This window comes from Pseudomonas lurida, assembly GCF_013522705.1.
In the GTDB taxonomy this organism is placed as follows: domain Bacteria; phylum Pseudomonadota; class Gammaproteobacteria; order Pseudomonadales; family Pseudomonadaceae; genus Aquipseudomonas; species Aquipseudomonas quebecensis.
In genome coordinates this window covers 1-86,613 of the sequence record NZ_JAAMRE010000031.1, presented here as the reverse complement: position 1 = coordinate 86,613, position 86,613 = coordinate 1, and the positions used below count along the sequence as shown (strand labels likewise).

At 61.2% G+C, this 86,613-nt stretch carries 82 protein-coding genes, 4 tRNA genes and 1 riboswitch; of the genes, 68 read left to right on the top strand and 18 right to left on the bottom strand.

What is annotated here, in order from left to right; genetic code table 11:
* Positions 1 to 120: transposase (locus G7025_RS22165; protein WP_141228961.1), on the top strand; the 120-nt coding region annotated here is incomplete at its 5' end.
* 194 nt (positions 121 to 314) lie between these two features.
* Here G7025_RS22165 and G7025_RS22160 read toward each other — a convergent pair.
* Positions 315 to 584 carry a DUF2790 domain-containing protein gene (locus G7025_RS22160; protein ID WP_181081214.1) on the bottom strand — a complete coding sequence of 90 codons (270 nt, stop codon included), beginning with the start codon at positions 582 to 584 and terminating at the stop codon, positions 315 to 317.
* A gap of 400 nt (positions 585 to 984) precedes the next feature.
* On the opposite strand from G7025_RS22160, the gene acs reads away from it, so the two are divergent.
* The 7 genes from acs (at position 985) to argR (ending at position 8,847) form a co-directional block, all read left to right on the top strand.
* Positions 985 to 2,940 (top strand): acetate--CoA ligase, encoded by a 1,956-nt coding sequence (gene acs, locus G7025_RS22155; protein WP_181081213.1) that lies wholly within the window; start codon positions 985 to 987, stop codon positions 2,938 to 2,940.
* 613 nt (positions 2,941 to 3,553) lie between these two features.
* Positions 3,554 to 4,339: an ABC transporter substrate-binding protein gene (locus tag G7025_RS22150; RefSeq protein WP_181081212.1), complete on the top strand. Its 786-nt coding sequence runs from the start codon at positions 3,554 to 3,556 to the stop codon at positions 4,337 to 4,339.
* A 92-nt stretch (positions 4,340 to 4,431) separates the two neighbouring features.
* On the top strand, positions 4,432 to 5,121 hold the full coding sequence (locus G7025_RS22145; RefSeq protein ID WP_003193627.1) for an ABC transporter permease: 690 nt from the start codon (positions 4,432 to 4,434) through the stop codon (positions 5,119 to 5,121).
* Complete coding sequence (locus tag G7025_RS22140) at positions 5,118 to 5,816, top strand: ABC transporter permease (protein ID WP_181081211.1); 699 nt, start codon at positions 5,118 to 5,120, stop codon at positions 5,814 to 5,816. Before G7025_RS22145 ends, G7025_RS22140 begins: the two co-directional genes overlap by 4 nt.
* 1 nt (position 5,817) lies before the next feature.
* Positions 5,818 to 6,930 (top strand): succinylglutamate desuccinylase/aspartoacylase family protein, encoded by a 1,113-nt coding sequence (locus tag G7025_RS22135; RefSeq protein ID WP_181081210.1) that lies wholly within the window; start codon positions 5,818 to 5,820, stop codon positions 6,928 to 6,930.
* Between the two features lie 27 nt (positions 6,931 to 6,957).
* Positions 6,958 to 7,722: an ABC transporter ATP-binding protein gene (locus tag G7025_RS22130; protein ID WP_124368064.1), complete on the top strand. Its 765-nt coding sequence runs from the start codon at positions 6,958 to 6,960 to the stop codon at positions 7,720 to 7,722.
* A gap of 144 nt (positions 7,723 to 7,866) precedes the next feature.
* Complete coding sequence (gene argR, locus G7025_RS22125) at positions 7,867 to 8,847, top strand: transcriptional regulator ArgR (RefSeq protein ID WP_181081209.1); 981 nt, start codon at positions 7,867 to 7,869, stop codon at positions 8,845 to 8,847.
* A 4-nt stretch (positions 8,848 to 8,851) separates the two neighbouring features.
* Here the strand turns inward: argR and G7025_RS22120 are convergent, their stop codons facing one another.
* On the bottom strand, positions 8,852 to 14,779 hold the full coding sequence (locus G7025_RS22120) for a dermonecrotic toxin domain-containing protein (protein WP_181081208.1): 5,928 nt from the start codon (positions 14,777 to 14,779) through the stop codon (positions 8,852 to 8,854).
* A 303-nt stretch (positions 14,780 to 15,082) separates the two neighbouring features.
* On the opposite strand from G7025_RS22120, the gene G7025_RS22115 reads away from it, so the two are divergent.
* From G7025_RS22115 to astE, 7 genes are all read left to right on the top strand, one after another.
* On the top strand, positions 15,083 to 16,303 hold the full coding sequence (locus G7025_RS22115; RefSeq protein WP_181081207.1) for an aspartate aminotransferase family protein: 1,221 nt from the start codon (positions 15,083 to 15,085) through the stop codon (positions 16,301 to 16,303).
* A gap of 204 nt (positions 16,304 to 16,507) precedes the next feature.
* Positions 16,508 to 17,527, top strand: a complete 1,020-nt coding sequence (aruF, locus tag G7025_RS22110) for an arginine/ornithine succinyltransferase subunit alpha (RefSeq protein WP_181081206.1) — start codon at positions 16,508 to 16,510, stop codon at positions 17,525 to 17,527.
* A gap of 48 nt (positions 17,528 to 17,575) precedes the next feature.
* The gene (astA, locus tag G7025_RS22105) at positions 17,576 to 18,601 is read left to right on the top strand and encodes an arginine N-succinyltransferase (RefSeq protein WP_181081205.1); all 1,026 of its coding nucleotides are present in this window, start codon (positions 17,576 to 17,578) and stop codon (positions 18,599 to 18,601) included.
* On the top strand, positions 18,601 to 20,067 hold the full coding sequence (gene astD / locus G7025_RS22100; RefSeq protein WP_181081204.1) for a succinylglutamate-semialdehyde dehydrogenase: 1,467 nt from the start codon (positions 18,601 to 18,603) through the stop codon (positions 20,065 to 20,067). The genes astA and astD overlap by 1 nt, the downstream gene beginning before the upstream one ends.
* A 66-nt stretch (positions 20,068 to 20,133) precedes the next feature.
* Complete coding sequence (gene astB / locus G7025_RS22095) at positions 20,134 to 21,480, top strand: N-succinylarginine dihydrolase (protein WP_181081203.1); 1,347 nt, start codon at positions 20,134 to 20,136, stop codon at positions 21,478 to 21,480.
* A 23-nt stretch (positions 21,481 to 21,503) separates the two neighbouring features.
* On the top strand, positions 21,504 to 21,791 hold the full coding sequence (locus tag G7025_RS22090; RefSeq protein WP_181081202.1) for a topoisomerase II: 288 nt from the start codon (positions 21,504 to 21,506) through the stop codon (positions 21,789 to 21,791).
* A gap of 12 nt (positions 21,792 to 21,803) precedes the next feature.
* Positions 21,804 to 22,808, top strand: coding sequence for a succinylglutamate desuccinylase (gene astE, locus G7025_RS22085; protein ID WP_181081201.1), 1,005 nt, complete (start codon positions 21,804 to 21,806; stop codon positions 22,806 to 22,808).
* Between the two features lie 119 nt (positions 22,809 to 22,927).
* On the opposite strand, the gene G7025_RS22080 is transcribed toward astE, so the two are convergent.
* The gene (locus tag G7025_RS22080; RefSeq protein ID WP_057723717.1) at positions 22,928 to 23,437 is read right to left on the bottom strand and encodes a 6,7-dimethyl-8-ribityllumazine synthase; all 510 of its coding nucleotides are present in this window, start codon (positions 23,435 to 23,437) and stop codon (positions 22,928 to 22,930) included.
* Between the two features lie 97 nt (positions 23,438 to 23,534).
* A riboswitch (FMN riboswitch) is annotated at positions 23,535 to 23,704 on the bottom strand.
* Positions 23,705 to 23,894: 190 nt separating this feature from the next.
* Between G7025_RS22080 and ltaE the strand changes: the two genes are divergently transcribed.
* The 8 genes from ltaE to mgtE all read left to right on the top strand — a co-directional run bounded on the left by ltaE (position 23,895) and on the right by mgtE (position 31,624).
* A complete protein-coding gene (ltaE, locus tag G7025_RS22075; RefSeq protein WP_181081200.1) occupies positions 23,895 to 24,899 on the top strand; it encodes a low-specificity L-threonine aldolase in 1,005 nt (334 codons plus the stop codon).
* A 146-nt stretch (positions 24,900 to 25,045) separates the two neighbouring features.
* The gene (alaS, locus tag G7025_RS22070; protein WP_181081199.1) at positions 25,046 to 27,664 is read left to right on the top strand and encodes an alanine--tRNA ligase; all 2,619 of its coding nucleotides are present in this window, start codon (positions 25,046 to 25,048) and stop codon (positions 27,662 to 27,664) included.
* A 95-nt stretch (positions 27,665 to 27,759) separates the two neighbouring features.
* Positions 27,760 to 29,001 carry an aspartate kinase gene (locus tag G7025_RS22065; RefSeq protein WP_010208327.1) on the top strand — a complete coding sequence of 414 codons (1,242 nt, stop codon included), beginning with the start codon at positions 27,760 to 27,762 and terminating at the stop codon, positions 28,999 to 29,001.
* A 175-nt stretch (positions 29,002 to 29,176) separates the two neighbouring features.
* Positions 29,177 to 29,365 carry a carbon storage regulator CsrA gene (gene csrA, locus G7025_RS22060; protein WP_003175645.1) on the top strand — a complete coding sequence of 63 codons (189 nt, stop codon included), beginning with the start codon at positions 29,177 to 29,179 and terminating at the stop codon, positions 29,363 to 29,365.
* 62 nt (positions 29,366 to 29,427) lie between these two features.
* Positions 29,428 to 29,518 (top strand) — tRNA-Ser (locus G7025_RS22055).
* Positions 29,519 to 29,626: 108 nt separating this feature from the next.
* A tRNA-Arg gene (locus G7025_RS22050) sits at positions 29,627 to 29,703 on the top strand.
* Between the two features lie 72 nt (positions 29,704 to 29,775).
* Positions 29,776 to 29,852, top strand: a tRNA-Arg gene (locus G7025_RS22045).
* Positions 29,853 to 30,181: 329 nt separating this feature from the next.
* Positions 30,182 to 31,624, top strand: a complete 1,443-nt coding sequence (gene mgtE / locus G7025_RS22040) for a magnesium transporter (protein WP_181081198.1) — start codon at positions 30,182 to 30,184, stop codon at positions 31,622 to 31,624.
* Between the two features lie 124 nt (positions 31,625 to 31,748).
* Here mgtE and G7025_RS22035 read toward each other — a convergent pair whose 3' ends face one another.
* Positions 31,749 to 32,075 carry an Arc family DNA-binding protein gene (locus G7025_RS22035; RefSeq protein ID WP_024076996.1) on the bottom strand — a complete coding sequence of 109 codons (327 nt, stop codon included), beginning with the start codon at positions 32,073 to 32,075 and terminating at the stop codon, positions 31,749 to 31,751.
* Positions 32,076 to 32,124: 49 nt separating this feature from the next.
* Between G7025_RS22035 and G7025_RS22030 the strand changes: the two genes are divergently transcribed.
* A complete protein-coding gene (locus G7025_RS22030; protein WP_181081216.1) occupies positions 32,125 to 32,424 on the top strand; it encodes a hypothetical protein in 300 nt (99 codons plus the stop codon).
* 78 nt (positions 32,425 to 32,502) lie between these two features.
* Here G7025_RS22030 and G7025_RS22025 read toward each other — a convergent pair whose 3' ends face one another.
* Both G7025_RS22025 and G7025_RS22020 read right to left on the bottom strand, forming a co-directional pair.
* Positions 32,503 to 32,682 carry a PA3371 family protein gene (locus tag G7025_RS22025; RefSeq protein WP_181081197.1) on the bottom strand — a complete coding sequence of 60 codons (180 nt, stop codon included), beginning with the start codon at positions 32,680 to 32,682 and terminating at the stop codon, positions 32,503 to 32,505.
* A gap of 11 nt (positions 32,683 to 32,693) precedes the next feature.
* Positions 32,694 to 32,921: a hypothetical protein gene (locus G7025_RS22020; RefSeq protein ID WP_181081196.1), complete on the bottom strand. Its 228-nt coding sequence runs from the start codon at positions 32,919 to 32,921 to the stop codon at positions 32,694 to 32,696.
* Between the two features lie 326 nt (positions 32,922 to 33,247).
* Here G7025_RS22020 and G7025_RS22015 point away from each other — a divergent pair.
* Both G7025_RS22015 and G7025_RS22010 read left to right on the top strand, forming a co-directional pair.
* A tRNA-Arg gene (locus G7025_RS22015) sits at positions 33,248 to 33,324 on the top strand.
* A gap of 287 nt (positions 33,325 to 33,611) precedes the next feature.
* Positions 33,612 to 34,994 (top strand): MFS transporter, encoded by a 1,383-nt coding sequence (locus G7025_RS22010; RefSeq protein WP_181081195.1) that lies wholly within the window; start codon positions 33,612 to 33,614, stop codon positions 34,992 to 34,994.
* A 60-nt stretch (positions 34,995 to 35,054) separates the two neighbouring features.
* On the opposite strand, the gene G7025_RS22005 is transcribed toward G7025_RS22010, so the two are convergent.
* The 4 genes from G7025_RS22005 to flgA form a co-directional block, all read right to left on the bottom strand.
* Positions 35,055 to 35,804: a flagellar brake protein gene (locus G7025_RS22005; RefSeq protein WP_181081194.1), complete on the bottom strand. Its 750-nt coding sequence runs from the start codon at positions 35,802 to 35,804 to the stop codon at positions 35,055 to 35,057.
* A 95-nt stretch (positions 35,805 to 35,899) separates the two neighbouring features.
* Complete coding sequence (locus tag G7025_RS22000) at positions 35,900 to 36,370, bottom strand: flagella synthesis protein FlgN (protein WP_181081193.1); 471 nt, start codon at positions 36,368 to 36,370, stop codon at positions 35,900 to 35,902.
* 48 nt (positions 36,371 to 36,418) lie between these two features.
* On the bottom strand, positions 36,419 to 36,739 hold the full coding sequence (gene flgM, locus G7025_RS21995) for a flagellar biosynthesis anti-sigma factor FlgM (RefSeq protein WP_181081192.1): 321 nt from the start codon (positions 36,737 to 36,739) through the stop codon (positions 36,419 to 36,421).
* Positions 36,740 to 36,881: 142 nt separating this feature from the next.
* Positions 36,882 to 37,637 carry a flagellar basal body P-ring formation chaperone FlgA gene (gene flgA, locus G7025_RS21990; RefSeq protein ID WP_181081215.1) on the bottom strand — a complete coding sequence of 252 codons (756 nt, stop codon included), beginning with the start codon at positions 37,635 to 37,637 and terminating at the stop codon, positions 36,882 to 36,884.
* An 81-nt stretch (positions 37,638 to 37,718) separates the two neighbouring features.
* Between flgA and G7025_RS21985 the strand changes: the two genes are divergently transcribed.
* The 7 genes from G7025_RS21985 to G7025_RS21955 all read left to right on the top strand — a co-directional run bounded on the left by G7025_RS21985 (position 37,719) and on the right by G7025_RS21955 (position 43,948).
* Positions 37,719 to 38,651, top strand: coding sequence for a chemotaxis protein CheV (locus G7025_RS21985; RefSeq protein WP_181081191.1), 933 nt, complete (start codon positions 37,719 to 37,721; stop codon positions 38,649 to 38,651).
* A 44-nt stretch (positions 38,652 to 38,695) separates the two neighbouring features.
* Positions 38,696 to 39,523, top strand: a complete 828-nt coding sequence (cheR, locus tag G7025_RS21980; protein ID WP_181081190.1) for a protein-glutamate O-methyltransferase CheR — start codon at positions 38,696 to 38,698, stop codon at positions 39,521 to 39,523.
* 296 nt (positions 39,524 to 39,819) lie between these two features.
* Positions 39,820 to 40,227, top strand: a complete 408-nt coding sequence (gene flgB, locus G7025_RS21975) for a flagellar basal body rod protein FlgB (RefSeq protein WP_017529461.1) — start codon at positions 39,820 to 39,822, stop codon at positions 40,225 to 40,227.
* Positions 40,228 to 40,230: 3 nt separating this feature from the next.
* Complete coding sequence (gene flgC / locus G7025_RS21970) at positions 40,231 to 40,674, top strand: flagellar basal body rod protein FlgC (protein WP_024076985.1); 444 nt, start codon at positions 40,231 to 40,233, stop codon at positions 40,672 to 40,674.
* A gap of 15 nt (positions 40,675 to 40,689) precedes the next feature.
* Positions 40,690 to 41,415 (top strand): flagellar hook assembly protein FlgD, encoded by a 726-nt coding sequence (gene flgD, locus G7025_RS21965; RefSeq protein ID WP_181081189.1) that lies wholly within the window; start codon positions 40,690 to 40,692, stop codon positions 41,413 to 41,415.
* A 31-nt stretch (positions 41,416 to 41,446) separates the two neighbouring features.
* The gene (gene flgE / locus G7025_RS21960) at positions 41,447 to 42,757 is read left to right on the top strand and encodes a flagellar hook protein FlgE (protein WP_181081188.1); all 1,311 of its coding nucleotides are present in this window, start codon (positions 41,447 to 41,449) and stop codon (positions 42,755 to 42,757) included.
* A gap of 144 nt (positions 42,758 to 42,901) precedes the next feature.
* Positions 42,902 to 43,948: a hypothetical protein gene (locus G7025_RS21955; protein WP_181081187.1), complete on the top strand. Its 1,047-nt coding sequence runs from the start codon at positions 42,902 to 42,904 to the stop codon at positions 43,946 to 43,948.
* A gap of 82 nt (positions 43,949 to 44,030) precedes the next feature.
* On the opposite strand, the gene G7025_RS21950 is transcribed toward G7025_RS21955, so the two are convergent.
* Complete coding sequence (locus G7025_RS21950; RefSeq protein ID WP_141155820.1) at positions 44,031 to 46,925, bottom strand: ribonucleoside-diphosphate reductase subunit alpha; 2,895 nt, start codon at positions 46,923 to 46,925, stop codon at positions 44,031 to 44,033.
* 595 nt (positions 46,926 to 47,520) lie between these two features.
* Here G7025_RS21950 and G7025_RS21945 point away from each other — a divergent pair.
* Both G7025_RS21945 and G7025_RS21940 read left to right on the top strand, forming a co-directional pair.
* On the top strand, positions 47,521 to 48,246 hold the full coding sequence (locus G7025_RS21945; RefSeq protein WP_181081186.1) for a response regulator: 726 nt from the start codon (positions 47,521 to 47,523) through the stop codon (positions 48,244 to 48,246).
* A complete protein-coding gene (locus G7025_RS21940; RefSeq protein WP_181081185.1) occupies positions 48,243 to 49,859 on the top strand; it encodes an ATP-binding protein in 1,617 nt (538 codons plus the stop codon). The genes G7025_RS21945 and G7025_RS21940 overlap by 4 nt, the downstream gene beginning before the upstream one ends.
* On the opposite strand, the gene G7025_RS21935 is transcribed toward G7025_RS21940, so the two are convergent.
* A complete protein-coding gene (locus G7025_RS21935) occupies positions 49,860 to 50,585 on the bottom strand; it encodes a 4'-phosphopantetheinyl transferase family protein (RefSeq protein WP_181081184.1) in 726 nt (241 codons plus the stop codon).
* A 136-nt stretch (positions 50,586 to 50,721) separates the two neighbouring features.
* Between G7025_RS21935 and G7025_RS21930 the strand changes: the two genes are divergently transcribed.
* From G7025_RS21930 to G7025_RS21920, 3 genes are read left to right on the top strand one after another with little or no spacing between them, the layout of a single operon-like run.
* Entirely contained in the window at positions 50,722 to 51,030 is a 309-nt protein-coding gene (locus G7025_RS21930; RefSeq protein WP_181081183.1) for a hypothetical protein, read from the top strand.
* Between the two features lie 18 nt (positions 51,031 to 51,048).
* Positions 51,049 to 51,726, top strand: a complete 678-nt coding sequence (locus G7025_RS21925) for a response regulator (RefSeq protein ID WP_181081182.1) — start codon at positions 51,049 to 51,051, stop codon at positions 51,724 to 51,726.
* Positions 51,723 to 53,069 (top strand): ATP-binding protein, encoded by a 1,347-nt coding sequence (locus tag G7025_RS21920; protein WP_181081181.1) that lies wholly within the window; start codon positions 51,723 to 51,725, stop codon positions 53,067 to 53,069. The genes G7025_RS21925 and G7025_RS21920 overlap by 4 nt, the downstream gene beginning before the upstream one ends.
* A gap of 85 nt (positions 53,070 to 53,154) precedes the next feature.
* On the opposite strand, the gene G7025_RS21915 is transcribed toward G7025_RS21920, so the two are convergent.
* Complete coding sequence (locus G7025_RS21915) at positions 53,155 to 54,153, bottom strand: AraC family transcriptional regulator (protein WP_181081180.1); 999 nt, start codon at positions 54,151 to 54,153, stop codon at positions 53,155 to 53,157.
* A 347-nt stretch (positions 54,154 to 54,500) separates the two neighbouring features.
* Here G7025_RS21915 and G7025_RS21910 point away from each other — a divergent pair, with 347 nt between their 5' ends.
* The 3 genes from G7025_RS21910 (at position 54,501) to G7025_RS21900 (ending at position 57,536) form a co-directional block, all read left to right on the top strand.
* A complete protein-coding gene (locus G7025_RS21910) occupies positions 54,501 to 55,832 on the top strand; it encodes a dicarboxylate/amino acid:cation symporter (RefSeq protein WP_181081179.1) in 1,332 nt (443 codons plus the stop codon).
* A 136-nt stretch (positions 55,833 to 55,968) separates the two neighbouring features.
* A complete protein-coding gene (locus G7025_RS21905) occupies positions 55,969 to 56,955 on the top strand; it encodes an XdhC family protein (RefSeq protein ID WP_181081178.1) in 987 nt (328 codons plus the stop codon).
* Positions 56,952 to 57,536, top strand: a complete 585-nt coding sequence (locus G7025_RS21900) for a nucleotidyltransferase family protein (RefSeq protein WP_181081177.1) — start codon at positions 56,952 to 56,954, stop codon at positions 57,534 to 57,536. Before G7025_RS21905 ends, G7025_RS21900 begins: the two co-directional genes overlap by 4 nt.
* 58 nt (positions 57,537 to 57,594) lie before the next feature.
* On the opposite strand, the gene rne is transcribed toward G7025_RS21900, so the two are convergent.
* Positions 57,595 to 60,804, bottom strand: a complete 3,210-nt coding sequence (gene rne / locus G7025_RS21895) for a ribonuclease E (protein ID WP_375139347.1) — start codon at positions 60,802 to 60,804, stop codon at positions 57,595 to 57,597.
* Positions 60,805 to 61,561: 757 nt separating this feature from the next.
* Between rne and rluC the strand changes: the two genes are divergently transcribed.
* Genes rluC through G7025_RS21880 form a run of 3 tightly spaced genes read left to right on the top strand, consistent with a single transcriptional unit; the run spans position 61,562 to position 64,175 of the window.
* Positions 61,562 to 62,521 carry a 23S rRNA pseudouridine(955/2504/2580) synthase RluC gene (gene rluC, locus G7025_RS21890; RefSeq protein WP_181081175.1) on the top strand — a complete coding sequence of 320 codons (960 nt, stop codon included), beginning with the start codon at positions 61,562 to 61,564 and terminating at the stop codon, positions 62,519 to 62,521.
* Positions 62,508 to 63,170 carry an HAD-IA family hydrolase gene (locus G7025_RS21885; protein WP_181081174.1) on the top strand — a complete coding sequence of 221 codons (663 nt, stop codon included), beginning with the start codon at positions 62,508 to 62,510 and terminating at the stop codon, positions 63,168 to 63,170. The genes rluC and G7025_RS21885 overlap by 14 nt, the downstream gene beginning before the upstream one ends.
* Before the next feature lie 21 nt (positions 63,171 to 63,191).
* Positions 63,192 to 64,175, top strand: a complete 984-nt coding sequence (locus G7025_RS21880; RefSeq protein WP_181081173.1) for a S49 family peptidase — start codon at positions 63,192 to 63,194, stop codon at positions 64,173 to 64,175.
* 67 nt (positions 64,176 to 64,242) lie between these two features.
* Here the strand turns inward: G7025_RS21880 and G7025_RS21875 are convergent, their stop codons facing one another.
* Complete coding sequence (locus tag G7025_RS21875; RefSeq protein WP_181081172.1) at positions 64,243 to 64,821, bottom strand: Maf family protein; 579 nt, start codon at positions 64,819 to 64,821, stop codon at positions 64,243 to 64,245.
* A gap of 105 nt (positions 64,822 to 64,926) precedes the next feature.
* On the opposite strand from G7025_RS21875, the gene G7025_RS21870 reads away from it, so the two are divergent.
* From G7025_RS21870 to G7025_RS21775, 20 genes are all read left to right on the top strand, one after another.
* On the top strand, positions 64,927 to 65,457 hold the full coding sequence (locus tag G7025_RS21870; protein WP_181081171.1) for a YceD family protein: 531 nt from the start codon (positions 64,927 to 64,929) through the stop codon (positions 65,455 to 65,457).
* 13 nt (positions 65,458 to 65,470) lie between these two features.
* The gene (gene rpmF / locus G7025_RS21865; protein ID WP_003179396.1) at positions 65,471 to 65,653 is read left to right on the top strand and encodes a 50S ribosomal protein L32; all 183 of its coding nucleotides are present in this window, start codon (positions 65,471 to 65,473) and stop codon (positions 65,651 to 65,653) included.
* Between the two features lie 4 nt (positions 65,654 to 65,657).
* Positions 65,658 to 66,668, top strand: a complete 1,011-nt coding sequence (gene plsX / locus G7025_RS21860; RefSeq protein WP_181081170.1) for a phosphate acyltransferase PlsX — start codon at positions 65,658 to 65,660, stop codon at positions 66,666 to 66,668.
* A gap of 126 nt (positions 66,669 to 66,794) precedes the next feature.
* Positions 66,795 to 67,733 carry an ACP S-malonyltransferase gene (gene fabD / locus G7025_RS21855; protein WP_181081169.1) on the top strand — a complete coding sequence of 313 codons (939 nt, stop codon included), beginning with the start codon at positions 66,795 to 66,797 and terminating at the stop codon, positions 67,731 to 67,733.
* 15 nt (positions 67,734 to 67,748) lie between these two features.
* The gene (fabG, locus tag G7025_RS21850; protein WP_034139026.1) at positions 67,749 to 68,492 is read left to right on the top strand and encodes a 3-oxoacyl-ACP reductase FabG; all 744 of its coding nucleotides are present in this window, start codon (positions 67,749 to 67,751) and stop codon (positions 68,490 to 68,492) included.
* 191 nt (positions 68,493 to 68,683) lie between these two features.
* On the top strand, positions 68,684 to 68,920 hold the full coding sequence (gene acpP / locus G7025_RS21845) for an acyl carrier protein (RefSeq protein ID WP_007987170.1): 237 nt from the start codon (positions 68,684 to 68,686) through the stop codon (positions 68,918 to 68,920).
* Positions 68,921 to 69,048: 128 nt separating this feature from the next.
* Complete coding sequence (fabF, locus tag G7025_RS21840) at positions 69,049 to 70,293, top strand: beta-ketoacyl-ACP synthase II (protein WP_181081168.1); 1,245 nt, start codon at positions 69,049 to 69,051, stop codon at positions 70,291 to 70,293.
* Complete coding sequence (pabC, locus tag G7025_RS21835; protein WP_181081167.1) at positions 70,293 to 71,108, top strand: aminodeoxychorismate lyase; 816 nt, start codon at positions 70,293 to 70,295, stop codon at positions 71,106 to 71,108. Before fabF ends, pabC begins: the two co-directional genes overlap by 1 nt.
* Position 71,109: 1 nt before the next feature.
* The gene (mltG, locus tag G7025_RS21830) at positions 71,110 to 72,219 is read left to right on the top strand and encodes an endolytic transglycosylase MltG (RefSeq protein ID WP_181081166.1); all 1,110 of its coding nucleotides are present in this window, start codon (positions 71,110 to 71,112) and stop codon (positions 72,217 to 72,219) included.
* Positions 72,220 to 72,238: 19 nt separating this feature from the next.
* On the top strand, positions 72,239 to 72,871 hold the full coding sequence (gene tmk, locus G7025_RS21825) for a dTMP kinase (RefSeq protein ID WP_181081165.1): 633 nt from the start codon (positions 72,239 to 72,241) through the stop codon (positions 72,869 to 72,871).
* Positions 72,864 to 73,853: a DNA polymerase III subunit delta' gene (locus G7025_RS21820; protein WP_181081164.1), complete on the top strand. Its 990-nt coding sequence runs from the start codon at positions 72,864 to 72,866 to the stop codon at positions 73,851 to 73,853. Before tmk ends, G7025_RS21820 begins: the two co-directional genes overlap by 8 nt.
* 66 nt (positions 73,854 to 73,919) lie before the next feature.
* Positions 73,920 to 74,705, top strand: coding sequence for a TatD family hydrolase (locus G7025_RS21815; protein ID WP_181081163.1), 786 nt, complete (start codon positions 73,920 to 73,922; stop codon positions 74,703 to 74,705).
* Positions 74,706 to 75,147: 442 nt separating this feature from the next.
* Entirely contained in the window at positions 75,148 to 75,816 is a 669-nt protein-coding gene (locus tag G7025_RS21810; protein WP_181081162.1) for a TetR/AcrR family transcriptional regulator, read from the top strand.
* A 111-nt stretch (positions 75,817 to 75,927) separates the two neighbouring features.
* A complete protein-coding gene (locus G7025_RS21805; protein ID WP_181081161.1) occupies positions 75,928 to 76,896 on the top strand; it encodes a GTP 3',8-cyclase MoaA in 969 nt (322 codons plus the stop codon).
* An 81-nt stretch (positions 76,897 to 76,977) separates the two neighbouring features.
* Positions 76,978 to 77,583, top strand: coding sequence for a DUF4823 domain-containing protein (locus G7025_RS21800; RefSeq protein ID WP_181081160.1), 606 nt, complete (start codon positions 76,978 to 76,980; stop codon positions 77,581 to 77,583).
* A gap of 22 nt (positions 77,584 to 77,605) precedes the next feature.
* Positions 77,606 to 78,166, top strand: a complete 561-nt coding sequence (locus tag G7025_RS21795) for a DUF1285 domain-containing protein (RefSeq protein WP_181081159.1) — start codon at positions 77,606 to 77,608, stop codon at positions 78,164 to 78,166.
* Between the two features lie 70 nt (positions 78,167 to 78,236).
* Complete coding sequence (locus tag G7025_RS21790; RefSeq protein WP_181081158.1) at positions 78,237 to 78,950, top strand: GntR family transcriptional regulator; 714 nt, start codon at positions 78,237 to 78,239, stop codon at positions 78,948 to 78,950.
* Positions 78,947 to 79,960: an ADP-ribosylglycohydrolase family protein gene (locus G7025_RS21785; protein WP_181081157.1), complete on the top strand. Its 1,014-nt coding sequence runs from the start codon at positions 78,947 to 78,949 to the stop codon at positions 79,958 to 79,960. Before G7025_RS21790 ends, G7025_RS21785 begins: the two co-directional genes overlap by 4 nt.
* A 73-nt stretch (positions 79,961 to 80,033) precedes the next feature.
* Positions 80,034 to 81,500 (top strand): purine-cytosine permease family protein, encoded by a 1,467-nt coding sequence (locus G7025_RS21780; RefSeq protein WP_181081156.1) that lies wholly within the window; start codon positions 80,034 to 80,036, stop codon positions 81,498 to 81,500.
* Complete coding sequence (locus G7025_RS21775) at positions 81,493 to 82,410, top strand: PfkB family carbohydrate kinase (RefSeq protein ID WP_181081155.1); 918 nt, start codon at positions 81,493 to 81,495, stop codon at positions 82,408 to 82,410. The genes G7025_RS21780 and G7025_RS21775 overlap by 8 nt, the downstream gene beginning before the upstream one ends.
* A gap of 61 nt (positions 82,411 to 82,471) precedes the next feature.
* Here G7025_RS21775 and G7025_RS21770 read toward each other — a convergent pair whose 3' ends face one another.
* The 3 genes from G7025_RS21770 to G7025_RS21760 are packed head-to-tail and all read right to left on the bottom strand — an operon-like array spanning position 82,472 to position 83,553.
* Positions 82,472 to 82,852, bottom strand: a complete 381-nt coding sequence (locus G7025_RS21770; RefSeq protein ID WP_181081154.1) for a Rho termination factor N-terminal domain-containing protein — start codon at positions 82,850 to 82,852, stop codon at positions 82,472 to 82,474.
* Between the two features lie 50 nt (positions 82,853 to 82,902).
* Positions 82,903 to 83,169 carry a hypothetical protein gene (locus G7025_RS21765; RefSeq protein WP_181081153.1) on the bottom strand — a complete coding sequence of 89 codons (267 nt, stop codon included), beginning with the start codon at positions 83,167 to 83,169 and terminating at the stop codon, positions 82,903 to 82,905.
* 51 nt (positions 83,170 to 83,220) lie between these two features.
* Complete coding sequence (locus tag G7025_RS21760; protein WP_181081152.1) at positions 83,221 to 83,553, bottom strand: hypothetical protein; 333 nt, start codon at positions 83,551 to 83,553, stop codon at positions 83,221 to 83,223.
* Positions 83,554 to 83,772: 219 nt separating this feature from the next.
* On the opposite strand from G7025_RS21760, the gene G7025_RS21755 reads away from it, so the two are divergent.
* From G7025_RS21755 to G7025_RS21740, 4 genes are all read left to right on the top strand, one after another.
* Entirely contained in the window at positions 83,773 to 84,252 is a 480-nt protein-coding gene (locus tag G7025_RS21755) for a GNAT family N-acetyltransferase (protein WP_181081151.1), read from the top strand.
* A gap of 169 nt (positions 84,253 to 84,421) precedes the next feature.
* Positions 84,422 to 85,243, top strand: a complete 822-nt coding sequence (locus G7025_RS21750; RefSeq protein ID WP_181081150.1) for an SDR family oxidoreductase — start codon at positions 84,422 to 84,424, stop codon at positions 85,241 to 85,243.
* 38 nt (positions 85,244 to 85,281) lie between these two features.
* Positions 85,282 to 86,271, top strand: coding sequence for a substrate-binding domain-containing protein (locus tag G7025_RS21745; RefSeq protein WP_181081149.1), 990 nt, complete (start codon positions 85,282 to 85,284; stop codon positions 86,269 to 86,271).
* Positions 86,268 to 86,613, top strand: a 346-nt coding sequence (locus tag G7025_RS21740) for an ATP-binding cassette domain-containing protein (protein WP_181081148.1), incomplete at its 3' end; no start/stop codon positions are given. The genes G7025_RS21745 and G7025_RS21740, both read left to right, overlap by 4 nt.

Below are 86,613 nucleotides of genomic sequence, written 5' to 3'. Positions count from 1 at the left end.
ACCGGTCAGTTGGAAGGAATAAACAATCGAATAAAGGTCATCAAACGAATGGCGTACGGTTACCGGGACAGCGAATTCTTTTTCATGAAGATCAAGAGCGTCTTTCCCGGCAATCCGTGAAGAACCATTTATTGTGGGGGGTAGGGTAGGGCTTTTTGAAGAGAGGAAGGGAGGGGAGGGGCTGAGTGACGACCGCTATCGGGGGCAACCCCATTCCCACATGTACCGCGTGCTTTGCCAGGCGTCGGTTCTTTGCCGCAAGAACGATTTCTTGCGGCGAATAAGACCCGGGCCTGTTCCAACTAACGAAGTTGTTATCCGTTAGAGCAACCATTACCCATCACGTGATAATTAAGAATGTGACGCTGACCTTGGGAATCTTCATATTCCATTTTTACCGGTACAACTTCGCAGACTTCCGGGATGTTGCTCATGGACAACACTTTGGCTACGTCCAGCTTGGTGCTGTAGGTGTAATCCTCAACAATCGGTGCATTCTGGCCGGCCAGTTCAGTCGGGGCCTCGTCGGCCAGGGCGGCGGTGGCGCACAGGCTGCTGAGGGCCATAACTAGTAAAGCTTTCATTACTGTATCTACCTTCTTCAGGGCGAAAGGGGTCACGGGGCCCTTGTGAGGCCGCGTGTGTAACTTGAAAGTTGGGAAGTTCGGATTAACGTTGCCTTCGTGGGGGCTGTTACGGTGTTAATCACGGTGCCTTGGTTGGCGGAAGTGATTCTAGGCCTGCGGGTTATATTCATATACCCGTGCTTTTGATAAACACTTTTGGCGGTTTTTGTAACAATCGCCGAATCAGGTTTTTTCCATCTGCGCGCAAAGCCGCGCAGGCAGCGGGCCAGAGCGGCGTAAGGGCATAGCAGGGCAATTTGTAGGGTCTTGTTACTACCATCGTCGAATGGTTCTATAGGCTCACCCCGGCTACAACAGGGGCCATACAAAAACAACTATTGTCACCGAGGTAAGAAAGATGAGTGCGGCTTCCCTGTACCCCGTTCGCCCCGAAGTAGCAGCCAACACGCTGACCGACGAGGCGACCTACAAGGCCATGTACCAGCAGTCGGTGGTCAACCCCGATGGTTTCTGGCGCGAGCAAGCCAAGCGTCTCGACTGGATCAAGCCTTTCACCACGGTGAAGCAGACGTCGTTCGACGATCACCACGTCGACATCAAGTGGTTTGCCGATGGCACCCTGAACGTTTCCTACAACTGCCTGGACCGTCACCTCGCCGAGCGCGGCGACCAGGCGGCGATCATCTGGGAGGGCGATGACCCTGCCGAAAGCCGCACCATCACCTACCGCGAGCTGCACGAAGAAGTCTGCAAGTTCGCCAACGCCCTGCGTGGCCAGGACGTGCACCGTGGTGACGTGGTGACTATCTATATGCCGATGATTCCCGAGGCCGTGGTCGCCATGCTGGCGTGCGCGCGTATCGGTGCAATTCATTCGGTGGTATTCGGTGGTTTTTCGCCGGAGGCCCTGGCCGGTCGTATTATCGACTGTAAGTCGAAAGTGGTGATCACCGCCGACGAAGGTATCCGCGCCGGTAAGAAAATTCCGCTCAAGGCCAATGTCGACGATGCCCTGACCAACCCGGAAACCAGCAGCATCCAGAAGGTCATCGTGTGCAAGCGCACCAATGGCCAGATCAAGTGGAACCAGCATCGCGACATCTGGTACGAAGACCTGATGAAAGTGGCGGGCACCGTGTGTGCGCCCAAAGAGATGGGCGCCGAAGAAGCGCTGTTCATCCTCTACACCTCCGGTTCCACCGGCAAGCCTAAAGGCGTGCAGCACACCACCGGCGGTTACCTGTTGTACGCGGCCCTGACCCATGAGCGCGTGTTCGACTACCGCCCGGGCGAAATCTACTGGTGCACCGCCGACGTCGGCTGGGTCACCGGCCACACCTATATCGTTTACGGCCCGCTGGCCAATGGCGCGACCACGCTGTTGTTCGAAGGCGTGCCGAACTACCCGGACATCACCCGGGTGGCCAAGATCGTCGACAAGCACAAGGTCAATATCCTCTACACCGCACCGACCGCGATCCGCGCGATGATGGCCTCGGGCACCGCCGCCTGCGAAGGCGCCGACGGCAGCAGCCTGCGCCTGCTCGGTTCGGTGGGCGAGCCGATCAACCCGGAAGCCTGGGACTGGTACTACAAGAACGTCGGCCAGTCCCGTTGCCCGATTGTCGACACCTGGTGGCAGACCGAAACCGGCGGCAACATGATGAGCCCGCTGCCCGGCGCCCACGCGCTCAAGCCGGGCTCGGCGGCGCGGCCGTTCTTTGGTGTGGTGCCGGCGTTGGTGGATAACCTCGGCAACCTGATCGAAGGCGCCGCCGAAGGCAACCTGGTGATCCTCGATTCGTGGCCGGGCCAGGCGCGTACGCTGTACGGCGACCATGACCGTTTCGTCGACACCTACTTCAAGACCTTCCGTGGCATGTACTTCACCGGTGACGGTGCGCGTCGTGACGAGGATGGCTACTACTGGATCACCGGGCGCGTGGATGACGTGTTGAACGTGTCCGGCCACCGCATGGGCACCGCCGAGATCGAAAGCGCCATGGTTGCGCACCCTAAAGTCGCCGAAGCGGCGGTGGTGGGTGTGCCGCACGACATCAAGGGCCAGGGCATTTATGTCTACGTCACCTTGAATGGTGGCGAAGAACCGACCGAAGCGCTGCGCCTGGAGCTGAAAAACTGGGTGCGCAAAGAGATCGGGCCGATTGCTTCGCCGGACGTGATCCAGTGGGCGCCGGGCCTGCCGAAGACGCGTTCGGGCAAGATCATGCGTCGTATCCTGCGCAAGATTGCCACGGCCGAATATGACGGGCTGGGGGATATCTCTACCCTGGCTGACCCGGGTGTGGTGGCGCATTTGATTGAAACGCACAAGACCATGAACGTCGCGTAAGGCGGGGTAGGTGGCAAACAGCCCCATTCGGCGTAGGCCGAGTGGGGCTTTTTTGTCGTTGCTTAAAAACGGTGGACATCCAAGTAGAGCGGGCGCGGAGCGTCCTGGGCTGCATTCCCACGCGGAGCGTGGGAACGATCAAGGTAGAAACCAATAAATATCGGTTTTTCCCGTAGGAGGTTTCTGAATGTTACCGAGCGGTGCAAATGTGTAACCTCCTGCCCAGGCATGAGGCAAAGCGCTACGCTCATGCCGCGAAAAACCGCGTTTTAGACACCCTTTGAAATAAGATTAAACGCCAGACTTGCCGTGCTAGAAGGGTTTGCGAATAATAGGCCCGCAATTTGCAGCATCAACAGGTTTAATATCTTTTGTCTCTGCATAAATTTCAGAGGCTGTCAATGAGCTGGAACCGCTTTCTCGGTGCTTCTGTAAATTGTTGTCGCATTGAGGAAATATCGGCTTCCGGCCTGTCGTTAGAATGCCGATCACTCGCTCGTCGTCGCAGGTAGCCACCGGCGCAGGACGCAGCACCGCTATTCGGTTTTACTCAATCGCATCGTGGGCCCTGGCTCATACTGCTGTTTCTGCCCTATACCGATGGAGTCCCAAGATGAAGAAACTCGTGCTGTTGGGCGCCCTGGCGCTGTCCGTGCTGTCCATGCAGGCTTTCGCTGAAGGCAAGCCGCTGAAAATTGGTATCGAAGCAGCCTACCCTCCGTTCGCATCGAAAGCGCCGGATGGCAGCATCGTCGGTTTCGACTACGACATCGGCAACGCCCTGTGCAAGCAGATGGACGTTAAATGCACCTGGGTCGAGCAGGAATTCGACGGTCTGATCCCCGCGCTGAAAGTGCGCAAGATCGATGCGATCCTGTCGTCCATGTCCATCACCGACGACCGCAAGAAGTCCGTCGACTTCACCAACCGCTACTACCTGACCCCGGCGCGCCTGGTGTTGAAGGAAGGCACGACCGTCAGCGACAGCCTGGATGAGTTGAAAGGCAAGAAGATCGGTGTGCAGCGCGGTTCGATCCATGATCGTTTCGCCAAGGAAGTGCTGGCCCCTAAAGGCGCCACCGTGGTTCCTTACGGCACCCAGAACGAAATCTACCTGGACGTGGCCGCCGGTCGTCTGGACGGCACCGTGGCTGACGCCACCCTGCTGCAGGACGGTTTCCTGAAGACCGACGCCGGCAAAGGCTTCGCGTTTGAAGGCCCGGCATTTACCGACGTGAAATACTTCGGCGACGGCGTAGGCATCGCGGTACGCAAAGGCGACAAGGAAAACCTGGACCGCATCAACGCTGCGATCGCTGCTATCCGTGCCAACGGCGAGTACAAGAAAATCCAGGACAAGTACTTCGACTTCGATATCTACGGCGCCGACGCCAAGTAAATCGTCGCGGCTGTCTGTCCAGAATGGCGCAAGCAACAGAATTCCTGCGGTTTGCGCCATTTTTTCATCTCCCCTTTTCGAGGACCTGAATCATGTTGAAAGGCTACGGGGCCGTCATCCTCGATGGCGCATGGTTGACGCTTCAGCTCGCCTTGTCGTCCATGGCCTTGGCCATTGTTCTGGGTCTGATCGGGGTCGCGTTGCGCCTGTCGCCGGTGCGCTGGTTGGCCTGGCTGGGTGACTTGTACTCCACGGTGATCCGCGGGATCCCCGACCTGGTGCTGATCCTGCTGATTTTCTACGGCGGTCAGGACCTGCTCAATCGCGTCGCGCCGCTGCTGGGCTTTGACGACTATATCGACTTGAACCCCTTGGCCGCCGGCATCGGCACCCTGGGTTTCATCTTTGGCGCCTACCTGTCGGAAACCTTCCGCGGCGCCTTCATGGCCATCCCCAAGGGCCAGGCCGAAGCCGGCCTTGCGTATGGCATGAGCAGCTTCCAGGTGTTTTTCCGGGTGATGGTGCCGCAGATGATCCGCCTGGCGATCCCCGGCTTCACCAATAACTGGCTGGTACTGACCAAGGCCACCGCGCTGATCTCGGTAGTGGGCCTGCAAGACATGATGTTCAAGGCCAAGCAGGCGGCCGACGCCACCCGCGAGCCTTTCACCTTCTTCCTCGCAGTGGCGGCGATGTACCTGGTGATCACCAGCGTGTCGTTGCTGGCCTTGCGTTACCTTGAAAAGCGCTACTCGGTAGGCGTAAGGGCGGCTGATCTATGATCTTCGACTACAACGTCATCTGGGAGGCCATGCCGCTGTACCTCGGCGGCCTGGCGACCACCCTGAAACTGCTGGCGATCTCGCTGTTCTTCGGCCTGCTCGTGGCGGTGCCCCTGGGCTTGATGCGGGTGTCCAAACAGCCGCTGGTCAACGGCGCGGCCTGGCTCTACACCTACGTGATCCGCGGCACGCCGATGCTGGTGCAGCTGTTTCTGATCTACTACGGCCTGGCGCAATTCGAAGCGGTGCGCGAGAGCTTCCTGTGGCCGTGGCTGTCCAGCGCGACGTTCTGCGCGTGCCTGGCCTTTGCGATCAACACCAGCGCCTACACCGCCGAAATCATTGCCGGTAGCCTCAGGGCCACTCCGAACGGCGAGATCGAAGCGGCCAAGGCCATGGGCATGTCGCGCTACAAGCTGTACCGCCGCATCCTGCTGCCGTCGGCCCTGCGCCGCGCGCTGCCGCAGTACAGCAACGAAGTGATCATGATGCTGCAGACCACCAGCCTGGCCTCCATCGTCACGTTGATCGACATCACCGGCGCGGCCCGTACCGTCAACGCGCAGTATTACCTGCCGTTCGAAGCGTATATCACCGCCGGCGTGTTCTACCTGTGCCTGACCTTCATCCTGGTGCGCCTGTTCAAGTTGGCCGAGCGCCGCTGGCTGAGCTACCTGGCTCCACGGAAGCACTGATATGGAACGTATCGACCACCTGTTGCCCTGGGGCCACCTGGGCTGCGAGCGCCAGCTGAGTGTGTTCCGTTTCGGCAGCGGCGAGCGCAAGGCGTATATCCAGGCCAGCCTGCACGCCGATGAGCTGCCCGGCATGCGCGCCGCCTGGGAGCTGAAAAAGCGTCTGATCGAACTGGAACGGCAAGGCGCCCTCAACGGCGTGATCGAGCTGGTGCCGGTGGCCAACCCGATGGGCCTTGGGCAGCTGCTGCAAGGCAGCCACCAGGGCCGTTTCGAAGTGGGCAGCGGCAAGAATTTCAACCGCGACTTCGTTGAATTGAGCGAGCCAGTGGCCGAGCTGCTCTCCGGCAAGCTGGGGGATGACCCTCACGCCAATGTGCGCCTGATTCGCCAGGCGATGAGCCAGGCGTTGGACGCACTGCCCGAGCCGAGCAGCCAGTTGCAAGGCATGCAGCGCGTATTGCTCAAGCATGCGTGCATCGCCGATATCGTGCTCGACCTGCACTGCGACGCCGAAGCCGCGCTGCACATGTACGCGTTGCCCCAGCACTGGCCGCAGTGGCGTTCGCTCTCGGCGCACCTGAATGTGAAGGTCGGCCTGCTCGCGGAAGACTCCGGCGGCAGTTCGTTCGATGAGGCCTGTTCGCTGCCGTGGTTGCGCTTGTCGCGGGCATTCCCCGAGGCGCAGATCCCGTTGGCGTGCCTGGCGACGACGCTGGAGCTGGGTGGTCAGGCCGACACCGGTCGCGACGAAGCGATCTTCCATGCCGAAGGCATCCTCGCCTTCCTCGCCGAGCAGGGCCTGATCAAAGGCGAGTGGCCGGCGCCGCAACACGAACCGTGCGAAGGCGTGCCGTTCGAAGGCACCGAGTTGCTGTTCGCGCCCCACGCCGGGGTGATCAGTTACCTGCGCAAGGCCGGGGACTGGGTCGACAAAGGCGAACCGATTTTTGAAGTGATTGATCCCCTGACCGACCGCGTGAGCATTATCTGCGCGGGCACCTCGGGGGTGCTGTTTGCCGTTGAACGGCTACGTTATGCCCAAGCGGGTTTCTGGCTGGCCAAGGTGGCGGGGCGCGAAGCGCTGCGACACGGGCGCTTGCTCAACGACTGACCACCTGTTTTTGTGAGAACCGACCGCATGTACAAGCTTGAAGTCCAAGACCTGCATAAACGCTATGGCAGTCATGAAGTGCTCAAAGGCGTGTCCCTGGCCGCCGCCGCCGGTGATGTGATCAGCATCATCGGTTCCAGCGGTTCGGGCAAAAGTACCTTTTTGCGCTGCATCAACCTGCTGGAGCAACCCCACGCCGGCAAGATCCTGCTCAATAACGAAGAGCTGAAACTGGTGGCCAACAAGGACGGCGCCATGAAGGCGGCCGATCCCAAGCAGCTGCAACGCATGCGTTCGCGCCTGTCCATGGTGTTCCAGCATTTCAACCTGTGGTCGCACATGACCGCGTTGGAAAACGTGATGGAAGCACCGGTGCATGTGCTGGGCATGTCGAAAAAAGACGCCCGTGAAAAGGCCGAGCACTACCTGGCCAAGGTCGGCGTGGGCCATCGCAAGGATGCGTTCCCCGGCCATATGTCCGGCGGCGAGCAGCAGCGCGTGGCGATTGCCCGTGCCCTGGCGATGGAACCGGAGGTGATGCTGTTCGACGAACCCACCTCGGCCCTCGACCCTGAGCTGGTGGGCGAAGTGCTCAAGGTGATGCAGGACCTGGCCCTGGAAGGCCGCACCATGGTGGTGGTGACCCACGAAATGGGCTTTGCTCGTGAAGTGTCCAACCAGCTGGTGTTTTTGCACAAAGGCATCGTCGAAGAACGCGGCAACCCGCGTGAAGTGCTGGTGAATCCACAATCGGAGCGGTTGCAGCAGTTCCTGTCCGGCAGCTTGAAGTAGCCACTCCGTGTGAGCGCTGCTTTATGTGGGAGGGGGCAAGCCCCCGCCCACATTGGATGTTCATCGTTTTTGAGATTTGTGTTCATTTACGGGCTAGCATTGGCCCACGGCTTCTTTCACTGTTTCTGCTTCGGATAGCCTTCCATGACCGCCCACAAAATTGGTTTCCTGATCTGGCCCAGCACAAAAGCACTCACGCTTGCGCTGGCTGAGGAGGCCTTGCGCGTGGCCCAGCGGGTGCATCCGGAAGTGGTCTACGAGCTGTCGTTTCTGCTCGCCGAACCTGCCGCCGAAGGTGCCTGGCAACTGCCGGGCGAGCCGTGGGCCGGCAAGCTCGAAGGCTTTCAGAAACTGTTCCTGCTGGCCGACGAGCCGCCCACCGTCATCGCCTCTCAACTGAGCAGCGCGCTCAAGCAATTGGTGCGCGCCGGGTGTGTGATCGGCGGGTTGTCGGCCGGCGTCTATCCGTTGGCCCAGCTCGGTCTGCTCGACGGTTACCGTGCCGCTGTGCACTGGCGCTGGCAGGACGACTTTGCCGAGCGCTTCCCCAAGGTCATCGCCACCAGCCATCTGTTCGATTGGGACCGCGACCGCCTGACCGCCTGCGGCGGCATGTCGGTGCTCGACCTGCTGCTGGCGGTGCTGGCCCGTGACCACGGCGCCGAATTGGCCGGCGCGGTATCCGAAGAACTGGTGGTCGAGCGCATCCGCGAAGGCGGCGAGCGCCAGCGTATCCCCTTGCAAAACCGCCTGGGCTCCAGCCATCCGAAGCTGACCCAGGCAGTGCTGCTGATGGAAGCCAACATCGAAGAGCCGCTGACCACCGACGAAATCGCCCAGCACGTGTGCGTGTCGCGACGACAACTGGAACGCATCTTCAAGCAATACCTCAATCGCGTCCCCAGCCAGTACTACCTGGAACTGCGCCTGAACAAGGCGCGCCAGATGCTCATGCAAACCAGCAAGTCGATCATCCAGATCGGCCTGTCCTGCGGCTTCTCTTCGGGGCCGCACTTCTCCAGCGCCTACCGCAATTTCTTCGGCGCCACCCCCCGTGAAGACCGCAACCAGCGCCGCAGCAGCAGCCCATTCGAGTTGTCGTCGGTGCCGGCCGAGCGCGGCTGACGGGTTACTCCTCCACGGGCTCCGGTGGTGTCGGCGGCGCCAGAGGGGCGCCTGCATCATCGTGGGCCGCATCCGCGACTCCCAGGTCATTGCCGGTCTGCAAGAAATAGGTTCTTAAACGCTCGATGCTGGCAGGCGAAAACGAGTTCCCACTGAAGTCAGACTCTTCATCGAAGGGCAGTTGCCGTTCGAGGATGTCGGCGGGCACCTCTACGATGGCGTTGTCGCTGACGTCCAATGTGGTCAGGTGATGCAGGCCAAATACGCCACTGGGAAACTCGGTGAGCCCGACGTCCTGCATATACAGCGACTGCAGGTTGGACAGCTGGCTCACGTCAATCGGCAGGCCCAGTGGGTTCTCGCTCAGGTCCAGGTACTCCAGTTGCGTCATCGCCGCCAGCGCGCCGGCGGTTTCCTCAGTCAGGATAATCCGGCATTCCTGAAGGCTCAGGGAGGTCAGGCTGGGTATGTCGAATATCGAGGAAGGCAGCTTGCTCAGGGCGTAACGGAACACCGACAGGCTTTTGAGTTGGGGGAAGCCTGCGAGCAACCCGTCGATGTCGGTGGTGATGTCGCCCGTGCTCAGGTCCAGTCGAGAGATGTGTTCGAAACGCGCGTTCAACCTCGGTAGTGCGCCACGCAGCGGTGTCTCAAACGTCAGCTCGTGAGTGGGTGGCTCGCCGCCATTGAGTTCATCCAACGGACTCTCGCGGCGCCAGCCCTGTTCCAGCAACTCTTTGAACATCAGGCGGTTGATCTGCTCCTGGGCCTGGAGCTGCTCATCCATCCGGGCGCCTTGCGTGGGCTCGGGTGCCGGGACATCCAGTGCCCACGTCTGCAAATCTGCGCAGAGCTGGCGGTACTCGGCTTCCAGGCTGTCGAGTGCTCGAGGTACGGCGTCCATATCGCCTGGCAGGTTGAACACAAAACGGTTGGCCTCCGCCGAAGAGAATGTTGGGTAAAGCACTGATACCCGCGCGCGCTCGTTGGCTGGCGCATCGGCTTGCAGATGCTCGCCCTGGGCCTGGCTGTAGGTTTTGATGTGCTGCAATGCCTGGCGCGACAGCGGGTTGCCCGATAGGTTGAAGGCTCTGGTGGCCGACGCAGGCAGTGCGAACAAATCCTCGGGCAACTGGCTGATCCGGTTGTGGCTCAGGTTGATTTCACGGCGTCCCGTGGGCACCAGCAGGCTGGCGGGGAGCTCGGTCATGCCGGTGTTTTGCAGCGATAGCCTGAACAACCTGGGCAGACGTTCGAAATCGGGTAGGTGGGTGAGCGGGTTGTGACTGAGGTCCAGGTGCTCAAGGTAGTACAGGCCGATAAGGCCTTGTTCCTCGCCGGCCGACAGGCGCACGCCGCAGCGTGGCAGCTGCAGCGAGACCAGGTAGGGCAGCTCGAAGACCGTGGGTGGAATGGCACCGAGCAAGGCGTTTTCCACCCGCAGGCTGGTCAGTTGAGGAAACGCTTTAAGGAACTGCGCCACTTGCAGTGGGCTGGCGTTACCTTGCAGCTCAAGCGATGAAACCTCGCGGAAAAGCACGCCCAGCGCCGGCAGGTCACCGGCAAGCGGCGAGGGAACACGCAGTGCGTAGGTCGGTACGATGCTGGTACTGCGCTCGTCCAACGCCGACTCCTTGCGCCAGCAGGCTTCAAGCAATGCCTTGAAGGTCTGGCGCGTCTGGATGTCCTGCGGACGTGGCGCTTGCGTGGCCCATTGGGTCAACTCTGTCTGCAGGGCTGTGTACTCCTGCTCAAGGCGTGTCAGTTCTATTCGCCCCATTTCCAAAGTGCCGTGCAGGCCAAAGATAAAACTGCGCACTTCACTGTCATTGAAGGACGGATAAAGCGCTTTAACCCGGGCGACGTCCAAGGCGTGTGGCGTGGCTTCCCAGTGGATGCCGGTGCGTTGGAAGTAGATTTTCACCTGTTCCAGGGTCGTCGGGGTGAATGGGTTGTTCGCCAGGTCGAAGTGTTCGCTGACAGCCGCCGGCAAGGTGAACAGCTCGGCGGGCAACGCGCTGATGCGGTTGTTCGACAGGATCGCGGCTTCCAGTCGCGGGCGATTCGCCAGGCCTGGCGGTACTTCGGTGATACCTGTGTGGTTGAGGTCCAGAAAGCTCAGCTGCGGCATGTTCGTCACATCGGGCGTGATGCCCAACGGGTTGTTGTAGAGATCCAGGCTTCTGAGGCGCGTCATGGCCGACAGCGTTTGCGCGCTCCGGGCATTCAAGGTGATCGAACAGTTGCTCAGAATCAGTTCATTGAGGTGCGGCATGCCCGGTGTGGCGGCGGGAAGTGCGTTCAGCGGCATGTCGCGCACCGCCAGCAGGCGCAGGTTTGGAAACAGCGCCAGGAAGGCGTCGAGGTGCGCGACCGGGCGCTCGCTGCCTTGCAGTTCCAGGAGTGTCACGTGAGGCAAGCGTGCGGTCAGTTGTGGCAGCTCGCCTTCGATGGGGGCGCTGAGCAGCAGGCGCAGGCCGTTGCGGGTGATCGGCTCATAGTAGTCGTCGACCGTGGTTTCGTGGCGCCAGGCGCGCCGGATTTCATCGGCCCAAAGGCGGCGATTGCGCCTTGCATACGTGTAATCCTGATGCCTCAGGCGTTCTCCGGTGGTGGACCGCTGAGGTGTATTGCTTTCCCAGATATCCAGGTCATTGTCCAGTTGCGCGTATTCGACTCTCAGTGCCGCCACCGCGCTCGAGGGTCCACCGGGTAGGCGCTGCAGGGTGATGACCAGCGCATTGATGCGTTCTTGAGAGAGGCGGGGATAGAGCTGTTGCAACTGCGCCTGGATGCTTGGCACGGTGCCGGGCTGGTGCGCGGGTGCCGCTCGATAACCCTCCATGCCGCCGAGCAGGCGCATGGTACTGGGGTCATGGCTGGGCTTGAGAAGGGGATCGGCCGCCAGTAACGGGCTGAGTTGGCGGTGTTCCAGTGCGTGTTCGGCCATTGCCTGCCTGAGCTGCGGGCCTTGGCCGATGTGCAGGCCCAGTGCGTCGCGTTGGGTGTCGGGCAGGGCCTGCAGGACGGCGGTGTACAGGTCGGTGACCCCGAACAGCTCATCGGTGAGCGTGGTCGGTGTATAGCCTCCGGTTTCGTGGCGGATCAAGGTTCGGTGGATAGGGGCGCTGGCGCTTCCAATGCTGTCGCGCAGCGGGCCGCTGGCACTGTAGTCCCTGACCTCGATACGCACGTCACTCGACCAACCCGGCAGGCGCTGCAATGAATGCAGGGCCAGGCGGTGGGTGTCCAGCGAAGCCAGCGACTCCCGATACAGCCCTTCATAGGCGCGAGCCACGCGTACCTGATGCAAGGCGGCGCGTGCCCGCTGTTGAAGGGATTGCGGGATATTGCCCTGGTTCAGCTCACGCAGTTCGCTGGTGCTGGCGTGATGCAGCAGCGCTTCGGCGGCGCTCAGAGGCAGGCCGCGCTCTGCGTTGATAAGACTTTGCAACCCAGCGTCGGTGGTGTGTTCCAGGCTGTGGTAACGCGACTCGAACAGCGCCGCATGTTTGTCCTGGGCCAGGTCGGCCAATCGAGCCCTGAGGGTCCCGGCTCGTGCCTCCAGGGAGATCGGCGGCAAGCCGAACTCTTCCTCCAGCAACTGTTTACGTTCAGGTTCGTCCAGTGCCTGCAGCAGGGTTTTCAACAGGTCGCCGTTCGTTAACTGTTCCTCGGGTATCTGCACCACGGCGGCATCCGGGTTGCCGACGACTTCCCAGGCAACGGTGCCGTGGCGGTCGAGAAAACGCAGGGTTTTGGTCTTGGGCCACAGGCCGTAACGGGTCAGCAGGAACAGCTGGGTCTGGGCATCGGCGTGACTATATACGGCCGGATCGTCGCTGCGCAGTTGAGCGGCGAAGGTGTGCAGGTCGTGGTCGATCTTGAAGCGCCTGAGGCTGTCGGCCAAGAGTGCCGGCGGCGGCTGCCGGTTCAGGTAGTGCGCGCGCAGCGCATCGTCATCGACCCCGCTGATGTGGCGAACCTGCTCCAGTTGGGCATCGCTCAGGGCATCGACCTGATGGCCGAGCCGGCGCAACAGGGTCGGGCGGTCCCACGCCAGCGGGTAGTCCAGTTCGGTGACCCAGGCACCGCGGTCATTGGTGTACAGGCGCGGACGGTAGGCATCGGGGCGTGAAGGATGTTGCAGGCGATAGTGCCCGGTTACAGGGTCCGTCGCTACGGCGTAGTGCTGGCCGGCCAGGGGCAGGACGTCTTTGCCGGCGTGGCGATACAGGCCCTTGGCATCGGGCATGGCGTCGGCGGGCAGCGACAGGTCGTGGGCATAGGGTGCCAGGTCCGCATTCCACAGCCTGGAGGAGCCATCCTTGCGCATGACCGGTGTGAGCGTGTCAAAAAATGCCCACACGTGCGCGGGCAGCGCCTGGCGCAGCAAACTTTCGGCGATGGGCAGGCCGGTGGCGAACAGGCCCAGTTGCACCAGTTGTTCAAGCACCGACATCAGGTGTTCGAAGGCTTGGTCCTTGACGCCTTCGGCCCAGTCGACAATGCCCTCGAAGGTCTCATCGAGCAATTGGTAGGCGGTGTAGCCGAGCATCAACAGCCCCAGTGGCGGCACGAAAGGCGCGGCGATGAAGGCGACGACCTGCAGCAAGGCCGAACTGATCTTACCCAGCAGGTCCCAACGCCGCCAGCGCGCCTGCTGGTCGACGCTGGCGGTAGCGATCGCCATGCTCCGCGCATCGTTGAGCAGCTTATTCAAGTGGCTGTGGTAGAGGTGCTCGAACAGGTCTTCGCCGAAAGGGGTGGAGACCGCTTGCAGGTCAGGAGCGGCTGTCGGTGTTTCGCGCCAGCTGGGGCGTGCGTCCCCCTGGGTGTGTGGATGCCAGGTGACTTCGCTGAGGCGCGTGTCCAGCAGGGTGAAAAAACGGCCCTGTTCCTCATGGCCGACAAAATGGCTGAAAAAGCGCTGGTACTTGGGATGGCGCAGTTTGATCGTCAGTTCCTGCATGAAGTGGGCGGTGGAGGGGTAGTACTTGAGCGGGTGTTCCGGGTCGCCGGGAATGTAGGCCACTACGGGCACCACGGTTTGACTGCGTTCAAGGTCTGCGGCAAACAGCACGATGCCGGTGAGCGGGGTGGACAGCAGGCTCAAGTCGTGACGCAGCAGCGAAGTGCAGTCCTGGCCATTGAACAGGCGCGCGAGGGGATCAACACTGGCTTGCGGGATGTCGCCCTTCATCCGTGCCATCTGCAAGGCGACCTTCAAGGCCGACTGGTGGCTCTGCCTGAGCTTGAGCTGCAGGGCCGCCTTGGCCGCCGCATCCTGCACCCCCAGGTACTGCTCGAGGTAGGCGCTGTACTGGCGGCCGATATCCAGCTCGCGGCATAGCTGGGTGAAGGCGGGTACGCTGATGCGGGTGGCGACGCCGGGCAGGCTTTCGAAATGGCCATCGGCACCGGGGCGGGTGATGAAGGTGGACGCTTCTTCGTACGCGCCTTCTCGGGTTTCCGATTCTTCGAAGTTGTGCAACGCCGCTTCCAGCAGCGACACCGTCCAGGTACGCGCGGCACCGGACTTGACCTTGAGCCAGGGAATGGTGGCGGGGATATAGAGCCGAAGGTAGGTGCTGCGCACATCACGCTCGACACCGAAGCGCTGCTTGAGGGCTTGTTGCAGAATCGGTGCGCCGAAGTCTTGGGGGGATTTGAGGCTGGTCATCACCCGGTCCACTTGGTTTTGCGCGGCCCACGCTTCGCCGATCAGCGGCTTGAGCGCGTCATGTTGCTCGGCGGTGGCATTCGCATGCCAGGGCTCGATGCGCGGGGTGACAGCCTTGAGGGCTGCCCGGCGAGCATCGGACGCGTTGCCCAGCCAGGCGGGAATGGCCTTCGCCAGTAGGTCGTGGTGAAGGTCGCGATAGGTGGGAAGTAAATCGAGCGGGGCGGTTGGGTCGGGTTGCACGGGCATCGGCTGGCGCCTTCATGTGGTAAATGAAGGCCTAGCAAGCCAGAGGGTGACATAGGGGCGGTGTTAGATAGTTGCGCGGCTTGTCCGGATTAAAACAATCCGCCTTGGCCTGCCTCTGCGGCTTTACACGGTTTAAACTGCGCCATTGCGACGCTATTTGTCGCATTGGCGTAAACCCACGAAAATCGCGGGTTGGCGCTATAAGAAGTTGTCGCTTGGCGGCAAGGCCGCGCCGAAAACTGTCCTTACAATCCCTGCATCGCCCGCCAGTTCCAGGCAGGCGTTCCTCTTCAGGAGACTCCGATGTCCGTTGAGCAAGCCCCGGTGCAACGTGCCGATTTCGACCAGGTCATGGTTCCCAACTACGCACCTGCCGCGTTCATTCCCGTGCGTGGCGCAGGTTCACGTGTATGGGACCAGGCCGGTCGCGAGCTGATCGACTTTGCCGGCGGCATCGCGGTCAACGTATTGGGCCATGCCCACCCGGCGTTGGTCGGCGCGTTGACCGAACAGGCCAACAAGTTGTGGCATGTCTCCAACGTGTTCACCAACGAGCCGGCCCTGCGCCTGGCGCATAAGCTGATCGACGCCACCTTTGCCGAGCGCGTGTTCTTCTGCAACTCCGGCGCCGAGGCCAACGAGGCCGCCTTCAAGCTGGCCCGCCGCGTGGCGTTCGACCGCTTCGGCAGCGAAAAATACGAGATCATTGCCGCGCTCAACAGCTTCCACGGCCGTACCCTGTTCACCGTCAACGTCGGTGGGCAGTCCAAGTACTCCGATGGTTTCGGGCCTAAAATCACCGGCATCACCCACGTTCCTTATAACGACCTGGAAGCGCTGAAAGCAGCCGTGTCGGATAAAACCTGCGCCGTTGTATTGGAACCGATCCAGGGCGAAGGCGGCGTGCTGCCGGCCGAACTGGCTTACCTGCAAGGCGCCCGCGAGCTGTGCGACGCGAACAACGCGCTGCTGGTGTTCGACGAAGTGCAGACCGGCATGGGCCGCAGCGGCCACCTGTTCGCCTACCAGCATTACGGCGTGACCCCGGACATCCTCACCAGCGCCAAGAGCCTGGGTGGCGGTTTCCCGATCGCGGCGATGCTCACCACCGAAGCGCTGGCCAAGCACCTGGTGGTCGGCACCCACGGCACCACTTACGGCGGCAACCCGCTGGCGTGTGCGGTGGCTGAAGCGGTGATCGATGTGATCAACACCCCGGAGGTGCTGGCGGGCGTGAAAGCCAAGCACGCACTGTTTAAAGCGCGCCTGGAGCAGATCGGCAAGCAGTACGGCCTGTTCACCGAAGTACGCGGCATGGGCCTGCTGATCGGTTGCGTATTGAGCGATGCATTCAAGGGCAAGGCCAAGGACGTATTCAACGCGGCCGAGAAAGAAAACCTGATGATCCTGCAAGCCGGCCCGGACGTGGTGCGTTTCGCCCCGAGCCTGGTGGTGGACGAAGCAGACATCAACGAAGGCCTGGATCGTTTCGAGCGTGCGGTAAAGACGCTGACCCAAGCCTGATACACATCTGTCTGTCGGACTGGATCAAATGTGGGAGGGGGCTTGCCCCCGATGGCGGTGTATCAGTCACAGATGTATCAACTGACAGACTGCTATCGGGGGCAAGCCCCCTCCCACACTGGAATATGCCCACTTGAAGCTATGTGGTGTTCCTGACCTGTTCGGTATTTTTTTCTGTGAATTTTCGAGTTAAGGAGTGACACCATGCTGGTGATGCGCCCCGCGCAAATGGCTGATCTGGGCGAGGTACAGCGTCTGGCTGCGGACAGCCCGATTGGTGTCACCTCCTTGCCGGACGATGTGGAACGCCTGAGCGACAAGATCGCCGCCAGCGAAGCGTCTTTCGCGGCCGAGGTGAGTTTCAACGGCGAAGAGAGCTATTTCTTCGTGCTCGAAGACACCGAGACCGGCAAGCTCGCCGGTTGCTCGGCCATCGTCGCCTCGGCCGGTTATTCCGAGCCGTTCTACAGTTTTCGCAACGAGACCTTCGTGCACGCCTCCCGCGAGCTGAAGATCCACAACAAGATTCACGTGCTTTCCCAGTGCCACGACCTGACCGGCAACAGCCTGCTCACCAGTTTCTACGTGGTGCCGGAACTGGTCGGCTCGCCGTGGTCGGAACTCAATTCCCGCGGGCGCCTGTTGTTTGTCGCCAGCCATCCGGAGCGCTTTGCCGATTCGGTGGTCACCGAGATTGTCGGCTACAGCGACGAGAACGGTGACTCGCCGTTCTGGGACGCCATCGGCCGCAACTTCTTCGACCTCAACTATGCCGCCGCCGAGCGCCTGTGCGGGCTCAAGAGCCGCACCTTCCTCGCCGAGCTGATGCCGCATTACCCGATCTACGTGCCGCTGCTGCCGGACGCAGCCCAGGAGGCGATGGGCCAGGTGCACCCGCGCGCGCAGATCACTTTCGACATCCTGATGCGCGAAGGCTTCGAGACCGATCATTACATCGACATCTTCGACGGCGGCCCGACGCTGCATGCGCGGGTCTCGGGCATCCGTTCGATTGCCCAGAGCCGCGTGGTGCCGGTGAAGATCGGCGAGATGGTCAAGGGCGTCGGCCGCCAGTACCTGGTCAGCAACGCGCAGCTGCAGGATTACCGTGCGGTGATGCTGGAGCTGGATTACGCGCCTGGCAAGCCGGTAACCCTGGACCTGGCCGCGGCTGAAGCCCTGGGCGTCGGCGAGGGCGCCAGTGTGCGCCTGGTCGCGGTTTAAACGCAGAGTTTCGCGGGTGGCCAAGAGCGGCCCGTCTGAGGAGATAGCATGATCGTTCGTCCCGTACGCAGCAGCGATTTACCGGCCCTGATTGATCTGGCGCGCAGCACCGGCACCGGCCTGACCACCCTGCCGGCCAACGAAGAGCGCCTGACCCACCGCGTGGGCTGGGCGGAGAAAACCTTTCGCGGCGAGGCCGGTCGCGGCGATGCCGACTACCTGTTCGTGCTGGAAAACGACGAGGGCCGCGTGGTCGGTATTTCCGCGATTGCCGGTGCCGTCGGCCTGCGTGAGCCCTGGTACAACTTCCGGGTGGGCCTGACCGTCAGCGCGTCCCAGGAATTGAACATCTACCGCGAGATCCCGACGCTGTTTCTGGCCAACGACCTCACCGGCAATTCCGAATTATGCTCGTTGTTCCTGCACGCCGATTACCGCAACGGCCTCAACGGCCGCATGCTGGCCAAGGCGCGCCTGTTGTTTATCGCGGAGTTCGCGCAACTGTTCGGCAACAAGATCATTGCCGAGATGCGCGGCGTGTCCAACGAGGCCGGGCGTTCGCCGTTCTGGGAGAGCCTGGGCCGGCATTTCTTTAAAATGGAATTCAGCCAGGCCGACTACCTCACGGGCGTGGGCAACAAGGCGTTTATCGCCGAGCTGATGCCGAAGTTTCCGCTGTACAGCTGCTTTTTGTCCGAAGACGCGCGCAGCGTGATCGGCAAGGTCCACCCCGACACCGAACCGGCGCTGAGCATGCTCAAGAGCGAAGGCTTCAGCTACCAGGGCTATGTCGACATTTTCGACGCCGGCCCGGCGGTGGAATGCGAAACCAGCAAGATCCGTGCGGTGCGCGACAGCCAGTCGCTGGTGTTGGCCATCGGTACGCCGGGGGACGACGCCACGCCGTTCCTGATTCATAACCGCAAACGCGAAGATTGCCGCATTACCGCCGCACCGGCGCGCCTGGCCGCCGGCACGCTGGTGGTCGACCCGTTGACCGCCAAGCGTCTGCAACTGGTGGTCGGTGATCAGGTGCGTGCCGTACCGTTGTCCGCTGCTCGGGAGTCGAAGTAATGAATTCGTTGTATATCGCAGGTAGCTGGCTGGCCGGCCAGGGTGAACTGTTTGAATCGCGCAACCCGGTGACTCAGCACGTGCTGTGGGCCGGCAACGGCGCCACCGCCGAGCAGGTCGAGTCCGCCGTACAGGCCGCGCGTCAGGCGTTCCCGAGCTGGGCTCGGCGCAGCCTGGAAGAACGCATCGCGGTGCTGGACGCTTTCGCCGCCACGCTCAAGCGCCGCGCCGATGAAATCGCCCGCTGCATCGGTGAGGAAACCGGCAAGCCGCTGTGGGAAGCGGCGACTGAAGTCACCAGCATGGCGAACAAGATCGCCATCTCCGTGCAAAGCTACCGCGAACGCACCGGTGAGAAGAGCGGCCCGCTGGGCGACGCCACCGCTGTGCTGCGCCATAAGCCTCACGGCGTGGTCGCGGTGTTCGGCCCGTATAACTTCCCCGGTCACTTGCCCAACGGGCATATCGTGCCGGCGTTGCTGGCGGGCAACACGGTGCTGTTCAAACCCAGCGAGCTGACCCCGAAGGTCGCCGAGCTGACCGTGCAATGCTGGATCGAAGCCGGCCTGCCGGCAGGCGTACTGAACCTGCTGCAAGGCGCGCGGGAAACCGGAATCGCCTTGGCGGCCAATCCAGGCATCGACGGCCTGTTCTTCACCGGTTCCAGCCGTACCGGCAACCATCTGCACCAGCAATTCTCAGGGCGCCCGGACAAAATCCTGGCCCTGGAAATGGGCGGCAACAACCCGCTGGTGGTGGACGAAGTGGCCGACGTGGACGCGGCGGTCTACACCATCATCCAGTCGGCATTTATCTCGGCCGGCCAGCGTTGTACCTGCGCCCGTCGTCTGCTGGTGCCGCAAGGCGCCTGGGGCGATGCGTTGCTGGCGCGGTTGGTGGCAGTCAGTTCGACCATTGAAGTCGGCGCGTTCGATCAGCAACCGGCGCCGTTCATGGGCTCGGTGATTTCCCTCGCCGCCGCCAAAGCCTTGATGGACGCCCAGGAGCTGATGCTGGCCAATGGCGCCGTGGCGCTGCTGGAAATGACCCAGCCCCAGGACCAGGCAGCGTTGCTGACGCCGGGTATCATCGATGTGACCGGCGTGACCGAACGCGAAGACGAAGAGCTGTTCGGCCCGCTGCTGCAGGTGATCCGTTACCACGACTTCGAAGCGGCGATTGCCGAAGCCAACAACACCCAGTACGGCCTGGCCGCAGGCTTGTTGTCCGATTCCGAAGCGCGCTACCAGCAATTCTGGCTGGAAAGCCGCGCCGGTATCGTCAACTGGAACAAACAGTTGACCGGCGCCGCCAGCACCGCGCCATTTGGTGGAGTAGGGGCCTCGGGCAATCATCGCGCCAGTGCGTATTACGCGGCGGATTATTGCGCGTACCCGGTGGCATCGCTGGAAACCCCAAGCCTGGTGGTGCCCGCGACACTGACCCCTGGCATTACCCTCATCTAGAGGTGGGAGGGGATGTGTTGAAGACTTTTGATGCCTATAAAAACAGATGTTCGTGGAGCCTCGCCGATGAAATCCTATGAAGTCAATTTTGACGGTCTAGTGGGGCCGACCCATAACTACGGCGGGTTGTCCTACGGCAACGTCGCGTCCCAGAGCAACAGCCAGCAGTCTTCGAACCCGAAGGAAGCGGCGTTGCAGGGCCTGCAAAAAATGAAGGCCCTGATGGACATGGGCTTCGTGCAAGGCGTGCTGGCTCCCCAGGAACGTCCCGACGTGGCCGCGCTGCGCAACCTCGGCTTCAGCGGCAGCGATGCTCAGGTGATCCAGCAGGCGGCCAAGCAGGCCATGCCGTTGCTGGTTGCCAGTTGTTCGGCATCGAGCATGTGGGTGGCCAACGCCGCCACCGTCAGCCCCAGCGCCGACACCGCCGACGGCCGCGTGCATTTCACCGCCGCCAACCTCAACTGCAAATACCACCGTAGCATCGAGCACCCGACCACCAGTCGCGTGCTGGGGGCCATGTTTGCCAACCCGCGGCACTTCGCCCACCACGCCGCGTTGCCGGCAGTGGCGCAGTTCGGCGACGAGGGCGCCGCCAACCACACGCGTTTCTGCCGTGACTACGGCGAGGCCGGTGTGGAGTTTTTCGTGTTCGGCCGCAGTGCGTTCGACACCCGCTACCCGGCACCGCAGAAGTACCCGGCGCGTCAGACCCTGGAAGCTTCCCAGGCCGTCGCCCGTCTGCATGGCCTGAAGGATGACGGCGTGGTCTACGCCCAGCAGAGCCCGGCGGTGATCGATGCCGGCGTGTTCCACAACGATGTGATCGCGGTGGGCAACGGCGAAGTGCTGTTCTACCACGAGGATGCGTTTCTCAATACCGAGCAGATGCTCGGCGAACTGCAGGCCAAGCTGGGCAAGCTGGGCGGCAATTTCCAGTCGGTGTGTGTACCGCGCGCCCTGGTGAGCGTCGAGGACGCGGTGCGTTCCTACCTGTTCAACAGCCAGTTGCTGACTCGCGCCGACGGCTCGATGCTGCTGATCGTGCCGGAAGAGTGCCGCGCCAATGAACGTGTCTGGCAGTACCTGCAGGGCCTGACCGCCTCGGGTGGGTTGATCCGTGAAGTGAAGGTCTTCGACCTCAAGCAAAGCATGCAGAACGGCGGTGGCCCGGCGTGCCTGCGCCTGCGCGTGGCGCTGAACGAAACCGAACTGGCGGCGGTAAACCCAGGGGTTATCATGACCGCGCCGTTGTACGACACGCTGACCCAATGGGTCCACAAGCACTATCGCGACAGCCTGCGCGAAACCGACCTGGCTGACCCGCAATTGCTGCTTGAGTGCCGGACGGCACTGGATGAACTGACGCAAATCCTTAAACTGGGCGCGGTTTATCCTTTCCAGATCAATTAACGCCGCACGGCTGAGAGCATTTTATGACCGACACCCTGAAACTGATCCTTGAAGACACCGACGGCACCCAGCTGGAAACCTCCTGCACCCGCGTCGCCGTGGTGTGGCAGGGCAAGGAAATCTGGATTCAGCACGACGGCCGCGGCCAACTGCTGATCGGTGTGGACGTGGAGGAAGGCGACGCCGAATACGCCAACCTGCTGATGCGCCCGTTGGCCACCAACCTGATGAGCCTGCAACTGGAAATGGAACCGGCCGACGTTGACGGCGATGATGACGATCACGTCCACGGTCCTGGCTGCAACCACTAAGGAAGCTTGCGTATGCTCGCCCTCGGCAAACTGCTTGAACTGACCCTCGCCGGTCGCGAACCGGCGCAAAAAATTCAACTGACTGTCGACGGCGTGCAGATGCGCTGGCTCAGCGAGGGCGCATTGGAAGTGCGACCTCCCGAGACAAGGGACAATGGCAGCGACCTGCTGCTGTCGTCCGGCATCCATGGCAACGAAACCGCGCCGATCGAGATGCTCGACCGCCTGTTGCATGGCATCGCCCGTGGGGACATCAAGCCCCGCACCCGTATTCTGTTCCTGTTCGGCAACCCCGAGGCCATGCGCCGCGGCGAGCGTTACCTGGAACTGGACATCAATCGGCTGTTCAACGGCCGTCACGAAAAAAACATCGGCCCCGAAGCCATGCGTGCCGCAGAGCTGGAACAACTGGCGCGCAGTTTTTTCAGCAAACCCGAGCGCACGCGCCTGCATTACGACCTGCACACCGCCATCCGTGGCTCCAAAATCGAGCAGTTCGCACTGTACCCGTGGAAAGACGGGCGCCAGCATTCGCGTCGCGAGCTGGAACGTTTGCGTGCGGCGGGCATGGAAGCGGTGCTGTTGCAGAACAAAACCTCGATCACCTTCACGGCCTTCACCTACGAGCAACTGGACGCCGAGGCTTTCACCCTGGAATTGGGCAAGGCGCGGCCGTTCGGGCAGAACCAGGGGGTGGACGTTTCACGCCTGGAATCGCGCCTGACGCAGATCATCGAAGGCACCGAGCCTGCGACCGACAGCCTGGATGGGTTGAAACTGTTTGCCGTGTCGCGGGAAGTGATCAAGCACAGCGATGCGTTCCTGCTGCACTTGCCGGCGGATGTGGAAAACTTTTCTGAGTTGAAAAAGGGTTATCTGCTGGCCGAAGACGTGGCCAAGACCCGTTGGGTAATCGAGGAGGAGGGTGCGCGCATCATCTTCCCCAACCCGAAGGTCAAGAATGGTTTGCGGGCGGGCATATTGATTGTCCCGACCACGGACGTGGGTCTGGCATAGAACTGGACCGAATGTGAGAGGGGGCTTGCCCCCGATAGCAGTGTGTCAGTCAGCTCATCTGGAGCTGAGACACCGCCATCGGGGCAAGCCCCCTCCCACATTTTGTTTTGCAGTATTGCTTAGACTGCTACCGCCCGTGGCTCGCTGCGGCGGATCGCCCGCACTTTGTGCAGGGTGTCGGCGCACGTACGCGCGGCTTCCTGACCCTTGTGCACGAAGTGCTCATAGAAGAATGTGGTGTGTTCGCTGCCACCGTGGAAGTGATGCGGCGTCAGGGATACCGAGAACACCGGCACTTCGGTTTCCAGTTGCACCTGCATCAGGCCGCTGACCACCGATTGGGCGACGAACTCATGGCGGTAGATACCGCCATCCACCACCAGCGCAGCAGCGACGATGCCGGCGTAACGGCCGGTCTTGGCCAGCAGTTTGGCGTGCAGGGGCATTTCAAAGGCGCCGCCGACTTCGAAGAAATCGATGTCCGATTCCTGGTAGCCCTGGGCGATCATTTCGGCGAGAAAGCCTTTACGGCTCTGGTCGACGATATCCTTGTGCCAGCAGGCCTGGATAAACGCGACGCGCTCGCCGTGATGGTTTTTGCTTTTGCTGTCGATAGCGGTGGGTTGCATGTTCTGACTCCTGTTTAAGAAAAAAACAGGGCGTTATGAATCGAATGGGATTTAAGGGTACGCATGCGCAAACAGGCGTGCGGCCCTTAGGTGCCAATCCCGTTCTCTCTTCATCCGGACTATGACCGTCGGCCCCGGGATCCCACCGGGTCTGCTGACCTTGGCGCCGGCCTGCGTGAGCAGTCCAAGGCGTCAAGCGCTCGCGGGCTATGCACATTGCGTGCAATTACCGCCGGTGGGGAATTGCACCCCGCCCTGAGAACGTTGCCGCCAGAACCCTGGCGGCGCAGAGTTTTTAACACGGTTTTTCAGAAACTGCACGGACGCCGTATCGATAAGCTATATCGGTTTGTTTGGTAGCTATTCGATTGACTGCACATAGGGCTTGATATCTCGCGGGTTTGCCCGCAGTAATCGTCAATACGACAAAACGCCCCACCTGCCCGAGGCCAGTTTGATGACCGTGATAGACCTTCGCAGCGATACCGTGACCCAACCCACCGCCGGCATGCGCGATGCCATGGCCAGCGCCGTCTGCGGCGATGACGTCTACGGCGAAGACCCCAGCGTCAACCGCCTGGAAGCCGAGCTGGCCCAACGCCTGGGGTTCGCCGCCGCGTTGTTCGTGCCCACCGGTACCATGAGCAATCTGCTGGCGCTGATGGCCCACTGCGAGCGCGGCGAGGAATACATCGTCGGCCAGCAGGCCCACACCTACAAATACGAAGGCGGTGGTGCGGCGGTGCTGGGTTCGATCCAGCCACAGCCGCTGGAAGTGCAGGCGGACGGTTCGCTGGATCTGGACCACGTGCTGGCCGCCATCAAGCCCGACGACTTCCACTTCGCCCGCAGCCGCTTGCTGGCCCTGGAAAACACCATGCAGGGCAAGGTGCTGCCGATGGAGTACCTGGCCAGGGCACGGGCATTTACTCGCGAACACGACCTGGCCCTGCATCTGGATGGCGCGCGGCTCTACAACGCGGCGGTCAAGCTGGGCGTGGACGCGCGTGAGATCGCCGCGCATTTCGATTCGGTGTCGGTGTGCCTGTCCAAGGGCCTCGGTGCACCCGTAGGCTCGGTGTTATGCGGCTCTACCGCGCTGATCGCCAAAGCGCGCCGGCTGCGCAAGATGGTCGGTGGCGGTATGCGCCAGGCCGGTTCTCTGGCGGCGGCGGGCCTGTATGCACTGGACCATCAGGTCCAGCGCCTGGCCGAAGACCATGCCAATGCCCAGTGGTTGGGGGATGAGCTGCGCAAGGCCGGCTACACGGTGGAGCCGGTTCAGACCAACATGGTCTATGTGCAGGTGGGCGACCAGGCCCAGGCCTTGAAGGCGTTTGCCGCCGAGCGCGGGATCAAGTTGAGCGCCGCCCCGCGCCTGCGCATGGTCACTCATCTGGATGTAAGCCGGGCGCAGATGGCGCAGGTGCTGGAGACATTCGTCGAATATTCGCAAAAATGATCGTGCAGACCGTCTAATTGAACGTCGCTATCGCATAAACACGCTGTACCACCGGCAAAGGGCCGATATAATGCGGCCCTTTGCCGTCGCTCCGTCTGATGATGTTGCGCACTGGCCTTTGGCCGCAGCCTCCGTGGAAGAACCTAATGAAAAGCGCAGAAATCCGTGAAGCCTTCCTTCGCTTCTTCGAAGAGCAAGGTCACACCCGTGTCTCCTCCAGCTCCTTGATCCCAGGCAATGACCCCACCCTGCTGTTCACTAACGCGGGGATGAACCAGTTCAAGGACTGCTTCCTGGGCCAGGAAAAGCGCGCCTACACCCGTGCAGTCAGCAGCCAGAAGTGCGTGCGCGCCGGTGGTAAGCACAACGACCTGGAAAACGTCGGCTACACCGCCCGCCACCACACCTTTTTCGAAATGCTCGGCAACTTCAGCTTTGGCGATTATTTCAAGCAGGACGCGATCAACTTCGCCTGGACCTTCCTCACCGGCGTACTGAAACTGCCGAAGGAAAAACTGTGGGTCACCGTTTACGAAAGCGATGACGAGGCGTACGACATCTGGACCAAACAGGTCGGCGTGCCGGCCGAGCGCATGGTGCGCATCGGCGACAACAAAGGCGCGCCGTACGCGTCCGACAACTTCTGGACCATGGGCGATACCGGCCCGTGTGGCCCATGCACCGAGATCTTCTACGACCACGGCGCCGACATCTGGGGTGGCCCGCCGGGTTCGCCGGAAGAAGACGGCGACCGTTACATCGAGATCTGGAACAACGTCTTCATGCAGTTCAACCGCACCGCCGATGGCGTGCTGCATCCGTTGCCGGCGCCGTCGGTGGACACCGGCATGGGCCTGGAGCGGATCAGTGCGGTGATGCAGCACGTCCATTCCAACTACGAAATCGACCTGTTCCAGAGCCTGTTGGCGGCGGCCGCCAAGGCTATCGGTTGCAGCAATGACAACCAGGCGTCGCTCAAGGTAGTGGCCGACCACATTCGTTCATGCGGCTTCCTGATCGCCGACGGCGTGCTGCCGTCCAACGAAGGCCGTGGCTACGTGCTGCGCCGCATCATTCGTCGCGCCTGCCGCCACGGCAACAAGCTGGGCGCCAATGGCAGCTTCTTCTACCAGATCGTCGCGGCGCTGGTCGCCGAGATGGGCGACGCATTCCCGGAACTCAAGCAGAACCAGGCGCACATCGAGCGCGTGCTCAAGGCCGAAGAAGAGCAGTTCGCCAAGACCCTGGAGCAGGGCCTGAAGATTCTCGAGCAAGACCTTGCCAACCTGTCGGGCAACGTGGTGCCGGGTGACGTGGTGTTCAAACTCTATGACACCTACGGTTTCCCGATGGACCTGACCGGCGACATCGCCCGCGAGCGCAACCTGACCCTCGACGAAGAAGGTTTCGAGCGCGAGATGGAAGCCCAGCGCGTGCGCGCACGTTCGGCCAGCGCTTTCGGCATGGACTACAACAGCCTGGTCAAGGTTGACGTGGCCACCGAGTTCACCGGCTACAAGGCCACCAGCGGAGCGGCCAAAGTGGTTGCCCTGTATAAGGACGGCCAGTCGGTCGACGTTTTGAACGAGGGCGACGAGGGCGTCGTGGTGCTGGACCAGACCCCGTTCTACGCCGAATCCGGCGGTCAGATCGGCGACTGCGGTTTCGTCAAATCCACCTCCGGCCGTTTCGACGTGCGCGATACCACCAAGACCGGTGGCGCCTTCCTGCACCACGGTGTGCTGGCTTCGGGCAGCCTGACCGTGGGCTCGCCGGTCGACACCCAGGTAGACGCCGATGTGCGTCACGCCACGGCGCTGAACCACTCGGCCACCCACTTGCTGCACGCCGCACTGCGTCAGGTGCTGGGCGAGCACGTCCAGCAGAAAGGTTCGTTGGTCGACAGCCAGCGCCTGCGTTTCGACTTCAGCCACTTCGAAGCGATCAAGCCTGAGCAGATCAAGGCGCTGGAAGACATCGTCAACGCCCAGATCCGCAAGAACACCCCGGTCGAGACCGAAGAGACCGATATCGAGACGGCCAAGGCCAAGGGCGCCATGGCGCTGTTCGGCGAGAAGTACGGCGACAGTGTGCGCGTGCTGAGCATGGGCGGCGACTTCTCGGTGGAACTGTGTGGTGGTATCCACGCCAACCGCACCGGCGACATCGCTTTGCTCAAGATCATCAGCGAAGGTGGCGTGGCGTCCGGTGTGCGTCGTATCGAAGCGGTGACCGGTGCTGCGGCCCTGGCCTACCTGAATGCGGCGGAAGAACAACTCAAGGAAGCGGCCAGCCTGGTCAAGGGCAGCCGCGACAATCTGGTCGACAAGCTGAGCGCCGTACTGGAGCGCAACCGTGCGCTGGAGAAACAGCTGGAGCAGTTGCAAGCCAAGGCCGCCAGCGCTGCGGGCGACGATCTGTCAGCTTCGGCCGTCGACGTCAAGGGCGTGAAAGTTCTGGCTGCGCGCCTGGACGGTCAGGACGGCAAGGCGTTGTTGGCGCTGGTCGACCAGTTGAAGAACAAGCTCGGCCGCGCAGTGATCCTGCTCGGCGGTGTCCATGAGGATAAGGTCGTTCTGGTTGCCGGTGTAACCAAAGACCTGACTGGCCAACTCAAAGCCGGTGATTTGATGAAGCAGGCCGCCGCGGCAGTGGGCGGGAAGGGCGGTGGTCGTCCGGACATGGCGCAAGGCGGTGGTGTAGACGCCGGTGCCCTGGATGCGGCCCTGGCCCTGACCGTGCCGTTCGTCGAGGCTGGCATTTAAGGCGCTGTTAATCGGCCCGTGGTCTAGTCGCGGGCCTGACCAGTGCGGGTGGATTGGAAATTTAGGCGCCCCTTTACGGGCTGAGGCGGCTGGAAATGGCTTTGATCGTACAGAAATTTGGAGGCACCTCGGTCGGTTCTGTCGAAAGAATCGAGCAGGTGGCCGACAAGGTTAAGAAATTCCGCGACGCGGGCGACGACCTGGTGGTGGTGCTGTCGGCCATGAGCGGCGAGACCAATCGCCTGATCGATCTGGCCAAGGCAATCAGTGGCGACCAGCAACCGCTGCCGCGCGAGCTGGATGTGATCGTGTCCACCGGTGAGCAGGTGACGATCGCTTTACTGGCCATGGCCCTGAACAAACGCGGCGTGCCGGCGGTGTCCTACACGGGCAGCCAGGTGCGTATTCTGACCGACAGCGCGCATACCAAGGCGCGTATCCTGCAGATCGACGATCAGAAAATCCGTACTGATCTCAAGGCCGGGCGCGTGGTAGTTGTAGCAGGCTTCCAGGGTGTGGACGAGCAGGGCAACATCACGACCCTGGGGCGTGGCGGTTCGGATACCACCGGCGTAGCGCTGGCGGCGGCCCTCAAGGCTGACGAGTGCCAGATCTACACCGATGTGGATGGCGTCTATACCACTGACCCACGCGTGGTGTCGGTGGCCCAGCGCCTGGACAAGATTACCTTCGAAGAGATGCTGGAAATGGCCAGCCTCGGTTCGAAGGTGTTGCAGATCCGCGCGGTGGAATTCGCCGGCAAGTACAACGTTCCGCTGCGCGTATTGCACAGCTTCAAAGAGGGTCCGGGCACCCTCATTACTATTGATGAAGAGGAATCCATGGAACAGCCGATCATTTCCGGCATCGCTTTCAATCGCGATGAAGCCAAGCTGACGATCCGTGGCGTGCCAGACACTCCGGGTGTGGCGTTCAAGATCCTGGGCCCTATCAGCGGCGCGAACATTGAAGTCGACATGATCGTGCAGAACGTTTCGCACGATAACACCACCGATTTCACCTTCACCGTGCACCGCAATGAATACGATGCGGCGGAGCGGATTCTGCAGAACACGGCCAAGGAAATCGGTGCCCGTGAAGTGGTGGGCGACACCAAGATTGCCAAGGTGTCGATCGTTGGTGTGGGCATGCGTTCCCATGCCGGCGTTGCCAGCCGCATGTTCGAGGCTCTGGCCAAGGAAAGCATCAACATCCAGATGATCTCCACCTCGGAAATCAAAGTCTCGGTAGTGATCGAAGAAAAGTACCTTGAGCTGGCCGTGCGCGCGTTGCACACCGCTTTTGAGCTTGACGCTCCGGCCCGACAGGGCGAGTGATGCACTGCCTGAAAGGCGCGGTTTACCGCGCCTTTCATTTTTTTGTAGGGCGCATGGTCTTTTGCCTGCGCTGGACAATACTTAGGTGGGTAGGGCTATGGCCTTCTGGTTGTAGGTCGATTGCCTTTTTTTTGCAGACTGTTGTTCCTGAACTGAAATGCGTGAGGAGAAAGGCATGCTGATTCTGACTCGTCGTTGCGCAGAAAGCCTGATTATCGGTGATGGCGAAATCACCGTGACCGTGCTCGGCGTCAAAGGCAATCAAGTGCGTATCGGGGTTAACGCTCCGAAAGAGGTAGCGGTTCACCGCGAGGAAATTTACCTGCGGATCAAGAAAGAGAAGGACGAAGAACCAAGCCTTTAATTTTTATCGTTTTTTATGTTTGCAAACGGGGATCAACGTGGTTAATATACGCCCCGTGTTGCGGAGAGCTGGCCGAGTGGCCGAAGGCGCTCCCCTGCTAAGGGAGTACACCTCAAAAGGGTGTCGGGGGTTCGAATCCCCCGTTCTCCGCCATTATTTGCTTAGTACGTTGCAATCTGGATTTATCGGTAAGTTGTTGAAATTACTCGAAAAAATCGCTTTACATAGAGATTGAACGGCCTATAATGCGCGGCAACAAATGCACTCGTAGCTCAGCTGGATAGAGTACTCGGCTACGAACCGAGCGGTCACAGGTTCGAATCCTGTCGAGTGCACCATTTAAGAGTTAGTTGCAGCAATGCAGGTAGCTTGGCTCCAACCAGTTGTGATCTGGTCTAAAAACACAATTTGCACTCGTAGCTCAGCTGGATAGAGTACTCGGCTACGAACCGAGCGGTCACAGGTTCGAATCCTGTCGAGTGCACCATACAAACAAAAAGCCCGCCTAGTGCGGGCTTTTTGCCGTCTGGGTTTTATCTTTTTTCGCTCCAGCCATGTGTTTTCCTTTTCTGCTGCGTCGTCGCAGTTCATAGATGCGGCTACTACTCAACTTTGGCTCGCAAGCGCTTGTTCTTTCCAGTTTTTTAACATTAAAAGCGCCCGCAAAGGTGTATCATTGCGCCCGTCAGCCCCGCCGGGGCTTGTGGAATACCTCCATGGACTTACCCAGTAGTTACTCAGTACCGCGTTTTACCAATCATGAATTGACTGATTGATCCTTCCGGCGTGCCCTGCTGCTGGGAGTGGAGCTCGCCTATGACCGAAGTTGAAGTAAAGAAAACTCAAGAAAGCCTGCAGGATCGCCTTGCTCAAGTCATCGAGCTGCTGCAGCGCCAACGTGTGGTCGAAGACCTCACGCATCGCCAGGAAGGTCCGCACCACGACCGCGTCGAAAACCTGGTACACCGGCAAAACCTCGTCGAGCTGCAGCGCAAGCTCGACGACTTGCACTCCGCCGACGTCGCTTACATTCTCGAAGCCCTTCCGCTCGATGATCGCCTGACCCTCTGGCAGTTGGTCAAGGCTGATCGCGACGGCGACATCCTGCTCGAAGTATCCGATTCGGTGCGCGAAACCCTGATCGCCGACATGGACGATCATGAGCTCCTCGCCGCTGCCAAGGAGATGGATGCCGACGAACTCGCCGACCTGGCCCCTGAGCTGCCTCGGGACGTTGTCCATGAGCTGATGGAAGCGCTCGACGGTCAGCAGCGTGAGCGTGTGCGGTCGGCGTTGTCCTATGACGACGACCAGGTCGGCGCGCTGATGGACTTCGAGATGGTCACCATTCGCGAAGACGTCAGCCTGGAAGTGGTGCTGCGTTACCTGCGCCGGCTGAAAGAATTGCCTGGCCATACCGACAAGCTGTTCGTGGTCGACTACGAAGGCATTCTCAAGGGCGTCCTGCCGATCAAGCGCTTGCTGGTCAATGACCCGGAGAAAAAAGTAGCCGACTTGATGGCCAGCGACACGGTGAGCTTCCATCCTGACGAGGACGCCTATGAGGCGGCCCAGGCGTTTGAGCGGTATGACTTGATCTCCGCGCCGGTGGTCGACAAGAACGGCAAGCTCATTGGTCGTTTGACCATCGACGAAATCGTCGACCTGATCCGTGAAGAGAGTGAAACCGAAGTCCTCAACATGGCGGGTCTGCGTGAAGAGGAAGATATTTTTGCTTCGGTCTGGCGCTCGCTGCATAACCGCTGGGCCTGGCTGGCAATCAATCTGATTACCGCGTTTATCGCTTCACGCGTAATCGGACTGTTTGAAGGCTCCATCGAGAAACTGGTGGCGCTGGCGGCATTGATGCCGATTGTGGCGGGTATCGGCGGTAACTCCGGTAATCAGACCATTACCATGATCGTGCGTGCGATGGCGTTGGATCAAGTGAGCACGGCCAACTCCTCGCGGTTGTTGCGCAAAGAGCTGGCGGTTGGTCTGATCAATGGGCTGGTATGGGGTGGAGTGATCGGCGTAGTGGCTTACTTGCTCTACGGCAGCTGGTCGCTCGGGGTAGTGATGACGGCTGCCATGACCCTGAACCTGTTGCTCGCCGCCCTTATGGGGGTGCTGATCCCGATGACATTGGCGCGCTTGGGGCGCGACCCGGCCATGGGCGCCAGTGTCATGATTACGGCCATGACCGACAGTGGCGGTTTCTTTATCTTCCTGGGTCTGGCGACGATCTTCCTGCTCTGAGCCATGCCCATGCGCGGCGTTCCCGTCGCGGCACTGCGGGAGCGAGCTCGCTCCTGCATTTCAACACTCAAATCCCAGGCAAAAAAAAGCCAGCACTAGGCTGGCTTCGGCTTTCAGTAGCGTATCAGTCGGCTTCTGCGGCCGCCTCGACGTCGTGCGCAATAAGCGAGACGAGCGCATTTTGCTGGCGGTGGGAGAGCTGACGGAAACGCTGCAGCAGTTCGCGTTCGTGCAGCGACAGCTCCGGGCTGTCCAGGCGCATGCTCAACTCTTCGCCCAGCGCACCTTCCTGAATAAGGCTCTGTTCCAGGCGCGCGATGATTTCGGAGTTCATGCTGCGGTGATGATTGCGAGCCACCTCGGCAATGCGTTCCCGCATTCCGTCTGGCAGACGTACGACGAATTTGTCAGCCGTACGGCTGGAATAAATTGCCTGTTTCAATGGGCGCATATATTTAACCGGTTAGTTCAGGGGAGCGGTTTTTGGAATTGGCCGCAAGATGAGTGTTAAGACAAGACTCACGACCAAAGTTCAACCCGAATTGCAAAGAGGCCGCATCATGCCTCAGATTTGCCAGTTCCTTGGCGTCAATTCTGTGACAAATATTGAACTGCCTGGAGGCTTTATGCCAGCACTGATTTACATTTTTGCGGACTGGTTGGAAAACTTCCCGTCGGGGAGATTTCAGGAAGCATTCCTGCAAAACCAAGCCGCAGCTGGGGTTGAGACCGCACATCCTAACGCAGAGTGGCCTTTTGCCCCTGTGTTTAAGACTAGTGGCAATCTGCCGATTGACTAGGTCGAGGCGACGTAAGGTAGGGCGAAGAAGAGGGGGTTGGCAGGTGTCGGGCGAACATCCATGATTCAGGCGCGAGGGTCAGCGCAACACCGGGTCGAACTTGATACGGCGCCCTACGATCAGGGTCAGCAACCACAGGCAGGCGCAGACGCCGCTGGCAATGAATGCCGTGGTCTGCTCGTCTTGGGCATGCGTTCCCAAGCCATATATGCAGGTTGCAGTGGTCAGGCAAAGGAAAAACCAGGCGGATTTACTCATCGATCGTGTCCTTAGAAAACCCAGTGTTCGGATGCGGGGGCGCCCTGGGTATCTTGTGCAAGGCGTACCGGGGATTGCGCGCCAGGCGTCATTACCGCCAGTTGCGGGCGTTGTTGCAGATGGTGCGGAATCGCCTGGCTGATCTGGGCCGGATCCGGCGCCTGTGACGACTGGAAGTGAAACATCACCAGCGCAGCCAAGGCGATTGTGTTGAGGGCTAACAGAAGGGCACTGTTCATGGTGATGTACTCCGCTTACCGCCGTGGCTGAATAGGGTGTTTGCGAGAGGGATAGTGCAGGTCTCGTGCCAAACTATTTTATTAATGAAATCAACGGTTTGGTTGAGTATTGAAGGCTTTGGAGGTTGCAATTTGCAACATGGTCACTGATGGGGAGTGCATTTTGCACGATGACGGCTATCTCCCGTGTTTACTGGACGAAACCGCACATTCTGGCCTCGGGATCGCCCTACACTCAAAAAGCTGACGGACGACATGACAAAATGCACCTCGGCCGTTAACATGCACGCCGTCCATCGCCTTACCCGGCTTGGTGGCTGTCATTAGTCCCAGTAGCTCAATTGGATAGAGCATCCCCCTCCTAAGGGGAAGGTTGGCCGTTCGAACCGGCCCTGGGACACCAGATTCAAAGCCCCGCACGGAGATATCCGGCGGGGCTTTTTTGTGTGCGCCGGATCTTTTCCAACCCCGGTCGAACCTTGGCGACGATCCAGGTTCACAGCAGGGGCTTGGCGTGTATTTAGTGCAACGTTGTAACTTGCACCTCACTGGGCAGCGTCTGAGCTGTAGCCAATCGTTTTAAACAAATTTTCCCCGGAAACCGCCCGTACCGCCTGTCCGGAACCGGCTACCCAGGACTATCATGCCGATAGCCCTGTCTCTCACTGCAAGGAGCCGCTCGGAACGCCGATGCGCCAGATCTGGAAATCTTTTCGAGCCCTTTATTTCGCCTCCTTGATGATGCTGATCGGCTCCGGCCTGCTCAGTACTTACCTGGCCCTGCGCCTGGCGGCCGATCATGTCGACAGCCTGTGGGTGGGTGCGCTGATGGCGGCCAACTACTTCGGCCTGGTGCTGGGCGGCAAAATCGGGCACCGCCTGATTGCCCGGGTCGGGCATATCCGCGCCTATGCTACCTGCGCCGGGATCGTCGGCGCCGCAGTGCTTGGCCATGGTCTGATCGACTGGCTGCCGGCCTGGATCGTGCTGCGGGTGATCGTGGGCCTGGGCATGATGTGCCAGTACATGGTTATCGAAAGCTGGCTCAACGAACAGGCGGATGCCAAGCAGCGTGGCGTGGTGTTCAGCGGTTATATGATCGCTTCGTACCTGGGCCTGGTGCTCGGACAGTTGATCCTGGTGATGCATCCCCAGCTCGGCCTTGAGCTGCTGATGCTGGTGGCGCTGTGCTTTGCGCTGTGCCTGGTGCCGGTGGCGATGACGCGGCGCATCCACCCCGCGCCCTTGCACCCGGCACCGATGGAGCCGCGCTTCTTTATCAAGCGCGTGCCGCAATCACTGAGCACGGTACTCGGCGCGGGGCTGATCGTCGGGTCGTTCTACGGCCTGGCGCCGCTCTACGCGGCCCAGCAAGGGTTGACGACCGAGCAGGTCGGTCTGTTCATGGGTAGCTGCATTTTCGCCGGCTTATTGGTGCAGTGGCCGCTGGGCTGGCTGTCGGACCGCTATGACCGCGCGCTGCTGATCCGCTGCTTTGCGCTGTGCCTGGCCGTTGCGGCCCTGCCGCTGGCGATCCTCACCCAAGTACCGCTGGAGGTGCTGTTCGTCGCAGGATTCCTGTGCTCGCTGGTGCAGTTCTGCCTTTACCCGTTGGCGGTGGCGTTTTCCAATGATCATGTCGAGGGCGATCGTAGGGTTTCCCTGACGGCCATGCTGCTGGTGACTTATGGCGTCGGCGCCAGTATCGGGCCGCTGCTCGCAGGCGTGGTGATGAAGCTGTTCGGCAGCCAGATGCTGTACGCGTTTTTCAGCCTGTGTGCGCTGATTCTGGTATGGCGCATTCGTCCTAAAGCGGTGACCAACCTGCACCAGGTGGACGATGCACCGTTGCACCACGTGGCCATGCCCGACAGCATGTCCAGTTCGCCGCTGGTAGCGGCACTGGATCCGCGGGTGGATGAGCAGGTGGTGCAGGACCAGATGCAGACCACCCCGCCTGAGGCGCAAACCGACCCCGAGCAGCCGCCGGTCGACGAGCCGAGCCCTGAACCGCCCACCGAACCGTTGGACCCGGACGAGCATCCTCACGACTTGAGCAGGGCGCGCCCCTGAAACAAAAAACGGGCAGCCCCTTTAAGGAGCTGCCCGTTTTTTTGTCGCTGACCGGACCGTTTAGAAATCGTCGTCTTTATCGAATCGACGGGCTTCGCGCTGCAACTGGTAAACAAATCGCTCAACCTGGCGCTGCACCAGGCCACTCATGTTGTGGAAGCGTACGCCGGCGAAAGTGGTGTTGATCTTTTCTTCGAAGTGCAGGTAACGCAGTTCCACTGAGGTGGTCATGCTGCCGAAGGGCAGGGCGGCGACAAAGCGGTCGTACACCTGTCCCAATTGCAGGCGCGCGCAGATATCACCCTCAAAACGCAATTTGCAGCCGGTAGCGGAAATATCCAGCAGCTTGCCGCTGACCGGTGCCTTGAGCTTTTCGCCGCCCAGCTCGATGTTCACCAGTTGCGCCAGCTTCAGAGCGGCGCGAAAGGCATTGCGCCGCTGATGGTAGACCACCTCGTCGGGCATGCTGCCGGTATAAATGCGATGGCCGTTTTTTTCGCTGATGGTCAGGCTGCCGTTGCTTTCCCAGGCGACACGCACGCCGTCGTGAAAGCCTTCGATGCGGAACGGCTCGCCGTTTTCAAGGTGGCGTTCACCGTCGCGGGGGATCATTTCGTCCAGCGCCAGGGTCTTGTTGTCCCGGTCGACATCCACCAGATAACTCTGAAAACGCTGGCTGCGCTCGTGGAAGGTGATGATCAGCGGGTCATGGCTTTCCTGCAGCATTCGCAAGGTGCCGGCGATTTCCAGGGGCGTGGTGAGGACCTTGGGGGGCTGCGGAGCATCTTCCGCATTAAGGGCGTTGAACACGGTTCTTCCATCTCCAGGCAAAATACGACTACACGCAAGAACCGGCATTTTGCCAGCATGTAGCGCGCCTTGGATAGGGCGCGCGATAAACGATGTCAGGCTTGGCTGCGAGTGCTTGGCTTGACCAGGCGCGAGGTGGAGCCCTGGGCATTGTAAAGCGCCGGTGGCTCGCCGCCGTGGAGGATACGCAACTGGTTGGCCGTGGTGGCTTGCTGAAGCTGGATCGATTGGCCGTTAAGCTGGTTGGCTTCCTGGCACTTGGCAAGCAATTGATTGAGTTCTTTGCTCTGGGCCAGCAGCTGTTCGCCGACCGAGGAGTGGCTGGCCAGTTGCGCGAGCCCGTCGTGATTGGCCGGCAGGCCCAGGCTGATCAGGATCTGGCTGCGTTTTTTGCCGTGCTGCTCCAGCAGGACAATCAGCGACTGCTTGCGCGCGAGAATTTCTTCGAGCAGCGGCATGTCCCGACCGTAGAGGGCCAGGGACTCTTCTTTGAGCAGATCGAGCAATTGTTGCGTCGGCTCAAGATCATCGATGATCAGTTGAAGCAGATTTTCGTCGTGATGCATGGCTGGCCTTGGGATTTAAGCGTCCAGAAGCCCAGCGCAGGCCTTTGCCTAGCGCTCGGCTTCGAAGTTAAGCAGCTTGCTGGCGACACGGTTGCTGTCGACTTTGTAGCTGCCATCAGCGATTGCCTGTTTCAATTCGGCCACGCGGGCTTTATTGACGACCGGTTGATCGCGCAGCGAGTCAGTGACCTTCTGCAACTGTTGAGCCTCATTGCTCAGGTGTACCGATTCCCCGCTCTGGCTGGCGCTGGCCTGTTCTGCCTTGGCGGGCAGCGCAGCCTTGGCGTCTGCACTTTCCTTGGCACCTGAAGTGCGCGTGGCGCCGGACGTAGCCGGGGAATTATTTAAACGACTGAAATCAATGACCATGATAAAAAAACCTCTGGGTATTTGGACGCTTGCCATGTTTTCGGCCATACCCGGATTAACTTTAGGCGCGAATGACAATAAATCTCCACACGGGATTTGTCCGTGCACAGTGTAGGAAAACCCAGCGTCCTCTACCAGTGATCTATAAGGCCACCTCGACTTGCCCCGGCGCGGTCACGCGCGCCTTGATGACGCGATTGGAGTTGAGATTCTTGACGCGGATCTGTTCGCTCATGCCCCCGTTGGACAGCGCTTCTCCCGGCATTTTCACGTTCAAGGCGCCGCTGCTGGCGGAAATCACCACTTGATCGCCCTTGCGAATCACCTCGGCCTGCTCCAGATGGACCAGCGTGAGGAGCTGGTCGGTGACCACTGGTCGGGTCAACCTCTGGCCGATGGCCTGATCAACGGACGTCAGATAGCCCTGATTGATCTGGCTGATGTCGCGTTCACGCAGCACCACGTCTTCAAAACTGATGATGCCGGTGCGTTTGAGCGGTCTCGCTACCACGACCACATCGCGAAACAGTTTGACCTGCGCCGGCACAAACACCGTCCAGGGCGAGGCGCCGTCGCAGCGTACACGCACCGTCACGCGGCCGATGGGCTGGGCCGGGCTTTCCAGGGTCGCTGTCAATTCCTTGTCGCATAGTGGCATGCGCAGGCGTGGGTCCAGCTGGTTGACTTGGATTTCATAACGCCCCGGCGTCTGTGTGCTTGCCAGATAATCTTCTACAGTGAACTCAAGAAAGCCCTGAGTGACGCCGATAAGGAGATCAGGCAAGGTGACGTTCTCTGCGCGGGCCGTGGCGCCCAGGCAGAAAGCAAGCAATGCCAACGTGACGCAGAGCAATCTGCGGTGGCGGGGGTGTCGGGAAACTGTCGTTTTCATATCCATAGCCAACAAATAGCAAAGCTCGTGCCGTTTAGTGTTGGGTGCGCGTCGTACCCCCGAAGGTTTTAGCGTAGGAGTCTGGGCATGGCAGGTGTAATGGATTCAGTAAACCAGCGCACACAGCTGGTAGGGCAGAATCGCCTGGAATTGTTGCTTTTTCGCCTTGATGGCGGGCAGCTGTACGGCATCAACGTGTTCAAGGTGCGGGAAGTGTTGCAGTGCCCCAAGCTGACGATCATGCCCAAGTCCAGTCCGGTGGTGTGCGGCGTGGCGAATATTCGTGGCGCGACCATCCCGATTCTTGACCTGGCGTTGGCGACCGGTTCGTCGGGCCTGCAGGATCGCGAGAGTCCGTTCGTGATCATCACCGAGTACAACACCAAGACCCAGGGCTTCCTGGTGCGCTCGGTGGAGCGCATCGTCAACATGAACTGGGAAGAGATCCATCCGCCACCCAAGGGCACCGGCCGCGATCATTACCTCACGGCGGTGACGCGGGTCGATAACCAGTTGGTCGAAATCATCGACGTGGAAAAAATTCTCGCCGAAGTGGCTCCCACCTCGGAGACGATTTCGGTGGGAGTGGTGGACGCCGAGACGGCGCACAAGGCCGTGTCCCTGCGTGTGCTTACCGTGGACGACTCCTCGGTGGCGCGTAAGCAGGTGACCCGTTGCCTGCAAACCGTCGGCGTTGACGTGGTGGCGCTCAATGATGGCCGCCAGGCGCTGGATTACCTGCGCAAACTGGTGGACGAAGGCAAGAAGCCGGAAGAAGAATTTCTGATGATGATCTCGGATATCGAGATGCCGGAAATGGACGGCTACACTCTCACGGCCGAGATACGAAGTGACCCGCGTATGCAAAAACTGCATATCGTCCTGCATACTTCGCTGTCGGGCGTCTTCAACCAGGCTATGGTCAAGAAGGTCGGGGCGGATGACTTCCTGGCCAAATTCCGTCCTGATGACCTCGCATCCCGGGTAGTCGACCGGATCAAGGCAGCAGATCACAGCTAAGGTATTTCCTTGGCGGTCATACGATTTAAGAGGCGGTAGTATCAGTGTCTACGGGTAATTTGGATTTTGAACAGTTCCGGGTCTTCCTGGAAAAAGCCTGTGGCATATTGCTCGGTGAGAACAAGCAGTACCTGGTATCCAGCCGTCTCAACAAACTCATGGAGCAGCAGGGCATCAAGTCCCTGGGCGAGTTGGTTCAGCGGATCCAGAGTCAGCCGCGCGGTGGGCTCAAGGAGATGGTGGTCGATGCCATGACCACCAACGAAACCCTGTGGTTTCGAGACACTTACCCCTTTGAAGTGCTCAAGAGCAAGGTGCTGCCGGAGGCCATCAAGGCCAGCCCCGGCCAGCGCTTGCGCATCTGGTCGGCGGCCTGTTCGTCGGGGCAGGAGCCGTACTCGATTTCCATGGCCATCGACGAGTTCGAGCGGACCAACATGGGCCAGTTGAAGGCCGGGGCACAGATCGTCGCCACCGACCTGTCCGGGACCATGCTGACCAATTGCAAAACCGGCGAGTACGACAGCCTGGCCCTGGGCCGTGGTTTGTCCCAGGAGCGTCTGCAACGTTACTTCGACTCCAAAGGGGCGGGGCGTTGGGCGGTCAAGGCGCCGATCAAGAGCCGCGTGGAGTTCCGTTCGTTCAACCTGCTCGACAGTTACGCCAGTCTGGGCAAGTTCGACATGGTGTTCTGCCGTAACGTGCTGATCTATTTCTCGGCGGAAGTGAAGAAAGACATCCTCTTGCGCATCCATGGCACGCTCAAGCGGGGCGGCTACCTGTTCCTCGGGGCCTCCGAAGCACTGAACGGCCTGCCGGACCATTACCAGATGGTGCAGTGCAGCCCTGGCATCATTTACCAGGCCAAGTAAACAAGGCCTGTGCAGTCAAAAATGTGGGAGGGGGCTTACCCCCGATAGCGTTTGGATCAGTCACCTATCCATGACTTGATACGCCGCTGTCGGAGGCAAGCCTTCTCCCACTTTTAGTTTCGCGGCAATCCCCCATTGCCGCTTTACTGGCGCCAGGCGGAAGCCGCTTGCCGCTTTTCTGGCATTGCCGCCGGCAATATCGGCTTAAGTCCTTGATATACGGGCGTTGAAAAGATTGGCATGCACCTTGCTATACCTCTGTTAACAAACAGCAGGTCAGCCTAAAGGTTTCCGCCATGAGCATCAGCTTCGATAAAGCGCTCGGTATCCACGAACAAGCCCTGGGCTTCCGCGCCCAGCGTGCCGAAGTCCTGGCCAACAACATTGCCAACGCCGATACCCCGAACTACAAGGCTCGGGACCTGGACTTTTCTGCCGTGCTCGCCGCGCAGCAGGACAAGACCAAGAACGGCACCTTCGCCTTGAACATGACCAACAACCGTCATATCGAAGCGCAAGGCCTGAGCAGTGGCGACGAGTCGCTGCTGTATCGCACGCCGATGCAGCCGTCCATCGACCAGAACACCGTCGATGCGCAGTTGGAGCAATCGGCCTATGCCGAGAACTCGGTGAACTTTCAGGCCAGCTTTACCCTGCTCAACAGTAAATTCAAAGGGCTGATGTCAGCCCTGCGTGGAGAGTAAGCCATGTCCCTGTCCAGTGTTTTCAATATTGCCGGCAGTGGCATGAGCGCGCAGACCACGCGCTTGAACACCGTCGCCAGTAACATCGCCAACGCCGAGACTGTGTCTTCGAGCATTGACCAAACCTACCGCGCCCGTCACCCGGTGTTCGCCACCATGTTCCAGGGCGGCCAGAGCGGCGGCAGCGATTCGCTGTTCCAGAACCAGGATGCCGCAGGCCAGGGCGTGCAGGTGCTCGGTGTGGTCGAAGACCAGAGCAACCTCGAAGCCCGTTACGAGCCGAACCATCCGGCGGCCAACGAAAAAGGCTACGTGTACTACCCGAACGTCAATGTGGTCGAGGAAATGGCGGACATGATTTCGGCCAGCCGCTCGTTCCAGACCAACGCGGAAATGATGAACACCGCCAAAACCATGATGCAGAAGGTCCTGACCCTGGGTCAGTGATAAGGGGCGCCAACCATGGCCATTGTCGATACGTCTAACAATACGGCGGTTCAGGACCTTTTCAATTCGAAGGTCAAGACGGCGTCGGACAACACTAATCTGGCGAACGCCTCCAAGGCCGCGACCGGCAATCAGTCGCTGGGCAAGGACGCGTTTCTGCAGTTGCTGGTCACCCAGCTGAAAAACCAGAACCCGCTGTCGCCCCAGGACAACGGCGCGTTCGTCGCCCAACTGGCGCAGTTCAGCAGCCTGGAAGGCATCAACACCCTGAACGACTCGGTGAACTCGATTTCCAGCAACTTCAGCTCCTCCCAGGCGCTGCAGGCTTCGTCGCTGGTGGGGCGCTCGATCATCACCCAGACCGACAAGGCGCTGGTCGATACCAGCAAGAGCATGACCGGTTCGGTGGCAGTGACGGCGGCGACGGGCAATGTGTCCGTCAAGATCACCGACAAGGACGGCAATGTGGTCCGCACTATCGACATGGGCGCCCAAAGCGCCGGCACGTCCGACTTTATCTGGGACGGCAAGAACGACAAGGGTGAAGTGGCGGCGGCGGGTACTTATACCTTCGCGGCCACCACCAAGAACGACAAGGGCGAATCGGTGGCCCTGGCCACCTCGCTGCCGGCAACCGTCACCAGCGTGACATTGAGCAAGACCGGCGGCGAAATGCTGCTGAACCTGGCGGGCGGCATGGGCAGCGTCAAGCTGTCGCAAATTCAGACTATCGGTACATAGAGCCGGCTAAATACGGCAGAGGGAGAGAAACATGTCTTTTAACATCGGCCTTAGCGGCCTCTATGCGGCCAACAAACAGCTGGACGTGACCGGCAACAACATCGCCAACGTTGCGACCACCGGCTTCAAGTCGTCCCGTGCGGAATTCGCCGACATCTACGCCGCGTCCAAACTGGGCACCGGCCAGAACAGCATCGGTAACGGCGTGAACCTGGCGGCGGTGTCGCAGCAATTCACCCAGGGCGACGTCAACGGCAGCGGCGGTATCCTGGACATGGCGATCCAGGGCGGCGGCTTCTTCGTGCAGAAGGGCAGCGACGGTTCGCTGGAGTACACCCGTTCCGGTGCGTTCCGTGCCGACAAGGACGGCTACATCACCAACAACACCGGCACCTCGCGTCTGCAGGGTTACGCTGCGGATGACGACGGCAAGATCATCAAAGGCGGCCTGACCGACCTGCAATTGAACCTGTCCAACCTGCCGCCGAAGGCGTCCACCAAAGTGGACTCCACCAGTAACCTGAACTCCTCTGAGCCGGTGATCGACCAGACGCTCAAGCCGTTCAACCCGTCCGATACCAGTACGTTCACCACCCAGTACAGCACCACGTTGTACGACTCCCAAGGCAACGCGCACCCGATGGTGCAGTACCTGGTGAAAACCGACGGCAACAAGTGGAACGCCTATACCTTGATCGATGGCCGCAACCCGGACGGTTCGGCGCCGACCGGCACGCCTTCGACGCCGCCTGTACCGTCGACCCTGAGCTTTGACGGTGCCGGCAAACTCACCGGTATTCTGACCGGTACCGTTTCCAGCACGACCCTGAACGTTACTGGGTGGGTACCGGGTACCGTGACCAACGGCGTATGGAAGGCAAACGGCGCGGATGCCAACCCGACCGGTATCGCCATCAACATGGCTAACATCACCCAGTACAACTCGGCCACCTACCGTAACCCACCGGTGACCGACGGTTATGCCACCGGCCAGATCACCGGCCTCAAAATCGACGGCAACGGTGTACTGTTCGCAACGTTCAGCAACCAGCAGAGCAAGGCCATCGGCCAGATTTCTCTGGCCAGCTTCAACAACGAACAAGGCCTGCAGCCGGCGGGCGGCACTTCCTGGCGTGAAACCTTCGCCTCGGGCCAGCCAGGTTACGACACCCCGCAGTCCGGGACCTTGGGCTCGATCGTGGCCAACTCCCTGGAGAACTCCAACGTCAACCTGACCAACGAGCTGGTGGACCTGATCAAGGCCCAGAGCAACTACCAGGCGAACGCCAAGACCATCTCCACCCAAAGCACCATCATGCAGACCATCATTCAGATGACCTGATGCCATGGCGTCACGCGCTTGACTGAAAACCCCTCGATCGAGGGGTTTTTTTTTCTGACGAATATCGTATGGAACGCCCTACGCCCTCAATGCCACCCAGGAGGCGGCAAGCCGTTGAGCTTGTGATCTGGGGTGGGGACAGCGATGGGAAATCAGTGGCAGGTGGGTTTTGCCGGGGCCGCTGCAGCGGCACCGCTTTATTTGAGCGGCAAGGGCGCGACAGACGATATCAGCGAGGACGCGGGCGCAACTAAGAACGCCGTCGCAGCACTGCTCAAGGAACTGGACGACGCCCAAAGTACCGGCAAGAGCCAGACCGTCCGGGAGCTACGCGACAAGCTCAATGAGAAGCGCAAAGCGCTGGGGGACGAGGCGTTCAAGAAGATCCTCGAGCAACTCAAGGACGAATGGTCCCGGCGATGGCTTGAGCTGTTGAAGATGCTGTTTCCGGATTTGTTTCCGGATGCGCCTTCTCCTTCTCCCGCGCCCCCATCGCCTGGTGGCGGCGGTGGCGGTGGCGGCGGTCATTTTCCTGGCCGCGGCGGGTTCGGTCCCAGCGAGTCGATGAGCCACAAGCCGATTACCGAAGGCTCAAGGCACTATAACTACAAGCCCGACACGAGCAGCCCCGGGCAGAAGCCGAACAATATCTGGAGTGGGTTCAGCCAGGGGCCTGACGGCAATTGCGTGACGGTATCGGCAATAAAGGCTGCAATGATGCAGTACGGCCAAGAACCTACGGACGTTTTCAAAGAGGTCAAGGAGGTTGGCAACGGCTATGAAGTGACCATGCGTGACGGCTTCCAGCTGTCTTTGTCCAAGGATGAAGTGAGGCAGGCGGCCACTCATGCGCGTTTCAAGGGCGATGACCCGGCAATGATGACCGATGCCAACTTCATGTATGCCGCGAGCGCCAAGCGGGCGCAGATGGAAAACAACGATGGTAGCGCCGGACGCAGTTTTCAGGCGGCCATGAACAGCCTCAACGATGGTGAACACTCGCGTGAAGGGCTGGATCGTTTGGGTTTGAGGGGACGTTACCGGCCGGCAACCGATGCTGACTTGAGAAGCAGCAAGGTGGGGACGGTGGAATACGACGGTCATTCGATGGCCGTGATTGAGGGCCGTATTGAGTTGTGGGGCAAACGCGGCGGCATGCCTCGATCGGGTATTGCAACCGTCTTGTTCTAGTCGCGGCGCTGTTCATCCGGCAAAACAAAGCCCCCGGTATGCGATAAGCATAACGGGGGCTGGTTAACCCAGCGGGCTCAGCTTATTGGCAAGCTTCGCAATCCGGCTCGTCGATCGCGCAGGCCTTTGGCACTGGCGCCGGGCCGGCCGGGGCGGCGAGTACCGAATCATCACCGTGGTTGCCGCTGGACACTGCGTTCAGCTTACCGGTGTTGATGGTCGACTTCTCGGTGCTGGTCGCGGCCAGGGCACGGAGGTAGTAAGTGGTTTTCAGGCCACGGTACCAAGCCATGCGGTAGGTCACGTCCAGCTTCTTGCCCGAAGCGCCGGCGATGTACAGGTTCAGGGATTGCGCCTGGTCGATCCACTTCTGACGACGGCTGGCGGCGTCAACGATCCACTTGGTGTCCACTTCGAACGCAGTCGCGTAGAGCTCTTTGAGTTCCTGCGGGATGCGCTCGATCTGCTGCACGGAACCGTCGTAGTACTTCAGGTCGTTGATCATGACCGAGTCCCACAGGCCGCGGGCCTTGAGGTCGCGCACCAGGTACGGGTTGATCACGGTGAATTCGCCCGACAGGTTCGATTTCACATACAGGTTCTGGTAAGTCGGTTCGATCGACTGCGACACGCCGGTGATGTTGGCGATGGTGGCGGTCGGTGCGATGGCCATGATGTTGGAGTTACGAATACCTTTCTGCACACGAGCACGTACCGGTGCCCAGTCCAGGGTTTCGTTCAGGTCAACGTCGATGTACTTCTGGCCACGGGCTTCGATCAGGATCTGTTGCGAATCCAGCGGCAGGATGCCCTTGGACCACAGCGAACCCTGGAACGTCTCGTAGGCGCCGCGCTCGTCGGCCAGGTCGCAGGAAGCCTGGATCGCGTAGTAGCTGACCGCTTCCATGGACTTGTCGGCGAACTCGACCGCAGCGTCCGAACCGTAAGGAATGTGCTGCAGGTACAAAGCGTCCTGGAAGCCCATGATCCCGAGGCCCACCGGGCGGTGCTTGAAGTTGGAGTTCTGCGCCTGCGGCACCGAGTAGTAGTTGATGTCGATCACGTTATCGAGCATGCGTACGGCGGTGTTGACGGTGCGCTCCAGCTTGGCGGTGTCCAGCTTGCCGTTGACGATGTGGTTCGGCAGGTTGATCGAGCCCAGGTTGCAAACGGCGATCTCGTCCTTGTTGGTGTTCAAGGTGATCTCGGTGCACAGGTTCGAGCTGTGGACCACGCCCACGTGCTGCTGCGGGCTGCGCAGGTTGCACGGGTCCTTGAAGGTCAGCCATGGGTGGCCGGTTTCGAACAGCATGGACAGCATCTTGCGCCACAGGTCTTTGGCCTGGATGGTCTTGAACAGCTTGACCTTGCCTGGGTACTCGGTGAGGGCTTCGTAGTACTCGTAGCGCTCTTCGAAGGCCTTGCCGGTCAGGTCGTGCAGGTCCGGTACTTCGGAGGGCGAGAACAGGGTCCACTTGCCGTCATCGAAGACGCGCTTCATGAACAGATCCGGGATCCAGTTGGCGGTGTTCATGTCGTGGGTACGACGACGGTCATCACCGGTGTTCTTGCGCAGCTCGATGAACTCTTCGATGTCCATGTGCCAGGTTTCCAGGTAGGCACACACAGCGCCTTTGCGCTTGCCGCCCTGGTTGACCGCTACGGCGGTGTCGTTCACCACTTTCAGGAACGGTACGACGCCCTGGGACTTGCCGTTGGTGCCCTTGATGTACGAACCCAGTGCGCGCACCGGCGTCCAGTCGTTGCCCAGGCCACCGGCGAATTTGGACAACATGGCGTTGTCGTGGATCGCGTGGTAGATGCCCGACAGGTCGTCCGGCACGGTGGTCAGGTAGCAGCTCGACAGCTGTGGACGCAGGGTACCGGCGTTGAACAGGGTCGGGGTCGACGACATGTAGTCGAAGGACGACAGCAGGTTGTAGAACTCGATCGCACGGTCTTCTTTGTGCTTCTCTTCGATCGCCAGGCCCATGGCCACGCGCATGAAGAACACTTGCGGCAGTTCGAAACGGATACCGTCCTTGTGGATGAAGTAACGGTCGTACAGGGTCTGCAGGCCCAGGTAGGTGAACTGCTGGTCACGCTCGTGGTTGATCGCCTTGCCGAGTTTTTCCAGGTCGAAAGTGGCCAGGACCGGGTTCAGCAATTCGAATTCGATACCCTTGGCGATGTACGCAGGCAGGGCCTTGGCGTACAGCTCTGCCATTTCGTGGTGGGTGGCGCTGTCGGCCACGCCCAGGAAGCCCAGGCCTTCGGCACGCAGGGTGTCCATCAGCAGGCGCGCGGTCACGAACGAGTAGTTCGGTTCGCGTTCAACCAGGGTACGGGCGGTCATCACCAGGGCGGTGTTGACGTCGGTCAGGGCCACGCCGTCGTACAGGTTCTTCAGGGTTTCGCGCTGGATCAGGTCGCCGTCGACTTCTTCCAGGCCTTCGCAGGCCTCGGTGATGATGGTGTTCAGGCGGCCCAGGTCCAGCGGCGCGAAGCTGCCGTCGGCCAGGGTGATGCGGATCGACGGGTGCGCTTGTACCGCCGCTTCTTCGGCGGGCGTGCGCACGGCACGTTCCTTGGCGCGCGAATCGCGGTAGATCACGTAGTCGCGAGCCACTTTCTGCTCGCCGGCACGCATCAGGGCCAGTTCGACCTGGTCCTGGATTTCTTCGATGTGGATGGTGCCGCCCGAAGGCATGCGGCGCTTGAAGGTCGCAGTGACTTGTTCGGTCAGGCGGGCAACGGTGTCGTGGATGCGCGACGAAGCGGCAGCGGTGCCGCCTTCAACTGCAAGAAACGCTTTGGTGATGGCGACGGTGATTTTGTCATCGGTGTAAGGAACGACAGTGCCGTTACGCTTGATCACGCGCAGCTGGCCAGGTGCGGTGGCGGACAGATCCATAGTCGAATCGGCGGCCTGCGGCACGGAGCCCTGCGGGTTCTCGCGAGTTGTGTCGGTTTGCATGGGGGGATGTCTCCACGTTCTATATTTGATTGCGAGTGCCAGGCTCTTCCTGCAACACCCGTACCGTTTTCCATATCGGGATGGAGAAACAGGTGCCATCCGCGTGAGCGGTTTGGTCTACTGAAAATCGGTTGGTTCCACGCTGCACTAACAAATAAAGCGCTTGAGTTTCGAGCCACTTGTGTGGTTGGGCGTTTAGGTCGAAAACGCTACATGTAGGGTCTTCGATGCCGCCGAGCTACAAGATAATGCGTTTTGGAGGGCTTAGCAACGCAGTAACCTGTGGATAACGCTGTGGGTAAAATGTGTATGAAAGGTGCAATGGTCTTGTAGGCCGCGTTACCACTGCGTCGGACCGTTTGTCATGAAATGTTTCGTCCAAAAAACCAGGGTGCCCTTTTCGAAGGGCGCGAACCCTATCACAAAAAAACACGATCACCGAATGGATTTCCCGCCTTGTGTTTGAGGGCTGGCCCATGGCTACAATCGGCGCTAGTTTGTCCGCGCCACATGACAACTTAAGGCGCGTGCTTGCGGGCCTCTGGGCTTTTCGCGAGCGCGCTCGCTCCAATAATAAATACAACCGAGGTAGCTGATGGAGCACGACGCCTGGCACATACTGATCGTCGAGGACGACGAGCGACTGGCCGAGCTGACGCGCGATTACCTGCAAAGCAACGGTCTGCGGGTCGCAGTGGAAGGCAATGGGGCGCTGGCGGCTGAGCGCATCATCCGCGAGCAGCCGGACCTGGTGATCCTCGACCTGATGCTGCCCGGCGAAGACGGCCTGAGCATCTGTCGCAAGGTGCGTGAGCGCTACGACGGCGTCATCCTGATGCTCACCGCGCGCACCGACGATATGGACCAGGTGCTGGGCCTGGACCTGGGGGCCGACGATTATGTGTGCAAACCGGTACGCCCGCGCCTGCTGCTGGCACGGATCCAGGCGCTGTTGCGCCGCAGCGAGCCGGCGCAAGCGCAGGCCTTGGCGCTTGAGCGGCGCCTGCAATTCGGCCCGCTGGTGGTGGACAGCGCGTTGCGTGAGGCGTGGCTGCATGACGCCGGTATCGAACTGACCAGCGCCGAATTCGACCTGCTGTGGCTATTGGTCGCGAATGCCGGGCGCATTCTGTCCCGCGAAGAAATCTTTATCGCCCTGCGCGGCGTCGGCTACGACGGTCAGGACCGCTCCATTGATGTGCGCATCTCGCGCATTCGCCCTAAAATCGGTGACGACCCGATCCACCCGCGCCTGATCAAGACCATCCGCAGCAAAGGCTACCTGTTCGTCCCCGAAGCCGCCGTCGACCTGCAGCTGTGAACTCAATCTTCCTGCGCATCTATGGCGGTATGTGTGCCGCACTGATCCTGGTGGCGCTGCTCGGCGTGCTTGCCTTGCACCTGCTCAACGAGGTGCGCAGCGACCAATACCGCGAGCGCCTGGCCCACGGCACATTTGCCCTGATGGGCGACAACCTTCAGCCCATGAACCGCATCGAACGCCAGCGCGCCCTGGCGGTGTGGGAGCGTTTACTCGGCATACCGCTGGAGTTGCGCACCTTCGCCGACGCCCGCCTGGACCTGGGCCAGCGCACCAGCCTGCAGCGCGGCCAGGTGCTGGTGCAACAGACCGGCCCGCATGCGGCGCGGGTGGTGCGGTTAGTCAGCGAGCAGGAACAACTGGTACTGACCGGCGAAGTGCAGCAAATCAGCGAACAGTTGGCGCGCGCGACGATTTACCTGCTGTCCGACGAACTGGTGCGCTATCCCGTGGCGGAACAGCCTCAACGGCTGGCGGCTATAAAGGAGACCAAAGGCTTTGGCTTCGACATGCGCCTGATGACCCTGGACCAGGCCGACATGGATGACGACCAGCGCCGGCGCGTCTCCGAGGGCGATACGGTGATGGCGCTGGGCAAGGGCGGCGACTCGATCCGTGTGTTTGCCGGCATGGTCGGCACGCCGTGGGTGTTGGAGATCGGCCCGCTGTACCAGATGAACCCGTATCCGGCGCAATGGCTGATCCTGATCGCCTTGATCGGCCTGACCCTGATCGGCCTGATCGTGTATTTCCTGGTGCGCCAGCTGGAACGTCGGCTCAAAGGGTTGGAAGCCGCCGCCACGCGTATCGCCAAGGGCAACCTGCATGTGCGTGTGCCGGCCCGGGGCGCGGACTCGGTCGGGCGTCTGGCGGCGGCCTTTAATGGCATGGCCGAGCACTTGCAGCAGTTGCTGGCGATCCAGCGCGAACTGGTGCGTGCGGTGTCCCATGAGCTGCGCACGCCGGTGGCGCGCCTGCGCTTTGGCCTGGAGATGCTTGGCGAGGCCGCTACGTCTGAAGCGCGCCGCAAATACCTGGAGGGCATGGACAGTGATATCCAGGATCTGGACGGCCTGGTGGATGAAATGCTGACCTACGCGCGACTGGAGCAGGGGTCGCCGGAGCTGAATTTCCAGCGCGTGGACCTGGATGGGCTGCTCGATCAGGTGATCGGCGAATTATCGCCACTGCGCCCGACTATCGTCGTCAGTCGCGGCATTTGCCTGTCATCGGCCGTTTGGGACGGCGCCCGGGTCGATGCCGAGCCGCGCTACCTGCACCGCGCGCTGCAGAATCTGGTGACCAACGCCATGCGTCACGCCCGCAGCCAAGTGTTGATCAGTTATCAGGTGGGGCAGGTACGCTGCCGTATCGACGTGGAAGATGACGGCCCCGGCGTACCGGAAAGCGCCTGGGAGCGCATCTTCACGCCGTTCCTGCGCCTGGACGACAGCCGCACCCGCGCTTCCGGCGGGCATGGGCTGGGCTTGTCGATCGTGCGGCGCATCATTTATTGGCACGGCGGGCGAGCGTTGATCAGCAAAAGCAACAACCTGGGCGGCGCGTGTTTCAGCCTGAGCTGGCCGAGGGACCAGGATAAGCACGCGCACTGATCAGCACGCCTGGGCCTGCACGGCCACCAGGCTCAGCAACTGACCGTCGTCCAGTGCGAACTGGCCTTGCAGCTCCGTACCCTGGCACCATTCGTGGGACAGGTCCGTGAGCAACCGCAGGCGTGCATGGCCTGTGTCAGACCACTCCAGCAGCTCGGCATGCTCAAAGTAAAAGCGCTTGTGCACGAGCGGGTAGAGCGCCTTGAACAGGCTTTCCTTGAGCGAAAACGTCAGTGTCACCAGCAGCGCGACCTGCTCTGGCTTGAGTCTGGCCATGCGTTGCTGTTCATCGGCGGTCAGAATCTCCCCGGCCAGGCGTTGCGCCCGTTCGGCACTCAGCAAATTTTCCAGGTCCATGCCCAGGCCGCGCCATTGCGCCGTGTGCCCGACAATTGCGGCGGCGTGCCCGGTGCTGTGGGTGATGGAACCGCTGATAGAGGGGGGCCAAACCGGCGCGCGATCTGCGCCGATCGCCGGGATGCAATCGGGATGACCGAGCTGGTGCAGGGCGGCGCGGGCGCACACGCGGCCGGCCAGGAATTCGGCCTGACGCTTGGCGACCGAACGCTGGATGCTCGCCGGTGGCGGCACGGCGCAGCGTTGAAAATCGTCCACCGCCAGCATCGCGGGATCGAAACGGGTGCTGAGCAACACCGTGCCCGCCAGTGGATCGGGCAGGGGCCAGCGGGCGTCGAGCGGAGTGCAGCAAGCGGGTAGGAGATTCATGGGGCGGTATTTTGCCCAGTTGCCGTCTCACAGGATAGCCCGCGCCGGTTCAGGCCAGGTTCAGAGCCTGTTCAGGGGGAGTTCAGGGGCGCCTGCGTAGTCTGGCCGGACAGCCAAACGCGTATGAGGTAACACCATGACTGCGATCAAAAAGCTGATGCTGGCCTTGACCCTGCTGAGTGCCGCTGCCGGAGCGCAGGCGTCGGAGGGCGCCTTCGCCGAATTCGGCAGGGAGAAAACCAGAAAGCCCAGTAACCTGATCCATCGTGTGAGCTTCGAAGAAGCGGGCAGCCAGACCTCGCCGTGGGGCCAGGCCTTGGGCGCGACGACCCCGCAGCCAGCCTACCGCGTCGGTTATGCGCAGCTGACCGGTCAATTCAATGGCATCAAACTGCGCCCGCAAGACCTGCAGGGCCGCTATGATGTCACCCAGTCGGACAGTTGATACGCTTTGGAGAGCCCTATGAAATTGCTGGTGGTGGAAGATGAGGCGCTGCTGCGCCATCACCTGTTTACCCGCCTGACCGACAGCGGCCATGTGGTTGAGGCCGTGGCCAATGCCGAGGAGGCCTTGTACCAGACCGGCCAGTTCAATCACGACCTGGCCATCGTCGACCTGGGCCTGCCGGGCATGGGCGGCCTGGACCTGATCCGCCAGTTGCGCGCCAAGGGCAAGACGTTCCCGATTCTGATCCTCACCGCGCGCGGCAACTGGCAGGACAAGGTCGAAGGCCTGGCCGCCGGCGCCGACGACTATGTGGTCAAGCCGTTCCAGTTCGAAGAGTTGGAAGCCCGCATGAACGCACTGTTGCGCCGCTCCAGCGGGTTTACCCAGTCCACCATCGTCGCCGGGCCGTTGCTGCTGGACATCAACCGCAAGCAGGCGTCCCTCGACGAACAGCCCTTGGCGCTGACCGCCTACGAATACCGCATCCTCGAATACCTGATGCGCCATCACCAGCAAGTGGTCGCCAAGGACCGCCTGATGGAACAGCTCTACCCGGATGATGACGAGCGCGACCCGAATGTCATCGAAGTGCTGGTCGGTCGTCTGCGCCGCAAACTGGAAGGCCCGGCCGGGTTCAAGCCGATCGACACCGTGCGTGGCCTGGGCTATCTGTTTAATGAGCGCTGCCGTTGATTCGCTCGTTACGTGTGAGACTGATGCTGGCGGCCGCCACCCTGGCCGTGCTGTTTATGCTCGGCCTGCTGCCGGCGATGCAAGGTGCGTTCAGCCTGGCGTTGCAGGATTCCATCGAGCAGCGCCTGGCGTCGGATGTGACCACGCTGATCTCCGCCGCGCGGGTGGAAAACAACCACTTGCTGATGCCGGCGCAACTGCCGGATGAACGCTTCAACCTCGCCGACAGCCGGCTGCTGGGTTATATCTACGACCGCGAAGGGCACCTGGTGTGGCGCTCGCGCGCGACCCGCGAAGAAAACATCAATTACAAACCGCGCTATGACGGGCGCGGCAACGAGTTTGCAAGGATTCGCGAGGCCAATGGCCAGGAATTCTTCGTGTATGACGTCGAGGTCAAGCTGCTCGGCGGCAAGAGCGCGGCATTCAGTATCGTCGCCCTACAACCGGTGCGCGAATACCAGTTGACCCTCGAAGGTCTGCGCGAAAACCTCTACCTGGGCTTCGGCGCGGCGTTGCTGGTGCTGCTGACTCTGCTGTGGCTGGGCCTGACCTGGGGCCTGCAGGCGTTGCGGCGGTTGAGCCAGGAACTGGACCAGATCGAAGGCGGTACCCGCGAAAGCCTGTCCGAACAGCATCCCCGCGAACTGCTGCGTCTGACCGGTTCCCTGAACCGTTTGTTGCACAGCGAGCGCGAACAACGCACGCGTTACCGCGATTCCCTCGACGACCTGGCTCACAGCCTGAAAACCCCGCTCGCGGTGTTGCAGGGTGTGAGCGAAGACATGGCCCAGCGCCCAGAAGACCGCGATCAGGCCCGGGTACTGCAAACGCAGATCGAACGCATGAGCCAGCAGATCAGCTACCAGCTGCAGCGTGCCAGCCTGCGCAAGAGCGGCCTGGTGCGCCATCAGGTGCGCCTGGAACCGGTGGTCCAGAGCCTGTGCGACACATTGGGCAAGGTGTACCGCGACAAAGCAGTGACGGTCTCCTTCCAGTTGCCCCAGGCGTGCGACGTGCCCATCGAGAAGGGGGCCTTGCTCGAGTTGCTCGGCAATCTGTTGGAGAACGCCTACCGCCTGTGCCTGAGCCAGGTGCGCATCAGCCTGATCGAAAACGAAGACGGCACGGAACTGTGCATCGAAGACGATGGCCCCGGTGTGCCGCCGGACCAGCGGGCGCGCATCCTGCAACGCGGAGAGCGCCTGGACCGCCAGCATCCTGGGCAGGGCATCGGCCTGGCGGTGGTCAAGGACATTATCGAAAGCTACGGTGCGCGGCTGACCCTGGACGATTCACCCCTGGGCGGCGCGGCGTTCAGGATTCACTTCCCCGCCGTGTGATCTTCAGTGGCTGGGCTGGCCATGCACGGGGCAAGCCCGCTCACCATAGCAAGCCCCCGATGAGGTCCTCACACATGACGCAGTGCTAGCTCTCCTGCGCCCGATAGGCGCCCGGTGTCAGCCCCGTCCACTTCTTGAACGCCCGATGAAACGCCGACGGTTCTGAAAAACCCAACTGCTCGGCGATCTGCTGCAAGGACAGATCCGCCCGCCCCAGGTGGTAGATGGCGATGTCCCGCCGCAATTCATCCTTGAGCGCCTGGAAACTGGTGCCTTCTTCGCGCAGGTGCCGGCGCAGGGTTTGCGGGCTGATATGCAGATGCTGGGCGACCGCTTCCAGGTCGGGCCAGGGCGTGCGGTCGCGGCTCAGCAGGCGGCGCAACTGGCTGCTCAGGCTGTCGCCTTCATCCGGGCGCGATAACAGGTCGGCCGGGGAGCGCGCGAGGAAATGCTTGAGGGTGCGCTCGTCCTGCAGCAACGGCAGGCTCAGGTAGCGCACCGGAAACACCAGGCTGCTGTGCGGTGCACCGAACACCTGGGTGCAGGGGAACAGCAGGTCGTATTCGCTGGCATGGGGCGGCCTGGGGTAGGCGAAGGTGGCCTGGTGCAATCGGATACGCTGGCCGATCAGCCAACTGCCCAGGCGGTGCCAGATCACAAGCAGGCACTCGCTGAGGAAGTGGTCCGGGTCCCAGAGTTGCGAATGGTCCAGGCTCAGGCGCGCCATTTCGCCCTCGCGCGTCAGCTGCCAACGCGGGCCCTGCGGGAATAAGCTATAAAACAGTAAGCCGCGTTCCAGAGCCTTCTCCAGGGTGCGGCAGTGGATCAACGCGTGGCACATCATGGCGAAGGTGCCGCGTTTGCTGGGGCCATCGGCGAACCCCAGGTATTCGTCGTCCAGCGCCAGCCAGAGCATTTGCAACAGCCGGGTAAATTGCTCCGGCGCGATGCGGGCGCGGGGTTCGGTCAACAGTTCCTGAGGGATGCCCACCTGCTGCAGCAGGGCCGAATAGTCATGACCGGCCCGACGCGCACCCCCCAGAGCGGCGCGGGCAAAGTGGCTGGCAATGGTTCGTTCACGCATGCGGGGCCCTCGTCCATGGAGTGGCGGATGGTAGCCACCGCCCGGCGGGCGCGGCAAGGCGGATATCCGCCAAATTGCAGGGCACTGTAGAGCGGTGCGGCGGAAAACCGCCACGTATTGATCTGCGTTGGTGGCGGCTTGAAACCGCCGGCCCCGGTGTCTAAAGGCCTTCAGCGGATTTATGCAAAGTGGCACGGCGTTTGCGATAGGTCGACAGGTAAGGCAGTGAAAGATTTATCCCACTGCCCTCACAAACAACAAATCCCTCCAGTGCAGGAGGGTTCGCAATTCAAGTGTCGTGGGCAATGGCGGATATTTGCCACACGGGACGTTTGAGGAATTTTGCAATGACGACTCGTCAGCCACTCTACAAATCCCTGTATTTCCAGGTGATCGTTGCAATCGTTATCGGTATCTTGCTCGGTCACTTCTACCCGCAGACCGGCGTGGCCCTCAAGCCACTGGGTGACGGGTTCATCAAACTGATCAAAATGGTCATCGCCCCGATCATCTTCTGTACCGTTGTCAGCGGCATCGCCGGCATGCAGAGCATGAAATCGGTGGGCAAGACCGGCGGCTACGCGCTGCTCTACTTTGAAATCGTCTCCACGATTGCCCTGCTGATCGGTCTGGTGGTGGTGAACGTGGTGCAGCCGGGTGCCGGCATGCACATCGACGTAGCCACCCTGGACGCTTCTAAAGTCGCGGCCTACGTGACCGCCGGTGCAGACCAGAGCGTGGTTGGCTTTATCCTCAACGTCATCCCGAACACCATCGTCGGCGCCTTCGCCAACGGCGACATCCTGCAAGTATTGATGTTCTCGGTCATCTTCGGCTTTGCCCTGCACCGCCTGGGTGCCTACGGCAAACCGGTGCTGGACTTCATCGATCGCTTCGCCCACGTGATGTTCAACATCATCAATATGATCATGAAGCTCGCGCCGATCGGTGCCCTGGGCGCCATGGCGTTCACCATCGGTGCCTACGGTGTGGGTTCGCTGGTGCAACTGGGCCAGCTGATGATCTGCTTCTACATCACCTGTGTGCTGTTTGTGGTCGTGGTGCTGGGCGCCATCTGCCGCGCCCACGGTTTCAGCGTGCTGAAATTGATCCGCTACATCCGTGAAGAGCTGCTGATCGTTCTGGGTACGTCCTCCTCCGAATCCGCGCTGCCACGCATGCTGATCAAGATGGAGCGTCTTGGCGCGAAGAAATCCGTAGTCGGTCTGGTGATCCCGACCGGCTACTCCTTCAACCTCGACGGTACCTCGATCTACCTGACCATGGCCGCCGTGTTCATCGCCCAAGCGACCGACACCCACATGGATATCACCCACCAGATCACCCTGCTGCTGGTGCTGCTGCTGTCTTCCAAGGGTGCTGCGGGCGTGACCGGCAGCGGCTTCATCGTCCTGGCGGCGACCCTGTCGGCTGTCGGCCACCTGCCGGTCGCCGGTCTGGCGCTGATCCTGGGCATCGACCGCTTCATGTCCGAAGCCCGTGCGCTGACCAACCTGGTGGGTAACGCCGTGGCTACCATCGTCGTGGCCAAGTGGGTCAAGGAACTGGACACCGATAAACTGCAGAGCGAGCTGGCGTCGGGCGGTACCGGTATTTCCGAATCCCGTGAACTCGATGACCTGGGCGTGGCCGAAGGTCCTGCACCGGTGGTCAAGTAAGACGCTGATGGCGTGAACTGACGCCCCCAGCCTTGCACAAACGCCCCGACATGTTCGGGGCGTTTGCGTTTATGGCTCGGCACTTCGGGCGATTTTTTGATTTACAGTGAGCGCGATAGTGACCGCGGGAGGCTTGATGGACAGTGTGGATCTGAATGTTCTGCGTAGCGTACTGGAGTGGCGCCGCGCCGGGCAGCGAGTGGTGTTGTACAGCGTGGTCCAGACCTGGGGCAGCGCGCCACGCCCACCGGGCGCCATGTTGGCGTTGCGCGGCGATGGCGTGGTGATCGGCTCGGTATCCGGCGGTTGCATCGAAGATGACCTGATTGCCCGCCTGCACGACGGCCGCCTGGTAGACGACGGTCCGCCGGTACAGTTAGTGACCTACGGCGTCACCCAGGACGAAGCCGCACGTTTTGGTCTGCCTTGCGGCGGCACCTTGCGCCTGACCCAAGAGCGGGTGCAGGACTGGCAATGGGTCGCCGACCTGCTGGCACGCTGCGAGGCCCATGAGATTGTCGCACGGGAGCTGAACCTGACCACGGGCGAGGTCACCTTGAGCGGCGCCACCAAAACCGATGGTCTGAGCTTTGACGGTGAACGCCTGCGCGCCATCTACGGCCCGCGTTGGCGCCTGCTGCTGATCGGCGCCGGGCAGCTGTCGCGCTACGTCGCGGAAATGGCGCGCTTGCTGGATTTCGAAGTGCTCATCTGCGATCCCCGCGAAGAGTTCGTGTACGGCTGGGAGGCGCAGCACGGGCGCTTCGTGCCGGGCATGCCCGATGAAGCGGTGCTGTCTATCCAGACCGACGAGCGTACGGCTATCGTCTGCCTGACCCACGACCCGCGCCTGGACGATATGGCGCTGCTGACGGCGTTGGACTCCCGTGCGTTTTACATCGGCGCGCTGGGCTCGCGGGTCAACAGTCAGAAACGCCGGGACAACCTGGCGGCGTTGGGGCTGACGGCGCAGGCGATTGCGCGGTTGCACGGGCCGATCGGCCTGCATATCGGCAGTCACACGCCGTCGGAAATCGCCTTGTCGCTGATGGCGGAAATTGTCGCGATCAAGAACGGCGTGGCGCCTATGCAGAAAAAACCCTTGCCGGTGCTGGCTGAGTGACCGTCACGGCGATAGTGCTGGCGGCGGGGCAGGGCAGCCGTTTCCGCGCCGAAGCCGGGGCCGACCAGGACAAATTGCTGGCGCCCTGCGTGGGGCTGGACGGTGTGACCCGGCCGGTGATTGAGCAGGTGCTGGTCAACCTACCCGCCGCTGTGGTTGAGCGCTGGGTCGTGACACTGCCGGAGCGCACCGACGTCATTCGGCTGGCTGAAGCCTACGGCTGCCAAGTCCTGACGTTGTGCTCCGCCGGCATGGGTGAGAGCCTTGCGGCGGCCGTCGCGGCCAGTGATAACGCCGAGGGCTGGCTGGTGCTGCTGGGGGATATGCCGTTTATCCAGGCATCCAGCATCGAGCAGGTGATCCAGGGGTTATCCAGAGAGGGCATCCGTGTGCCTGTGCAAGCCGGCCGTTATGGGCACCCTGTGGCCTTTGGTGGTGATTTCGGGCCGGGGTTAATGGCGTTGACGGGTGATCGCGGCGCCAGGTCTTTGTTCACTCAGGCAGATGTCACCCAGGTGCCGGTGAACGATCCGGGGGTGTTGTGGGATGTGGACGTACCTGCGCTGTTGAATTACCGCTGAGCGATACAAAAAAGCCCCGCCTGATCACTCAGGCGGGGCTTTTTAGTGGCTGATGGAATCAGGCGAGAGGTTTAGGCTCGTGCTCTGCTTCCTGGGCCTTGGGCTCTGCCGCTTCTTCGACGACGCGCGGGGCTTCGTCAGCGACAGGGGCGGCGGGTTCTGCCACCGGTTCAACCGAGGCTTGAGCAGCTGCCGCAGCGGCAGCTGCTTCAGCTTCTTTGCGACGGCGACGCACTTCACGTGGGTCGTTCGGGGCGCGGCCATTTTCGGTCAGGGCAGTGACTGGCGCGGCTTCAACCACTGGGGCTGCAACCTCGGCGACCACAGGGGCCTCGACGACCGGCGCGGGCTCGACGACTGGCGTCGGCTCGACTACCACGTTTTCGGCAACCGGCGCTGGTGCTTCTTCTGCCACAGGGGCAGGCGCTGGTGCTTCAACCGGAGCGGCAGGTTCAGCGTTCCATTGGAAGGCGGTCTGTTCTTCGCGAACTTCACGCACTGCCGGGGCGGCTTCTTCGGCGACCGGTGCTTCAATCGCTGCTTCCACCACTGCCTGAGGCTCAGCCTGCGGCGCAACCTCAACGGCTATCACATCGGTGACCGGCTGGGCGTCGCGAACCGGTGCTACTTCCACTTCCGGAACCACGGGGGCTTCGATCGGGGTCGTTGCTTCTACCGCCGGGGCTTCCACCACGGCAGGCTCAACGGCCGCAGTTTCGGTAACCGGGGCTTGCACGGCAGCAGTCTCTTCGACAGCGGCGGTCGCGCGTTCAGCCTGCTCGTGGGCCTGGGCTTCAGCTGGTGCGCTGATAACCGAACTGGCCACGGCAGCGGTGACGGCAAGGCCGGCGGCCAGTTCGTCGCCAGTCGGTTGCTGGGTACCGGCTTCGGTGTGTTCGCCGGTTTCTTCCGAACCTTCGATCACGTTGCCGTTGGCGTCGCGCTGACGCTCACGACGGTTGCTGCGACGACGCTGGCCACGGGAGCGGCGGCGTGGACGATCGCCTTCGGCGTTGTCCTGGCCGTCTTCCTGCAGTTGCTCTTCGCCGGTCAGCACTTCTTCTTCGCTGGCGGCAGCGGCCTGTTCGGCGCGCGGTTGACGCTCTTCACGCGGGGCACGAGGCTGGCGTTCTTCACGCGGCGCACGTTCTTCGCGCGGCGGGCGAGCCGGGCGCTCTTCGGTGGCGGCGGCAGCGGCAACGGCCGGAGCAGCGTCCAGCGGCTCACGCAGTTCACGTACGCGCTCTTCACGCTCACCGCGAGGCTTGCGATCTTCGCGCGGAGCGCGTGGGGTGCGTGGCGCGCGCTCTTCACGCGGTGCACGTTCTTCACGGGCTACGGTCGGCGTGTCTTCGCGGGCTTCGCGAGGCTGGCGCTCTTCGCGTGGCGCGCGTTCTTCACGCGGTGCACGTTCTTCGCGCGGCTTGCGTTCTTCGTCACGGCGGCCGTTGCGGTTACGGCTCTGCTGGCGACCGTTGCGACGCTCTTCATTACGTGCCGGGCGCTCGGTGGCAGGCTTTTCAACCACGACCGGGGCGGCGGCAGGCTCTTCCTTGGATGCGAACAGGCTGACCAGCGACTTGACCAGGCCTTTGAACAGGCTCGGCTCAGGCATTGCGGCCGGTGCTGCAGCCGGCGCGGCGACTTCAACCGGAACCGGCGCGTTGGCGCGCGCCGGCGCGGTCTTCACGGCAGCTTCCTGGCGAACCAGGGTGCGGGTGGCGGCGGCTGGCTGGACTTCTTCCACTTCCGCGGCGGCAGCGGCGATTTCGTAGCTGGACTGGCCGCTGTGGGCTTCCGGGCTGTCGTCACGCAGGCGCTGTACTTCGAAGTGCGGCGTCTCGAGGTGATCGTTCGGCAGGATCACGATGCGGGCACGGGTGCGCAGTTCGATCTTGGTGATCGAGTTGCGTTTTTCGTTGAGCAGGAATGCGGCCACCGGGATCGGCACTTGCGCGCGGACTTCGGCGGTGCGGTCTTTCAGGGCTTCTTCTTCGATCAGGCGCAGGATCGCCAGGGACAGCGATTCAACGTCACGGATGATGCCGGTGCCGTTGCAACGCGGGCAGACGATGCCGCTGCTCTCGCCCAGAGATGGACGCAGGCGCTGACGGGACATTTCCAGCAGGCCGAAGCGCGAGATGCGGCCAACCTGCACGCGGGCGCGGTCGGCTTCCAGGCATTCGCGGACTTTTTCTTCCACGGCGCGCTGGTTCTTGGCCGGGGTCATGTCGATAAAGTCGATCACGATCAGGCCGCCGATATCACGCAGGCGAAGCTGGCGGGCGATTTCTTCAGCCGCTTCCAGGTTGGTCTGCAGGGCGGTCTCTTCGATGTCGCTGCCTTTGGTGGCGCGCGCCGAGTTGATGTCGATGGACACCAGGGCTTCGGTCGGGTCGATCACGATGGAACCGCCGGAAGGCAGTTCGACCACGCGCTGGAAAGCGGTCTCGATCTGGCTTTCGATCTGGAAACGGTTGAACAGCGGGACGCTGTCTTCGTACAGCTTGATCTTGCTGGCGTACTGCGGCATCACCTGGCGAATGAAGGTCAGGGCTTCGTCCTGGGCTTCAACGCTGTCGATCAGCACTTCACCGATGTCCTGGCGCAGGTAATCGCGGATGGCGCGGATGATCACGTTGCTTTCCTGATAGATCAGGAACGGCGCGGAGCGATCCAGGGAGGCTTCTTTGATGGCGGTCCACAGTTGCAGCAGGTAGTCGAGGTCCCACTGCATTTCTTCGCTGCTGCGGCCCAGGCCGGCAGTGCGCACGATCAGGCCCATGTCGGCCGGAGCGATCAGGCCGTTGAGCGCTTCACGCAGTTCGTTGCGCTCTTCGCCTTCGATGCGACGGGAGATGCCGCCGGCACGCGGGTTGTTCGGCATCAGGACCAGGTAACGGCCGGCGAGGCTGATAAAGGTGGTCAGGGCGGCGCCCTTGTTGCCACGTTCTTCTTTTTCGACCTGGACGATGACTTCCTGGCCTTCGCTCAGGACGTCCTTGATGTTTACGCGGCCTTCGGGGGCTTTCTTGAAGTACTCGCGGGAGATTTCTTTGAGGGGCAGGAAGCCGTGGCGCTCGGAGCCGAAATCGACAAAGGCAGCCTCAAGGCTTGGTTCGATGCGAGTAATACGGCCTTTGTAGATGTTGGCCTTCTTTTGCTCGCGTGCACCGGATTCGATATCCAGGTCATAGAGGCGCTGGCCATCTACGAGTGCAACACGCAACTCTTCGGGTTGAGTTGCGTTAATCAGCATTCTTTTCATGTTGTACCGTCGGTTTCCGGGCTGCCGGAAACGGCGTTCGGCACACACGACTTCTCACGGTCGGTGTCAGGTGCGTCAAGAGTGGTTGGCCACTCCAGTGTCCAGCAAAATCGGCCAATTGGGCCGGTATGCGACGGACGCGTCCTGCTTGTTAGCGGTGGTGACAAAGGCACCACTTCAACAAAAGCTAAGGTCAGGAGGAGGAATCAACCGGCGACTGTGGACGAGATGAAGCGTCTAAATATAAGCCTAGTGCTACACGGTCCGACGGTTGTGCATCTCCACCCTACACGTATCCCTGATAATTCGGGTGCTGCCGCGCGCAGAATCCGCAGCGGGTTGGCATTTACCGTGTACTCCAATGGGGAGTTCACGCTCATGGCTAAACAGGCCTGAATGAAAGCGACTGCGCTCTCACTCAGCTCTTAACAGGCGTTGTTTCCGAAGCATTCGCCATGGTCTGGCTCAAGACTGACTGCACTTTGTGAACTGGCCGTAAATATCGGCGCAGAAGGCGAGTATTCACTCTGCTTTCCGCGCTCGCTTCAGGCCTCATGTCACCTGCGCTTGTTACAATCCCGAGCTTTCCAAGGTGGCGAACGCCCCGTAGGACGGCCTCGCGTCCTGATGAATTGCGATGGTCAGGGCCGGCAGTTTGCCGCAAGTCCTCTGGCCAGGCCGCTTTTGGCGGCGTTCGCGACTATAGCAGCAATGATTAAGTGCTTCAATTCCATAAAAAATTGTTATCATCGCCGCCATGACGACTACCACCCCCCCGACCCCCAGCGTCCAGCTGCTTGAGGTCTCGCCGGAATATGCCGGCCAACGCATCGACAATTTTCTCCTGGCCAGGCTCAAGGGCGTGCCCAAGACCTTGATTTACCGCATCTTGCGTAAAGGCGAAGTGCGCGTGAACAAGGGGCGCATCAAGCCCGAGTACAAGTTGCAGGCCGGCGATATCGTCCGCGTACCGCCGGTTCGCGTGCCCGAGCGCGACGAACCCGTACCGCTGGCCCAGGGCCTGCTGCAACGCCTGGAAGCCTCGATTGTCTTTGAAGACAGCAAGCTGATCGTGATCAACAAGCCCTGCGGGATTGCCGTCCACGGAGGCAGCGGCCTGAACTTCGGCGTAATCGAGGCCTTCCGTCAGTTGCGCCCGGATGCCAAGGAATTGGAGCTGGTCCACCGTCTGGACCGCGACACGTCCGGACTGCTGATGATCGCCAAGAAGCGCAGCATGTTGCGCCATTTGCACACAGCTCTGCGCGGCGATGGCGTGGACAAGCGTTACATGGCGCTGGTACGCGGCAATTGGGCCAGTTCGATCAAGAGCGTCCGCGCGCCGTTGCAGAAGAGCAACCTGCGTTCCGGCGAGCGCATGGTTGAGGTGGACGAGGAGGGCAAGGAGGCGCTGACCCTGTTCAAGGTGCTGCGCCGCTTCGGTGACTTTGCCACTATGGTCGAGGCCAAGCCGGTCACCGGCCGCACCCACCAGATTCGTGTGCACACCCTGCACGCGGGTCATTGCATTGCCGGTGACACCAAGTACGGCGACGAAGATTTTTCCAGGGAGATTCGCGATCTGGGCGGCAAACGTCTGTTCCTGCACGCGTACATGCTGACGGTGCCGCTGCCCGATGGCGGTGAGCTGAAGCTTCAGGCACCGGTTGACGAGATGTGGGCCAAGACCGTGGAGCGTTTGAGTGTCGCACCGTGATTACAAGCTGCTGATTTTCGATTGGGACGGCACGCTGGCCGATTCCATCGGTCGCATCGTCGAATCGATGCACATGGCTTCGACCCGCTCGGGGTTCGAGTTGTGCAGCGACCTGGCGGTCAAGGGCATTATCGGGCTCGGCCTGCCGGAAGCGATTCGCACCCTGTATCCGCAGATATCCGATGGCGAGCTGCTGGCGTTCCGTGAACATTACGCCGAACACTACATTGGGCTGGAGGTCGAGCCTTCGCCTCTGTTCGAGGGTGTGCGGCAATCGCTTGAGGCTTTCCGTGCCGATGGTTATCACCTGGCGGTGGCTACCGGCAAGGCTCGTCGCGGCCTGGATCGGGTGCTCAAGGCTCATGGCTTTGAGGATTATTTCGATGCGACCCGCGCGGCCGATGAAACCGCCAGCAAGCCTCACCCTCTGATGCTGGAGCAGATCGTGGCGCATTGCGGGGTGTCGCCGCGCCAGGCATTAATGGTGGGCGATGCCAGCTTCGACCTGATGATGGCGCGCAACGCCGGCATGGACAGTGTGGCCGTCAGTTATGGTGCCCAGTCCGCCGAGGCGCTGCAGCAATACGAGCCGAGGGTCACGATTGATCATTTTTCGCAATTGCAGGCCTGGCTTGGTCGGGCCCAATAAGTCTTTGCTGGGGTTGATGGCATGAGTGACGAGTGGAAAGCGCCTGAGAAGGCTCAAAGCGGTGACGACAAGAGCTGGCAGTTGCTGGAGAAGACGCTCCTGGCCAGCGTCCAGGAGCAGCGGCGTGCGCGGCGCTGGGGGATTTTCTTCAAGCTGCTGACCTTTACTTACCTGTTGATCATGCTGGCGCTGTTCAGCCCGCTGATGGATATGGAAAAGAGTGCGACCCGTGGCGCCAATTACACCGCGTTGATCGAAGTACGTGGGGTGATTGCCGATAAGGAGCCTGCCAGCGCCGACAATATCGTCAGCAGCCTGCGTGCCGCGTTCGAGGACCCCAAGGTCAAGGGCGTGATCCTGCGAATCAACAGCCCCGGCGGCAGCCCGGTGCAGTCGGGTTACGTGTATGACGAGATTCGTCGCCTGCGCGGCCTGCACCCCGATATCAAGCTGTATGCGGTGATCGCCGATCTTGGCGCCTCCGGTGCTTACTACATCGCCAGTGCAGCCGATCAGATCTACGCCGACAAGGCCAGTCTGGTGGGCTCCATCGGCGTGACGGCGGCCGGTTACGGCTTTGTCGGAGCCATGGAGAAGCTGGGGGTTGAACGTCGGACCTACAACTCCGGCGAACACAAGTCCTTCCTTGATCCGTTCCAGCCGCAAAAGGCCGATGAAACCCAGTTCTGGCAGGGAGTGCTCGACACCACCCATCGCCAGTTCATCGCCAGCGTGAAGCAGGGGCGTGGGGATCGCCTGAAGGACAAAGACCATCCGGAGTTGTTCTCCGGGTTGGTGTGGTCGGGCGAGCAAGCATTGCCGCTGGGCCTGGTCGATGGACTGGGCAGTGCCAGTTCGGTAGCGCGGGATGTGGTCGGCGAGAAAGAGCTGGTGGACTTCACCGTTGAAGAATCGCCGTTTGATCGTTTCTCCAAGAAACTAGGCGCCAGCGTGGCTGAGAAACTGGCGCTGTACATGGGCTTCCAGGGTCCGGCGCTGCGTTAATATCTCAAGTCTGCCGTAGATCAACATGTGGGACGGAGCTTGCTCCCTCCCGCATTTGGTTGTGTTCTTAAGGGAGTTGCACGCCTTCGCTGAGCAGCATATCCACCAGCCGAATCAATGGTAAGCCGACCAGGCTGGTCGCGTCCGGCCCTTCGGTGCTTTGGAACAAGCTCACGCCCAACCCTTCCGCCTTGAAGCTGCCCGCGCAGTCGTACGGCTGCTCGATCTGCAGGTAGCGCTCGATGCGCGCTGCATCCAGTTCGCGCATGTGCACAGTGAACGGCACGCAGTCCACCTGGCAGTGCCCCGTCTCGCTGTTGAGCAGGGCCAGGCCGGTGAGGAAGCTGACACGCTTGCCACTGGCGGCCAATAACTGCTCGCGCGCATTTTCGAACGTGTGGGGCTTGCCGATGATGCGGCCTTCCAGCGTGGCAACCTGGTCTGAACCGATGATCAGGTGGCCTGGGTGGCTGGCGGCGAGGGCATGGGCTTTCTGTTTGGCCAGGCGCTTGACCAAGTCTGTGGCGGACTCATTTGCAGCGTGGCTTTCGTCGATATCCGGCGAGCGGCAGATGAACGGCAGATGCAGGCGACTGAGCAGTTCCCGGCGATAAACCGAGCTGGAAGCGAGTAATAAAGGCAGCATATACGTCTCCTCAAGGCAGCCGCCGATTCTAGCGGGGCGACCGGCTGACGCACAGGGCTGAATTTCCTTTGACATGGCTGGGTGCATCCCTATAATGCTGCGCCTATGTTGAATGACCCGATTCCACCTCACGTTGACCCGCGCAAATTGGCTGATCGTGGCACCTCCCTTCAAGGTGAAGTGCTGCTGGCCGATTTGGAGAGACTCTGCGACCCGCTTTCCGACACTGTCGGTACGGTGCAGGCCAAATTCGATTTTGAACGAGATGAACGTAAATCTGTGGTGATCCACAGTTTTATCGACACCGAAGTCAAAATGGTTTGCCAGCGTTGTCTTGAGCTGGTCACCCTGCCGATCCACAGCGAATGCAGTTACGCCGTGGTGAAGGAGGGTGCGAATACCCAGTCGTTGCCGAAAGGTTATGACGTGCTGGAACTGGGCGAAGATCCATTGGATCTGCATGCACTGATCGAGGAGGAGCTTCTGCTCGCCTTGCCCATTGTGCCTGCTCATCATCCGGAAGAATGCCAGCAGCCGGCGGGCCTCGATGCCGAGCCCGAACCGAGCGAGGACGAGGTAACGCGGTCCAACCCGTTCAGTGTATTGGCGCAGTTAAAGCGTGACCCAAACGTTTAGGAGTTAATCAATTATGGCTGTTCAGCAGAACAAAAAATCCCGCTCCGCCCGTGACATGCGCCGTTCGCACGACGCTCTCGAGGCAAGCACCCTGTCCGTGGAAAAGACCACTGGTGAAGTTCACCTGCGTCACCACGTATCGCCAGAAGGCGTATACCGTGGCCGTAAAGTGATCGACAAGGGCGCTGACGAGTAATCACTTGTCTGCTCTCGTCATCGCGATTGACGCAATGGGCGGGGACTTCGGTCCCCGCAGCATTGTTCAGGCCTGCCTTGCCAGCCTGTGCGCTACACCCTCGTTGCACCTGACCCTCGTCGGTCAACCCTCCCTCCTTGAAGAACTGATTGCCAGCCATCCGGCGGTGGATCGCGCGCGCCTGAGCATTGTGCCGGCCAGCGAAACCATCACGATGGATGAAAAGCCGTCGGCGGCCTTGCGCGGCAAGCCTGACTCTTCAATGCGGGTGGCCCTGGAGCTGTTGCGCGACGGCAAGGTGCAGGCTTGCGTCAGTGCGGGTAATACCGGGGCCTTGATGGCGTTGTCGCGGCATGTGCTCAAGACGCTGCCCGGGATTGATCGTCCGGCGATGGTGGCGGCGATTCCGACGCAGAATGGCTATTGCCAGTTGCTGGACCTGGGCGCGAACGTGGACTGCAGCGCCGAGCACCTGTTCCAGTTTGCCGTGATGGGCTCGGTAGCCGCCGAAGCGCTGGGCGTGGCACGGCCGCGCGTAGCGTTGTTGAATATCGGCACCGAAGACATCAAGGGCAACCAGCAGGTCAAGCTCGCCGCGACGCTGTTGCAGCAAGCGCGCGGGCTGAACTACATCGGATTTGTCGAGGGCGATGGTTTGTACCGAGGCGAAGCGGATGTGGTGGTGTGCGACGGATTTGTCGGCAATATCCTGCTCAAGTCCAGCGAGGGCCTGGCGACCATGATCGCCTCGCGTATCGAAGTGTTGTTCAGACGCAACCTGGCATCGCGCCTGGTGGGCGCCCTGGCGCTACCGCTGATGCGGCGCCTGCAGGCCGACCTGGCCCCGGCGCGGCATAATGGGGCGAGTTTTCTGGGGCTGCAGGGCATCGTGGTGAAAAGCCATGGTTCGGCCGGGGTCGAAGGCTTCCAGAGTGCGATTGCCCGTGCGGTGATCGAGATTCAGGAAAACCTGCCGCAGCGCTTGCACGGCCGTCTCGAGGACTTGTTGCCTTAGGCGAATCGGCCCGGGAATGCTTAAATGTGACCGGCCAGTTCAATTGACCATCCAATCTGTCAGTTTCGTGCGCTCCCACCGTAGGAGCGACCATTTCCGACGACCAGATCATTAGGGGCTTGTTACATGTCTACATCCCTCGCATTCGTCTTTCCAGGGCAGGGTTCGCAGTCCCTCGGCATGTTGGCCGAGCTGGGCGCGCTATACCCGTTGATCCTGGACACTTTCAAGGAAGCTTCCGACGCCCTGGGTTACGACCTGTGGGCCCTGACCCAGCAAGGGCCGGAAGAGCAGCTCAATCAGACCGATAAAACCCAACCGGCCATCCTGACCGCTTCGATCGCCCTGTGGCGCTTGTGGCTGGCAGAAGGCGGCGCGCGTCCGGCGTTTGTTGCCGGTCACAGTCTGGGTGAATACAGCGCGCTGGTAGCGGCGGGCAGCCTGACCCTCGCTGAAGCGGTCAAGCTGGTCGAACGTCGTGGCCAGTTGATGCAAGAGGCCGTTCCGGCCGGGCAGGGCGGCATGGCCGCGATCCTGGGCCTGGACGATGCCGTGGTGATTGAAGCCTGCGCCGAAGCGGCCCGGGGCGAAGTCGTCAGCGCGGTGAACTTCAACTCCCCTGGCCAGGTGGTGATCGCCGGTGCCAAGGCTGCCGTCGAGCGCGCCATCGAAGGCTGCAAGGCTCGTGGGGCCAAGCGCGCGCTGCCGCTGCCGGTGAGCGTGCCGTCGCACTGCGAACTGATGCGTCCGGCTGCCGAGCGCTTTGCCGAAGCCATCGCCGCCATCGACTGGCAGGCGCCGCAGATTCCGCTGGTTCAGAACGTCAGCGCCGCCGTGGCTGCCGACCTCGACACCCTCAAGCGCGACCTGCTGGAGCAACTCTACAAGCCGGTTCGCTGGGTCGAATCGGTGCAGACCCTGGCGGCCAAGGGCGCGACCGAACTGGTCGAATGCGGCCCAGGCAAAGTGCTGGCCGGTCTGAATAAACGCTGCGCCGAGGGCGTGTCCACTTCCAACCTCAACACCCCAGACGCTTTCGCTGCCGCTCGCGCAGCACAAGCTTGAACAGGAGAAACCTGCATGAGTCTGCAAGGTAAAGTTGCACTGGTTACCGGCGCCAGCCGTGGCATCGGCCAGGCGATCGCCCTGGAGCTGGGCCGTCAGGGCGCCGTTGTGATCGGCACCGCCACATCCGCCTCGGGCGCCGAGCGTATTGCCGCCACCCTGAAGGAAAATGGCGTTCAAGGCACCGGCCTTGAGCTGAACGTGACCAGCGATGAGTCCGTGGCCGCTGTACTGGCAGAGATCACCGCACAGTTCGGCGCGCCGTCGATCCTGGTCAATAACGCCGGCATCACCCGCGATAACCTGATGATGCGCATGAAAGACGACGAGTGGTACGACGTGGTCGACACCAACCTGAACAGTCTGTTTCGCCTGTCCAAGGGTGTTTTGCGCGGCATGACCAAGGCGCGTTGGGGCCGAATTATCAATATTGGTTCCGTAGTGGGTGCCATGGGCAACGCAGGCCAAGTAAACTACGCTGCCGCCAAAGCCGGCCTGGAAGGTTTCAGCCGCGCACTGGCGCGTGAAGTCGGTTCGCGTTCGATTACGGTCAACTCGGTGGCCCCTGGGTTCATCGACACCGATATGACTCGCGAACTGCCGGAAGCACAGCGTGAAGCCTTGCTGACGCAGATTCCGCTGGGTCGTCTGGGCCAGGCTCAAGAGATCGCGAATGTGGTCACTTTCCTGGCATCCGACGGTGCGGCATACGTGACTGGGGCTACAATCCCGGTTAACGGCGGGATGTACATGAGTTAAATTGTGACGGATCGCTTCAAAAAAATGTCATACGAGCTGTCTAAAATCCGTTATAAAGCTGCAACTTAATTTATAGGCGGGTGGCCGAGCGGGTTCGGGGTGAAGCTTTCAGTTGAAAAGCTGAAATGGCTTTCTATACACTTACCCACTGGCCAGCTGCCTGAATTTGTCCATTAGGAGTTAAACAAGGTATGAGCACCATCGAAGAGCGCGTCAAGAAAATCGTCGCCGAGCAACTGGGCGTTAAGGAAGAAGAAGTGGTCAACACTGCTTCCTTCGTAGAAGACCTGGGTGCCGATTCCCTTGACACCGTTGAGCTGGTGATGGCTCTGGAAGAGGAATTCGAGACCGAAATCCCGGACGAAGAAGCTGAAAAAATCACTACTGTTCAAGCTGCCATCGACTACGTTACTGCCCACCAGGCGTAATAGTTTGTAGTCGTCGCTTGCTGTCAGGGAAAAACCGCACTGCTGTAACGGCGTGCGGTTTTTTCTTTAGCTCCAATGAAAAGTGAGCGCTGAAGCATAGTGTCGTCATCATGAAAAAGGAGAGTGCTGTGTCGCGTAGACGCGTCGTAGTCACCGGTATGGGTATGTTGTCGCCACTGGGTACGGATGTGCCGAGCAGTTGGCAGGGCATTCTGGCTGGCCGCAGTGGCATTGGTCTGATCGAACATACGGACCTTTCTGCCTATTCCACCCGTTTTGGCGGCTCGGTAAAAGGGTTCAACGTCGAGGAATATCTCTCGATCAAAGAGTCCCGCAAGCTCGACCTGTTCATTCAATACGGCCTGGCCGCCGGTTTCCAGGCAGTGCGTAACGCCGGCCTGGAAGTCACCGACGCCAACCGTGAGCGCATCGGCGTAGCCATGGGGTCGGGTATTGGCGGTTTGACCAATATCGAAGACACCAGCCGCACGCTGCATGAGACGGGCCCACGTCGAATTTCACCGTTTTTTGTACCGGGCTCGATCATCAATATGATTTCCGGTTTCCTGTCCATCCACCTGGGCGCACAGGGGCCTAACTACGCGATTGCCACGGCGTGCACCACGGGCACCCACTGCATCGGCATGGCGGCGCGCAACATCGCCTATGACGAGGCGGACGTGATGATTGCGGGCGGCGCGGAAATGGCTGCCTGCGGCCTCGGCATGGGCGGCTTCGGTGCTTCCCGTGCACTGTCGACGCGCAACGACGAACCGACCCGTGCCAGCCGTCCCTGGGACAAAGGCCGTGATGGCTTCGTATTGTCCGACGGTGCAGGGGCTCTGGTCCTGGAAGAGTTGGAGCATGCCAAGGCGCGTGGTGCCACCATCTACGCCGAGCTGATCGGCTTTGGCATGAGCGGCGACGCCTACCACATGACTTCGCCACCGTCCGACGGTGCCGGCGCTGCGCGGTGCATCACCAATGCGCTGCGTGATGCAAAGGTCAATGCGGACCAGGTGCACTACATCAATGCCCATGGCACCTCGACCCCTACCGGCGACCTGGCGGAAGCCGAGGCCATCAAGTCGGTATTCGGCGAGCACGCCTATAAGCTGGCGGTCAGCTCCACCAAGTCCATGACCGGGCACCTGTTGGGTGCGGCGGGCGCGGTCGAGGCGATCTTCAGTGTGATGGCCATCAAGGATCAGGTCGCTCCGCCGACCATTAACCTGGATGAGCCGGACGAAGGCTGCGACCTGAACTTCGTACCTCACGAAGCGCAGCCGATGCCGATCGATGTCGCCATTTCCAACTCGTTTGGCTTTGGCGGCACCAACGGCTCTCTGGTGTTCCGCCGGTTCGCCGAGTGATGCACAGCTGGGTCGACGGTCAGCCAGCGGACGCCGTGCCCCTGAAAGACCGCGGCCTGGCATACGGCGATGGTCTGTTCGAGACCATTGCCGTCAAGGCCGGGCAGCCTGTGCTGCTCGACCGGCATCTGCAGCGCCTGCACGAGGGCTGCAGGCGCCTCGCCTTTGCGGTCGATCACGTGCTCGTACGCGGTGAGGTGCAGGCCTATGCCGCCGCCCTCGGCGACGGTGTTCTCAAGTTGATCCTTACTCGGGGCGACAGCCTGCGTGGTTATGGCATCAACCCCGACGCCCCCGTGCGTCGAGTGATTCAGGGCAGCCCGCCCGCATCCTATCCGCAGGCCCATGGAACCGTCGGTATCCGTCTGTTTTCATGCGCCACTCGCCTCGCCGAGCAACCGCTGCTGGCCGGTCTCAAGCACCTCAACCGCCTGGAACAGGTGATTGCCCGCGCCGAGTGGCAGGACGCCGAGCACGCCGAAGGCTTGATGCTGGATACGTCCGGGCGTGTCATCGAAGGCGTGTTCAGCAATTTATTCATTGTAAGCAACGGCTTGTTACTAACCGCCGATCTGAAGCGTTGTGGGGTTGCCGGCGTCATGCGCGCCGAGATTCTGGCCCAGGCTCAAGTGCTGGGCGTCCCGGTGGCCGTGGCCGACATCAGCCTGGAGCAGTTGCGTCAGGCTGACGAAGTCTTCACCTGCAACAGCATTTATGGCATTTGGCCGGTGCGTGAGTGCGCTGCGATGAGCTGGTCGGTTGGCCCGCTCACCCGTAAACTGCAGGGCATTGTTCGCGCGCTATTGGATATTTGAGTTGATACGAAAACTGGTTGTACTGCTGCTGATCGGTCTGTTCTGCGCCGGTTTGCTGTTGGGCTTTTCTGCCTGGAAACTCGACTCTGCCCTTACGCAGCCCTTGAAGCTGACTCAGGAGCAATTGCTCGATGTACCCTCCGGGGCGACGCCCACCGGCACCTTCAACCGCCTCGAAGCCGACGGCGTGCTTGACGACGCTTTCTGGCTGCGCCTGTACTGGCGCTTCAACCTGGACGGCCAGCCGCTGCACAGCGGCGAATATCGCATGACCCCCGGCATGACTGCCCAAGGGCTGATCGGCCTGTGGCAACGCGGCGAAGTGGTGCAATACGGCCTTACATTGGTCGAAGGCTGGAATTTCCGTCAGGTACGCGCGGCGTTGGCCAAGCACGAAAAGATTGTGCAGACCTTGTCGGGGCTGACGGACAGCGAAGTCATGGACAAGCTCGGCCATCCCGGTGTGTTCCCGGAGGGACGGTTCTTCCCTGACACCTACCGTTTTGTGCGCGGTATGACCGACGTCGAGGTCCTTAAAAAAGCCTATAACCGCCTGGACGACGTGCTGGCCCAGGAATGGAGCAAGCGCGCCGCCGATGTGCCGTACACCGAGCCCTATCAAGCCTTGATCATGGCATCGTTGGTGGAGAAGGAAACTGGCGTACCCGAAGAGCGCGGGCAGATTGCCGGCGTGTTTGTGCGCCGCATGAAGATCGGCATGCTGCTGCAGACCGACCCCACGGTGATCTACGGCCTGGGCGAACGTTACAACGGCAAGTTGACCCGCGCCCATCTCAAGGAAGCCAACCCGTATAACACTTACATGGTGGCCGGCTTGCCGCCGACGCCGATCGCCATGGTCGGCCGTGAGGCGATTCATGCGGCGTTGAACCCCGCGCCGGGCAGCAGCCTGTATTTTGTCGCGCGTGGCGATGGCAGCCATATTTTCTCGGATGACCTGGATGCGCATAATGCGGCCGTGCGTGAGTTTCAGCTCAAGCGGCGGGCCGATTATCGCTCCAGCCCGGCGCCGGCGGTGAAACCGTCCGAGCCGGCGGCACCTGCGACCGATGCCGCCCCGGACGCCGCCGCACCGCAAAGCCCGCAATGACTCTGACTAAGGACCGCCTGTGACTGGCTTGTTTATTACCCTGGAAGGCCCGGAAGGCGCCGGCAAAAGCACCAATCGCGATTACCTGGCAGAGCGCTTGCGTGCAGAGGGTATCGAGGTGGTGTTGACCCGTGAGCCGGGCGGAACCCCGCTGGCCGAGCGCATCCGGGAAGTGTTGCTGGCTCCGGGCGAAGAACAGATGAACCCGGACACCGAGTTGCTGCTGGTGTTCGCTGCCCGTGCCCAGCATCTGGCCGAGGTCATCCGCCCGGCCCTGGCGCGTGGTGCCGTAGTGATCTGCGACCGTTTTACCGATTCCACCTACGCGTACCAGGGCGGTGGCCGTGGCCTGTGCCTGGAACGTATCGCTACGCTGGAAGCGTTCGTGCAGGGCCAACTGCGTCCTGACCTGACCCTGCTGTTCGATCTGCCGGTGGAAGTGGGCATGGCCCGCGCCAGTGCCCGAGGTCGCCTGGACCGTTTCGAGCAGGAGGGCCAGGCGTTTTTCGACGCCGTGCGCAGCGCCTTCCTCACGCGGGCCGCAGCCGAACCCGCGCGCTATCACCTGCTGGATGCGGCGCAACCGTTGAGCCATGTGCAGCGCGCCATCGACACACTGTTGCCGACGCTCTTGGAGCGTGCCCGTGGTTGAAGCCTATCCGTGGCAGGACGGCCTCTGGCAGCAATTGGCCGGTCGTGCCCAGCACGCCCATGCGTACTTGTTGCATGGCCCGGCGGGGATCGGTAAGCGCCACCTGGCCGAGCGCCTCATGGCCAGCCTGCTGTGCCAGCGGCCGGTTAATCTGCAGGCCTGCGGTGGATGCAAATCCTGCATGCTGCTCAAGGCAGGCAGCCACCCGGACAATTACCTGCTCGAACCCGAAGAAGCCGACAAGGCGATCAAGGTCGACCAGGTGCGTGATCTGGTCAGTTTTGTGGTGCAGACCGCGCAGATGGGCGGGCGCAAAGTGGTATTGATCGAGCCGGTGGAGGCGATGAACATCAACGCCGCCAACGCCTTGCTCAAAAGTCTTGAAGAACCTTCCGGCGATACCGTGTTGTTGCTGGTCAGCCATCAGTCCAGCCGTTTGCTACCGACCATTCGCAGCCGTTGCGTGCAGCAGGCGTGCCCCTTGCCGAGCGAGGCCATGAGCCTGCAGTGGCTGGGACAGGCTCTGCCGGATTGCTCTGCTGAGGAACGTGTGGAGTTATTGACCCTGGCCGCAGGCTCGCCATTGGCTGCCGTCAAGCTGCAGGCCCAGGGCGTGCGCGAACAGCGATCCCTGGTAGTGGAGGGCGTGAAGAAGTTGCTCAAACAGGAATTGTCCGCTACGCAGTTGGCCGAAACGGCCTGGAAGGACATCCCCTTACTGCTACTGTTCGACTGGTTCTGCGACTGGTCGAGCCTGATCCTGCGTTATCAGTTGACCCAGGACGAAAACGGTCTTGGCTTGCCGGACATGCGCAAAGTGGTGCAGTACCTTGCGCAGAAAAGCCCTCAGGACAAGGTGCTGAACATCCAGGACTGGATCCTTGCCCAACGCCAGAAAGTCCTTGGCAAGGCCAACCTCAACCGTGTGCTGCTGCTTGAAGCGCTGCTGGTGCAATGGGTTGGCCTGCTCGGGCGCCGTTAATCCCTCGATGGCCGACGGGTGTATCGTTGGCCGGACATTTACCGTGATTTCAAGTCGTACCTTCTTATGCTCGTAGATTCCCATTGCCACCTTGACCGTCTTGACCTTGCCCAGCACGCAGGCTCCCTTGACGCCGCCCTCGAAGCGGCGCGCCAGCGCGGGGTCGGGCATTTCCTGTGCATCGGCGTCAGTGCTGAAAACGCCGCCGACGTCAAAGCCCTCGCCGATCGCTATGCCGATGTGGATTGTTCGGTGGGTATCCACCCGCTGGACCTCAAACCCGGCGAAGCGCCGGCGCTTGAGTGGCTGCTGGCGGAACTCAATCACCCGCGCGTCGTGGCCATCGGTGAAACCGGCCTGGACTACCATTACGAGCCCGAAGCCGCCGAGTTGCAGCAGGCTTCCTTTCGTTTGCACCTGCAGGCTGCCCGCCAAACCGGCAAGCCAGTGATCGTCCACACCCGCGGCGCGCGTGCCGACACCCTGGCCCTGCTGCGCGAAGCCGCGTTGCCCCAGGGCGGCGTGCTGCACTGCTTCACCGAGGACTGGGACATGGCCAGGGCTGCCCTGGACCTGGGCTTCTACATCTCGTTGTCGGGGATCGTTACTTTCCGCAATGCCGATGCGCTGCGCGACGTGGCGCGGCAAGTGCCGGCCGACCGCTTGCTGGTGGAGACCGACTCGCCCTACCTGGCGCCCATCCCTCATCGCGGCAAGCCCAACCTGCCGGAGTATGTGCGCGACGTAGCGGAGTACCTGGCGATGTTGCGCGGGGAACCCTACGAGCGGTTCGCCGAGCAGACCACCGAAAACTTCAAGCGCTTGTTCCCATTGGCTCACGTAGCGGGTTGAAGGCCAAATCACAGGCAAAAAAAACCCGGGTTCTGGGGGGTGAATCCGGGCTAAGACCATTAGGAGTAAAACAAGGGCACTCAGTCCGTCGGTACCCAGGTCGGCGCTTCACTTGGGGGAGATGTCACGCCGACAGTTGAAGTATTGATCAGTATCCCATTCAGTCCAGTGGCGGCTGGTCGTTTTTTAAACAGATTTGGAATACGTGCGCTTCAGTTGAGTTCTCATTGAGCGGAGGGCAACGGTGGATGTTGCGTATTATTTCTGACTGATCGGCGCCTATTCGTTGGCGTGTTGTCATTAAAGTGCCGGGTCGGTTCACATAGGCGTTGCCCAACGACCGTTCAGTCGGGATAATCCCTCGCATCGGGTAAATCGTATCGTCACGTGTCCGTGGCCTTGCGCAACCCTCCCTCTACCGACCTCTGCAGACCTCTTCCTCATGCACAAAGAACCCCGTAAGGTCCGTGAGTTTCGCCGCCGTGAGCAGGAAATTCTCGACACCGCGCTCAAATTGTTTCTCGAACAGGGTGAAGACAGCGTCACCGTCGAGATGATTGCGGATGCCGTAGGTATCGGCAAAGGCACTATCTATAAGCACTTCAAATCCAAAGCCGAGATCTATCTGCGCCTGATGCTCGACTATGAGCGCGATTTGAATGAGCTGCTGCATTCGGCTGACGTGGACAAGGATAAAGAAGCCCTGTCCCGCGCCTATTTCGAGTTCCGCATGCGTGACCCGCAGCGCTATCGCCTGTTCGATCGTCTGGAAGAGAAAGTGGTGAAAGGCCATCAAGTCCCGGAGATGGTTGAAGAGCTGCACAAGATTCGCGCGTCCAACTTCGAACGGCTGACCCTGTTGATCAAGGGCCGTATCAGCGAAGGCAAGCTTGAAGATGTGCCGCCGTATTTCCACTACTGCGCCGCCTGGGCGCTGGTGCACGGTGCGGTCGCGCTGTATCACTCGCCGTTCTGGAGCAATGTGCTGGAAGATCAGGAAGGTTTCTTCCAGTTCCTGATGGACATTGGCGTGCGCATGGGCAATAAGCGCAAGCACAGCAGTGAGCCTGCGCTGGAAGCGGCTCCCGCCGAAACGCCCGCCACGCAATGATTTGCTGCCAGGTGCAGTAACCCAGGAATATACTCAGGCAAGGACCTTGCTAAAAGCTGATTTATAGGTCAGTTTTTAGCGCGCCCGAATTAACCGCTGCCGGAGTGATCCATGATCGTTGATCGTCAAGGCAGGCGTTTTCGCAATCTGCGAATCAGCCTGACCTCAGCCTGCAATTATGCGTGTACCTACTGCGTGCCTGACGGCAAGCGGCTGGTGGCTGCCCAGGACGAACTCTCGGCTCAGGCCATGGCGCGTGGCGTGGCGTATCTGATTGAAGCGGCGGGTATCGAGCGCCTGCGCATCACCGGCGGTGAGCCGCTGGTGAGCCCCAAACTGGAGGCTTTTCTGGGCGCTGTGGGTGGGATGGGGCTCAGTGATATCAGCTTGACCACCAATGGTCAGTTGCTGGCGCGCAAATTGCCGCTGTTGGTGGACGCCGGCATCCGTCGCATCAACGTTTCCCTCGACACGCTGGACGCCGGGGCGTTTCGCAGCATCGCCCGTGGCGGCGACCTGGCGACCGTGCTGGATGGCATGGACCAGGCGCGTGCCGCCGGGCTCAAGATCAAAGTCAACATGGTGCCCCTGCGCGGCCAGAACCTGGACCAGGTCATGCCGTTGCTCGACTATTGCCTGGAACGCGGCTACGAACTGCGCTTTATCGAACTGATGCGCATGGGCCATCTGGCCAATGATTCGAACGCATTCCTGCAGCAATTCGTCAGTCTGCAACAATTGCTCAGCCTGATCGGCGAGCACCACGAATACCTGCAGGCCAACGCCCCCGTGGACGCTACCGCTGTACGCTACGAAGTGCCTGGCAAAGGCCATTTCGGCGTGATTGCCAACGAGAGCGTGCCATTCTGTCGTACCTGTTCGCGGCTGCGTCTGTCATCCACCGGCTGGTTGCATGGCTGCCTGTCGTCGAGCAACCGCCATTACGTCGGCGACTTGCTCGACAAGCCTCGCCACCAGGCGCTGCCTGCGCTGCAGGGCCTGTTGATGAAGGCTCTGGGCGACAAACAGGAAGTGGCCTTCTCCGGCGGTGCAACCGTCATGAAGATTATTGGCGGCTGACGCCGAGCGGCTCCCCTGGCCCAGAACCTGCATCTCGTGCCCATTCGCCGGTTTTCCGTCACCGGCCTCTGGAGGATTAGGATGCGTAGTCTGGTGTTATTGCTGGCGTCGTTGACGCTGAGTGGCTGCATGACCGTCAGCGATATGGCCGAAGGCACCCGCTATCAGATGAGTGACGCCGGGTTGCTGGACCACAGCGATACCCGCCGCACCGCGTCGATTCGCGTGCAGCCCGATTCGTTCATCTTCATCGCCCAGGGGGCCTTCGTACCGCCCGGCAGTGCCTATCCGCGTCCCAACGTGGTGGCCGAGGAAGCCTTCAACGGTTTCGTCGAGTACTTCCCCATGGTACGTCGCGCGCGCCAACCCGAAGGCCTCGAGCAAGCCATGGCGGAAGCCCGTGCGGCGGGCGCCCATTACCTGTTGTATTGCCGCTTCGCCAAGGCCGACGACCGTATCGGCAACGCCGATGAATGGGCCGATCAGGAGGCGCTTGACCGCGTTGGCGTGGACAGCGGTGTCATCCAGATCATGTTGATCGAGACCAGCACCCAGTATTTGATTGATACTGCACGCATTCGCAGTCGTGGCGGTTTACTGACATTCCACGACAACAAGCCACAAGACCTGATTGCCCGCCCACTGGCGCAGTACGCACGCGGCCTGCTGGGCATGAGTGATCAGTAGGTTCGTCAACCAGGGAGAACCCATGACCGATTCCGCCAAAACCAATGATCTCTTGGCCCAACTGCCAAAAGGCAAGGGCCCGGCGCCGGTGCATCTGTGGAACCCGGATTTCTGCGGCAATATCGACATGCGTATCGCTCGGGACGGTACGTGGTATTACCAGGGCACGCCGATCGGGCGCAAGCCGATGGTCAAGCTGTTCTCCAACATCATTCGCCGCGACGGTGATGATTATTTCCTGATCACGCCGGTGGAAAAAGTCGGGATCGTGGTCGACGATGCACCCTTCGTTGCGGTGACGCTCGAGGTCGAAGGCGAGGGTGAACGTCAGCAATTGCGCTTCACCACTAACGTCGACGAGCAGATCGAGGCTGGCCCTGAACATCCGCTGCGGGTGGTGATTGATCCGGTTACCGACGAGCCGTCGCCTTATCTTTGCGTACGCAACAACCTCGAAGCGCTGGTGCATCGCAATGTGTTCTACCAGTTGGTAGAACTGGCGGTGAGCCGTCCGATCAATGGGCAAAACTGGCTTGGGGTCTGGAGCGGCGGAGCGTTCTTTGTGATTGGCCTGGAGCCGTGAGTTCAGTTTTTACACGGCCCTGACATAATTCGCTTGCCGCTGATGGGGGCTTTCGGTTATCAATTTGTACATGATTAGACATGTCCGATTTGATAAGAAAAAACGCGTCGTCGACGAACTCATTCGCCGTATCGAAGGCGGGGTGATGGCCGACGGTTTCCTGCTGCCGGGGGAGCACCAGTTGGCTGAAGAGTTTGCGGTCAGCCGAGGCACGTTGCGCGAGGCACTGGCCGAACTCAAGCGGCGCAATTACATCGCCACCCAAAGCGGGGTCGGCTCCATCGTCACCTTCGATGGCATGGTGCTCGATCAAGCCAATGGCTGGGCCCAGGCCCTGGCCGACACGGGCGCACTGGTGAACACCGAGGTGCTGCGCCTGGAAGCTGTGACGCGAGAGGACCTGCGCAGCCGCTTCGGCAGCGACCAATTCATCGCCCTCGACCGCCGCCGGCGCACTACCGACGGCACTGCCGTGTCCTTGGAGCGCTCGTTGATGCCGGCCTCCGGGAGTCTGGAAAGCCTGCCCCGCGTGGGCTTGATCGACAATTCCCTGACCATCACCCTCGCGGCCTACGGCTATATCGGCGCCGACGGCGATCAGTGGATCGGTGCCGAGCCTCTGAGCGCTGCGGACGCCGAGTTGCTCGGGCGTACGGCCGGCACAGTGTTTCTGAAGGCGTCACGCACCACCTATGACCGCCGTGGGCGTTTCATGGAGTACGTCGAAAGCCTTCTAGACCCTGTGCACTTTCGCCTGCACCTGCAATTCGGAACCGCCAAATGACTCCGCATGACCGCGCCCTCGGCGCCTTCTACGGCCTGGCCCTGGGCGATGCCCTGGGCATGCCCACCCAGTCTCTGAGCCGTGAACAGGTTCGCGCGCGTTTCGGCGCTATCACCACGCTGGTCGACGCCCACGCCGACCAGCCCATCGCCCCCAACATGCCGGCCGGCTCCATCACCGATGACACCGAACAAGCCATCCTCGTGGGCGAGCTGCTGGTGCAGGGGCAGGGCACGATCCAACCCTCGGTGCTCGCCCATCGGCTGATCGAATGGGAAGCGAGCATGCGCGCCAAGGGCTCCCAGGATTTGCTCGGCCCTTCCACCAAGCGCGCCATCGACATGATCCTCGCCGGCCATACCCCGGAAGAGTCCGGGCGCTATGGCACCACCAACGGCGCCGCCATGCGCATTACGCCCGTGGGCATTGCCGCCGACGTCAACGACTCGGCGCGGTTTATCCAGGCGGTGATCCAGGCGTGCCAGGTCACCCATAACACCACCTTGGGGATTTCCAGCGCGGCGGCGGTGGCGGCGGTGGTCTCGGCCGGCATCAACGGTGCGGACCTGGGCGAAGCCTTGAACATCGGCACTCAAATGGCCCAGCAGGCTGAAACCCACGGGCATTGGATTGCCGGCGGGCGGATTTCCACCCGCATCAGTTGGGCGCGTACCCTGAGCGTCGGCAGTGGCGACACGGCGCTGTTCGCCGACTTGCTGTACGAGTTGATCGGCACTTCCGTTGCCTCCCAGGAGTCGGTGGTGGTGTCGTTCGCCCTTGCGCAGCAAGTGGCGGTGGGCAAGCTGACGGCGCTGGATGCCCTGTGCCTGGCCGCCAGCCTCGGCGGGGACACCGACACCATCGCGGCCATGCTCGGCGCCATGCTCGGCGCTTGCCTGGGCATGCCGTGCTGGCCGTCGGCGATGATCGAGCAGATCAGGCGGGTCAATGGCCTGGATCTGCAGCCCCTGGTCCAGGGGCTGCTGGCCTTGCGTCAAGCACATGATTGAACAGTCAGGATGACGGGTTAACCCTCTAACCATTTGCCATCACATAACAACTACAGGCATCAGGAGCACCACGATGGGCAGCATGACTTCCGGCCAAGGCGCCGGGCAATTGGAAACACGCGGTATCGAGCCCGTTCCGGAAGGGGAGTGCAACGGCCACCCGCTGCAACTGTTCTGGGTGTGGTTCGCCGCCAATATCAGCATCCTCGGTTTGCCGCTGGGCGCCACGTTGGTGGCGTTTCGCGGCCTGGCGATCTGGCAGGCAGTGATCGTGGCAATCCTCGGCGCCGCCGGTTCCTTTGCCGTGGTGGGCATCATTTCCATCGCCGGCCGACGGGGCCGCGCGCCCAGCCTGACACTGTCCCGAGCCATTTTCGGCGTGCGCGGCAATATCGGTCCGACGCTGGTCTCGCTGATGTCGCGCCTGGGCTGGGAAACCGTCAACACCACCACCGCCGCGTTTGTGCTGCTGTCGCTGTGTTCGATTCTGTTCGGCTCGGCGGTCGAGGCCAAAAGCGCGCCGGTGCTGACCCTGATCTTTATCGGCATCTTCGTGCTGCTGACCCTGGCCGTCTCCGGCCTGGGCCACGCCACCTTGCTGGTGATCCAGAAGTGGGCCACCTATGTGTTCGGTGCGCTGAACATCCTGGTGGGCGGTTTTCTCTGCGCCACCATCGACTGGAGTGCCGTCTTCAACGCCGCCCCGGCTCCGCTGAGCGCGATGATCATCGGCATCGGCACCATGGCCGCCGGTACCGGTATCGGCTGGGCCAATGCCGGTGCCGATATGTCGCGCTACCAGCACCGCAGCGTCAAGGCCGCACGACTGGTGGCGTCCGCCGCATTTGGCGCGGGTATCCCGCTGGTACTGTTGATCACCCTCGGCGGTCTGCTGTCGGTGGGCAACAATGACCTGGCGGCGGCCACGGACCCGATCATCGCGATCCGCGACATGCTGCCCACCTGGATGGCCGTGCCGTACCTGATCACCGCGTTCGGCGGGCTGTTGCTGTCAAACAACCTGTCGGTGTATTCGGCCGGCCTCACCACCTTGACGCTCGGCCTGAAGGTCAAGCGCGTGCATGCGGTGATCGTCGATATCGTGGCGATTTTCGCCGGTTCGATTTACTTCATGCTGATCGCCGACAGTTTCTATGGCCCGTTCATCACCTTCATTTCGCTGCTGGCGGTGCCGATTACTGCGTGGGTCGGGATCTTCGTGGTCGATCTGATTCACCGTCACTACTACAGCGCCAAGGATTTGCTGGACGTCAGCCCCAGCAGCGCCTATTGGTATCGCGGCGGCGTGGAATGGCGCGCGTTCGGCGCCTGGGCCGTGGCGATCGTGTTGGGTTTCAGCTTCACCACCATTGGCACCACCGCCGACAACATCTGGTTTGCCGGACCATTGTCTGATTCCTGGCTGGGCCACAACGGCCTGGGCTGGATCGTAACGTTCCTAGTTGCGGGTGGCCTTTATGCCGTACTGGGTGGCGCCTCCGATCGCCGTCCGGCGCTGGTCGAGGGCGCGCATGTATAGGTTGCTGCACACCGGTCAGGTTATTGTCGACCTGGTCATGGCCCTCGATGCGTTGCCCGAATCCGGTGGCGACGTGTTGGCGCAATCGGCCAGCTTCGAAACCGGCGGGGGCTTCAACGTGATGGCCGCCGCACGCCGCAACGGGATGCCGGTGGTGTACCTGGGGCGCCATGGTACCGGGCGTTTCGGCGACCTGGCCCGCGCGGCAATGCAGGCGGACGGCATCGAGATAGCCCTTGCGCCCAGCACTGGCAAGGACACCGGCTTGTGCGTTGCCCTGACCGAAGCGTCCACGGAGCGCACCTTCATTTCCCGCCTCGGCGCCGAGGGTGACCTCAGTGCCGAAGACCTCGCCAGCGTGGCGCCGCATGCAGGTGATTATGTCTATGTGAGCGGCTACAGCCTGTTATTGGAAGGCAAGGCGCAACCGCTGATTGACTGGGTGCTGGCGCTGCCGCGCGCCATTGTGGTGGTGTTCGATCCGGGGCCTTTGGTCAAAGCGCCTGATTCGGCCCTGATGCATGTACTGCTGCCGCGCATCGATATCTGGACCAGTAACGCTCCCGAGGCGCTGGCATTCACCGGCGCGGTGGACATCGCGCAGGCCCTGTCCGCGCTCGCTCGGCACCTGCCCGCCGACGCGCTGCTGGTGGTGCGCGACGGGCCGAATGGCTGCTGGGTAGGGAGGGGCGCCCACATCGACCACGTGCCGGGGTTCAAGGTACGGGCAGTGGACAGCAACGGCGCCGGGGATGCGCACGCAGGGGTAATGATGGCCGGCCTTGCCCAAGGCCTCACGCCGGTGGAATCGGCGCGCCGTGCCAATGCCGCAGCGGCATTGGCGGTGACCCGTCGGGGCCCGGCCACATCGCCGGGCGCTGGCGAAGTCGACGCTTTCCTCAACGGATAACACGCCACCGATGTGAGGACGTGCGCGCCCTCACATCGGTGACATTGGCGTCAGAGCAGGGTTAACGCGCCTTCTTCAACGCCTCGATCAATTCATCCTTGCGCATGCTCGAACGCCCGGGGATATCCTTCGCCCGAGCTTCTTTGAGCAAGCTTTGCTTGGTCTGGGCGCTTAACGCCGCACGGCTGTTGCGCGGATGTCCCTCGCGGCTGGCGGCAGCGCGTTTGGCCGATGCCTGACGATCCTCGGCTTTCTTCGCCGGGGCCTTGCGCTGGCCGGAACCGCCGGCTTTTTCGCCACCACCGGATTGCTTGTTGACCGTGGCCCAGGCGCGCGCTTCGGCTTCGGCCTTTGGCACGCCTTTATCCTCGTAACTGTGCTCGATACGGGCGGCTTTGCGTTTCTGTGCGGCGGTGTATTTGGCTTTGCTTCCAAGAGGCATTGCGATACTCCTACTGGCCCTGTCGCCAGGGCCAGACCAGACAAAATGAATTACTGAGCGTCTGCGCTTTCCAGCTTGCGCGCTTCATCGACACCCGACGCGGTCAGCTTGATCGGCAGGTTCAACGCATATTCACCGGCAGCGTCGGTGGTCACATGACCATCCTTGATCAATCCACGGTCCTGGAGGAACGCCAAGGCACTGGCGACCTCTTTTTCGCCGCGGTAGTTGTCCAGCACTTCCTTGCCCAAACCGTGGGGATGGGCGTGCAGCAGGCGGGTGAGGACTTCTTTTTCAAGGTTCTTATCGACGTTCATGCGTACCTCTTCATGGGGAAATGATCGGGTGTTCGGCTGGCGTACGATGGATCAAGGTGTCGGTTGTTTAGGCGCGCCCGGCAGGTTCGAGTCGTCGCCTTTGTTGATCTTCGGCTCGTTCACCGATGGACCCATCTTGCCATTGCCTACCGCAGCCGGTGCCTGGCGCTGGGTGTCGTGGCCCTGGGTGTGCGGGTCGGCGGCGTTGGTGTTATCGATCACCGCGCCGCCATTGGTGTCCAGGCCCGTGCCCATGGACTTCTGCGATTCGGTGGTGGCGTCCGGGTTGGTCGGGCCGGTGGACGAAGTCGCCGCGAAGCTGCTCAGGGAAACCGCGGACAGCAGGCCGGCGAGGGCGAGGGCAGCACATTTGGAATGGTTCATGAGGGTGTCTCCATATGATTAATGTCCTTACCCTCTATTGGTCAGCCGGTGTTTATTGATCGTGCCTTAAGGGCGACGAACGGTATCAAGTCGCCTGTAAGAATTTGTGTGACAGCGCACCCGGCCACAACGACGGCACCCCGCAGCGCATAAAATTGCGCTGCAATCGCTCATCGAAGCGTCTTAATATGTGGCCTTTCACATTGCCAAGGCTCGCCCATGACCATCGAGATTCGTCCCGCCGTGCCCAGTGACGCTGCGCAGATCCTGACTTTCATCACCGAGCTCGCCGAGTACGAAAAGGCCCGGCATGAGGTGATCGCCAGCGTGGCGGATATCCAGCGCAGCCTGTTTGGCGAAGGTGCGACTGCCCATGGCCTGATCTGCTCGCGAGACGGTGTGCCGATCGGCTTCGCGGTATTCTTTTTCAGCTACTCCACCTGGCTGGGCAGCAACTGTTTGTACCTCGAAGACCTCTACATCAACCCGGAACAACGCGGCGGCGGGGCAGGCAAGAAGCTGTTGCGCCACTTGGCCAAGATCGCCTTCGACAACGGCTGTGGTCGTTTCGAGTGGAGCGTGCTGGACTGGAACGAGCCGGCGATTGCTTTCTATAAGTCCATCGGCGCCCAGCCCCAGGAAGAGTGGGTGCGTTATCGCATGGAAGGCGACGCGTTGCGCGACTTTGCCTTGGGCTGAGGCTGAAAGCCGCCGTAGCGATTGCTCAATAAACCGGCATCTTAATGCCGGTTTTTTTATATCTTCTCTCACATTATGGGATGCAAATTTATATATTGAGATGTTTCGGGGTCTGGGTTTATAGTCGGCGGCATCAGCACTCACTACCAAAAATAAAACAGGTGAAGCGATGCAGGCACAACCGTTGTCCTTACCCGTGGTGCCCGAGCCTACCTACGGCGAGCGTCTCAAAAGCAAGGTGGTGATTATCACCGGTGCCGCCCAAGGCATTGGCGAGGCAATCGTCGCGTGTTTCCAGGCCCAGCAGGCGCAGTTGGTGATCGGCGATATCCAGGGTGAGAAAGTCCAAGCCGTAGCCGCCCGCTGGCGCGAACGTGGCGCCCGGATCCATGCGCTGCCTATCGATATCACCGTGAAGGAGCAGTGGCAGGCGCTGGTCAGCCTGGCCATCGAGCGTTTCGGGCGCGTGGATGTGTTGGTCAACTGCGCCGGCGTCAATGTGTTCCGTGACCCATTGGAGATGACCGACGAAGACTGGCGCCGCTGCTTCGCCATCGACCTCGACGGAGCCTGGTTCGGCTGCCGCACGGTGCTGCCGCACATGATCGAACAGGGCATCGGCAACATCATCAATATCGCTTCCACCCATTCCAGTCACATCATTCCCGGTTGCTTCCCGTACCCGGTCGCCAAGCATGGCCTGCTCGGCCTGACCCGTGCCCTGGGCATCGAATATGCGCCCAAAGGCATCCGCGTAAATGCCATCGCGCCGGGTTATATCGAAACCCAACTCAATGTGGACTACTGGAACGGTTTCCCCGACCCCCACGCCGAGCGTCAGCGCGCCTTCGACCTGCACCCACCCAAGCGCATCGGCCAGCCGGTCGAGGTGGCGATGACGGCGCTGTTCCTGGCCACCGACGAAGCGCCTTTTATCAATGCCACCTGCCTGATGATCGATGGCGGGCGGTCTGTGATGTACCACGACTAAAACCCGCTGCTCTCCCATAACAACAAGAGGTGCCGTTCATGAAAAAAGCCTTACGTGTGCTTGCTACCGCCGTTGCGCTCAGCGGCCTCAGTTCCTTCGCCCTGGCCGCCGAACCCGTCAAAATCGGTTTTCTGGTCAAACAGGCCGAAGAACCCTGGTTCCAGACCGAGTGGGCCTTCGCCGAAAAAGCCGGCAAGGAGCATGGCTTTACCGTGATCAAGATCGCCGTGCCCGACGGCGAAAAAACCCTCTCGGCCATCGACAGCCTGGCCGCCAACGGCGCCAAGGGTTTTGTGATCTGCCCGCCGGATGTGTCCCTCGGCCCGGCTATCGTGGCTAAGGCCAAAGTCAACGACCTGAAAGTCATGGCGGTGGACGACCGTTTTGTCGATGCCAAGGGCAAGTTCATGGAAGACGTGCCGTACCTGGGTATGGCGGCCTTTGAAGTGGGCCAGAAGCAGGGCGCGGCCATGGCGGATGAAGCGAAAAAACGCGGCTGGGACTGGAAAGAAACTTACGCGGTGATTACCACCTACAACGAACTCGATACCGGCAAGAAACGCACCGACGGTTCGATGGATTCGCTGAAAAAAGCCGGCATCCCTGCAGACCATATCCTCACCGCACCGCTGAAAACCCTCGACGTTCCCGGCAGCATGGACGCCACCAACTCGGCCCTGGTCAAACTGCCCGGCGCGGCGAAAAACCTGATCATCGGCGGCATGAACGACAACACCGTGCTCGGCGGCGTACGCGCCACCGAAGCGGCCGGTTTCAAGGCGGCTAATGTGATCGGTATCGGCATCAACGGCACCGACGCCATCGGCGAGCTGAAAAAACCGAACAGCGGCTTCTTCGGCTCGATGCTGCCAAGCCCGCATATCGAGGGTTACAACACCGCGTTGGCGATGTACGAGTGGGTCACCACCGGTAAGGAACCGGCCAAGTACACCGCCATGGATGAAGTCACCCTGATCACCCGCGCCAACTTCCAGGAAGAACTGACCAAGATCGGGCTGTGGAAATGACCGCTGCGGCTTTGCGCTTCGACGGCATCGGCAAAACCTTCCCCGGCGTCAAGGCGCTGGACGGTATCTGCTTCACCGCCCACCCGGGGCAGGTGCACGCCTTGATGGGCGAAAACGGCGCGGGCAAGTCGACGCTGCTGAAGATCCTCGGCGGGGCCTATATCCCGAGCAGCGGCACGGTGCAGATCGGCACGCAGACCATGGCCTTCAAATGCGCCGCCGACAGCATCGCCAGCGGCGTGGCGGTGATTCACCAGGAGCTGCATCTGGTGCCGGAAATGAGCGTGGCCGAGAATCTGTTCCTCGGCCATTTGCCCACGCGCTGGGGCGTGGTCAACCGTG

Excerpts from the sequence above, each read along its gene's own strand:
- G7025_RS22000 (WP_181081193.1), bottom strand. The coding sequence starts at position 36,370 with ATGCATCACGACGAAAATCTGCTTCAACTGATCATCGATGATCTTGAG.
- G7025_RS22035 (WP_024076996.1), bottom strand. The coding sequence starts at position 32,075 with ATGCGCCCATTGAAACAGGCAATTTATTCCAGCCGTACGGCTGACAAA.
- G7025_RS21790 (WP_181081158.1), top strand. The coding sequence starts at position 78,237 with ATGATTAGACATGTCCGATTTGATAAGAAAAAACGCGTCGTCGACGAA.
- G7025_RS21880 (WP_181081173.1), top strand. The coding sequence starts at position 63,192 with ATGAGTGACGAGTGGAAAGCGCCTGAGAAGGCTCAAAGCGGTGACGAC.
- astE (WP_181081201.1), top strand. The coding sequence starts at position 21,804 with ATGCTCGCCCTCGGCAAACTGCTTGAACTGACCCTCGCCGGTCGCGAA.
- G7025_RS21745 (WP_181081149.1), top strand. The coding sequence starts at position 85,282 with ATGAAAAAAGCCTTACGTGTGCTTGCTACCGCCGTTGCGCTCAGCGGC.
- G7025_RS22030 (WP_181081216.1), top strand. The coding sequence starts at position 32,125 with ATGAGTGTTAAGACAAGACTCACGACCAAAGTTCAACCCGAATTGCAA.
- G7025_RS21945 (WP_181081186.1), top strand. The coding sequence starts at position 47,521 with ATGGAGCACGACGCCTGGCACATACTGATCGTCGAGGACGACGAGCGA.
- G7025_RS21925 (WP_181081182.1), top strand. The coding sequence starts at position 51,049 with ATGAAATTGCTGGTGGTGGAAGATGAGGCGCTGCTGCGCCATCACCTG.
- G7025_RS21805 (WP_181081161.1), top strand. The coding sequence starts at position 75,928 with ATGATCGTTGATCGTCAAGGCAGGCGTTTTCGCAATCTGCGAATCAGC.
- G7025_RS22150 (WP_181081212.1), top strand. The coding sequence starts at position 3,554 with ATGAAGAAACTCGTGCTGTTGGGCGCCCTGGCGCTGTCCGTGCTGTCC.
- G7025_RS21800 (WP_181081160.1), top strand. The coding sequence starts at position 76,978 with ATGCGTAGTCTGGTGTTATTGCTGGCGTCGTTGACGCTGAGTGGCTGC.
- fabG (WP_034139026.1), top strand. The coding sequence starts at position 67,749 with ATGAGTCTGCAAGGTAAAGTTGCACTGGTTACCGGCGCCAGCCGTGGC.
- G7025_RS21765 (WP_181081153.1), bottom strand. The coding sequence starts at position 83,169 with ATGAACGTCGATAAGAACCTTGAAAAAGAAGTCCTCACCCGCCTGCTG.
- G7025_RS21785 (WP_181081157.1), top strand. The coding sequence starts at position 78,947 with ATGACTCCGCATGACCGCGCCCTCGGCGCCTTCTACGGCCTGGCCCTG.
- G7025_RS22160 (WP_181081214.1), bottom strand. The coding sequence starts at position 584 with ATGAAAGCTTTACTAGTTATGGCCCTCAGCAGCCTGTGCGCCACCGCC.
- pabC (WP_181081167.1), top strand. The coding sequence starts at position 70,293 with ATGCACAGCTGGGTCGACGGTCAGCCAGCGGACGCCGTGCCCCTGAAA.
- flgM (WP_181081192.1), bottom strand. The coding sequence starts at position 36,739 with ATGGTCATTGATTTCAGTCGTTTAAATAATTCCCCGGCTACGTCCGGC.
- G7025_RS21780 (WP_181081156.1), top strand. The coding sequence starts at position 80,034 with ATGGGCAGCATGACTTCCGGCCAAGGCGCCGGGCAATTGGAAACACGC.
- G7025_RS22020 (WP_181081196.1), bottom strand. The coding sequence starts at position 32,921 with ATGAACAGTGCCCTTCTGTTAGCCCTCAACACAATCGCCTTGGCTGCG.
- G7025_RS22145 (WP_003193627.1), top strand. The coding sequence starts at position 4,432 with ATGTTGAAAGGCTACGGGGCCGTCATCCTCGATGGCGCATGGTTGACG.
- G7025_RS21810 (WP_181081162.1), top strand. The coding sequence starts at position 75,148 with ATGCACAAAGAACCCCGTAAGGTCCGTGAGTTTCGCCGCCGTGAGCAG.
- rne (WP_375139347.1), bottom strand. The coding sequence starts at position 60,804 with ATGAAAAGAATGCTGATTAACGCAACTCAACCCGAAGAGTTGCGTGTT.
- G7025_RS22025 (WP_181081197.1), bottom strand. The coding sequence starts at position 32,682 with ATGAGTAAATCCGCCTGGTTTTTCCTTTGCCTGACCACTGCAACCTGC.
- G7025_RS21910 (WP_181081179.1), top strand. The coding sequence starts at position 54,501 with ATGACGACTCGTCAGCCACTCTACAAATCCCTGTATTTCCAGGTGATC.
- G7025_RS21770 (WP_181081154.1), bottom strand. The coding sequence starts at position 82,852 with ATGCCTCTTGGAAGCAAAGCCAAATACACCGCCGCACAGAAACGCAAA.
- G7025_RS21875 (WP_181081172.1), bottom strand. The coding sequence starts at position 64,821 with ATGCTGCCTTTATTACTCGCTTCCAGCTCGGTTTATCGCCGGGAACTG.
- csrA (WP_003175645.1), top strand. The coding sequence starts at position 29,177 with ATGCTGATTCTGACTCGTCGTTGCGCAGAAAGCCTGATTATCGGTGAT.
- mgtE (WP_181081198.1), top strand. The coding sequence starts at position 30,182 with ATGACCGAAGTTGAAGTAAAGAAAACTCAAGAAAGCCTGCAGGATCGC.
- astA (WP_181081205.1), top strand. The coding sequence starts at position 17,576 with ATGATCGTTCGTCCCGTACGCAGCAGCGATTTACCGGCCCTGATTGAT.
- G7025_RS21955 (WP_181081187.1), top strand. The coding sequence starts at position 42,902 with ATGGGAAATCAGTGGCAGGTGGGTTTTGCCGGGGCCGCTGCAGCGGCA.
- G7025_RS21905 (WP_181081178.1), top strand. The coding sequence starts at position 55,969 with ATGGACAGTGTGGATCTGAATGTTCTGCGTAGCGTACTGGAGTGGCGC.
- flgB (WP_017529461.1), top strand. The coding sequence starts at position 39,820 with ATGAGCATCAGCTTCGATAAAGCGCTCGGTATCCACGAACAAGCCCTG.
- acs (WP_181081213.1), top strand. The coding sequence starts at position 985 with ATGAGTGCGGCTTCCCTGTACCCCGTTCGCCCCGAAGTAGCAGCCAAC.
- G7025_RS21915 (WP_181081180.1), bottom strand. The coding sequence starts at position 54,153 with ATGCGTGAACGAACCATTGCCAGCCACTTTGCCCGCGCCGCTCTGGGG.
- G7025_RS22135 (WP_181081210.1), top strand. The coding sequence starts at position 5,818 with ATGGAACGTATCGACCACCTGTTGCCCTGGGGCCACCTGGGCTGCGAG.
- G7025_RS22010 (WP_181081195.1), top strand. The coding sequence starts at position 33,612 with ATGCGCCAGATCTGGAAATCTTTTCGAGCCCTTTATTTCGCCTCCTTG.
- flgE (WP_181081188.1), top strand. The coding sequence starts at position 41,447 with ATGTCTTTTAACATCGGCCTTAGCGGCCTCTATGCGGCCAACAAACAG.
- astB (WP_181081203.1), top strand. The coding sequence starts at position 20,134 with ATGAAATCCTATGAAGTCAATTTTGACGGTCTAGTGGGGCCGACCCAT.
- G7025_RS22130 (WP_124368064.1), top strand. The coding sequence starts at position 6,958 with ATGTACAAGCTTGAAGTCCAAGACCTGCATAAACGCTATGGCAGTCAT.
- fabD (WP_181081169.1), top strand. The coding sequence starts at position 66,795 with ATGTCTACATCCCTCGCATTCGTCTTTCCAGGGCAGGGTTCGCAGTCC.
- G7025_RS21760 (WP_181081152.1), bottom strand. The coding sequence starts at position 83,553 with ATGAACCATTCCAAATGTGCTGCCCTCGCCCTCGCCGGCCTGCTGTCC.
- G7025_RS21930 (WP_181081183.1), top strand. The coding sequence starts at position 50,722 with ATGACTGCGATCAAAAAGCTGATGCTGGCCTTGACCCTGCTGAGTGCC.
- astD (WP_181081204.1), top strand. The coding sequence starts at position 18,601 with ATGAATTCGTTGTATATCGCAGGTAGCTGGCTGGCCGGCCAGGGTGAA.
- flgD (WP_181081189.1), top strand. The coding sequence starts at position 40,690 with ATGGCCATTGTCGATACGTCTAACAATACGGCGGTTCAGGACCTTTTC.
- G7025_RS21795 (WP_181081159.1), top strand. The coding sequence starts at position 77,606 with ATGACCGATTCCGCCAAAACCAATGATCTCTTGGCCCAACTGCCAAAA.
- alaS (WP_181081199.1), top strand. The coding sequence starts at position 25,046 with ATGAAAAGCGCAGAAATCCGTGAAGCCTTCCTTCGCTTCTTCGAAGAG.
- ltaE (WP_181081200.1), top strand. The coding sequence starts at position 23,895 with ATGACCGTGATAGACCTTCGCAGCGATACCGTGACCCAACCCACCGCC.
- G7025_RS21985 (WP_181081191.1), top strand. The coding sequence starts at position 37,719 with ATGGCAGGTGTAATGGATTCAGTAAACCAGCGCACACAGCTGGTAGGG.
- acpP (WP_007987170.1), top strand. The coding sequence starts at position 68,684 with ATGAGCACCATCGAAGAGCGCGTCAAGAAAATCGTCGCCGAGCAACTG.
- G7025_RS21815 (WP_181081163.1), top strand. The coding sequence starts at position 73,920 with ATGCTCGTAGATTCCCATTGCCACCTTGACCGTCTTGACCTTGCCCAG.
- G7025_RS22080 (WP_057723717.1), bottom strand. The coding sequence starts at position 23,437 with ATGCAACCCACCGCTATCGACAGCAAAAGCAAAAACCATCACGGCGAG.
- G7025_RS22115 (WP_181081207.1), top strand. The coding sequence starts at position 15,083 with ATGTCCGTTGAGCAAGCCCCGGTGCAACGTGCCGATTTCGACCAGGTC.
- G7025_RS22090 (WP_181081202.1), top strand. The coding sequence starts at position 21,504 with ATGACCGACACCCTGAAACTGATCCTTGAAGACACCGACGGCACCCAG.
- G7025_RS21750 (WP_181081150.1), top strand. The coding sequence starts at position 84,422 with ATGCAGGCACAACCGTTGTCCTTACCCGTGGTGCCCGAGCCTACCTAC.
- flgA (WP_181081215.1), bottom strand. The coding sequence starts at position 37,637 with ATGGATATGAAAACGACAGTTTCCCGACACCCCCGCCACCGCAGATTG.
- rpmF (WP_003179396.1), top strand. The coding sequence starts at position 65,471 with ATGGCTGTTCAGCAGAACAAAAAATCCCGCTCCGCCCGTGACATGCGC.
- G7025_RS21950 (WP_141155820.1), bottom strand. The coding sequence starts at position 46,925 with ATGCAAACCGACACAACTCGCGAGAACCCGCAGGGCTCCGTGCCGCAG.
- G7025_RS22120 (WP_181081208.1), bottom strand. The coding sequence starts at position 14,779 with ATGCCCGTGCAACCCGACCCAACCGCCCCGCTCGATTTACTTCCCACC.
- G7025_RS22065 (WP_010208327.1), top strand. The coding sequence starts at position 27,760 with ATGGCTTTGATCGTACAGAAATTTGGAGGCACCTCGGTCGGTTCTGTC.
- G7025_RS21870 (WP_181081171.1), top strand. The coding sequence starts at position 64,927 with ATGTTGAATGACCCGATTCCACCTCACGTTGACCCGCGCAAATTGGCT.
- aruF (WP_181081206.1), top strand. The coding sequence starts at position 16,508 with ATGCTGGTGATGCGCCCCGCGCAAATGGCTGATCTGGGCGAGGTACAG.
- G7025_RS21935 (WP_181081184.1), bottom strand. The coding sequence starts at position 50,585 with ATGAATCTCCTACCCGCTTGCTGCACTCCGCTCGACGCCCGCTGGCCC.
- G7025_RS21755 (WP_181081151.1), top strand. The coding sequence starts at position 83,773 with ATGACCATCGAGATTCGTCCCGCCGTGCCCAGTGACGCTGCGCAGATC.
- flgC (WP_024076985.1), top strand. The coding sequence starts at position 40,231 with ATGTCCCTGTCCAGTGTTTTCAATATTGCCGGCAGTGGCATGAGCGCG.
- G7025_RS21775 (WP_181081155.1), top strand. The coding sequence starts at position 81,493 with ATGTATAGGTTGCTGCACACCGGTCAGGTTATTGTCGACCTGGTCATG.
- G7025_RS22140 (WP_181081211.1), top strand. The coding sequence starts at position 5,118 with ATGATCTTCGACTACAACGTCATCTGGGAGGCCATGCCGCTGTACCTC.
- argR (WP_181081209.1), top strand. The coding sequence starts at position 7,867 with ATGACCGCCCACAAAATTGGTTTCCTGATCTGGCCCAGCACAAAAGCA.
- rluC (WP_181081175.1), top strand. The coding sequence starts at position 61,562 with ATGACGACTACCACCCCCCCGACCCCCAGCGTCCAGCTGCTTGAGGTC.